Source organism: Sphingomonas sp. PP-CE-3G-477 (assembly GCF_003050745.1).
In the GTDB taxonomy this organism is placed as follows: domain Bacteria; phylum Pseudomonadota; class Alphaproteobacteria; order Sphingomonadales; family Sphingomonadaceae; genus Sphingomonas.
Genome location: NZ_QAOF01000004.1, coordinates 1 through 115,343, shown reverse-complemented (window position 1 = coordinate 115,343; position 115,343 = coordinate 1). Strand labels below are relative to the sequence as shown.

General features: G+C 66.0%; 83 protein-coding genes, 1 tRNA gene, 1 rRNA gene and 2 pseudogenes (1 of these 87 running past the window's edge). 39 read left to right on the top strand and 48 right to left on the bottom strand.

The annotated features are described in order from the left end of the window. A protein-coding gene (locus tag C8J45_RS09930; RefSeq protein ID WP_107963084.1) for a DUF1488 family protein crosses the window boundary here: on the bottom strand, positions 1-222 show its 5' portion. Its footprint begins 51 nt before the window's first position; 222 of the gene's 273 nt are visible here — the first part of the coding sequence; the start codon lies at positions 220-222; the stop codon falls past the left edge of the window. Between the two features lie 79 nt (positions 223-301). Beyond that, the gene (locus tag C8J45_RS09925; RefSeq protein WP_107963083.1) at positions 302-3,508 is read right to left on the bottom strand and encodes an autotransporter outer membrane beta-barrel domain-containing protein; all 3,207 of its coding nucleotides are present in this window, start codon (positions 3,506-3,508) and stop codon (positions 302-304) included. Positions 3,509-3,644: 136 nt separating this feature from the next. Between C8J45_RS09925 and C8J45_RS09920 the strand changes: the two genes are divergently transcribed. Then, positions 3,645-4,136 carry a hypothetical protein gene (locus C8J45_RS09920; protein WP_107963082.1) on the top strand — a complete coding sequence of 164 codons (492 nt, stop codon included), beginning with the start codon at positions 3,645-3,647 and terminating at the stop codon, positions 4,134-4,136. Between the two features lie 45 nt (positions 4,137-4,181). On the opposite strand, the gene C8J45_RS09915 is transcribed toward C8J45_RS09920, so the two are convergent. The 4 genes from C8J45_RS09915 to C8J45_RS09900 all read right to left on the bottom strand — a co-directional run bounded on the left by C8J45_RS09915 (position 4,182) and on the right by C8J45_RS09900 (position 9,501). Continuing rightward, positions 4,182-6,596, bottom strand: coding sequence for a TonB-dependent receptor (locus tag C8J45_RS09915; RefSeq protein ID WP_107963081.1), 2,415 nt, complete (start codon positions 6,594-6,596; stop codon positions 4,182-4,184). A 2-nt stretch (positions 6,597-6,598) separates the two neighbouring features. Then, a complete protein-coding gene (locus C8J45_RS09910; protein ID WP_181321183.1) occupies positions 6,599-7,531 on the bottom strand; it encodes a FecR family protein in 933 nt (310 codons plus the stop codon). A 36-nt stretch (positions 7,532-7,567) separates the two neighbouring features. Further along, complete coding sequence (locus C8J45_RS09905) at positions 7,568-8,089, bottom strand: sigma-70 family RNA polymerase sigma factor (RefSeq protein WP_107963079.1); 522 nt, start codon at positions 8,087-8,089, stop codon at positions 7,568-7,570. A gap of 104 nt (positions 8,090-8,193) precedes the next feature. Continuing rightward, positions 8,194-9,501, bottom strand: coding sequence for a S1 family peptidase (locus C8J45_RS09900; protein WP_258191397.1), 1,308 nt, complete (start codon positions 9,499-9,501; stop codon positions 8,194-8,196). Between the two features lie 147 nt (positions 9,502-9,648). Between C8J45_RS09900 and C8J45_RS09895 the strand changes: the two genes are divergently transcribed. Beyond that, positions 9,649-11,682 carry a S9 family peptidase gene (locus tag C8J45_RS09895; protein ID WP_107963078.1) on the top strand — a complete coding sequence of 678 codons (2,034 nt, stop codon included), beginning with the start codon at positions 9,649-9,651 and terminating at the stop codon, positions 11,680-11,682. A 270-nt stretch (positions 11,683-11,952) separates the two neighbouring features. Here C8J45_RS09895 and C8J45_RS09890 read toward each other — a convergent pair whose 3' ends face one another. Further along, positions 11,953-12,888 carry a DUF808 domain-containing protein gene (locus C8J45_RS09890; RefSeq protein WP_107963077.1) on the bottom strand — a complete coding sequence of 312 codons (936 nt, stop codon included), beginning with the start codon at positions 12,886-12,888 and terminating at the stop codon, positions 11,953-11,955. A gap of 133 nt (positions 12,889-13,021) precedes the next feature. On the opposite strand from C8J45_RS09890, the gene C8J45_RS09885 reads away from it, so the two are divergent. The 5 genes from C8J45_RS09885 (at position 13,022) to C8J45_RS09865 (ending at position 19,818) form a co-directional block, all read left to right on the top strand. Further along, a complete protein-coding gene (locus tag C8J45_RS09885) occupies positions 13,022-14,032 on the top strand; it encodes an adenosine deaminase (protein WP_107963076.1) in 1,011 nt (336 codons plus the stop codon). Then, on the top strand, positions 14,032-15,009 hold the full coding sequence (locus C8J45_RS09880; protein ID WP_374956443.1) for a bile acid:sodium symporter family protein: 978 nt from the start codon (positions 14,032-14,034) through the stop codon (positions 15,007-15,009). Before C8J45_RS09885 ends, C8J45_RS09880 begins: the two co-directional genes overlap by 1 nt. A gap of 79 nt (positions 15,010-15,088) precedes the next feature. Beyond that, complete coding sequence (locus tag C8J45_RS09875; RefSeq protein ID WP_107963074.1) at positions 15,089-17,257, top strand: histidine kinase dimerization/phosphoacceptor domain -containing protein; 2,169 nt, start codon at positions 15,089-15,091, stop codon at positions 17,255-17,257. Further along, the gene (locus tag C8J45_RS09870; protein ID WP_107963073.1) at positions 17,254-18,582 is read left to right on the top strand and encodes an amidohydrolase family protein; all 1,329 of its coding nucleotides are present in this window, start codon (positions 17,254-17,256) and stop codon (positions 18,580-18,582) included. Before C8J45_RS09875 ends, C8J45_RS09870 begins: the two co-directional genes overlap by 4 nt. A 105-nt stretch (positions 18,583-18,687) precedes the next feature. Then, entirely contained in the window at positions 18,688-19,818 is a 1,131-nt protein-coding gene (locus C8J45_RS09865) for an alpha/beta hydrolase (RefSeq protein ID WP_258191396.1), read from the top strand. 50 nt (positions 19,819-19,868) lie between these two features. On the opposite strand, the gene C8J45_RS09860 is transcribed toward C8J45_RS09865, so the two are convergent. The 7 genes and pseudogenes from C8J45_RS09860 to rpmI all read right to left on the bottom strand — a co-directional run bounded on the left by C8J45_RS09860 (position 19,869) and on the right by rpmI (position 27,699). Beyond that, on the bottom strand, positions 19,869-21,437 hold the full coding sequence (locus C8J45_RS09860; protein ID WP_107963072.1) for a peptide chain release factor 3: 1,569 nt from the start codon (positions 21,435-21,437) through the stop codon (positions 19,869-19,871). A 341-nt stretch (positions 21,438-21,778) separates the two neighbouring features. Next, the gene (locus C8J45_RS09855) at positions 21,779-22,660 is read right to left on the bottom strand and encodes an aldose 1-epimerase family protein (RefSeq protein ID WP_107963071.1); all 882 of its coding nucleotides are present in this window, start codon (positions 22,658-22,660) and stop codon (positions 21,779-21,781) included. Positions 22,661-22,928: 268 nt separating this feature from the next. Next, a complete protein-coding gene (gene pheT / locus C8J45_RS09850) occupies positions 22,929-25,343 on the bottom strand; it encodes a phenylalanine--tRNA ligase subunit beta (protein ID WP_107963070.1) in 2,415 nt (804 codons plus the stop codon). Continuing rightward, the gene (gene pheS, locus C8J45_RS09845) at positions 25,340-26,434 is read right to left on the bottom strand and encodes a phenylalanine--tRNA ligase subunit alpha (RefSeq protein ID WP_181321194.1); all 1,095 of its coding nucleotides are present in this window, start codon (positions 26,432-26,434) and stop codon (positions 25,340-25,342) included. Before pheS ends, pheT begins: the two co-directional genes overlap by 4 nt. Positions 26,435-26,456: 22 nt before the next feature. After that, positions 26,457-26,787, bottom strand: a pseudogene (locus C8J45_RS09840) (GIY-YIG nuclease family protein). A 323-nt stretch (positions 26,788-27,110) separates the two neighbouring features. Next, entirely contained in the window at positions 27,111-27,476 is a 366-nt protein-coding gene (gene rplT, locus C8J45_RS09835) for a 50S ribosomal protein L20 (protein ID WP_056054375.1), read from the bottom strand. 19 nt (positions 27,477-27,495) lie between these two features. Next, the gene (gene rpmI, locus C8J45_RS09830) at positions 27,496-27,699 is read right to left on the bottom strand and encodes a 50S ribosomal protein L35 (protein WP_031395289.1); all 204 of its coding nucleotides are present in this window, start codon (positions 27,697-27,699) and stop codon (positions 27,496-27,498) included. Positions 27,700-27,867: 168 nt separating this feature from the next. On the opposite strand from rpmI, the gene C8J45_RS09825 reads away from it, so the two are divergent. Beyond that, a complete protein-coding gene (locus C8J45_RS09825) occupies positions 27,868-30,003 on the top strand; it encodes an AsmA family protein (RefSeq protein ID WP_181321182.1) in 2,136 nt (711 codons plus the stop codon). Positions 30,004-30,296: 293 nt separating this feature from the next. Here the strand turns inward: C8J45_RS09825 and C8J45_RS09820 are convergent, their stop codons facing one another. After that, on the bottom strand, positions 30,297-31,133 hold the full coding sequence (locus C8J45_RS09820) for an inositol monophosphatase family protein (RefSeq protein ID WP_107963068.1): 837 nt from the start codon (positions 31,131-31,133) through the stop codon (positions 30,297-30,299). A 90-nt stretch (positions 31,134-31,223) separates the two neighbouring features. Here C8J45_RS09820 and C8J45_RS09815 point away from each other — a divergent pair, with 90 nt between their 5' ends. Next, on the top strand, positions 31,224-31,763 hold the full coding sequence (locus tag C8J45_RS09815) for a peroxiredoxin (RefSeq protein WP_107963067.1): 540 nt from the start codon (positions 31,224-31,226) through the stop codon (positions 31,761-31,763). A 100-nt stretch (positions 31,764-31,863) separates the two neighbouring features. Further along, the gene (locus C8J45_RS09810; protein WP_107963066.1) at positions 31,864-32,904 is read left to right on the top strand and encodes a GGDEF domain-containing protein; all 1,041 of its coding nucleotides are present in this window, start codon (positions 31,864-31,866) and stop codon (positions 32,902-32,904) included. Between the two features lie 439 nt (positions 32,905-33,343). On the opposite strand, the gene C8J45_RS09805 is transcribed toward C8J45_RS09810, so the two are convergent. Together C8J45_RS09805 and C8J45_RS09800 are read right to left on the bottom strand one after the other, a co-directional pair. Then, on the bottom strand, positions 33,344-33,973 hold the full coding sequence (locus C8J45_RS09805) for a YbhB/YbcL family Raf kinase inhibitor-like protein (RefSeq protein WP_107963065.1): 630 nt from the start codon (positions 33,971-33,973) through the stop codon (positions 33,344-33,346). Positions 33,974-33,976: 3 nt separating this feature from the next. Beyond that, complete coding sequence (locus C8J45_RS09800) at positions 33,977-34,489, bottom strand: hypothetical protein (RefSeq protein WP_107963064.1); 513 nt, start codon at positions 34,487-34,489, stop codon at positions 33,977-33,979. An 83-nt stretch (positions 34,490-34,572) separates the two neighbouring features. Between C8J45_RS09800 and C8J45_RS09795 the strand changes: the two genes are divergently transcribed. Both C8J45_RS09795 and C8J45_RS19600 read left to right on the top strand, forming a co-directional pair. Beyond that, positions 34,573-34,998: a DUF1810 domain-containing protein gene (locus tag C8J45_RS09795; protein ID WP_219907366.1), complete on the top strand. Its 426-nt coding sequence runs from the start codon at positions 34,573-34,575 to the stop codon at positions 34,996-34,998. Between the two features lie 66 nt (positions 34,999-35,064). Continuing rightward, positions 35,065-35,190 carry a hypothetical protein gene (locus tag C8J45_RS19600; RefSeq protein ID WP_258191395.1) on the top strand — a complete coding sequence of 42 codons (126 nt, stop codon included), beginning with the start codon at positions 35,065-35,067 and terminating at the stop codon, positions 35,188-35,190. Between the two features lie 230 nt (positions 35,191-35,420). On the opposite strand, the gene gyrB is transcribed toward C8J45_RS19600, so the two are convergent. The 8 genes from gyrB to C8J45_RS09750 all read right to left on the bottom strand — a co-directional run bounded on the left by gyrB (position 35,421) and on the right by C8J45_RS09750 (position 44,115). Continuing rightward, positions 35,421-37,952, bottom strand: a complete 2,532-nt coding sequence (gene gyrB, locus C8J45_RS09790) for a DNA topoisomerase (ATP-hydrolyzing) subunit B (protein ID WP_107963063.1) — start codon at positions 37,950-37,952, stop codon at positions 35,421-35,423. Between the two features lie 368 nt (positions 37,953-38,320). Next, positions 38,321-39,136, bottom strand: a complete 816-nt coding sequence (locus tag C8J45_RS09785) for an OmpA family protein (RefSeq protein WP_258191394.1) — start codon at positions 39,134-39,136, stop codon at positions 38,321-38,323. Positions 39,137-39,220: 84 nt separating this feature from the next. Next, positions 39,221-40,408, bottom strand: a complete 1,188-nt coding sequence (locus C8J45_RS09780) for a DNA replication/repair protein RecF (RefSeq protein ID WP_258191393.1) — start codon at positions 40,406-40,408, stop codon at positions 39,221-39,223. A gap of 197 nt (positions 40,409-40,605) precedes the next feature. Continuing rightward, entirely contained in the window at positions 40,606-41,415 is an 810-nt protein-coding gene (locus C8J45_RS09770) for a Coq4 family protein (protein WP_107963062.1), read from the bottom strand. 52 nt (positions 41,416-41,467) lie between these two features. Further along, positions 41,468-41,896, bottom strand: coding sequence for a type II toxin-antitoxin system VapC family toxin (locus tag C8J45_RS09765; RefSeq protein ID WP_258191392.1), 429 nt, complete (start codon positions 41,894-41,896; stop codon positions 41,468-41,470). After that, the gene (locus tag C8J45_RS09760) at positions 41,893-42,144 is read right to left on the bottom strand and encodes a type II toxin-antitoxin system Phd/YefM family antitoxin (RefSeq protein ID WP_107963060.1); all 252 of its coding nucleotides are present in this window, start codon (positions 42,142-42,144) and stop codon (positions 41,893-41,895) included. Before C8J45_RS09760 ends, C8J45_RS09765 begins: the two co-directional genes overlap by 4 nt. 54 nt (positions 42,145-42,198) lie before the next feature. Further along, positions 42,199-43,317 (bottom strand): DNA polymerase III subunit beta, encoded by a 1,119-nt coding sequence (gene dnaN, locus C8J45_RS09755; RefSeq protein ID WP_056017955.1) that lies wholly within the window; start codon positions 43,315-43,317, stop codon positions 42,199-42,201. Between the two features lie 144 nt (positions 43,318-43,461). Then, positions 43,462-44,115 (bottom strand): outer membrane protein, encoded by a 654-nt coding sequence (locus C8J45_RS09750; protein ID WP_107963059.1) that lies wholly within the window; start codon positions 44,113-44,115, stop codon positions 43,462-43,464. 202 nt (positions 44,116-44,317) lie between these two features. On the opposite strand from C8J45_RS09750, the gene C8J45_RS09745 reads away from it, so the two are divergent. From C8J45_RS09745 to C8J45_RS09730, 4 genes are all read left to right on the top strand, one after another. Continuing rightward, positions 44,318-44,953, top strand: a complete 636-nt coding sequence (locus tag C8J45_RS09745; protein ID WP_107963058.1) for a histidine phosphatase family protein — start codon at positions 44,318-44,320, stop codon at positions 44,951-44,953. Continuing rightward, positions 44,950-45,423: a hypothetical protein gene (locus tag C8J45_RS09740; protein WP_107963057.1), complete on the top strand. Its 474-nt coding sequence runs from the start codon at positions 44,950-44,952 to the stop codon at positions 45,421-45,423. Before C8J45_RS09745 ends, C8J45_RS09740 begins: the two co-directional genes overlap by 4 nt. Positions 45,424-45,651: 228 nt before the next feature. After that, complete coding sequence (gene rlmN / locus C8J45_RS09735) at positions 45,652-46,860, top strand: 23S rRNA (adenine(2503)-C(2))-methyltransferase RlmN (RefSeq protein WP_133029590.1); 1,209 nt, start codon at positions 45,652-45,654, stop codon at positions 46,858-46,860. Then, on the top strand, positions 46,844-47,611 hold the full coding sequence (locus tag C8J45_RS09730; RefSeq protein WP_107963056.1) for a sulfite exporter TauE/SafE family protein: 768 nt from the start codon (positions 46,844-46,846) through the stop codon (positions 47,609-47,611). The genes rlmN and C8J45_RS09730 overlap by 17 nt, the downstream gene beginning before the upstream one ends. Here the strand turns inward: C8J45_RS09730 and C8J45_RS09725 are convergent. Together C8J45_RS09725 and C8J45_RS09720 are read right to left on the bottom strand one after the other, a co-directional pair. Then, the gene (locus tag C8J45_RS09725; protein ID WP_107963055.1) at positions 47,602-49,146 is read right to left on the bottom strand and encodes an ABC transporter permease/substrate-binding protein; all 1,545 of its coding nucleotides are present in this window, start codon (positions 49,144-49,146) and stop codon (positions 47,602-47,604) included. The genes C8J45_RS09730 and C8J45_RS09725 overlap by 10 nt on opposite strands. Positions 49,147-49,156: 10 nt before the next feature. Next, on the bottom strand, positions 49,157-49,930 hold the full coding sequence (locus C8J45_RS09720; RefSeq protein ID WP_107963282.1) for an ATP-binding cassette domain-containing protein: 774 nt from the start codon (positions 49,928-49,930) through the stop codon (positions 49,157-49,159). 48 nt (positions 49,931-49,978) lie between these two features. Here C8J45_RS09720 and C8J45_RS09715 point away from each other — a divergent pair, with 48 nt between their 5' ends. After that, entirely contained in the window at positions 49,979-50,767 is a 789-nt protein-coding gene (locus tag C8J45_RS09715; RefSeq protein WP_107963054.1) for an SDR family oxidoreductase, read from the top strand. Positions 50,768-50,900: 133 nt separating this feature from the next. On the opposite strand, the gene C8J45_RS09710 is transcribed toward C8J45_RS09715, so the two are convergent. Further along, the gene (locus tag C8J45_RS09710) at positions 50,901-51,197 is read right to left on the bottom strand and encodes a 4a-hydroxytetrahydrobiopterin dehydratase (protein ID WP_055881974.1); all 297 of its coding nucleotides are present in this window, start codon (positions 51,195-51,197) and stop codon (positions 50,901-50,903) included. Positions 51,198-51,245: 48 nt separating this feature from the next. Between C8J45_RS09710 and C8J45_RS09705 the strand changes: the two genes are divergently transcribed. From C8J45_RS09705 to C8J45_RS09690, 4 genes are all read left to right on the top strand, one after another. Further along, positions 51,246-51,656, top strand: coding sequence for a metallopeptidase family protein (locus C8J45_RS09705; protein WP_258191391.1), 411 nt, complete (start codon positions 51,246-51,248; stop codon positions 51,654-51,656). Then, entirely contained in the window at positions 51,653-52,225 is a 573-nt protein-coding gene (gene ccmA / locus C8J45_RS09700; protein ID WP_107963052.1) for a heme ABC exporter ATP-binding protein CcmA, read from the top strand. The genes C8J45_RS09705 and ccmA overlap by 4 nt, the downstream gene beginning before the upstream one ends. After that, complete coding sequence (locus C8J45_RS09695) at positions 52,222-52,863, top strand: heme exporter protein CcmB (RefSeq protein ID WP_107963051.1); 642 nt, start codon at positions 52,222-52,224, stop codon at positions 52,861-52,863. The genes ccmA and C8J45_RS09695 overlap by 4 nt, the downstream gene beginning before the upstream one ends. A gap of 169 nt (positions 52,864-53,032) precedes the next feature. Beyond that, complete coding sequence (locus tag C8J45_RS09690; RefSeq protein ID WP_107963050.1) at positions 53,033-53,854, top strand: MOSC domain-containing protein; 822 nt, start codon at positions 53,033-53,035, stop codon at positions 53,852-53,854. Positions 53,855-53,866: 12 nt separating this feature from the next. On the opposite strand, the gene C8J45_RS09685 is transcribed toward C8J45_RS09690, so the two are convergent. Both C8J45_RS09685 and C8J45_RS09680 read right to left on the bottom strand, forming a co-directional pair. Further along, the gene (locus C8J45_RS09685; RefSeq protein ID WP_107963281.1) at positions 53,867-56,893 is read right to left on the bottom strand and encodes a glycosyl hydrolase family 28-related protein; all 3,027 of its coding nucleotides are present in this window, start codon (positions 56,891-56,893) and stop codon (positions 53,867-53,869) included. 123 nt (positions 56,894-57,016) lie between these two features. Further along, positions 57,017-57,268, bottom strand: coding sequence for a helix-turn-helix transcriptional regulator (locus tag C8J45_RS09680; protein ID WP_244647207.1), 252 nt, complete (start codon positions 57,266-57,268; stop codon positions 57,017-57,019). Between the two features lie 282 nt (positions 57,269-57,550). Between C8J45_RS09680 and C8J45_RS09675 the strand changes: the two genes are divergently transcribed. The 3 genes from C8J45_RS09675 to C8J45_RS09665 all read left to right on the top strand — a co-directional run bounded on the left by C8J45_RS09675 (position 57,551) and on the right by C8J45_RS09665 (position 62,818). Continuing rightward, a complete protein-coding gene (locus C8J45_RS09675) occupies positions 57,551-58,897 on the top strand; it encodes a GntP family permease (protein WP_107963049.1) in 1,347 nt (448 codons plus the stop codon). Then, on the top strand, positions 58,887-59,606 hold the full coding sequence (locus C8J45_RS09670; protein WP_107963048.1) for a FadR/GntR family transcriptional regulator: 720 nt from the start codon (positions 58,887-58,889) through the stop codon (positions 59,604-59,606). Before C8J45_RS09675 ends, C8J45_RS09670 begins: the two co-directional genes overlap by 11 nt. A 185-nt stretch (positions 59,607-59,791) precedes the next feature. Next, entirely contained in the window at positions 59,792-62,818 is a 3,027-nt protein-coding gene (locus C8J45_RS09665; RefSeq protein WP_107963047.1) for a TonB-dependent siderophore receptor, read from the top strand. A 140-nt stretch (positions 62,819-62,958) separates the two neighbouring features. Here the strand turns inward: C8J45_RS09665 and C8J45_RS09660 are convergent, their stop codons facing one another. The 11 genes from C8J45_RS09660 to C8J45_RS09610 form a co-directional block, all read right to left on the bottom strand. After that, entirely contained in the window at positions 62,959-64,002 is a 1,044-nt protein-coding gene (locus tag C8J45_RS09660; protein ID WP_107963046.1) for an SMP-30/gluconolactonase/LRE family protein, read from the bottom strand. Next, positions 63,995-65,485: a tryptophan halogenase family protein gene (locus C8J45_RS09655; RefSeq protein WP_107963279.1), complete on the bottom strand. Its 1,491-nt coding sequence runs from the start codon at positions 65,483-65,485 to the stop codon at positions 63,995-63,997. The genes C8J45_RS09660 and C8J45_RS09655 overlap by 8 nt, the downstream gene beginning before the upstream one ends. Before the next feature lie 7 nt (positions 65,486-65,492). Further along, the gene (locus tag C8J45_RS09650) at positions 65,493-66,530 is read right to left on the bottom strand and encodes a cupin-like domain-containing protein (RefSeq protein ID WP_374956440.1); all 1,038 of its coding nucleotides are present in this window, start codon (positions 66,528-66,530) and stop codon (positions 65,493-65,495) included. After that, the gene (locus tag C8J45_RS09645) at positions 66,527-67,261 is read right to left on the bottom strand and encodes a SapC family protein (RefSeq protein WP_219907365.1); all 735 of its coding nucleotides are present in this window, start codon (positions 67,259-67,261) and stop codon (positions 66,527-66,529) included. Before C8J45_RS09645 ends, C8J45_RS09650 begins: the two co-directional genes overlap by 4 nt. A gap of 380 nt (positions 67,262-67,641) precedes the next feature. Then, positions 67,642-70,851 (bottom strand): TonB-dependent receptor, encoded by a 3,210-nt coding sequence (locus tag C8J45_RS09640; RefSeq protein ID WP_107963277.1) that lies wholly within the window; start codon positions 70,849-70,851, stop codon positions 67,642-67,644. Between the two features lie 370 nt (positions 70,852-71,221). Next, a complete protein-coding gene (locus C8J45_RS09635) occupies positions 71,222-74,230 on the bottom strand; it encodes a TonB-dependent receptor (protein ID WP_107963044.1) in 3,009 nt (1,002 codons plus the stop codon). Positions 74,231-74,348: 118 nt separating this feature from the next. Continuing rightward, positions 74,349-75,983 (bottom strand): DUF5597 domain-containing protein, encoded by a 1,635-nt coding sequence (locus tag C8J45_RS09630; protein ID WP_107963276.1) that lies wholly within the window; start codon positions 75,981-75,983, stop codon positions 74,349-74,351. A gap of 8 nt (positions 75,984-75,991) precedes the next feature. After that, positions 75,992-77,404, bottom strand: a complete 1,413-nt coding sequence (uxaC, locus tag C8J45_RS09625) for a glucuronate isomerase (protein WP_107963043.1) — start codon at positions 77,402-77,404, stop codon at positions 75,992-75,994. Further along, complete coding sequence (locus tag C8J45_RS09620; RefSeq protein ID WP_181321181.1) at positions 77,401-78,681, bottom strand: MFS transporter; 1,281 nt, start codon at positions 78,679-78,681, stop codon at positions 77,401-77,403. Before C8J45_RS09620 ends, uxaC begins: the two co-directional genes overlap by 4 nt. Positions 78,682-78,689: 8 nt before the next feature. Beyond that, positions 78,690-79,901 carry a D-mannonate dehydratase ManD gene (gene manD, locus C8J45_RS09615; protein ID WP_107963042.1) on the bottom strand — a complete coding sequence of 404 codons (1,212 nt, stop codon included), beginning with the start codon at positions 79,899-79,901 and terminating at the stop codon, positions 78,690-78,692. Between the two features lie 10 nt (positions 79,902-79,911). After that, positions 79,912-82,314 carry a glycoside hydrolase family 3 N-terminal domain-containing protein gene (locus C8J45_RS09610; RefSeq protein ID WP_374956439.1) on the bottom strand — a complete coding sequence of 801 codons (2,403 nt, stop codon included), beginning with the start codon at positions 82,312-82,314 and terminating at the stop codon, positions 79,912-79,914. A gap of 117 nt (positions 82,315-82,431) precedes the next feature. Between C8J45_RS09610 and C8J45_RS09605 the strand changes: the two genes are divergently transcribed. From C8J45_RS09605 to C8J45_RS09595, 3 genes are all read left to right on the top strand, one after another. Continuing rightward, entirely contained in the window at positions 82,432-84,573 is a 2,142-nt protein-coding gene (locus C8J45_RS09605) for an alpha-glucuronidase family glycosyl hydrolase (protein WP_107963040.1), read from the top strand. Further along, a complete protein-coding gene (locus C8J45_RS09600) occupies positions 84,570-86,726 on the top strand; it encodes a GDSL-type esterase/lipase family protein (RefSeq protein WP_107963039.1) in 2,157 nt (718 codons plus the stop codon). Before C8J45_RS09605 ends, C8J45_RS09600 begins: the two co-directional genes overlap by 4 nt. A 128-nt stretch (positions 86,727-86,854) precedes the next feature. Beyond that, complete coding sequence (locus C8J45_RS09595; RefSeq protein ID WP_181321180.1) at positions 86,855-87,994, top strand: glycoside hydrolase family 43 protein; 1,140 nt, start codon at positions 86,855-86,857, stop codon at positions 87,992-87,994. Positions 87,995-88,065: 71 nt separating this feature from the next. Here C8J45_RS09595 and C8J45_RS09590 read toward each other — a convergent pair whose 3' ends face one another. Continuing rightward, positions 88,066-88,980, bottom strand: coding sequence for a LysR family transcriptional regulator (locus tag C8J45_RS09590; RefSeq protein ID WP_107963037.1), 915 nt, complete (start codon positions 88,978-88,980; stop codon positions 88,066-88,068). 86 nt (positions 88,981-89,066) lie between these two features. Here C8J45_RS09590 and C8J45_RS09585 point away from each other — a divergent pair, with 86 nt between their 5' ends. The 8 genes from C8J45_RS09585 (at position 89,067) to C8J45_RS09550 (ending at position 99,949) form a co-directional block, all read left to right on the top strand. Beyond that, on the top strand, positions 89,067-90,101 hold the full coding sequence (locus C8J45_RS09585; RefSeq protein WP_107963036.1) for an aldo/keto reductase: 1,035 nt from the start codon (positions 89,067-89,069) through the stop codon (positions 90,099-90,101). Between the two features lie 11 nt (positions 90,102-90,112). Then, complete coding sequence (locus C8J45_RS09580; RefSeq protein ID WP_107963035.1) at positions 90,113-91,306, top strand: MFS transporter; 1,194 nt, start codon at positions 90,113-90,115, stop codon at positions 91,304-91,306. A gap of 75 nt (positions 91,307-91,381) precedes the next feature. Further along, positions 91,382-92,149 (top strand): SDR family oxidoreductase, encoded by a 768-nt coding sequence (locus C8J45_RS09575; RefSeq protein WP_107963034.1) that lies wholly within the window; start codon positions 91,382-91,384, stop codon positions 92,147-92,149. A gap of 108 nt (positions 92,150-92,257) precedes the next feature. Continuing rightward, complete coding sequence (locus C8J45_RS09570; protein ID WP_258191390.1) at positions 92,258-93,823, top strand: sulfotransferase; 1,566 nt, start codon at positions 92,258-92,260, stop codon at positions 93,821-93,823. A gap of 117 nt (positions 93,824-93,940) precedes the next feature. After that, on the top strand, positions 93,941-96,484 hold the full coding sequence (locus C8J45_RS09565; protein ID WP_107963033.1) for a TonB-dependent receptor: 2,544 nt from the start codon (positions 93,941-93,943) through the stop codon (positions 96,482-96,484). A gap of 73 nt (positions 96,485-96,557) precedes the next feature. Continuing rightward, a complete protein-coding gene (locus C8J45_RS09560) occupies positions 96,558-97,943 on the top strand; it encodes a M20/M25/M40 family metallo-hydrolase (RefSeq protein WP_107963273.1) in 1,386 nt (461 codons plus the stop codon). 207 nt (positions 97,944-98,150) lie between these two features. Continuing rightward, the gene (locus C8J45_RS09555; protein WP_107963032.1) at positions 98,151-99,224 is read left to right on the top strand and encodes a phosphatidylinositol-specific phospholipase C1-like protein; all 1,074 of its coding nucleotides are present in this window, start codon (positions 98,151-98,153) and stop codon (positions 99,222-99,224) included. Beyond that, entirely contained in the window at positions 99,224-99,949 is a 726-nt protein-coding gene (locus tag C8J45_RS09550) for a phosphatase PAP2 family protein (protein ID WP_107963031.1), read from the top strand. The genes C8J45_RS09555 and C8J45_RS09550 overlap by 1 nt, the downstream gene beginning before the upstream one ends. 32 nt (positions 99,950-99,981) lie before the next feature. Here C8J45_RS09550 and C8J45_RS09545 read toward each other — a convergent pair whose 3' ends face one another. From C8J45_RS09545 to C8J45_RS09530, 4 genes are all read right to left on the bottom strand, one after another. Next, on the bottom strand, positions 99,982-102,663 hold the full coding sequence (locus C8J45_RS09545) for a TonB-dependent receptor (RefSeq protein ID WP_107963030.1): 2,682 nt from the start codon (positions 102,661-102,663) through the stop codon (positions 99,982-99,984). Positions 102,664-102,990: 327 nt separating this feature from the next. Next, positions 102,991-105,732, bottom strand: a complete 2,742-nt coding sequence (locus tag C8J45_RS09540; protein WP_258191389.1) for a TonB-dependent receptor — start codon at positions 105,730-105,732, stop codon at positions 102,991-102,993. A gap of 301 nt (positions 105,733-106,033) precedes the next feature. After that, positions 106,034-106,228 carry a hypothetical protein gene (locus tag C8J45_RS09535; protein ID WP_107963028.1) on the bottom strand — a complete coding sequence of 65 codons (195 nt, stop codon included), beginning with the start codon at positions 106,226-106,228 and terminating at the stop codon, positions 106,034-106,036. After that, positions 106,225-106,560: a hypothetical protein gene (locus tag C8J45_RS09530; protein WP_244655701.1), complete on the bottom strand. Its 336-nt coding sequence runs from the start codon at positions 106,558-106,560 to the stop codon at positions 106,225-106,227. Before C8J45_RS09530 ends, C8J45_RS09535 begins: the two co-directional genes overlap by 4 nt. Before the next feature lie 226 nt (positions 106,561-106,786). Here C8J45_RS09530 and bamA point away from each other — a divergent pair, with 226 nt between their 5' ends. The 4 genes and pseudogenes from bamA (at position 106,787) to C8J45_RS09515 (ending at position 114,403) form a co-directional block, all read left to right on the top strand. Further along, complete coding sequence (bamA, locus tag C8J45_RS09525; protein ID WP_107963027.1) at positions 106,787-109,405, top strand: outer membrane protein assembly factor BamA; 2,619 nt, start codon at positions 106,787-106,789, stop codon at positions 109,403-109,405. Positions 109,406-109,685: 280 nt separating this feature from the next. After that, positions 109,686-112,826: a TonB-dependent receptor gene (locus tag C8J45_RS09520; RefSeq protein WP_181321179.1), complete on the top strand. Its 3,141-nt coding sequence runs from the start codon at positions 109,686-109,688 to the stop codon at positions 112,824-112,826. Positions 112,827-112,912: 86 nt separating this feature from the next. After that, positions 112,913-113,176, top strand: a pseudogene (locus C8J45_RS19740) (hypothetical protein); the annotation flags it as partial. A gap of 144 nt (positions 113,177-113,320) precedes the next feature. After that, the gene (locus C8J45_RS09515) at positions 113,321-114,403 is read left to right on the top strand and encodes a sulfotransferase (RefSeq protein ID WP_258191386.1); all 1,083 of its coding nucleotides are present in this window, start codon (positions 113,321-113,323) and stop codon (positions 114,401-114,403) included. A gap of 336 nt (positions 114,404-114,739) precedes the next feature. Here C8J45_RS09515 and C8J45_RS09510 read toward each other — a convergent pair. Continuing rightward, positions 114,740-114,816, bottom strand: a tRNA-Met gene (locus tag C8J45_RS09510). Between the two features lie 88 nt (positions 114,817-114,904). After that, positions 114,905-115,019, bottom strand: a 5S ribosomal RNA gene (gene rrf / locus C8J45_RS09505). Positions 115,020-115,343 lie beyond the last annotated feature (324 nt).

The following is a 115,343-nucleotide window of genomic DNA, read 5'->3' as shown; positions in this document are numbered from 1 at the left end:
CGCGAGGGCCACGACACCGAGGTCGGCGATCTCGTCGGCATGCTGTCGAAAGATAGCCACCGCATCGCCCTCGGGCGATACCGTGCTGAGCGCTTCGAGCACATCATATTGCACCGCGAACTGATAGCGCTCTTCGCTCACCTCGGCCTCGAACTCGACCTGGCGCAGGTCGCTGTTATCCTCGAGAGTCTTGGTATCGATGTTCAGACGGTCGTCGGCCATATGTTCACTCCTCGCTTATGCGCGGACAACAGTCCGGAGGCGGAATCGAGCCATCCCCGCCCCCCGAAAAGCTGTCGCTTCAGAGCCCGATCTGCAGGCTCGCGCGCAGCGACAGCGCGACGCGGCCCTGCTGCTGCTCGGCGTTGAACTCGCCGCCCATGCGGAAGATGCCGTTGCCACCGACGCCGCGCAGCTTGCCGACCCAGCCGCTGGTGCGCTTGTCGGGAGTCAGCGTGAACGACTGGCCGCCCTCGAACGATGCGGTGGTCGCGCCGAGCCCACCACCAACGAGCTGCCGGCGCCCGCCCTCCGCTTCGACGCGGAACCAGCCGTCCTGGTACTCGGGACCACCAAAGTTCAGCCCCAGCGCGCCGCTGCCCGTAACCGCCAGCTCGTCGCTCGTGCGTGACCTGACGACGAGGTCGATCGCCTTGCCGCCGCCGGTCTCGCCATAGCCGTCTTCCTTCAACTTGTAGTAATCGATCGCGAGCACCGGGCGAAAGATCAGCATGCCCTTGCCTGCTTCATACGACAGCCCGCCGGATGCGGCGTAGAGCGTACCGTCCCACTCGCCCTTCGCGGTCCGGGCAACCGCCTCGCTGCCGATAGCACCGGTGAACTGCCGGATACCGTCGAACTTCACCTTCGCCCCCGACGCCCGCGCGTTGGCCTGCAGCCTGCCCCAACGCCCGCGCCAGTATCCGGCCAGCTCATACTGGTCCGAATTCACTTCATTGTCCGTGCCGTCGTCCGCGTCCTGTCCGTGGAGATAGGCGATCGAGGTGCCGAAATTGCCGACGCCGGTCTTGTACTCCGCGCCTGCCGAAACGCCCCAGCCGCTGATGTCGTAGCCTGCGGTATCCGCGACGCTCTTCGATGTCCCCCACGCGACCTGCGTCACCCAATAGCCCCATTTGCCCTCGTCCTTGAACGGGCCGTGCGGGTCGGCGAGCACGCGGGCCGTCGCGCGCGAGCCCATCGTGACCGCCTCGAACGTGCCGCCGGCATGGTCGGGCAACATCTGGCGGACCGAACCGCGGAACGCGTCGCCGTCGGTGATATTGAGAAACGCGCCGCCGATCTTGGCGTCGCTGCCGAGCGCCTTGTAGATCGCATCATACGCCGATGCCTGGGAACGGTTGAGCCCGAGTTCGGTCGACGATTTGCGCGCCACGTCGACCGCGAGGTCGTTGCCCGTGCCGGTCGCGATGCTGCCCTTGTAGAGGAACGGGAGCAACGTCGTGGTCGCGGTGAGGTTTGCAGCGCCCGTCAGCGTGCCGGCGCGCAGGACGGTGTAGCGGCCCTCCGCATCGACGACGCTGGTGAGCCGCAGCGCGAGCTTCGAATCCTTGTCGAACGATGCGGTGCCGGCAACCTGGATCATCGTGCCGGTGCCGCCGGTCTTGTCGAGCGTCACCGCCAGCACGCCGCCCCCGGTCACCGCAAGCGAGGCGATCGACGCGGCCCGGGTGATGTCCAGCGTGCCGCCGCTGACTGCGACCGCGAGCCCTTGCGCATTGGCGAGCGTGCCGGAGAAGCGCGACGTGCCGCCGAGCGTCAGCGTGTCGGCACCGCCACCGAAGTCCGCCGCGCCGCTGAACACCGAAGTCCCCGCAAGCGTGAGCGCGTCGTTGCCCGCACCGAACACCGCGCCGCCGGTGAAATTGGCGTCGCCCGATAGCGCGAGGCGGTTGTTGCCGGTGCCGAATCGCGCGGTACCGGCGACCGTACCGTCCGCGACGTCGAACACGTCGTTGCCGCTGCCGAAGCGCACGTCGCCGACGATCGCTGGCGCCGCGATGCCGGTCGCGACTGCGGTCTGGCGAACGATCGTGCCAGTGGTGTTCGCCGAAAGGTCGATCGCGACGTTGCGCTCGGACGTCGCAAGCGCGCCCGACGCGCCGATCCCGCCGCTGTTCTCGACCAATGTGACGGTGCCCGACCGATCAAGGATGGCGATCGCGGTGCCGTCGGCGGCCTGCGCGGTCGCCTTGATCGTACCGCTGTTGCGGATCGTGGCGACGGATGCGCCGGTGTCGACCAGGACCGCCGTCGAACGCGATGCGGTTGTGCCGCCGCCTGCCGCGGAGATCGTGCCGGCATTACGGATCTCGGGCGTGGAGGCACCCACGCCAATCTTCAACGCGGTCGCACTCGCGCCGTTCGCGGTTGCCGCCACGGTGCCGTTGATGCCGATCCCGCCCGCGATCGTCACCGTGCCGCCAAGGCCACCGATCGCCAGGCCGTTGCCCTCGACCCCACCATAGACACCGCTGCCGGCGATGCCGCCATCGACGATCAGGCCGTAGCCGGTCCCCGTTCCCGCCACCGCACCGATCGCGATGGCGCGCGTGCCCGATCCGATCTGCACCGCTGGCGCCGCGCCGTAGGAGGTGATCGCGGCCGAGCCTTCGGTAGCGTCGGGAAGACCGTCCTTGTCCTCGTCGGCATCGGTCGTGCTCGCGTCCTTGGGCGGGACCGCGAAGATGATTCCGCCCGCCACGTTGCCCGCGACGACCAGCGCGGATCCGCCCTGCAACAGGTCTTCGGGGTCGAGCTTGGTCGTATCGGCCGGCGCCGTCGCATAGCGATAGCCGGTCGAGCCAAGCGCGCCCTGCACCACCAGCGCACCCGCGATGTCGCCATCGACGCGTGCGGCGACCGCGCCCTGCCCGATCGCCGCGATCGTGCCCGCGAGCCGGACGTTGCCGGTGACGTCGGCGATCCGCACGCCGGTCGATCCGTTGCCGGTGACCGTGGTCTGGCCGTCGTGCGTGAAGGCGCCGGTCAGCGGTCCGCCGAGCCAGATGCCGGCGGAGTTGTTGCCCTTCACGGTGATCGCGCCGCTGTTGACGATCGCGCCGGTATACGCGCCCGCGGTGCGGATGCCGGTGCGTCCGGTGCCCGCCGCGAACGGACCGTCGAGGTCGCCGTCCTTGTCCGTGTCGGTCGCGACATAGCTTTCGTCGATGATGATCTTGCCGGCCGCCGCGTTGGTGATCCCGCCGCCAGTGCCTGCATTGGCGAGGATGCCGGTCGATCCGTCGGCGTTGGTGACCTGGATTGTGCCTTCGTTGGTGACCGAATTGACGCTGTCGACAGTGACCGCCGTGCCGGTGGCCGGCGTCACCGAACCGGCGGCGGCGATGCGGATATTGTCGGGCGCGCCGGCTTTGATCGTCGAGGTCCGCACCGCGTCGGTCCGCTTGGTGTCGATCACGGTCTGCGCCTGGGCGCCCGTCGTTACCGCGAACAGGCAGGTGGTGGTCAGCAGGAGACGACGCATACGGAACCCTTTTCGATGTGTTTTCGAGAAGAGGACGGAGACGCGGCTCGCGAACCTTGAAGCGCGCTTTATTATCGTGCGGCACAATGGCGGAGGCGGCGCGTTGTGCGGCGGATATCTTCAGGGAAATGCCAGCATGATCACCACCATCGCCGAACTCGACCGCATCCGCGACGACAGCAAGCGCCTCGTCACGACGCGCTCGGTGATGTCGGCGGGCGCGGCGGTCGTGCCGATCCCCGGCGCGGACATCGTCGCGGATATCGGCCTGCTAACCAAGCTGCTGCCCGAGATCAGCAAGCGCTTCGGGCTCGATCACGAGCAGGTGAAGACGATGGAGCCACAGCTCGCGCAGCAGGCGCTCGTGATGGCGTCGAGTCTGGGCAACACGATGATCGGCCGCATGGTGACCAAGCGCATCGTCGCCGCCCTCCTCCGCCGCGTCGGCGCCCGGGTAGCGGTAGGATCGATGGCAAAGTTCATCCCGTTCGCCGGCTCGGCCGTGGCGGCAACGATCAGCTTCGGCGCGATGAAACTTGTCGGTAATTCACACGTGGACGACTGCTACAAAACCGCCCTCGCGTTGCTGCCGGCCGATCAGCGAGCACTGGTGAACGCGAAGGGGTGAGTTGTCGCTTGCTAGCTCCCCTCCCTGAAAGGGAGGGGAGAGAAGTTAGAAGGCTGCGTCCAGGCCGATGCGGATTGCCCGCGGACGCTGTGGCGTGATCTGCCCGCTCCCGACTTGGAACGGTGTCCCCAACGCGAACCGGTTGCCTACGCTATCGGTCAGGTTCGTCACCCCGAGCGTCACGCCCAACGACGGCCGCCCGACCCGAGCGGTGAGCGCGGTATCGAGATAATCCCCCTGCTCCTCGCCCAGCACAGGCCCAACCCCGAGCCGCGACCGCCCGACATAGCGCGCCCAGCCATACATCCGCAGTTCCAGGTCCCGCCCGACATCACGCCGGTAATCCGCCCCCAGCCGCCCAGCATAGCGCGCGATGTTCGGCACCTGGCTCATCCGCGCGAGTGCCACGAACAGCGCCGCGCTCGGTTCGGTCACGCGGCTGTCGTTATAGGTGAAGCCCGCATCGAGCGTCAGCCCGGCGATCGGCTTCCAACCGCCCGCCGCGCTGAACGTCCAGATCCTTCCGTCGCCGATGTTGGCGGTGCTCGGCAGGCCCGTCGCATCGATGAAGTCCGCCTGGATATCCTGCCACATCGTGTGCGAGACGCTCGCCGTCAGGTACGCGCGATCGACTCCGGCGAGCCCGAAGCGCACGCCGCTCTCCAGCGTCCGCACGCGATCATTCTCGAACCGCCGGACGAAATCGCTCTCGATTGCCAGCCCGCCAGGTCGAAAACCCTGCTGGTATCGCCCGTACAACGACACCTTCGGCAGCACCGCCGCGATCAGCGAGGCGGACGGCAGCACGCTCGTCTCGATCCGGTCCGCCGTCACGCGCGCACGGGCGAGCGCGACCACTTCCAGCCGCGCCGGCGCGATATCCTCGCCGGTCCCCGCGAGCCACGCCCGGGTCACGCGCGCGCCCGCGGTGGCGGTCAACCCGCGCACCAGTTGCACGCTGCCCTCGCCGTACAGCGTCGCCTCGTCGATGCTGTTGGTTACACCCGTTACCGGCTCGGGCGCATCGACCGGGCCGAGCGAGCGCGACAGTCGCGTGCGATTATGCGTGTAACTGCCGCCGACCACCCAGCCGAACCCGTTCCGCATCGGCCGCCATACCCGCGTCTCGTTCGCGATCATGTCGGTCGCGTTGCGCTGCGCGAACACGCGCGGACTGCCCGCGGCCGTCGTCAGGGGGCTGCCGAATGCAGGCCAATTGGTAATCGGTAGCGTCGGATCTACTGCTGGCTGGGTCGCGTCGTACCGTTCGGTCAGCGTCTGGCTGACGATCCCGGTCGAGGATTTGACCTTCAGCCCGCCGATCGTGCCCGACACGACGACCTGCCCCATCGTGTAGTCCGCCGAGAAGCCCTGCACGATCGCGCTCGACCGCGTCAGCGGCGGCGCGTCGCGGTCCGCGTACTGGCTGTCGTCGCCCTTGGTCCATTGCCCGATCCCGCCGAGATCGACCGTCCAGCCATTCCCCGCATCGAGCCGCAGCGCCGCCCGGCCACCACCGATCCGAGTCCGGTTGACGTCGCGGCGGTCGAGCACCGGGTTGTCGATATACCCACCCTCGCTGACGCCGTAGCCGACGACGCGCAGCGCCACGCGCTCGCCGAGCGGCACGTTCAGCGTCGCGCCGAGATCAGCCCCCGGATCGCCGTGCCACGTCGCGGAGAGGCCGCCTGCGATCGACGCCGACACCGCGCCCAGTTCGGGTGCGTTCGGCACGGTGCGGATGATGCCGCCGAGCGAGCCTGCGCCGTACAGCGTCCCTTGTGGTCCTTCGAGCACCTCGACCGACGCGATATCGTACAACCGCAAATACGGATCGGGCGCGTTGTAGCTCAGCCGCAGGTCGCCGAAATACTGGCCGACGGTGGTCTGGGTCGGTCCGGTGAAGCTGGAATCGGCGATGCCGCGAATGAACAGCTTGTTGCGGCCGGCGCCGAGATGCGTCGACGATACGCTCGCCAGCCGCGCGAGGATCGCCTCGGTCCCGCCCGCGCCGCCGAGCGCAAGGTCGACCCCGTCCAGCAACGCCACCTGCCCTGCGAAATCGCGCAGCCGCACGTCGCGCTTGCTGCCGGTGACGACGATGTCCGCGCCCTGGACCGCCGGCGGTGCGGCGATCGGCACGACTTTCGGCCGCTTCACCCGAACGACGCGGGGCGTGCGGGCAGTCAGCCGCCACCCGAAAGCGCCCGCTGCGACGACATCGGCATTCGCGGCATTCGCCAGCCGGTCGAGTGCCTCGCGCGCGCTCATCCGACCGCGTACCGCGGGCACGCGCCGCGCCCAAAGCCCTGGGTCGCCGACGACGATACTTGTCCCCGACTGCCGCCCGAGCGCCAGCACCGCATCCCCAAGGCGCCCCGCCGGCAAGTCGACCGCCCCCTGCCCCGCCTGCGCGGGAGCGGCGACGGCGAGCGCCGCGACGACCAGACATCCGCGCATCCTCACGAGCGCGAGGACATCACCCAGTGACCGCCACGCTTGCGGATCGCGACACCCAGCAACGGCGCGGCAAGCCGGGGATCGCCCGACAGCTTGGCGGTCGCGATGCTGCCGCTGAACGCGCGCTTGGCGATGCCCGGATCGACGCGCAGGTCGACGCCGAGCGCACGCGACAGGTCGTCCGCGACCTCCGCCAAGGTCGCGCCTTCATACGCCAGCACGCTGTCACGCCACGATCCGACGCTGGCGACATCGACCGCGGTCACGGTCGCCTTGCCGTCGCGGACGACCAGCCCCTGCCCCTTCACGAGCCGGATGCCGCCCTGCCCCGGGTTATAGTCGACCGCGCCTTCCGAGACCTCGACACGCGTTTCGCCCCGCGCGCGCTTCACGTCGAACGCGGTGCCGACATCGACCAGACGCGCGCCGCCGACGCTCACCTCGAACGGATCGTTGTCGTCGTGCCGGACGACGAACATCGCCTCACCACGCTCCAACGTCGCGATCCGCTGATCGTCGCGATCGAGCATCAGCCGCGTTGCACCACCCATCGCGATCGTGCTGCCATCGGCGAGCCGAACCGTCCGCATCGCCCCTGCTGCCGTCTCGACCGCATAAAGATGCGCGCGCGTCTCGATCGACTCATACCCGACGAACAGCGCGAGCGACGCGGCGATCGCTCCACCGACCCATACCGGCCACCGTCTCCGTGGAGGCTGCATCACGATCGGCGCGGCCTGCACGGGCGGCACCGTCGCCGCCATCTCCTCGATATCCATCGCCATCGCATGATACGCCGCCGCATGACGCGGGTCCGCCTCCAGCCAGGCGTGGAACGCAGGCCAGTCGTCGAACGCATCGCTGCCGGTGCGGACCACCCAATCCAGCGCGGTCTCGTTCAGCGCAGGCGCGTCGATATCGTCATGCTCCGCCATCATGGCCTCCTATAGCCGAAGACGGAGACGTTGCGATCAAGCCTCATCGTAACGTCGCTTTGCATCGATCATCGCACGATAGGCTTTGCGCAGATCACCCTCGACCGTGCTGAGGCTTACGCCGAACTCCGCCGCGACCACACGCTGCTCGACGCCGTCGATCCGGTGCCGTCGGAAGATACGCGCCGCCCGGTCGCCGACCGACTGCAACGCCGACTCCGCCAGCGCCGCCTGCTCGCGCGCGATCACGACGCGTTCGGCGGAGGGCTCCTCGGAGCGGTCGAGTGAAGGTCCCCCCGTCGCCTCGGTCCATTCGCGATCGCGCTTCTCGGCCTGCCGCACCGCGCGGTGGCGATCGAGCATCAGGTTGTTCGCCATCCGGTAGAGGTACGACAGCGGCGCCGCGATCGGGCCGGTCGGGGCGGTCGGGGCGGTCTGGATCCTCACCCATAGTTCTTGCACAAGATCCTCTGCATCGCTCGCGCCGAGCGAGCGGATGAACCGCAGCAGCGTATCGCGATTTGCTATGAAAACGGCCTCAAGGCCCGAGGAGTCCATGTCATGCCCGTGTCGATAGGCCGCCGATCGGTGCTCGGCGGCACCGTGTTCCCGGCGGGACGTACAGCGCTTGGCGAGGAGACACAATCGACCCGCCTCGCCACCTATCGATGCAGCAGCGTCCAGCCCTGCGGCAGATAGTCGGTCGACATGTAATAATAGAACAGGCACGTCCCGTCGCGGCGATAGGTGCCACCCTTGACGAGGCCCAGCGCGGTGCTGCCCTCGAACACCGGCGCGCCGCTGTCGCCGGCCTTGCACGTCGGCCCCTCGACCGCGACCCAGGTCGGCAGGCACGCGCCCCCGCACAGATCGCCCGCCGGCGCGAAATCGACCATCGCGATCACCGCACAGCTATAGCCGGTACGCTCGCCGCGATGGCACACGAAGTCGCCCGCCCGCGTGCTCGTCCGGTAGCGCCACGTGGCGACGGGCCGCGCGAGCGTCTTGGCGGTGTCGGCGTAGAACAGCGGGGCATAACTGACGTCAGGCGCGGTCGCGACGTTGACCTGTACGTCCTGATACCCCCAGCCCCATTGCCCGACGAACGCCAGCGGCCATTCCTCGCGGCCGCCGTCCGAAAAGCGCTTGCCGACATAGGAGAGCGTGTCCGGGCAATGCGCCGCGGTGACCACGCCGTTGCGCACCCCGTCGGATACGACGAAGCCGGTCGTGCAGGCATAGCGCTTGCCATCGACCGTCCCGATGACACGCGCCCCGCCTTCGATCGCGCCGCTATCGACCGGGGCAGGTATGAGCGTGGGGACCGGAGCGACCTGGTCCTGCGCCATGTCGACTGGCGGCCGATCGACGATATCGATCCGCACCGGCACGCCCGTCATCGCCGCGATCCGCGCGCGCAATTCGCCGTTCCGGTCGAGATCGGCGTCCGCACTGGCGGTCATCACGACGAGCTCGCCCGTCCTCTGGTCCACGCCCAGTCCTGGCGGGTGCGGGAGGGAATCGCGGATCTTCGCCTGATAGCGAGTGATCGCCGCGAGCACGGCCTCGCGCGTCGCGGCAGCGCCGGTGCGGAAGACGATCGGCACGGTCATGCCGCCCGCCATCACCGACTGCTCCACGACCGGATCGGTGCCGGTCAACAGCACGACGATGCGGTAATTCGGCAGATGTTCGATTGCGATCCCGGCCCAGCGATCCTTGAAGGTTTCGCGCAGCGCGTCGGTTGCCGGTACGCTGTCGCCCTGCGCACGCATCCGCCGCATCGCCTCGTCGAACGGGACGCCGAACCGCTGCGCATATTCGGCTGCATCCTGCATCAGTGCATCGACCGGCAATTGGACACGCGCAGCTCCGCCTGCGGACGGAGGAACGACCTGCGCCACGGACGCGGTCGCCATGCCAATCACCAGCAGCGCGCTCGCCGTCGCACGGATCAAGGTCATCAACATACACGGCGATCCTGGAGGCGTTGGGCGATTGTGGCCTGATACCGCCATGATCTGAACCGGTGCTGTCTTGCAAGCGACCTGAAACGTCCAAGGCAAACAAACCCTGGTGATTGCGCGCGATCCCGCATGCGTCCTATCAAGCGGCCCATGAAGATCATGCTCTCCGCCAGCCTCGCCGTGCTCGCCTTTGCGAGTGCCCCTGCCGCCGCCCGGCAACTCACTATCGACGACGTGACGATGCTCAGCCGCGTCGGTGCGCCGACCGCGTCGCAGGACGGGCATTGGCTCGTCTGGGCACAGCGCGAGACCGATCTCGCGGCGGACAAGGGACGCTACGATCTCTGGCGGCTCGACCTGACCACGCCGGGCGCGACGCCGGTGAAGCTGCTCGCCGATCCGCAGGTCAACGAGAACGACCCGCAGATCGTCGGCAACACCGTGTATTTCACCTCGGACAAGGGCGGCGAGGATGCGGTCTGGTCGGTGCCCGTCACAGGCGGCACGCCGCGGCGCGTCACCAGCTTCAAGGGCGGGTTCAGCGGCTTCAAGGTTGCGCCGACCGGCGACAAGTTGCTCGTCTGGGCGGATCGCAAGCCGGGTGCACCGAGCCTCGAGCCGGCGATGGTGAAGAGGGATGCGAACGCGGGGGCCGGGCGGACGTACGACCAGCTGTTCGTGCGGCATTGGGACACGTGGGCGGACGGCACGCGCTCTCAGCTGTTCGTCCTGCCGCTGACCGCCGCAGGTGCGACCGGGAACGGCGTTCCATTGGTCGGCGCGCTGGTCGGCGATGCGCCATCGAAGCCGTTCGGCGGCGGCGAGGAAGTGTCGTGGAGCCCGGACGGCCGCACTGTCTATTTCGCGCTGCGCGAAGCCGGCCGGATCGAGGCGCTGTCGACCAATCTCGACATCTTCTCGGTGCCCGCCGACGGTTCAGCCGCGCCAGTCAACCTGACCGCGACGAACAAGGCGACCGACAACCTCCCGACGGTATCGCCCGATGGCCGCACGCTTGCATACTTCGCGATGCGCCGGCCGGGGTTCGAGGCGGATCGCCAGGTGCTGACGCTGCGCAATATCGCCAGCGGCAAGACGGTGTCGCTGACCGAGCGCTGGGACCGGTCGGTCGGCTCGATCGCGTGGGCACCGGACTCGAAGTCGCTCTACGTGACGGCGGACGACACGCAGGAAACGCCGCTGTTCCGGGTCGATGCGACGAGCGGTGCGGTCGCGCGGCTGACGCAGGAGGGTCACGTTAGCGCGGTCGCGATCACGCCGCGGGGGCCTGTGGTGGCGATCGACAGCCTCACCGCACCCGCCGATTTCTACCGTGTCGCGGGCACCGGCACACCGCAGCGCCTGACGCAGGTCAACGCGACGAAGCTTGCCGGGATCGACATGCCGACGGTCACGCGGTTCAACTTCAAGGGCGCGAACGCGGACACCGTCTGGGGCTATGCGGTGAAGCCGTACGGCTCCACGGGGAAGGTCCCGGTTGCCTACATGGTCCACGGCGGCCCGCAGGGATCGAGCAACAACAGCTGGTCGTATCGCTGGAACCCCGCGGTGTTTGCGGGCGCAGGCTACGGTCTGGTCGCGGTCGATTTCCACGGGTCGACCGGCTACGGCCAGGGCTTCACCGATGCGATCAGCAACAATTGGGGCGGCTGGCCGCTCGAGGATCTGAAGAAGGGGCTGGCTGCCGCGACCGACAAGTTCGCGTGGCTCGATGCCGACAATGCGTGCGCGCTTGGTGCGTCGTATGGCGGCTACATGATGAACTGGATTGAGGGGCAGTGGCCCGATCGCTTCAAGTGCATCGTCCAGCATGACGGCGTGTTCGACGCGCGCGCGATGGCGTACGAGACCGAGGAGCTCTGGTTCGACGAATGGGAGCATGGCGGGAAAGCCTATTACGAGGACCCGCAGGCGTTCGAGAAATGGAACCCGGTCAATTACGTCGCCAAGTGGAAGACGCCGATGCTGGTGATCACCGGCGAGAAGGACTTCCGCATTCCGTACACGCAGGGGCTGGCGACGTTCACCGCGTTGCAGCGGCGCGGGATTCCGTCGCGGTTGCTGGTCAATCCGGGCGAGAACCACTGGGTGCTGAAGCCGAAGAACTCGCGGCAATGGTATGGGGAAGTGTTGGGATGGATGGGGAAGTGGACGGGTAAGTAGGGGCTGCCTCTTTCCCTCCCGATGCCACCACCCCGGCTAAATGAGCACCACCCCGGCGAAGGCCGGGGCCCAATTGGAAAGGTCGCAGTAACGACGGGCTGTCCATCGTTACCTCCGTTCCCCAATTGGGCCCCGGCCTTCGCCGGGGTGGTGTTTTGTGGTGGTGGTAGCGCGTTACAACCGCGACATGTTTCCCCGCGAAGGCGGGGACCCAGACTGGGCTCCCGCCTTCGCGGGAGAACAAGGTTAGAGCGGACAACGCCCTCCCGGTCAGTGCGCCTTCGGCTTCTTCACTGCATGGAGCCCCAGCGCGATCGCACCACCCAGGATCAACCCGACGATCCCCGAGAAGAACGCATTCATCACCCAGTTCACCGCGCCCTTGGCGAACGGCACCGCATGCGAAGCCGCCTCAGCCGTATCGTGGATCCAATGCGGCAACGTCGTGAACCCGAACTCCTCGATCCCGTGAACGATGATCTGCCCACCGACCCAAACCATCGCCGCCGTCCCGATCACCGACAGCGCCGACATCACGATCGGCATGCCCTTTACCAGCCCACGCCCGATCGCCTGCACAGCCGCGCTGCTGCGCTGCGCCAGATGCAGTCCGATATCGTCCATCTTCACGATCAGCGCGACCACGCCGTAGACGCCGATCGTGATGACGATCCCGACCAGTGCGAGCACGATCGCCTGCTCCCAGATCGGCTTGGTCGCGACATCCGACAGCGCGATCACCATGATCTCGGCGGACAGGATGAAGTCGGTACGGATCGCGCCCGAGACCTTCTGCGCTTCGAGCGTTGCCGCATCGACCGGCGCCTGGACGACCTCTTCGGCATGACCGCCACCGAACGCCTCGAGGATTTTCTCCGCGCCCTCGAAACACAGATACGTGCCGCCGATCATCAGCAGCGGCGTCAGCAGCCAGGGCGCGAACGCGCTCAACGCCAGCGCCGCGGGCAGGATGAAGACCAGCTTGTTGCGGAACGATCCGAGCGCGATCTTGCCGATCATCGGCAGTTCGCGCTTGGGCTCGAACCCGACCATGTAGCGCGGCGTCACGGCGGCATCGTCGACCACCACGCCGATCGCCTTGCTGCCCGCCTTGCTGGTGGTCGCGGCGATATCGTCGAGGCTGGCGGCGGCGAGCTTGGTGATCCCGGCAATGTCGTCGAGCAGTGCGACCAATCCTGTCGGCATCGATGGTGTCCTTCGCGTAAGTATCGGCGCTCGGTAACGTGACAGGATTGTCATGCAACGGCTTTCGCACTTGCGGTAGTGCGTGGCGGGCGGAATGGTTGCAGCCGACGCGACCCAAGCGACAGGACGAGCTATGACCGACGACTTCATCACGAACCTGCCCAAGGCGGAACTCCACCTCCACATCGAGGGCAGCCTCGAGCCCGAACTCATGTTCGCGCTGGCCGAACGCAACAAGGTCGCGATCCCGTTCAAGAGCGTCGAGGACGTCCGCGCGGCGTACAGCTTCACCAACCTCCAGACCTTTCTCGACATCTATTACGCGGGCGCCGCGGTGCTCCAGACCGAGGAGGATTTCCGCGATCTGGCGGTCGCCTATTTCGACCGCGTCGCGCAGGACGGCGTCGTCCATGCCGAGATATTCTTCGATCCGCAGACGCACACGCATCGCGGCATACCCTTCGATGTCGTCGCGCGCGGGCTGTTCGCGGGGATCGACGAGGCACAGGCCAAGCACGGCATGTCGGTCGGCCTCATCATGAGTTTCCTCCGCCATCTCGACGAGGAGGACGCGTTCAAGACGTTCGCGCAGGCGGAGCCGTGGCTCGACCAGTTCATCGGCGTCGGGCTCGATTCCTCCGAGGTCGGCCATCCGCCGTCGAAGTTCGCACGCGTGTTCGCGGCATCGGCGGATGCCGGGCTGATGCTGTGCGCGCATGCTGGCGAGGAGGGCCCGCCCGCGTACATCCACGAGGCGCTCGATATTCTTCAAGTCGACCGGATCGACCACGGCAACCGCGCGCTGGAGGATTCGGCCTTGGTCGCCCGCCTCGCACGCGATGCGATGACGCTCACCGTGTGCCCGTTGTCGAACGTCGCGCTGCGCAACGTCGACCGGCTGGAGAACCATCCGATCGACCGGATGCTGGATCTCGGCCTGCGCGCGACGATCCATTCGGATGATCCGGCGTATTTCGGTGGCTATATCGGCGAGAATTTCCGGCAGACGGCGCGGGCGAAGGCCTTGTCTCGCGAGCAGGTCGTGACGCTCGCGCGCAACAGCTTTCTCGGCAGTTTCCTGGACGACGACGCGCTTAGCGGCCATCTCGCGACGCTCGACGCCTATGTGAAGGCGCATCCGTGATCGGACGTTTCCTCGCGGTCTTCGAGCCGTTCATCCTGATGCTGCTCGGCACCGTCGTGCTGGCGAGCCTGCTACCGGCACGCGGCGAGATGGCGACGATCGTCGGTTACGCCGCCGATATCGGCATCGTCCTGCTGTTCTTCCTCCACGGCGCGAAGCTGTCGCGCGATGCGATCTGGGCGGGGCTGCGCAACTGGAAGCTGCATCTGGCGGTGCTGGCCATCACCTTCGTCGCGTTCCCGCTGTTCGGACTCGGGCTGACCGCGTTGCCGTTCGTGACCGGACCGCTTGCCGCCGGGTTGTTGTTCCTGACCTTGCTTCCTTCGACCGTGCAGTCGTCGATCGCCTTCACCGCGATCGCGCGCGGCAATGTCGCGGCGGCGGTGTGCAGCGCGTCGTTCTCGAACCTGCTCGGTATTCTCGTCACGCCGGCGCTGGTCGCGCTGCTGATGAACACTTCGGGCAGCGGCGGGATCTCGATTGAGAGTATCGAGGCGATCGTGCTGCAACTGCTCGTGCCGTTCGTCGGCGGGCATCTGCTGCGGCCGTGGATCGGTGCATGGGTAACACGCAACAAGGGCCTGCTGACGGTGGTCGATCGGGGTTCGATTCTGCTGGTCGTCTACAGCGCGTTCGGTGCCGCGGTGGTCGAGGGACTGTGGACCAAATTGTCGATCGGCGACCTGATCCTGATCGGCCTGCTGTGCGCCGCGTTGCTCGCCTTCGTGCTCGGGCTGACGTTTGCCGTTGCCCGGCTGATGAAGCTGCCCCGCGAGGATGCGATCGTGCTGCAGTTCTGCGGCTCCAAGAAGAGCCTCGCGTCTGGCGTGCCGATGGCGGGCGTGCTGTTCCCGCCCGCGCAGGTCGGCGTGATCCTGCTGCCCGTCATGCTGTTCCACCAGCTGCAGCTGATCGCCTGCGCCATGATCGCGCGCCGCTATGCCGGGTCCGCACCGCGCGATATTGCTTCAGATTAATATCGTAACCCGCTGCGGGTATTTGCTTTGTTCCGCCGGGGGCTGCATGATCGGGGCTCGATAGGAGAGTTTCGGGTAGATGAACGCGTCGAGCGATATTGCCGGTTCCACCGATGGCGTGGGGCTGGACCTCAATGCGTGCGACCGCGAGCCGATCCACATCCCCGGTGCGATCCAGCCGCATGGCCTGCTGCTCGTCGCCGATGCGACCAGCCTGACGGTCGTGGCGGGCGCGGGCGATCTCGAAACTCGCCTGACCCCCGACTGGCTCGGCAACGACTTGTCGGCGCTGTTGGCGCAGGACATCGGTGCGACACTCACCGCCAACGACACGGTCGCTGGCGTGGCACTCGCCGGACTGCCGGTAGCGGGCCTGACCGAACGGTTCGACGTCACCCTTCACCGCACCGCCGAGCATGTGCTGGTCGAACTCGAACCCGTCGAAGCGGAACCGGTCACTGCGGCCGGCATGCTCGGCCGTCTCAACGCGATGGCGATGACGTTCGAGCGCGCGAGCAACCTCCAGACGTTGTGCGAGCGCGCCGCGACTGCGTTCCGGCAGTTGACGGGCTTCGACCGCGTCATGGTCTATCGCTTCCTCGACGACGAGGCGGGCCGCGTGATGGCCGAGGACAAGGCGACAGGGCTCGGCACCTTCCTCAATCACCATTTCCCCGCGTCGGACATCCCAAAACAGGCGCGTGCGCTGTACGTGCGCAACCGGACGCGGACGATCCCGACGATCGATTACGTGCCTGCGGTGCTGCGCCCGGCAGGGTTCGAGACGCTCGACCTGAGTGACGTCGCGCTACGCAGCGTGTCGCCGATCCATCTGCGCTATCTCGCCAACATGGGCGTGGCGGCATCCGCATCGATCTCGATCGTCAAGGACGGGCTGCTCTGGGGCCTGATCGCCTGCCATCACGGCACGCCAAAGGGCCTGACTCCTGACATTCGTGCGGCGTCGGCGACGCTGGCCAGCGGGCTGGCGCGCCAGATCCGCGCGAAGGAAGAGGCGGAGACGTACCGCGAGCGGCTGCGGCTGCGCGCGGCGGAGGATGCGGTCATCCCCAAGCTCGCGACCGAACCGGCCCCGCGCAGCATCGTCGCCGCGTTGCGCGACGATCTTCGGCGGATGCTCGGCGGCGACGGTTTCGCCTATGTCGAGGGCACGATCGTCGACACCGACGGGCCGTGTCCGAGCAAGGACGACATTCTCGATCTCGCGGCATGGGCACGCACGCGCGGTGTGATCGAGCCGTTCACGACACACGAGCTGCCGTCGCTGTTTCCCCGCGCCGAAGCATACCGTGCGCAGGCAAGCGGTCTGCTCGCGCTGTCGCTGGTCGACGAGGGAGCGGTGCTGCTGTGGTTTCGTGCCGAGCAGATCGAAGAGGTCGAGTGGGCGGGCAATCCTCACAAGGCGGTTTCGCTCGATCCGAATGCGATGCTGACGCCGCGTACCTCGTTCGAATCCTGGACGCAGGCGGTCAGCGGTCGCTCGCGACGCTGGACGCGCGAGGAGATCGAGGCCGCGCACCGGCTGCGTCGGGCGTTCCACGATGCGTACGTCAACCAGCGACTACGGTTGCTGAACGCCGACCTCCAGCGGACGCTCGCCGACAAGGATGCACTGATCGCGCAGAAGGACGTCCTGATGAAGGAGGTCAATCACCGCGTGCAGAACAGCCTGCAACTGGTTGCGGCGTTCCTGTCGCTGCAGGCGAAGTCGTCTGACGATGCGAAGGTGAAGGCGCATCTGGCCGAAGCACAGGCGCGGCTCGCAGCGGTCGCGCTGGTCCACCGCCGGCTGTACCGCGACGATCAGGTCGAGTCGGTCGACCTGTCGCGGTATCTGGAGGAACTCGCGGACGACATGAAGACGTCGCTCGGCGAAGACTGGTCGGCACACATCAGCCTGGATCTGGCGCCGGTGCTGGTACCCACAGACCGCGCGGTGAACATCGGACTGGTGCTGACCGAACTGATCATCAACGCCAGCAAATATGCCTATGCCGGCAAGCCCGGCCCGATCCTGATCGCGCTCGAACAGCATCGTAGCCGGTTGCGGCTGATCGTCGCGGACAAGGGCGTCGGCAAGGGTGCGCCCGCGACGGACGGACGAGTCGGGTTCGGCAGCCGGATGATGAACGCGGTGGTCGCCGGACTGTCGGGGACGATCGAGCAGGACGACAACATGCCCGGGCTGCGCGTCGTGATGACGGCACCGATCGAGGATGAACGATGATGCGCTATCTGGTTTCGGGCTTGCTGGCCGCCAGTGCCCTCGCGACGCCCGCGCTCGCGCAGACCGTGGCGATCACCGGGGTCCGGCTGATCGACGGGCGCGGCGGCGCACCGGTCGAGGATGCGACGATCGTGATTACCGAAGGGCGGATCGTCGCGGCGGGCAAGGTCGCGGTTCCGGGCGGGGCCGAGCGACGCGACTATCACGGGCGCAGCGTGATACCGGGGCTGATCTCCGACCATAGCCATGTCGGGCAGGTGAGCGGCACCGAGACCGGCGCGCAGAACTACACACGCGCCAACATCGTCGCGCAGCTCGCGCAGTTCCGCCGCTACGGCGTCACCACGGTGACCGCACTGGGCAACAACGCGCCGTCGTTCGCCGCCATCCGTGCCGACGCCCATGCCGGGGGGATCGCTGGCGCAGACCTGTTCGGGGTGATGCAGGGCATCGGCGTTCCCAACGGCGCGCCGCCCCAGTCGATGCTCAAGGTCGGTCCTGACCAGCTCTTCCGTCCGTCGACGGCGGACGAGGCACGCAAGGCGGTGGCGATGATGGCCGCCGAGAAGACCGACCTGGTAAAGCTGTGGCTTGACGATTTCGGCGGCAGCGTACCGGCGAAGATGAGCCCGGCGATCTACAACGCCGTGATCGCCGAGGCGCATGCGCGCGGGCTTCGCGTCGCCGCGCATATCCACGATCTGGCGGATGCCGAGGCGATCGTCGCGGCAGGTGCGGACATCATCGCACACGGCGTTCGCGACAAGCCTGTGCCACCAAGCTTCGTTGCGACGCTGAAGGCGAAGGGGGTCTGGTACATCGCCACGCTCCAGCTCGACGAAGCGACGTTCGCCTGGGCCGATCGCGCGCCGTGGACGCTGACCCCGTTCGCACGGGCGGCGCTGTCACCGGCGCTTGCCCGGCAGATCGACGATCCGGCATGGCGCGCCAAGATCCTGACAGATCCAAAGACCGCCGACGCGCGCACGTCGCTGGCGATGAACCTGCGCAACCTGAAGACGCTCTACGATGCCGGCGTGAAGATCGGTTTCGGCACCGACAGTGGCGCAAGTGCGGTTCGCGTTCCCGGCATCGCCGAACACCGGGAACTCGCGCTGATGGTGCAGGCCGGACTGCCCCCGGTACAGGCGTTGCAGGTGGCCACCGCGAACGCTGCGGGCCTGCTGGCGTTGCGCGACCGCGGTATCATCGCGCCGGGACTGCGCGCCGACCTGCTCGTGCTCGACGGCAATCCCGCGCGATCGATCGGCGATGCCGACAAGGTCGTCGAAACCTGGGTAGCTGGACGGCCGACCACCTTTTGAAATACGTTTGATATGCGTGGGTTACGGTCCGATCACCGGAACGAAGTCGGTATGATTGAGGTTTAAGCCGGCGAGTGGGGGCACTCGAACAGGATATTCCATCATATGACCAATCGTTCGTCGCGCGCCATGACGGCGCTTGCCGCCGCAGCGCTGATCACGACTTCCGGGATCGCGCTGACGACCCACGCGGTCGCGCAGTCGGCACGATCGGTCGATGCCGCTCCCCCGCCCCCACCGCCCGTGGCCGCGACGAAGCCGGCCAAGGCCGCGCCGGACATGCAGGTAGTGCTCGACCAGCTGGCGGCGCTTGGTGGCAAGCCGATCGAGACGCTGACGCCCGCCGTCGCGCGTACCCAGCCGTCCGCCGCCGACGCCGCCAAGGCGGTGATGGTCAAGCACGGCCTGTCGGCGACGCCCGACTCCACAGTGACGACGCGGGACGTTCCTTATGGCAGCGATGCCAACCAGTTCGCGCGGATCTACAAGCCTGCGTCGCTAGCGAACGCGAAGAACCTCCCGGTGATCGTCTATTATCACGGTGGGGGCTGGGTGATCGCAACTGTCGACACTTATGATGCTGCCCCGCGCCTGCTCGCCAAGCAGCTTGGCGCGATCGTCGTATCGGTCGAATACCGCCACGCACCGGAATTCAAGTTTCCTGCACAGCACGACGACGCTGCCGCCGCCTATCGCTGGACGCTGCAGAACGCCGCATCCTGGGGCGGCGATCCGCGCAAGATCGCGGTCGCCGGTGAGAGCGCAGGCGGCAATCTGGCCGTCGCGACCGCGATCTATGCACGCGACAATCGCCTGACCACGCCGCTGCACATCCTGTCAGTCTATCCGATCGCCAACAGCAGCATGACGCTGCCCTCGCGGATGGACTCGGCCAATGCGAAGCCGCTCAACGGCGCGATGCTGAAGTGGTTCGGGCATTATTACCAGGCCATGCCAGCCGATGCGCAGGACCCGCGCCTGAACCTCGTCAAGGCGAACCTGCGCGGCCTGCCACCGACGACGATCATCAATGCGCAGATCGATCCGCTACGCTCCGACGGCGAGACGCTCGCGGCGGCGATGCGTGCGGCCGGCGACAAGGTCGAGCAGCGCACGTTTCCAGGCGTGACGCACGAGTTCTTCGACATGGGCATGGTCGTACGCGGCGCGCAGGACGCGAACACGCTGGCGATCGCGCACCTGAAGGCGGCGTTTGCGGCCGCGCCAAAGCGGTAATTACGAAGCATTGGGGCGGCGTTGGCCGCCCCGATGCCTTGCCGATCCGGTTACCGCTCGCGCGTGGCGGCGAAGCGGATCTTGGCGTAGCGTTCGGCGATGTAGTTCACTTCCCAGGCGCTCTTGGCGAGGAAGACGGGGTTGCCGTCGCGGTCCTTGGCCATTGCGCCGCGGTTGATCTCGGCGAAGGTCTTCAGTTCCAGCGGATCTTCCGCTGTGATCCAGCGCGCGGTCTCGTAGGGGGCGGGTTCGAGCCCGGCCGCGACCTTGTACTCCGCGTCGAGGCGCGACAGCAGCACTTCGAGCTGGAGCTGTCCCACAACGCCGATGATCCAGTTCGAGCCGATGTCGGGGTAGAACACCTGCGTGACCCCCTCCTCGGCCATGTCGTCTAGGGCTTTGCGCAACTGCTTGGTCTTGGTGAAGTCCTTGAGCACGACGCGGCGCAGGATTTCAGGCGCGAAGTTCGGCAGGCCGGTGAAGCGGATCGCGGCCTTCTCGCTGAGCGTGTCGCCGACCCGGAGCGTGCCGTGGTTGGGGATGCCGATGATGTCGCCGGGGAACGCCTCGTCCGCGAGTTCGCGGTTCTGTGCGAAGAACAGGATCGGGGAATGGACTGCGATCGGCTTGCCGTGGCCGGTCGGGGTGAGCTTCATGCCGCGCTTGAACACGCCCGAGCATAGCCGCATGAACGCGATCCGGTCACGGTGGTTGGGGTCCATGTTCGCCTGCACCTTGAACACGAAGCCGGTGACTTCGGGCTCGTCCGGCGAGACCGGCGCAGGCTCGGCCGGCTGCGCGCGCGGTGGCGGGGCATAGTCGGCGAGCGCGGCGATCAGTTCGGCGACGCCGAAGTCCTTCAGCGCGGACCCGAAATAGACCGGCGTCAAATTGCCCGCGCGATAGGCCTCGGGGTCGAAGCTAGAATAGCCGCCCTGTGCGAGTTCGGCCTCGTCGTTCAGGCGGACCATCGCTTCGGGGCTAAGGATCTTGGCGAGTTCGGGATCGTCGATGCCGGTGAACGGGATCGCCTTGCCCATGAATTCGCGGCTGTCGCCCTCGGGGCGGCTCAGCGTGTTGGCGTAGAGATCGTAGACGCCCTCGAACTCGCCGCCCATGCCGACCGGCCAGCTCATCGGGCACACGTCGAGCTGGAGCATCTCCGCCACCTCGTCGAGCAGTGAGAACGGATCGCGGCCCTCGCGGTCGACCTTGTTGACGAAGGTGATGATCGGCACGTTGCGCAGGCGACAGACCTCGAACAGTTTCCGGGTCTGTGGTTCGATACCTTTCGCGGCGTCGATCACCATGACCGCGGAGTCGACCGCGGTCAGCGTGCGATAGGTGTCCTCGGAGAAGTCTTCGTGGCCCGGCGTGTCGAGCAGGTTGAAGGTGATCCCCTGGCGCTCGAACGTCATCACCGACGAGGTGACCGAGATGCCGCGCTGTTGCTCGATCTTCATCCAGTCGGAGCGCGCGCGCCGCGTCTGGCCGCGCGCCTTCACCTCGCCGGCGAGATGGATCGCGCCGCCGAAATAGAGGAGCTTCTCGGTCAGCGTGGTCTTGCCGGCATCGGGATGCGAGATGATCGCGAAGGTGCGGCGGGGGAATTGGGTCATGGCGTCGGTCCGGTGAGCCGAGTCGTCGGACTTGGCTGGGAAAAGAAGGTTAGGCCGGGTTAGGCCCAAGCTGCAGTCCGCGCGCGGTGTGGCGGGATGCAGTTGGAGAACGCGGCGGGCTTAATGCCGCTCTTGGCAGATGTGAGGCGTGGAGGACAGAGGGGCGTGCGCGCGAGGCGCTGTTGCTGTGTAGTGGGAGCGCCTCGAGGCCTTGGAGATGAACGCTCTCCCCTCCCTGCAAGGGAGGGGTTGGGGGTGGGTCGGTCACCTTTGGTCGCGACCGTGCCGTGATACGGAAACCTACCCACCCCCTGCCCCTCCCTTTCAGAGAGGGGAGTTCGTCAGTGTTCCTGGACCAGCGTCACGCTCATCTCGATGCGCTTCGTACCGCCGGCGGGGATCTCGAACACACCGGGTTTGTCACGATAATCGCCGGTATAGCCTTCGGGATCGGCGATGCCGTGCCACGGCTCGACGCAGACATAGGCCGCGCCGGGCTTGGTCCAGATGCCGAGCTTGCGCGTGTCGGGGAAGGCGATCTTCAACTGCGGGCCGGTCTCGGCGCCATAGGTGACGGTGTCGGAATGGATCGGGTCCCAGACCAGCGCATCCTTGGCGAACAGCTCGTCGCGCAGGGCGATCACGCGATCCTCGACCGGCGAGGGGCGCTCGTCGACGGCGATGTGGCCGTCGGGGCTGATCGCCTTGAGCTTGCCGGGTTCGTCGGCGTCGAACGTGATGCTGTGGTCTGCGCGGGGCTTGCCGTAGGGGAGCGGCCAAGCGAAGGCGGGGTGGAAGCCGAAGCTTGCCGGCATCGAAACGTCGGTGCGGTTGTGGATGTGCGCCTGGAGCGTCAGCGTCGCGCCGTCCAACGTGAAGACGATGTCGAGGGCGAACGCGAACGGGTAGGCCTTCCGGGTTTCCTCGCTGTCGGTGAGGCGGAAGGTGGCGGAGCTTTCCGACTGCGCGACGATTTCGAACGTTGAATGACGCGCGAAGCCGTGCTTCTGCATCGGGTAGGCTTGGCCGTCGAGGCGGATGACGCCTTCGTTGACGACGCCGACGACGGGGAAGAGGATCGGGGCGTGGCCGGTCCAGAAGGCCGGGTCGGCGTTAGTCATCAGTTCGCGGCCATCGGCGTCGTGGAGGTGGGTGAGTTCGGCGCCGTGCGGGTTGATCTGCGCGGTGAGGTGGTCGTTGGCGATCGTGATCAGGTCGGTCATCTCTGTCTCCGTGACGGTCGAACGGTCTATGCGCTTCGTGTCATCCCCGCGGAGGCGGGGATCCAGAGTGGCGACGCTGTCGATGGAATCGCTTGGTTAGCCCGTCTGGATCCCCGCCTCCGCGGGGATGACGAAAGAAGGGTGGTTCGGGTGGAGAGGACGCCAGCGCGTGCCCTCACCCTCGCCGCCTTTGGCGTCTCTCCCTCTCCCCTCGGGGGAGAGGGAAGGGGCCCGCGGCCGCTTGGCCGTGGGAAGGGTGAGGGCACGGTTAAACGCGCAGGGTCGCGCCCTGTTTTGCGGCCGCCGCGACGACCTTGTCGGCGATCGCCTTGATCTCTTCGTCGGTGAAGCTCTTGGCGGCCGGTTGCAGGACGATCTCGACCGCGACCGACTTGTGGCCGTCCTCCACCCCTGCCCCAGTGAACACGTCGAACACGCGCGCCGAGACGATCGCGACCTTGTCGGCGCCCTTGACCGCGCGGACCAGCGTGTCAGTGGCGAGCCCCGCCGGCACGAGGAACGCGAAGTCGCGGCGGACGGCTTGGAGTGCTGGCGGGGTATAGGCCGGACGCGCGAAGCCGGTGGCGCGCTTGGGCGGGATCGCGTCGAGATAGACCTCTACCGCGGCGACCGCACCGTCGAGGTCGAACGCCTTCAGCACAGACGGATGAAGCATGCCGAAGCTCGCCAGCACCGTCTTCGGCCCGAGGCGAAGCGTGCCCGACTGCCCGGGGTGCCATGCGTCGCCGGCCTCGCCCATCACCTGCAAATTATCGACCGGCGCACCCGAGGCCGCGAGAAGGGCCAAGGCTTCGGCCTTCGCGTCATACGCGTCGAAGCTGGCGGCCTTGCCTTCGCGCCAGCCGCGGGGGCGGCGGTCGCCGGCGAGAATTACGCCGAGCGTCGCGCGCTCGGCTTCGGCCAGATAACGGCGGCCGATCTCGAACAGGCGGACGCTCTGCTGGCCACGCTTGAGGTTACGGCCGGTCGCTGCGAGCAGGCCGGGGAGCAGCGATGGGCGCATGACTTTCAGGTCTTCGCTGATCGGGTTGGCGAGCATCCACGCGCCGCCACCGAAGGGGGCTGCTTCGGCTTCGGAGAGGAAGCTCCAGGTTACCGCCTCGTCGATGCCACGGGCAGCGGCGGCCCTGCGCGCCCTACGTTCGAGCTTCTGCTCGGGCGTGGCGGTCGGCTTGGCGACGCCGGGCATGCGCGGGAGCGGCGTCGAGGGGATATTATCGATGCCCTCGATGCGGACGACCTCCTCGACGAGGTCGGCGGGGCCGTCGACATCGCGCCGCCAGTTCGGGACCGTGACCGGCCATTTGCCCTCGATCGTGGAGAACAGCGCGTCGCTGAACGCATCGGCGGACGTGATCGCGCCGATCGTGAAGCCGAGCGACAACAAGGTCCGCGCCTGGCGTTCGGGGGCGACGTGGAGGCCACCGAGGTCTGCGCTAAGGCGCGGGTCGTAATAGATCACGCGCGGTTCGAGCGGGGGTTCGCCCGAGCGCGTGACGTCGCTGGCCGTGCCGCCGCAGATGTGGAGCACGAGCGCGGTGGCGATCGCGAGGCCATCTTCGAGGAACGCCGGATCGACGCCGCGTTCGAAGCGGCTCCGCGCGTCGGAGGTGAGCGTCAGCTTCTGGCCGGTGCGGGCGATGTGGTCGGGATCGAAATACGCGCATTCGATCAGCACGTCGGTGGTGTCCGCCGAGACGCCGGAATGCTCGCCGCCCATGATGCCGCCGATGTCGTGCACGGCGGTGTCGTCGGCGATGACGGTCATGGTCGCGTCGAGCGTGTAGGTCTTGCCGTTGAGCGCGACGACTTGCTCGCCGTCCTTGGCCTTGCGCGCGACGAGGCCGCCGGAAAGCTTCGCGCGGTCGTAGACGTGGAGCGGACGGCCGAGGTCGATCATCAGATAGTTGGTGATGTCGACGAGCGCGGAGATGGGCTTCTGGCCGATCGCGATCAGGCTGCGGCGCATCCATTCGGGGGACTCGCCATTGGTCACGCCGGTGACGGTTTGGGCGAAGAAGGCGGGGCAGCCAGCGGTGTCGTCGGTGCGGACGTCGGGACCTGCGCCCTCGCTCGTGAACGTGTCGAACGTCAGCGGCGTAAGCGTGCCGAGGCCGGCAGCGGCAAGGTCGCGCGCGATGCCGCGGACGCCCATGCAGTCCTGGCGGTTGGGCGTGATCGCCACGTCGATGACCGGGTCGGTGAGGCCGGCATAGTCGGGGTACGCGGTGCCGATTGGGGCGTCCGCGGGCAGTTCGATGATGCCGTCGTGATCCTCGCCGAGTTCCAGCTCACGCGTCGAGCACATCATGCCGTTGGATTCGACGCCACGGATGCTGGCGAGCTTGAGCGTGACGTCGAGGCCGGGGACGTACGCACCGGGTGCGCCGAACACGCCGACCAGGCCGGCGCGGGCGTTGGGGGCGCCACAGACGACTTGCAACGGACCGTTACCGGCGTCGACGGACAGGATCTGGAGCTTGTCGGCTTGCGGATGGCGTTCTGCGCTGAGTACCTTGGCGATCTTGAACGCGGCGAGCTTCTCGCCGGGATTCTCGACGCCTTCGACTTCGAGGCCGATGCGGGTCAGCGCTTCGACGATCTGGTCGAGCGTGGCGCTGGTGTCGAGGTGCTGCTTGAGCCAGCTGAGGGTGAACTTCATGCGCCGACTCCGCCGGACAAGGTGGGGACGTCGAGGCTCGAAAAGCCGTAATGCTTGAGCCAGCGGATATCGCCGTCGAAGAACGGGCGGAGGTCGTCCATGCCGTATTTGAGCATCGCGAGACGATCGATGCCGCAGCCGAACGCGAAGCCCTGCCATTCGTCGGGGTCGAGCCCGCACGCTTCGATCACCTTGCGGTGGACCATGCCCGAGCCGAGGATCTCGAGCCAGCCATCGGGCTCGGCGCCGCCGACGACGCGCTTGCCCTTCACCAGCGTGTAGCCGACGTCGATCTCGACCGACGGCTCGGTGAACGGGAAGTAGCTGGGGCGCAGGCGGAGCACGATGTCGTCGCGCTCGAAGAACGCCTTCACGAACGTCTCAAGCGTCCACTTCAGGTGGCCGAGCGTGATGCCCTTGTCGATCACGAGGCCCTCGACCTGGTGGAACATCGGCGTGTGCGTCGCGTCCGAATCCGAGCGGTAGGTGCGGCCGGGCGCAATGATGCGGATCGGCGGCTTCTGGCTCAACATCGTGCGGATCTGGACCGGCGACGTGTGCGTGCGCAGCAGCGAGAAGGTCGTCTTCTCGTCGGCGGTGCCGGCGGCCTTCGCGTCGATCCCCTGCTGGAGATAGAAAGTGTCGTGCATCGCCCGTGCGGGGTGCGTCTCGGGGATGTTGAGCGCGGTGAAATTGTGCCAGTCGGTCTCGATCTCGGGACCGGTGGCGACCGCGAAGCCCAGGTCGGCGAAGATCTCGGCGAGTTCGTCCATAACCTGGCTGACCGGGTGGATCGTGCCGGCGGGCGTCGCGTCCGCGGGGAGCGTCATGTCGAGCGTTTCGCTCGCGAGGCGCGCGTCGAGCGCGGCGCGTTCGAGCGTGGCTTTGCGCTCGGCGATGCCGTTGGCGACGGCTTCGCGGAGGCCCTGAATCAACGGGCCTTGGACGAGGCGCTCGTCGGGGGTCATCTTGCCAAGCGTCTTCAGCAGCGCGGTGATCGTGCCCTGCTTGCCGAGCGCCTCGACCCGGCACGCATCGAGCGCATCGAGCCCGGATGCGGCGGCGATCGCCGTCAGCATGTGGTCGCGCATCTGGTTCAGGTCTTGCGTCACGTCATACTCCCAGGGCGGGTTCGGTCAGGCGGGGCAGCCCGAGGCCGATACCCAGATCGTCCCAATTTTCGTTGCGCGCTTCGATCAGGTCGATCTTCCACGCTCTTCGCCAGTCCTTCAGCCGCTTCTCGCGAACGATCGCGGCCTCCATCGTGTCGAACATCTCGTAATAAGGCGAGACGCTTGACGCCGTACCGGCGAGTGAAGCCGGGGATCAACCCCTCTCGGTGCTGAACGAGGCGTGCGAGGAGATTTGAGGTGACGCCGATGTAGAGCGTGCCGTGGCGACGGGAGTGGAGGATATAGACGCACGGCTGAAAGGTTTCGCGCATTTTCGTGCTCCCCCTTTGCCCGCGTGCCGGATCTTTCTGATCCATCATCAACACCCCCGTCATCCCGGCGGAAGCCGGGACCCATGGTAGCGGGCCGGGTGATGGTAGCACGTTATCGCCAGGTCCGCCGTAACCATGGGTCCCGGCGTTCGCCGGGATGACGGATAGGGGGTTGGGCGGAACGGATGTTGGGGAGGTCGGGTCGTTCGGGACACTTATGAAGCTTTCCAGCGCTCCGGCGTTTAAAGCTCCGCCCCCAAAACGCAGAAAGGGCGCCGGTGGTCTCCCACCGACGCCCTCCCGAAACTCAACTCAGTCGCGGATTACGCGGCCTGGGGGAGAGCCGCCTTCACCTGGGCGACGATCGCGCTGAACGCAGCGCCCTCGTGCATGGCGATGTCGGCCAGGACCTTCCGGTCGAGTTCGATCCCTGCAAGCTTCACGCCGTGCATGAACTGCGAATACGTCAGACCCTCGGCGCGGACGCCGGCGTTGATGCGCTGGATCCAGAGGCCACGGAACGTGCGCTTCTTAACCTTGCGGTCGCGATAAGCGTACTGTCCGGCCTTCTCGACGGCCTGACGGGCGATGCGGATGGTGTTCTTACGACGGCCATAATAGCCCTTCGCCTGAACCAAAATACGCTTGTGCTTGGCGCGGGTGGTAACACCCCGTTTTACGCGTGCCATTGTCTAATTCCTTCTCAGCTCAACGCAGGCCGTAAGGCGCCCAGGCCTTCACTGCTGCGGTATCGGCCTTCGACAGCAGCTTGGTGCCGCGGTTCTGACGGATGTACTTGCCGTTGTGATGCGCCAGACGGTGACGCTTGCCGGCGACGCCGTGCTTGAGCAGGCCGGTGGCGGTGAGCTTGAAGCGTTTCTTGACGCCGCTCTTGGTCTTCAGCTTGGGCATTTTTATCCTTTCGGTTACGAAGGAGGACGCTGAAATCGCCGCGGCAGCCCACACTGGCCGGGCGATTCGTCGAACGCGTTCCCTTCGAGGAAGCGGGCCGCATAGACGCAATGATCCGCCATATCAACCGTTGTGGAACTGACGCGGCTGTCGTGCGATAGGCGAATCATGGACGACAGCCCGACGCAGCCGATCGAGACCCCTTCCGTAGCCCCGGAAGCAGCCTCCGCGCAAAAACGTCGCAAGCGGCGGATACTGCGCAACATCCTGCTCGGGATCGTCGCGGTCATCGTCGCGATCTGGCTGGTGCTGTACATCACCAAGGGGCGCTTCCTGAAGCACCCGTTTGAGCGCGTCGTCGGATCGCTGACGCACCGGACGCTGACGGTGCGCGGCGACTTCCAGCTCTATTTCGCGCCGTTCCGCATCAAGCTGTACGCGGAGAACTTCACGCTCTCGAACCCCGACTGGGCGAGCAAGCCGAATCTGTTCCAGGCGGACAAACTCGACACGCGGTTCGCACCGCTGTCGCTGATCTTCGGCAAGCGGCGGCTGTATTGGCTCGATCTGGTCAACGGCGCAGTCGATCTGGAGTGGAACGCGGCGCATTCGGCCAACACCTGGACGTTCTCGAACAAGAAGGGCGGCAAGCCGCTCGAATTCCCGCGGATCGACGTGGCGACCGTGACGGGCACGACGGTGCGCTATCTCGATCCGCGGATGCGCGTGCTGGCGGACCTGAAGGTCGCCGACATCCGCTCGGTCGATGCGACGATCGGGCGTGCGGTCGGGCTGACGGGCACGGGGCGGTTGCGCGAGACGCCGTTCACCGTGACCGCGCAACTGCTGTCGCCGGATGCGACCGCCAACCGCGGACAGAACAAGCTGGTCGCGCGGGCGCGGGCGGCGGGCAACATCATCGACGTCGCGGGCACGCTGCCGAGCATCGCCGATGTCGAGAACGTGCCGCTTGCCGTGACCGCGCGCGGCGCAAACCTGTCGACGCTGCTGGGCGTGATCGACGTCGCGATCCCGAACACGCGGACCTACAAACTGCGCGCGCAGCTGATCAAGCAGGGCGACGAATACGCCTTCACGCACCTGCGCGGCTTTGCGGGCCGGACCGATCTCGCGGGCAAACTGACGATCGTCAACGGCGAGCGCATCCATCTCGATTCGGTGCTCACGACCAAGAGCCTCGACATCATCGATGCGGCCCCGTTCATCGGCTTCAATCCCGACATCGTCGAATCGCGCGGCGCAGTGGCGGCCGCCGCCGCGACGGGCGCCGCTCCGCAACGCCTGTTGCCCGACGGGAACCTGCCGGTCGCGACGATGCAGATCTTCGATGCCGACCTGAAATGGACGATCGGCGTCGTAAGGTCGCGCAACCTGCCGATCTCGAACGTCGACCTGACGCTCGACCTGGAACGCGGGCGCCTCGCACTGTCGCCGCTGACCTTCTCGATGGCGCGCGGCAACGTGGCCTCGGACGTGATCTTCGATACGCGCGCACGGCCGAGCGCGGTCTCGTACGATATCCGCCTCGCGCCGACGCCGCTGGGTCGTCTTCTCAAGGGCTATGGCCTGACCGAGGCCGGGACGACCGGCACCGTCAAGGGTCGCATCAAGCTCGATGGCCGCGGCGATTCGATCCACGATTCGCTGGCGTCCTCACGTGGCCGGATCGCGTTCGTGTTGCCGTCGGGGGCGCTTTCGGTGCGCAACGTGCAGTTGGCTGAACTCGACATCGGCACGTTCGCGCAGAGGATGTTCCAGGGGAAGCTCGACGAGCCGGTACAGATCAATTGCGGACTGATCGGCTTTACCGTGCGCGGCGGTGTCGCGGCGGCGGACCCGATCCTGATCGATACGCGCAAGAACGTGATCGTCGGCCGCGGTGGGTTCAGCTTCCGTAATGAGGCGGTGGACCTGGCGTTCCGAGCCGATTCGAAGAAGTTCAGCCTATTTGCGGGGCAATCGCCGGTTGGAGTCGGCGGAATGTTCGCCGCGCCGAAGCTCAACGTAATTTCGAAGGATCTGCTTGCGCGGGTCGGCAGCGGGCTTGGGCTGGCGCTGGTCGCAACGCCGGTTGCGGGGATCCTGGCGTTCGTCGATGTCGGGGATGCGAAGTCCACCGCGTGTGGGCCGGTCCTCTCCGGGGCTACGGCGGCGGCGCAGCGGACTACCAAGGGCCAGCCGCGCGATGACGTGGGGCATGGGACGACCGCCAAGGCCGAGGACGGGAAGACGTCGGCAGCGGAGCGGAAGGGGCAGAAGAAGAAGTTTCTGGGGATCTTCTGAGGGCGCGGGGCGAAGTTTGCGGCCCTTTCCCTACGTCGCCCGTTCTCGGGTCAAGCCGACGCCAGTGCTATTGGAAGGGCGCGCATAGACGGCTGGCGTTCCGTGTCCGTGGGTTCCGGCGTCCGCCGGGATGACGGATGGGGCGGTGAGATGGGCGCGTTGCGGTTTGCGATACCGCCCTTTAGCTCCCCTCCCACTTGCGGAGTTGGGGTAGGGCTGATCGCATGCCGGACGTCGGTACGGACGTCTTGCCCTCCCCTAAGCCCCTCCTGCAGGCGGGAGGGGAATCTTTCTCAGTGATCGTGGCCGTCGTGCGCATCGTGATCGTGTGCATCCTGTAACCGGTGCATCGCCTCCAGCACGTCGTCCATTCGCGCGGGATCGCCGATCGCCAAGACGTGTCCCTCGCTATCCGCGGTCAGTGGGTCGCCGTTCCAGTCGCACATGCGCCCGCCCGCGCCTTCGACCACCGGTACCAACGCCGCGAAGTCGTAGAGCTTCAGGCCTGACTCACAGACCACGTCGAGATGCCCGCTCGCGAGCAGGCCGTAATTGTAGCAGTCGCCGCCATACACCGGCCCCTGCCGTGGGTTGCCGCCCGAGATTGCCGCGACCAGCGCCAAGTAGTGCGGGACGTCGACCTCGTCGAAGAGATGCGGGCTGGTGGTGGCGATCGTCGAGCCTGCCAGTTCGCGGCAGGTGCGCGTGCGGACCGGTACGCCGTTCAGCGTCGTCGGACGCCCTGCGACACCGACCCAGCGTTCGCGCTGGATCGGCTGGTCGATGATCCCGAGCACCGGCCAGCCATCCTCGACCAAGGCGATCAGCGTCCCGAAGATTGCGCGCCCCACGGTGAAGCTGCGCGTGCCGTCGATCGGGTCGAGCACCCATTTGCGATTGGTGACGCCCGTCTTCTCGCCATACTCCTCGCCGACGATGCCGTCGCCCGAGCGCTCGGCGTCGAGCAGCCGGCGCATCGCCGATTCGGCTTCTCGGTCGGCGCGAGTGACGGGGGACTGGTCGTCCTTGATTTCGACGCCGTGCTCATGGCGGAAATAGGGTCGGATGACGTTGCCCGCAGCATCCGCGAGGCGGTGCGCGAGATCGATATCGGCTTGGGTTACTGGCATATTTCCAGCCTATCGAGCGCGGGCGTCACGGGCAATGGACGGATCGTTCGTGCCGGCGTAGGTCATTGCGATCTAAACGGAGTATCATCCATGCGCCTCGTCTCGACACTTGCTACCACCGCCGCCCTCCTCGTCGCGGCGCCTGCGCTGGCGGCACTGGCTCCTGGCGCCAAAGCTCCGGATTTCACCACGCGCGGCGCGATCGCCGGCAAGGTGTTCACCGTCCACCTCGCCGAGCAGCTGAAGAAGGGTCCGGTCGTGCTCTACTTCTTCCCGGCGGCGTACACCGGCGGCTGCAACGCCGAAGCGCACGCGTTTGCCGAAGCGATCCCGGCGTTCACCAAGGCAGGCGGCACGGTGATCGGCATGTCAGCCGACAACGTCGAGACGCTCAGCAAGTTCTCGGCCGAGAAGTGCGCGGGCAAGTTCGCGGTCGCGAGCGCCGGACCTAACGTGGTCAAGGGCTACGACGTCGCACTCGGCAAGCAGATCGCGGGCCGCGATATCACCAAGCGCACCAGCTACGTCATCGCCAAGGATGGCCGAGTCGCATTCGTGCACGACGACATGAACCCCGCCGAGCACGTCGCGACCACTCTCGCCGCCGTTCAGAAGCTCACGGGGCGGTAAATCGGTAGATAATTACAACGGCCGGCAAATAATTGCCGGTCAGTGACGCTATCCTAACGCTTTTGGGTCTATTGATTTAGATCGAGAGGCGGAGAGTGACATGCGGAATGCGCGGGCGGCCAAGCCAGTGATCGAATCATCGCCGGACAGCACGCTGTTCGAGCGCATCGGTAGTTTCTTGGCCGAACATGGGCTTAGCCCCGATCCCGCGCATTACGCGTTCGCGTTTGCAGTGCTGTCCGCCCCCACCGGACCATTGGCCAAGACCGTGTCGCGGCTGACGGCGCACGGTGTTCGGTTGAGGGCGCATGACATCGAGCGACTCGCGGGGCGTGTCGCGGACGACCCGCCAACCGTCAGAAAACGCCGCGCGGCGACGTCCGACGCCAATACCGATACGGCCGACGCGCTGGTCATCGAGACACAGCAACAGGTCGACGACTTCGCGCAGATGATGCGGACGATGCAGGCCGAAACAGCCGGTTTCGGGCGCGATCTGGCCCGAAGCGCGGCCTCGATCACGCAGATGGCGGAGATCGACGAGATCACCCGGATCACCAGCTCGATGATCGCGCGCATCCACGACAGCGAAGTTCGACTGGCCGAGGCAACCGCGGAGACCGATGCGTTACGCGCCAAACTTGCCGAAGCGCGCGATACGGCGCGGCGCGACGTCCTGACCGGCCTGCCCAACCGCCGCGCATTCGAGGAAGCCTTTGCCGGGCGCGATCCGGGCGCGGGGCCTTACTGCCTGGCGGTATGCGACATCGATCGCTTCAAGCACGTCAACGATTTGCATGGCCACGGCGTCGGCGACCGCGTGCTGATCGCGATCGGCCAGGCGATGGCGACCGAATGCGCGCCACATCTCGTCGTCCGTCATGGCGGCGAGGAGTTCGCGGTGCTGCTGAGCGGCGTGAGCCTGTCCCATGCTGCCGAACTGCTCGATACGGTTCGCCAGACGGTCGCGCAAAAACGGTATCGCAATCGCGAGACGGATACGGCGCTGGGGACGATCACGTTTTCGGCGGGCATCACCGCGATCCACGCCGATGAACCCGCCGAAACCGCGTTCGAGCGTGCCGATCGGCTGCTGTATACTGCCAAGGAACGCGGTCGCGATCAGGTTTGCGCGGCCTGATCCTGGAAGTTGGTGCGATTTACCGCGCTGGCATGGCGCGTTTTCCCAACTCCTCGGCGGGCGATCTAGAAATCCTAGCTAGATCAACGCGTTAAAAAACTGGCACGGTGCATGCAGTTCATTCGACATGGGAGGCTGGATGGTCCGGCACCCACCAGTCGAAGGAATTTCCCATGTCGCTCCGTTTCGAAACCGCCCAGCGTATCGCTCTCTCGTTCGTCGGCGCGCTCTTTTTTGCCGCGATCGCCGTCAGCGCCGCCACGCCAATCATCCCGATCGCCTGACCGCTGCGCCAAGGAGCATCACCATGAACCGCAGCATCATCATCGCCCTCGCCGCCTTCTCGACCACGATCCTGTTGATCGTGTCACATGCCGGCAGCGCGCTGGCCTGACGATCCGGGCCGTGGCCCAATGACGGACCGGGCTTCACTGCTGGATCAGGCCGGCGCGCCGATCCCAACCGGTCCGACCGGTGCATCTTCTTCCCGCGAATAGGTCCCGATCAACAACCCCGCCGCCAAGACATGACCGGTAATGGCGTCGATAACCGCAGAGCGACCCGGTGTCGTACCGGGATCCCCTGCTCCCGCGCCGATCGCGAAAAGCTGGAATGCATAACGGTGCTCGCCATGCCCACGCGGTGGATCGGGCGGCAGCCAGCCTTCGCGCAGATAGGAGTTGCGTCCGACATCACGGCCGCCGGTATCGTCGCCAGCGCCGTCCGCGACAATCGCACCCTCCGCCAGCTGTCCCGCATCGGCTTCGAGACCCCAGACGATCGCATGGACAAGAGGTTGCGGTGCCGGGGCATCGGGATCCTCCACGACGAGCACCATGCGCTCGGTTCCGGTCGGCGGCGTGCTCCAGACCAATGGCGGCGATACGCCCTCGCTGGCTTCCGCATCCGCGGTGAAGCGTGGCGGCAGGCGGCCTTCATGCGCGAAGGCGGGACTGGACAGGTCGAGCGTCTCGAAATCGCTGCCCAACTGGACGATGGCGAGCTTGTCGGCACCGGCACGCAGACCGCTCATCGCGGCGCCGAGCCAGGCGGGGATGTGTTCGAGCATGGCTTATCCTTGCGAGGGGCAGGCGGCGTCGCGGCGGGCGGGCGCGGCACCGTCGTACCAGTCGCTACGCGTGCCCATCGTCGCCGCGTCATGGTAGCAGACTTCGGTCTTGCCGCCCTTCGGATCGACGAGCACGGCCCAGTTGTGATCGCCGCAATTATGCTGTTCGCAGCCCCAGGCGGCGACGCGGTTGCCCAGCGTGAAGATCGGCGTCTCCGGCCCCGTACGCCCGCGGATCATCTCGCGCAGCTTCGCATCGCCGACCGCATGGACTAGACCGGTCGCGACATCGGTGCGGTCGAAGAAATCGACCCCGCTGACGGCATCATGCGGATATTTGCCGACATAGGCGGTGATCGGCGTGGTCTGCGCCTGTCCGGCGATCGGCGTCGGCGCGCGCGTTTCGGGGGGCGTGAACCCGCTTGGAGCGGCGGTGTTCGTAGGATCGTCTTTCTTCCCGCACGCACCGAGCAACAAGGGTGCGGCAAGAAGCGCAACGGTGATCATCGTCTTCATGGCATTTCCTCGATCGTTACGGGTGCAACGTACCGGCAGGCATTAGGGTTGCGGGGACCGAATGGCCTGACCATGTGGCGATGATGACGCATGATCTCGACCGCTTCGTCGCCGCGCAGGACGGCGTGTACCCGCAGGCGCTGGCCGAATTGCACGCGGGCCGCAAACGAAGTCACTGGATGTGGTTCATCTTCCCGCAGATCGCCGGGCTGGGGCAGAGCGAGATGGCGCGGACCTATGCGATCGTCGGCGCGGACGAGGCTCGGGCGTATCTCGCGCATCCCGTGCTCGGGCCGCGACTGATCGAGGTTGCGCGGGCGGTGACGGCTGCGGCGGGATCCGCCGAGGCGATCCTTGGCGGGATCGACGCGGTGAAGTTGCGCTCCTCGATGACGCTGTTCGCTGCCGTTGCCGAAGACCCTTCGCCGTTTCGCGCGGCGCTGGACCGGTTCTTCGGGGGCGAAGACGACCGGGCGACGCTGGGCCTGCTTGCGTCGGCTCCGCGATAAGACGGGTGTATCGCCGGCGAAAGGTGTAGCGTCGCCGTGGGGCCTTCCGCCCCATGAGGTGTGGTCATGGCCAAGAGCCAGAAGAAATCGAGCAAGGAAGTTCGCAAACCCAAGGCCGAAAAAGCCCCCAGGGCGAATGCGTCGAACCCGACCACCAAGGGCAAGCCCGTGGAAATGACGACGCTCAACTAAGAGCGTTTCGCCGGGCACCGCCGTTAGCGTTCGGCGGTTGCTTGTCGTGGAATAGATCTTCCATCCAACCCCGTCATTCTGACGAAAGTCGGAATTTCGAGTAGCGGGCGGCTACGTTCCTGGCCCTGGATCCTGGCTTTCGTCAGGATGACGGGGTTGGAACGATCCACAACCAACGCAAGTCCCACCCTGCGCGCGGACCGCCTTGCGACGGTCCGCGCTGTATCGTCTCAGACGTCTAGGTTGGCGACGTTGAGCGCGTTGTCCTGGATGAACTCGCGGCGGGGTTCGACGACTTCGCCCATCAGCTGGGTGAAGATCTCGTTCGCGCTCTCGGCGTTGACCGCGGTGACGCGGAGCATCGAGCGGACCGACGGGTCAAGCGTGGTTTCCCAGAGCTGTTCCGCGTTCATCTCGCCCAAGCCCTTGTAGCGCTGGATCGCAAGACCCTTACGCCCTGCCGTCAGGATCGCGTCGAGCAGGTGGCTCGGACGCGAGACCTGGGTCGAACCGCGTGCGGCGACCGCGGTGACCGAGCCGATCACACCGGCACCGGCGTCCGCGCCCTCTTCCGCCTCGGGCTCTTCGGCCTGCGACGCCTTGCTCGCGGGGACGAGATTCGAGGTCTGCGCATAACTCTCGGCATGCTCGCCCGACAGCGCGTGCAGTTTGCGCGCCTCAGCCGACACCAGGAAGCTGGCCTCGATGATGTGGTGGTCGGTGACGCCGCGCCATGCGCGCTGGAAGTGGATTCCGCCGTCCTCGGTCAGCACCGCGGTCCAACGCGCGTCGCCGTCGTCGAGTTCGAGACGACGCGTGACGATCTCCAGACGCGAGGTGCGATCCTCGACCGACGCCTCCGGATCGAACACGCCGCCGAGTGCCAGCGCCTCGATCATCCCGGCATCATAGCGCTTGGGGACGTAGCGCATCAGCGTCCGCATGCGACGCGCGTGATCGACCAGATCCTTCAGGTCACGGCCCGAGCGGCCGCCGCCAGGGCTTTCGAGTACCATCGTATTGACGCCCGCATCGACCAGATATTCGTCGAGCGCCGCGTCGTCCTTGAGGTAGACCTCGGACCGGCCCTTGGTCGCTTTGTAGAGCGGCGGCTGGGCGATGTAGAGATACCCGCCCTCGATGATCTTGGGCATGTGGCGATAGAACAGCGTCAGTAGCAGCGTGCGGATGTGCGCGCCGTCGACGTCTGCGTCGGTCATGATGACGATCTTGTGGTAGCGCAGCTTGTCCGCGTTGAAATCGTCGCGGATGCCGGTGCCCATCGCGGTGATGAGCGTGCCGATCTCGCGGCTCGACAGCATGCGATCCTCGCGCGCGCGCTCGGTGTTGAGGATCTTGCCGCGCAACGGGAGGATCGCCTGGAAATGGCGATCACGGCCCTGCTTTGCCGAGCCGCCTGCCGAGTCACCCTCGACCAGGAACAGTTCGGACTTGGCGGGATCGCGCTCCTGGCAGTCGGCGAGCTTGCCGGGCAGCGAGGCGATGTCCATCACACCCTTGCGACGCGTCAGTTCGCGGGCGCGCTTGGCGGCTTCGCGCGCGGCGGCGGCGTCGATGATCTTGGCGACGATCGCTTTCCCGTGCGCGGGGTTCTCTTCCAGCCACTCCGCCATCTTGTCGGCCATCAGGCTTTCCAGCGGCTGGCGGACTTCGGACGAGACGAGCTTGTCCTTGGTCTGGCTACTGAACTTAGGGTCGGGCAGCTTGACCGAGACGATCGCGGTCAGGCCTTCGCGCATGTCCTCGCCGGTGAGCTGGACCTTCTCCTTCTTCAACATCCCCGATTTCTCGGCGTAGTTATTGAGCGTACGCGTCAACGCGGCGCGGAACGCGGCCATGTGCGTGCCGCCGTCGCGCTGCGGAATGTTGTTGGTGAAGGCGAGGACGTTCTCGTAATACGAGTCGTTCCACTGGAGCGCGACGTCCATCGTGACGTCGTCGCGCGTGCCGCTGATCGCGACGGGCTCGGGCATCAGCGGGAGCTTGGCGCGGTCGAGATACTTCACGAACGCGGCGATACCGCCCTCGTAATAGAGCTCGACGGTCTTGCGCTCTTCGCTGCGCGCGTCGCTCAGGAACAGGCGGACGCCCGAGTTGAGGAAGGCGAGCTCACGGTAGCGATGTTCGAGCTTGTCGAAGTCGAAATCGGTGATCTTGAAGGTGGCGGGCGACGGGAAGAACGTGACGCGCGTGCCCTTCTGGCCTTCGGTGGCGGGACCGACGACCTTCAACGGCGCGACCGCGTCGCCGAACGCGAAGCGCATGTAATGCTCCTCGCCGTTGCGCCAGATCGTCAGGTCGAGCCATTCGCTAAGCGCGTTGACGACCGAAACGCCGACGCCGTGCAGGCCGCCCGAGACCTTGTATGCGTTCTCGTCGTTGGTGTTCTCGAACTTACCGCCGGCGTGGAGCTGGGTCATGATGACCTCGGCTGCGGACACGCCTTCCTCGGTGTGGATGCCGGTCGGGATGCCGCGACCGTTGTCGGTGACCGAGACCGATCCGTCGGCGTTGAGGACGATGTCGATGCGGTCGCAATGCCCCGCCAGCGCCTCGTCGATCGCGTTGTCGCTGACCTCGAACACCATGTGGTGGAGGCCGGAACCGTCGTCTGTGTCGCCGATGTACATGCCGGGGCGTTTGCGGACCGCGTCGAGGCCCTTCAGGACCTTGATCGAGTCCGCGCCATAGTCGCCCATATTCGGGAGGTTGGGATTGTTGGTTTCGGGGTTGGATGCCATGCCGAGTATATAGGCATTCGGGGGCCGAAACGGAAGCGAAATGGCCTGTAGGGGCTGGGGCGTCGGCGAGTGAAGTATAGGAAGTGCAGACGCCGGGAGCGTTTTGGCGTGAGTGTGTACTTCGCGTTTCGGGCGTGCCGGTTTCGAGGGGGTTGGGATCGCCATGCGGGGATGGTGACAGGGTCTGGCTGTGTAGGACAGCGGTTCGATTGCCCCTCTCCCCTTGGGGAGAGGGAGGGAGGAGGCGGAGGCGACGGGAGGGTGAGGGGGAGTTGGGGTGCGCGCCCGAGCCTCACTCCCCTCTCCCTTCCCACGGCAAGGGCCGCGGGCCCCTTCCCTCTCCCCGGAGGGGCGAGGGAGTCCTTGCTTCAGAAGCGGTCGGCGCGCTGACCTAGCAGGGTCACCTCGACGCGGCGGTTGAGGCGCATGCCGGCCGGCGTCGCGTTGGTCGCGACCGGGTCGTGCTCGCCGTGGCCGACGACGCTGAACCGCGCGCGGACGACGTCCATGTCGTCGAACGCCTGGCGGACGCTAGCCGCGCGACGCTCGGACAGGTCCTGGTTATGCGCATCCGTCCCGCGCGAGTCCGTGAAGCCGTCGATCGCGACGCGGACGCCGGGGTTGCCGCGCAAATAGCGGGCGAGCGGCTGCAGCTTCTCGATCGCGCCGGGACGCAGCACGGCGCTGTCGGTGCGGAACAGCACGTCCTCCTGCAGCGTCAGCGTCGCGCCGCGCGGGGTCTGGCGGAAGCCGTAGTTGCGCATCGCGCCGCGGTCCCACGTCGTGGTGGTCTCGACTACAGTCGTGCCGCCGCGGTCGCCGCGATAGCCGCGCGGGTCACGGCCGTATGCATCCCAGTCGAAGCGGTCGCGGCGCGGGCCTGCAATGCGCGCGAATTCGCGGTTGGCGTCGTCGGCTTCCCGCGGGCTGATCCGGCCATCACCGTTCGCGTCGAAGTTCGGCATCACGAACGCGCGGCCGCGCGGCGTGTCGCGCAGTTCGCGGAAGAGCACAGGCACGCCGGCGCCTTCAAGGCGGTAGCCGGGGCGTAACCAGGGGGCACGGCTCATGTCGTAGCGCCCCTCTGGGCGTCCGCCGTCACGGACCTGCGCGAAAACGGGGGCGGTGGTCGCTGCGACCATCAGGACGCCAAGGGCTGCGCGCGTGAAATTCCGGGTCATCATCTTCTCTCCGTATCTTCGATGGACGGAGCTTTGCCCGCGCCCGCTTGAACGCGCGGTGAGCCTGCTCGACAGCGCGCGTTCAGCCTAACGCCCGACCGCGATGCGCGTTGCCTGGGTGCCGATCGCATCGAACAGTGCGTCTTCGGTGCCGGTCATCCACACCTGGCCGCGGCCTGAGAGCCGCGAGAACAGCGCAGCGCGGCGTGCCGGATCAAGGTGCGCGGCAACTTCGTCGAGGAGCAGGACGGGAGGCTGGCCGGTGCGTTCCGCGACCAGGTCGGCGTGGGCGAGGACGATGCCGAGGAGGAGCGCCTTCTGCTCGCCAGTCGAGGCGAGCGAGGCCGCGCGTCCCTTGTCGAGATGGGTGACGATGAGGTCGACGCGGTGGGGGCCGCTGAGCGTGCGTCCGGCAGCGGCATCGCGCGCGCGGCCCTGGGCGAGGTCGAATTGCAGGCGCGTGGTGTCGCCGGCCCAGCCTTCGAGTGTGAGACCGGCGCGAGGGAATGGACTGTCGCCTTGTTCCGCAAGTCTCGTGCCGAGCAGGGTAACGGTCTCGCGTCGGGCGGCATCTACGGCGGCGCCGTGCTCGGCCATCTGCGCTTCGAGTGCGGAGAGCCAGTCGCCGTCGGGGCGGCCTTCGTCGGCGAGCAGGCGATTTCGCGCGCGCATCGCGGCGTCGTAGCGGGCGGCATGGTGGGCGTGGCTCGGGGCGAGCGCGAGCGTGAGGCGGTCGAGGAAGCCTCGGCGTTCGCCCGCGGGGGCGACGAAGAGGCGGTCCATTGCGGGCGTGAGCCAGAGGATCGTGAGCCACTCGGCTAGTGCGTTGGCGGTGGTGGTGGCGCCCTGAATGCGGACGATGCGGCGTTCCGGGGCGGAGGCTAGCGTGCCGGTTGCGACGTCTACTTCGCTACTAGCGGGCGCGTCATGTTCCGCTTGTAATTCCCCTCCCGCTTGCGGGAGGGGTCGGGGGAGGGGCGCGCTTTCCTCGAAGGCGGACGCCAGTACGTACGTCGCGCCCTCCCCTAACCCCTCCCGCAGGCGGGAGGGGAACAGCGTGGCCGCTACGCCGAAGCCGCCTGCCCCACCTTGTCGCGCCATCTCGCCGAGTGCGGCTCTCCGCAGCCCACGGCCGGGCGCTAGCAGCGACACCGCCTCCAGGATATTCGTCTTGCCCGCGCCATTCTCGCCGGTCAGCACGACGAACCCTGGTCCCGGCGTCAGCGTCAGGTCGGCGTGATTGCGGAAATCGGTGAGGACGAGGCGCGACAGCATTGCCTCGGCCTTAGAGCAGTTTCGAAACCGATTGCATCGCCCTTTTCCGTTCGCCGCGGGCGAAGTCGAAGAGGGTGCCACGAGCACCGGTGCTTCGACTTCGCTCAGCACGAACGGAGTAAGGGACCGATCTGACCAATCTGCGCTAGCGCCACGCGCAGTCCGCTATCGAGCCCAATACGCTATCGAGCGGCGCGTTAGGCGGCGATCCGCTCCGGCGCGATCGCGGGCGCGGCTGCTGCGGTCGCGGCCTTCTGCGTGCTGAGATACGATGCGAGCGCCGGTCCTAATTCGCGCTGCGCGTGCAGATACGCGACCGGCGTGACGATGCCGAGCCGTTCGCGCGCGGCCTCCAGTGGTTCGTGGAGCAGTTCGAGATAATCCTCGCCCGACACCCACTTTGCTTTGCGGCCGTTGCGATAGCCTTCCCAGACTGCCTTGGCGAACAGCTTGCTGCCGGTGACGCGCATGCTCTTCAGCGCCGCCGCCGAGCCGATCAGCGCCCAGCCGAGCCCGCCGACCTGCGCGTAACTGAACGCGACGAGCGCCGCTTCGCCCATGCTTTCATCCGCCTTGTAGCCGGTCAGCACGTGCCAGATATCGTGCGTGTCGCGCACCCGCCGGCCGAACCACGCATAGGGATGCGCCAGATCGTCCTCGGACGGCACGAGCCGCGAGACCTCGACTAGTCCGTCCGCGGAATAGCCCGTCGTCTCGAGAAAATTGCGATACGCCGCCCCGACCGTGCCGGGTGCAAAGCTCGCGACGAACGCGGGGTCGGAGAAACGCTGCGCCAGTTCGACGCGGTCATAGGCGATCCGCCCACCCTGCTCGGTGGCGATCAACCGCGCGTAGTTCATCGGCGCATTGCCGACGTTCAGCGCGCGCATGATCCGGAACACCTGCGTCGTGTCGTCGCCATTCGCGAGCAGTTTCTTGATCGCATCGAACGCCGTACGCCAATCGCGACGACCGGTCGTACCGGGAAACGGAGGAAGCTTCGCCATCGAGTCGACTCCTTACTGACACTGCTGTTAGTATTGAGCAGCGGGCGAGGAGTCAATCGAGGACGGTATCTACTTCGACCCGCATCTGCGTGGCCGCTTGCGCAAGGTCGTGATCAAGTGTCGCTAAGGACCACCCGCGCGCGACGACGATCGCGAGGTGAAGGGCGTCTCCGGAGCGCAGCTTCAGATCGCCGCGATCAAGTAAGGTTGCCGCCAACGCAAAATCGGTTTCGGTGACTGACTCTACGTAAAGTTCGTTGGCGCAAAACCGTTGCCACGCCTTCATTACGCCGTTCCAACCAACGGTGTCGATGACGCCCAATCGCCGCTTCATCGCAAGCGCACCGGAAAACTCGGTGACGACCCAATGACTGACCGCCAGAGTATCTGCCCGTCGCGATAGCCACGCGCGTACGTCCTCGCTTTGCGCCTCGGCTGTGAAAGCCGACACCATAACCGCCGTGTCGCAGTAGAGGGTCAATACCGCGATTCGTCGCGCATCTGCCGGACCAGGTCACGTGCAGATGTCGGATCGTAAGGTAGCGACTTCGCCAGCGCCTCTAACGCGTCGACGTCGATGGGCTTGCGGCGCGGGAGCGGCGGTGCCTCGGGAGTGACGCGGGCAAAGGGTTGGCCGTTGCGCGTGATCTGCACGGCCTCGCCCGCTTCAAGCCGGTCGATCAGCGTGCCCAGTTCGTCCTTGAGGTCGGCGATATTTATCGAGTCCATGGTCCGGCTCCTGCCTGTCGCGCCGCTATACCACGGCGCGACAGGCAGACCGAATCACACGCGCATCGGCATCAGCACGTACAGCGCAGGCGACTTGTCGTTCTCGCGGATCAGCGTCGGGGCGGCGGCGTCGGCGAGGTGGACCTCGACCATGTCGCCGTCGATCTGCGCTAGGATGTCCATCAGGTAGCGGCTGTTGAAGCCGATCTCGAACGGGAGCGCGACGTAATCGCCGGGGACTTCCTCCGCGGCGGTGCCATTTTCGGGCGATGTGACCGACAGCGTGATCTTGTCGCGGTCCAGCGCCATCTTCACGGCGCGCGTCTTCTCCGTCGCGATCGTGGAGACGCGGTCGACGCCTTCCATGAAGCTCTTCGGGTCGATCTTGAGGATCTTGTCGTTGCCGGTCGGGATCACGCGGCTGTAATCCGGGAACGTACCGTCGATAAGCTTCGAGGTCAGGATCGCCTGGCCGAGGTCGAAGCGGATCTTGGTCGGCGACAGCGAGACGCCGACCGAGCCGTCGACCTCGTCGAGCAGCTTGCGCAACTCACCGATGCATTTGCGCGGCACGATCACGTCGGGCATCGATTCGGCGCCCTCGGGACGCGGCAGCGTGACGCGCGCGAGGCGGTGGCCGTCGGTCGCGGCGGCCTTCAGCACCGGGTTCGAGCTGTCGCCGTCCGCGACGTGCAGGAAGATACCGTTGAGATAATAACGCGTCTCTTCGGTCGAGATCGCGAAACGCGTCTTGTCGATTATCTGCTTCAATGTCTCGGCGGGCAGCTCGAACTGGGTCGGCAGCTCGCCTTCCGCGATCACCGGGAAATCGTCGCGCGGCAGCGTGCCGAGCGAGAAGCGGGCGCGGCCTGCGACGATGCTCATCCGGCCTTCGGATGCGGCGAGCTGAACCTGGCTACCCTCAGGGAGCTTGCGTGCGATGTCGAACAGCGTGTGCGCGGACACCGTGGTCGCGCCGGGCTGGTCGACCGCCGCCGCGATCGATTCGTTGATCTGCAAGTCGAGGTCGGTCGCCATCAGCTTGAGCGTGCCCTCGGCAGTCGCCTCGATCAGCACGTTCGACAGGATGGGGATGGTGTTGCGCCGCTCCACCACGGACTGGACATGGCTCAGCCCCTTGAGGAGCGTTGCGCGTTCGATCGTCGCCTTCATCGTAATTCCCCCCGCCACCACAGCCAGAATCGGGGCTGGGGGCAATCCGCAGATGGCTTACCCAACAACAAAGGGTCGGAGCAAGCGCCCCGACCCTTCTTTGATCACGGTAAACGTCGCGTTAAAACGCGCGGGCCGTCTCGATCAGAAGCGGAAGCCGTAGCTGGCGACCACCTGATGGCGATCCGTGTCGACGTCGAATCGGCCGCTGGTGCCGCCGGTCGCATAGTCGATGTTGCTGCGCTCGTAGTTCGAATAGCGATATTCGAGCTTGGCATAGGTGTTCGGACCCATCGCGTGCTCGGCACCCGCACCGATGCGCCAGCCGTCGAGGTTGAACTTGTTGTCGGTCGTCTGGTTGGTGTCGCCGGCGAGCACCTTCAGCTTCGAATTGGTGTAGCCGCCCTTGACGTACAGCATCGTCGTCGGCGCGACGACGTAACCGACGCGACCGCCGACATAGATGTCACGGCCCTGCTTGACGCGACCGAAGCCGAAATCGCTGGTGTAGTCGTAGCGATCGCTCTTCGCGGTCGAGCCGGTCAGTTCGGCTTCGGCGCCGAGCACCAGGCCACCACCGGTCGCGATGTCATAGCCGATGCCGCCACCGAACAGCAGGCCGTCGATCTTCTGGTCGTCGCGTCCATTGTTGTTGGACACGCTGCTGCCGGCGCCGGTGTGGTCGTAGCCGAGCGTGCCCTCGATGCGGGGGCCGGTGAAGGTCGGGTCGGTCTGCGCGATGGCGGGTGCTGCAACCGCGGTGGTGGCGAGCAGCGATACGGCGATAAGCTTACGCATTGGGATACTCCATAATGTCTTCTTCACACCCCTGCCGCGACGGGCAAACGCGGGATGGACAGCCCCAATGGACCAGCCGGGCGCGCGTTGCATGAACCCCAGATAAACAGGGAATTCCGTTGCTTTTGCGCCACAGGGGGTTGAAACGCGGGCCATGATTCCAAGCCAACGGCAGGGTGAAGCAAACGCCCGATCAATCGATATGCCGCCCCTGCGCAAGGGTCGCGATTTCGTCGCGCGGCACGGCGAAACCGTGTTCAATGCGGCGCATCGGTTGCAGGGTGATGCGGCGCACACGCCGTTGACGCGGGCGGGGTTCGCGCAGGCGGACGAGCTTGGGCGGGCGTTGCGCGAGGAGCTGGGGGTGAAGCCGGCGCTGACGTTGTGGGCGTCGCCGACCGGGCGGGCGTTGCAGACGCTCGCGGTGATCTGCGAACATCTGGAGCTCGATTGGCATGACGCGCGGACCGATGCCCGGTTGGTCGAGATCGACATGGGATCGTGGGGCGGGCGCTATTATGCGGACGTCGTCGATGAGGTCGGGCCTGTGATGCTGCCGGGGGGCACGCTGAAGCCTGCGCCGGACGGCGAGACCTATGCGGAGATCGCGGCACGAGTCGGCGGGTGGCTGGCGGATACCGCGGAGGATCCGGGCGATCGGCTGGTGATCATGCACGGCATCTCGAGTCGGGTGATGCTCGGCGTGATGACTGGTGCGGCGATCGATCCTGCGCTCGGCGCGCCGGTTGCGAAGGGGTTGCCGCAGGGGTCGGTCACGCTGGTGGAGAACGGACGCGCGACGGTGCCACACCTGGGCACGGGGTTCGCTCCGGCGTGAAATTCGCAGTCCTGCTGGCGTTGGCGTTCGCTGCTCCGGTAGCGGCGCGTGACACGATCGGCATCTACAAGGGCTGGGGTGCGTTTTACGATGCGAGCCCTGCGCGGTGTTTCGCGATCGCGCGGCCGGTGATGGCGGGGGGGCGTGCTTCGGGCTTTGCCAGCGTTGCGACGTGGCCGAAGCGGGGTCTGCGGGCGTCCTTGTACGTGCGGCTCAGTCGGGAACGGGATCGGTCGGCCGGGGTGACGCTGACCATCGGCGAGCGGCGATTCGCCCTGGTGGCGAACGGGTTGGATGCGTGGGCTGGCGATGCTCCGAGCGATCGAGCGATCGTGGCGGCGATGCGGTCGGGACGGAGCATGAGTGTCGAGGCGGTTGGTGTTGGTGGCCGGCCTTTCGTCGATGTCTATGCGCTATCTGGGGGGGCGACGGCGATCGATGCGGCTGTGTTGGCGTGCAGCGGGGGGTGAAATTTCGGGCGAGCCCCGCCCACCGGTACCACCCCGGCGAAGGCCGGGGCCCAATTGGGGGACGGGTGTGACGACACTCAGTTCTCCGTTACAACGACCTTTCCAATTGGGCCCCGGCCTTCGCCGGGGTGGTGGTTGTTTTGAGTTATCTCCCGCCGGACTGCGCTGACTCCACGCCCTTCCAGCAGCCAGTAGAAAAATCACGAAAATTCCGCTACGGGCTCGCGCATGCAGACCGCCGCGAACCTCATGCCTATTCCCGGGCACATCGATCCCGTGCCCGTTCCCCGCAGCTTCGTGCCGCGCAGCGATGGGCGGATCGACCTGCTCGGGCTGTCGCTCGCCGATCTGCGGATGGCGCTGGAGACGTCGCAGCTCGAGGAGAAGCAGGCCAAGCTGCGCGCCAAGCAGCTGTGGCACTGGATCTACAATCGCGGCGCGACCGAGTTCTCGGCGATGACCGATATCTCGAAGACGATGCACCCGTGGCTCGAGCAGCGCTTCGTGATCAGCCGGCCCAACGTGGTCGAGGCGCAGGTGTCGACCGACGGCACGCGAAAGTGGCTGCTGCGGTCGGACGACGCGCAGGACTACGAGATGGTGTTCATCCCCGACGCGGATCGCGGCACGTTGTGCGTGTCGAGCCAGGTCGGCTGCACGCTCAACTGCACCTTCTGCCACACCGGGACGATGCGGCTGGTGCGCAACCTGACGCCGGCCGAGATCGTCGGCCAGGTGATGCTCGCGCGCGACTCGTTGGGTGAATGGCCGAGCCAGCCCGAGGGCCGCATGCTCACCAACATCGTGATGATGGGAATGGGCGAGCCGCTGTATAATTTCGAGAACGTCCGCGATGCGTTGAAGCTGGTGATGGACGGCGCGGGCCTCGCGCTCAGCCGCCGCCGGATCACGTTGTCGACGTCGGGCGTGGTGCCGATGATGGCGCGGGCGGGGGCCGAAATCGGCGTGAACCTCGCCGTATCGCTGCACGCGGTGACCAAGGAAGTGCGCGACGAGATCGTGCCGCTCAATCGGAAGTACGGCATCGAAGAGCTGCTCCAGGCATGCGCGGACTATCCGGGCACCAACAACGCGCGACGGATCACGTTCGAATATGTGATGCTGAAGGACAAGAACGACTCCGACGACGACGCGCGCGAGCTGGTGCGGTTGCTGCGGAAGTACGAGCTGCCGGCAAAGGTGAACCTCATTCCGTTCAACCCGTGGCCGGGTGCGCAATACGAGTGCTCGACGCCCGAGCGGATCAAGTCGTTCTCGAGCATCGTGTTCGGCGCGGGAATCTCGGCACCGGTGCGGACGCCGCGCGGACGCGACATCGATGCGGCGTGCGGGCAGCTGAAGACCGCGTCGGAGAAGAAGAGCCGCGCGCAGATCGATCGCGAGGCCGCTGCCGAGGCTGATGCCGCCTTTGTCTGATCTGGCTTCGCTGGGATTGGCGGCGGGGGCGGGGATGCTGGGCGGCGCGATGAATGCGCTGGCGGGCGGCGGCAGCTTCGCGACGATGCCGTCGCTGATCGCGCTCGGCCTGCCCTCACCGATCGCCAATGCGACCAGCAACGTCGCGGTGCAGCCCGCGGCGATGGCGAGCGCGTGGGCGTATCGCAGCGATCTGGGGCCGGTCGGCGGCGTCGGTATCCGGACGCTGGCGGGGATCACGTTCGTCGGCGGGCTGGTCGGCAGCCTGCTGTTGTTCTTCACCCCGGCGACCGCGTTCGACGTGATCGTGCCGTGGCTGCTGCTGATGGCAACACTCGCGATCGCGTTCGGCAAGCCTGCGTCGACCTGGCTGCACGCACGCGTTGCGATCGGGTCGCGCTCGCTGATCGCCGCGCAGACGTTGCTGGGGATCTATGGCGGCTATTTCGGTGGCGGCGTCGGGATGATGCTGACGGCGGCATGGGGATTGTTGGCCGGCGCCTCGCCCGCCAAGCTCGCCGCACCGCGCACGCTGATGCTGGCGACCGCGAACGCCGCCGCGACGATCGTGTTCGCGGCGACGGGCATGGTCGCGTGGTCGCTATGCCTGCCGATGATGGCGGGCGGCGTGGTCGGTGGGTATTTCGGCGCGCGGTTCGGACGGAAGCTGCCCGACGGCGTGATCCGCGCCTGGACGCTGTTCGTGACCGCGACGACGACGATCGTGTTCTTCTACCGCGCCTATTCCTGAAGCCCGGTCTTCCCGGCGAGCCATTTCGCCGCGGCCTCGGGCGTCTGCTTGTCGGTATCGCGATCGACCCGGTAGTTCGCGTCGCGCATCGCCTCGACCGGGATGCGGCCGACCATCGGCTTCAGCGCGGCGAGGAACTTGGCGTCCCCTGCCCGCTTCGGCGCGACCATCAGGATCGCGTCGTAGCCGGGGATCGCGCGCCGCGGGTCGGTCAGCACGGTAAGCCCGTCCGCGGCGATCCGGCCATCGGACGAGAAGGCGGAGATGACGTCGACATTGCCGCTCTCCAGCGCGCGGTACATGAAGGTCGGGCTGTACGGCGTGGTCTTGGCAAAGCGGAGCGGATAGGCGCGCTTCACCGCGGCCCATTCGGGACGTTCGAGGAATTCGAGATCGCTGCCGAGCGCCATGCCGGGGGCGGCCTTCACCAGATCGTCGAGGCTGGCGATGCCCTTGGCCTTCGCCGCGTCGCCCTTCATCGCGAAGGCATAGGCGTTCTCGAAACCGAGCGAACCGACCAAACCGACATGATGCTCGCGCCTCGCCCAGTCGGCGATCGCGGCGACCATCGCCGGGCGTTCGGGGACGTCGTTGCGCTTCATCTCGTTCGCCCAGATCGTCCCGGCATAATCGACATAGACGTCGATATCGCCGCCGGAGAGCGCCCCGAAGACGACCGCCGAGCCGAGACCATCGCGGTATTCGACGGTGTAGCCGGCATGTTCGAGCCGGTCGCCGATCAGCCGCGCAAGGATATATTGCTCGGAAAAGTTCTTCGCGCCCACCACGACGGTGCGGTCTGCGCCACCCCTCGGCCAAAGCGGCGCGGTCGCCGCCGCGGTTCCCACGACCAGCACCACCGCGCTCGAGATCCACAGCCAGCGGCGGCGCGCGCGGATGCCGTATTCGATCGCCCCGATCAGCGCGTCCACCGCCAGCGCGAGCGCCGCGGCTGATACGCAGCCGGCGAGCACCAGCGCCCAGTTCTGCGTCTGCAACCCCGCGAAGATCATGTCGCCGAGGCTCGGCTGGCCGACCGTCGTCGACAGCGTCGCGGCACCGATCGTCCAGACCGCGGCGGTGCGGATACCGGCGATCAGCACGGGCGCGACCAGAGGTGCCTCGACCAGCCGCAGTTTCTGCGCGGGCGTCATGCCGACCGCGTCCGCCGCCTGGATCACCGCGGGATCGATGCCGTGCAGCCCCGCGACCGCATTCCGCAGGATCGGCAGCAGCGCGTACAGAGTCAGCGCGATCAGCGACGGGAGGAAACCGAGCGCGGGGATACCGCCGCCGACCAGCGCGGAGAGGCTGAGCAACAGCGGGTAGAATAGCGCGAGCAGCGCGAGGCTCGGGATCGTCTGGACGAGGCTCGCGAAACCGAGCGACACGCGCGCCACCGTCGCGTTGCGCGCGGACCAGATGCCGAGCGGCAGGCTGATCGCGATGCCGAGCAGCAGCGCCGCCGCGGAGAGCATGACGTGGTTGGCGAGCAGCGGCGGCACGCGCCCGAGCGCGTCGAGGAACGCGCTCATGCGACCCCCCTCATGCGACTAGCGCCTGGAGGCGTTCGGCCTGCGCGCGCGGCACCTGCACCAGAGCCTGCGCGTCGTCGCCACCCTTGCCGGCGACGAGGTCCGCGGGCGCGGCGTCGGCGACGATGCGTCCCGCCTTCATCACCAGCACGCGGTCGGCGAGCAACAGCGCCTCCGCCATGTCGTGCGTGACGAGGATGGTGGTCAGCCCAAGCCGGTCGTGGAGTTCGCGGATCCGCGTGCCGAGCGCATCGCGCGTGACCGGGTCGAGCGCGCCGAACGCCTCGTCGAGCAGCAGCAGTTTCGCGCCCGGTGCGAGCGCGCGGGCGATGCCGACGCGCTGGCGCTGACCACCCGAGAGCGCGTCGGGCATCCGGCCGGCGATGTCGCGGGGCAGGTCGACGAGATCGAGCAGTTCGCCGACCTTCGCCTCATCCGTGCGGCCGGCGATGCGCAAGCCGATCGCGATGTTCTCGGCGATCGTCATGTGCGGGAACAGGCCGATATTCTGGAAGACGTAGCCGATCCGGCGGCGCAGTTCGGGCGCGGGCTCGGCGGCGACGTCGGCACCGTCGATCGTCACGCGGCCTTCGCTCGGCTCGACCAGGCGGTTGAGCGTCTTCAGCAACGTCGACTTGCCCGAACCGGACGTGCCGACGAGCGCGACGAAACTGCCGCGCGCGATCTCCAGCGAGACCGCATCGACGGCGACCGTCGTGCCCCCAGCGCCTGGGTATCTTTTGGTGACGCGTTCGAAAGCGAGCGCTGGGGAATTGTCTGGCATCTGCGCGCAGGATGCGGGAAACATACCGGAAAATCAAATGGAGAGGGTATGAGCCAACAGGGCATTTTCATCACCGGCGGCGGATCGGGGATCGGCCGCGCGACCGCGATATTGTTCGCGCGGAAAGGCTGGCGGGTCGGGCTCGCCGACGTCAACGTCGCGGGACTTGCCGAGACCGCCGCGCTGCTGCCCGCGGGCATGGTCAGCACCTACCAGATGGACGTGCGCGACCGCGATGCGTGGGTGGCGTCGCTCGATGCGTTCGTCGCGACCACCGGCGGGCGGCTCGACGTGCTGTTCAACAATGCCGGGATCGGATCGGGCGGACCGCTCGCGGAGACCGACTTCGCCGAGATCGACCGGGTGATCGCGATCAACCTGGTCGGCGCGCTGAACGGCGCGCGGATCGGCCATGCGTATCTGACGCGGACGCCGGGATCGTGCCTGCTCAACACCGCGTCGGCGTCGGCGATCTATGGCTCGGCGGGGCTCGCGCCCTATTCCGCGACCAAGTTCGGAGTGCGCGCCATCACCGAGGCGCTCGACGGCGAATGGGCGGCGGACGGCATCAAGGTGCGCTCGATCGTGCCGAGCTTCATCGACACGCCGCTGCTCGACTCTGCGGCGGGGAACACCAACCACTCGATCCGCGAGACGGTGACGGGCGCGGGGCTGGAGCTGACCGGCGTGGACAAGGTCGCGGAGGCAGCCTGGGCGGCGGTGCACGGCGACAAGGTGCACACTTTCGTGGGGAAGACCGCGCACCGGATGGCATTCGCCGCGCGGTGGATGCCGGGTGCGCTGCGCAAGCGCATGCGGCGGGATATGCGGAAGTAGAGCTTCTGGTACCACCCCGGCAGAGGCCGGGGCCCAGTTGGGGAACAGATGTAACGACGGGCGATCCTCCGCCAGCTTCGTCCCCCACCTGGGCCCCGGCCTTCGCCGGGGTGGTACTGAAAATGCCTTCAGCTCAGGCGTCGCCGACGATCGCGTCGATCGCTTCGGCCATCTCGATATCGCGCGGCGACAGGCCGCCCGCGTCGTGCGTCGTCAGCAGGATTTCGACGCGGTTCCAGACGTTCTTCCACTCCGGATGGTGGTTCGCGCGCTCGGCGATCAGCGCGACCTGCGTCATGAAGCCGAACGCCTCGACGAAATCGGCGAACACGATCGTCCGCGTGATCGCGTCGCGCGCATCGTCGTAATCCCACTCGTCGAGCCCATCGAGCGCCTCGGCCCGCTCGGTATCGTTCAGCGCTTCGATCATCGGGCTCTCCCTTGCCGCAACAGTTCGCCGACGCGTATGGCTGGCGGCATGAGCGGGCAAGCGACAATATCCGGGGAAGCCCCCGACGCCGATGCGATCGAGGCCATCGCGCGCGCGACGATCGCCAGGCTGCCGCAGCAGTTCGCGGAGCATCTCGGCGACATCGTCTTCGCGGTCGAGGAGTTTGCCGACGACGAGACGCTGGCGGCGCTGGGCATCGAACACCCGCTCGACCTGTCGGGCTTGTATCACGGCCGTCCGCTCGGCGAGAAATCGTCGATGGACGTCGCGCCGATGCCCGACCGCATCGTGCTGTACCGCCGCGCGATCCTGCAGGAATGGATCGAGACCGGAGTGCGCCTCGACGACCTCGTCGCGCACGTGACGATCCACGAGATCGGCCATCATTTCGGGCTGAGCGATGACGACATGCACGCGCTGGAGGATAGCGCGACGTGAGTCTCGCGTTTCGCGACGTGGCGTGCGTACGGGGCGGAAGATTGCTGTTCTCGGGCGTGTCGTTCGACCTCGGGCCGGGCGATGCGGCGATCGTCACCGGCCCCAATGGCATCGGCAAATCGAGCCTGATCCGCATCGCCGCCGGCCTGCTCGCGCCGTTCGAGGGCAGCGTGGCGTGTGACGCGGACAAGGCGCTGCTGACCGAGGCGAGCGCGCTCGACTCGGACCGCACGCTGATCGCGGCGCTTCGTTTCTGGGCCGCGTTGGACAATGCGCCCGCCGCCGATACCCGGATCGCCCAAGCGCTGTCCGCCCTCGATCTGAATGCGCTCGCGGACATTCCGGTCCGCCTGCTGTCGACCGGGCAACGCCGCCGCGCGGCGATCGCGCGCGTTGCCGCCAGCGGGGCGCCTGTCTGGCTGCTCGACGAACCCGCCAACGGGCTCGACACGGTGTCGATCGCTCGACTGGAAACGCTGATCGCCGAGCACCGCGCCACCGGGGGTATCGCACTGGTCGCAACGCATCTGTCGCTGGCGCTTCTCCACGCGCAGGAGATCGCGTTGTGATCGCGCTGATCCGTCGCGATCTGCGGCGCAGCGTGTCGAGTGGCGGCGCGACGCTCGTGGTCGCGTTCTTCCTGCTGGTGGCGACACTGTTCCCGTTCGCGATCGGCCCCGACGCGGCGCTGCTTGCGCGGATCGGCGGCGGCGTGATCTGGACCGCGGCCTTGCTTGCGGCCTTGTTGCCGGTCGAGCGCCTCGTCGGTCCGGATCTGGAGGCGGGCGTGTTCGACCAGTTCGTCGTCCGCGGGATGTCGCTCGCGCTGGTCGCGTTGGCGAAGACGATCGCGCACTGGCTGAGCTTCGGCTCCCCGCTGATGCTCGCCGCGGTGATCGCCGCCGGCCTGCTTAACCTGTCGGCCGACACGCTGCTCCGCGTCGAGATCGGCCTGTTGATCGGCACGCCCGGCCTCGCCGCACTCGCGGTCGCGACGAGCGCACTGGTTGCGGGCGTTCGCGGCGGCGGCGCGGTGACGGGCCTCGTGATGCTGCCGCTCGCGGTGCCGTTGCTGATCTTCGGCGCGGGATCGCTCGACCCGGCCGGCGGCGCGGGTGCGATCAAGCTGCTCGCCGCGGTCAGCCTCGTGCTGGTCGCGGGCGCACCGTTCCTGTCGGCAGCGGCGATCCGCGCGGCGCTGGACTAACGAACAGGCGGCCACTCGACGATGTGGATAGCCGTGAGCCTATCGATCCGGGATCGAGCAACGCACCGATGCCGCGACCATGCTCGGCTGCATTTCTCGACGTCGGTCGACACGGCACGTTGCACGAGCCTGCGCTATCCTGAGCCGGAAACCTTGCTAGACACGCCCGATGATGATCGTGTCGAGCCTGTTCCGCTATCCCGTAAAGAGCCTGGGTGGGCATGCGCTGGAGCATGCCGACCTCGAAGCCCGGGGTATTGCGGGCGACCGGCGGTGGATGCTGGTCGACGACGCCGACCGGTTCATCACGCGCCGCCAGGTGCCGGACATGGCGCGTATCGGCGTGACGGTAGAGGGCAGCCGCATCCTGTTCCACCATGCCGAACTGGGAACGTGCGAAGCCGCCGTCCCCGACGACAGCGTGGCAGGCGTCGCTGCGACGGTGTGGCGCGATACCGTCATGGTCCGCTTCGGCAACCCCGAGGCGGATACGTTCCTGAGCAAGGCACTCGGTCGTCCGGTGCGGCTGGCGTATCACTATGACGAGAGCGTTCGGGCGATCCATCCGGACTGGTCCTTGCCGGGCGAACAGGTGAGCCTTGCGGATGGCTTTCCGCTGCTCGTCACCACCGAAGCGTCGCTTGTCGCGCTGAACGATCGGCTTGCGAACGGCGTGACGATGGCGCGGTTTCGCCCCAATATCGTCATCGCGGGGACGGAGGCCTGGGCGGAGGATCGCTGGCGGCGGATACGGATCGGGACGACGGTGTTGCGGATCGCGCGGCCTTGTTCGCGGTGCATCATCGTCACGCAGCAACCGCTTACCGGCGAGCGGCTCGACGGCAACGAACCGCTCGGCACGCTGCGCGCGATGGGTCACGCCAATGCGAGCGGCATCATGTTCGGGCAGAACGCGGTGCCCGAACGCTTCGGCACGATCGCCGTGGGCGACAGCGTCGAGGTGCTCGAACAGGGCGACGGCAACGTCTGATCGCGCCGAGTCTCATATCCCCGTCGCGTACAAGGCGTGGTGCGTGAGGATGTAGAGCGTGCGGTGGTCGGCGCCGCCGATCACGAGTTGCAGCGGGCGCTCGGGCACGTCGATGCGGCGGGCGAGCGTGCCGTCCGCCGCGTAGACGAACACCTGGCCGTTCGCGACGTAGAGGTTGCCCGCGGCATCGCGCGCCACGCTCTCGCCGCCGCGATCTGCGACGATCTTGAGGTCGGTCACCTTGCCGTTGTCACCGACCAGCCCGCTATACGTGCGGTTCTCCGATCCGTTGGTCAGGACGATGCGTTCGCCCGGTGCGGCGAAGACGAAGCCGTTGGCATCGAGCGTATCGGACCAGCGCCAGCCCTGATGATCGTCCGAACCCTGGTTCCAGACGCGAAACGCCGGGAGCACCAGCGACCCGTCGGGCGAGACATAGTCCTGCGGCTTGGCCTCGCCCATCTTGGTGGTGAAGAAATCCGCGAGCGGGGGATATTGGTACGTCGCGGGATCGATCCGGTCGGCGAACTCGCCATTCGCCCAGACGTTGACCGGAAGCACGGTTGCCGATCCGGGCCGCGGCTTGGCGGGGGTCGGCGCGATGACCTTGACGTCGGTCGGCTTGGCCGGATCGATGCTGAAGACGGTGCCGTCACGTCCCGCCGACGACAGCACGAGGAGATCGCCCGACCGGTCGACGGCGAGGTTGACCGCATCGAGCGGTGCTTCCGAGACGATCGACAGGCCCTCGGTCTTCGACCAGCCGTGGATCCGCTGGAAACGGCGATCGATGAAGTACAGCTTGCCCTGCGCATCGACCGCGCCGCCCGCGATCGAGTGGAAACCGTCGGCCAGTTTCTCGACGCCGGGCGTTGCCGGCAACGGCGCCGTCATCGGGGTTCGCACCGCCGTCGCGGGTGCGGGCGGAACGTCGAGCCGGGCGAACTCGAGTTCGCGCACTTCCTGCCCGCGCGTCATATCCTTGATGGCGTTTTCGAACGGGAATTTGCTCGCGCGCAGATACGTGCCGCAACCCTTGGTATCGCAGCTCGCAAACCCGCTTTCGGCGTTCACGTGTACGTTGCGGAAACGGATGTCGCCCGAACTGTAGAGCTTCACCGCGGCGTCCATCGGCTTGATCGAGCGCGTAACGCGGTAGCCGTGGTAATTGGCGAACAGGATGTTGCGCGAATTGCGGATCTCGGTGGAGATCGCGTCGACGCCGTCGCGTACCTCCTGCTCGGTCTGTGGCGCCAGGAATTCCCAGTTCTCGACGGTATCGAGGACGATCTCGGCGCGATAATGGTGCTCGGCCGACAGCTCGTAGACGTGGCCGGGGGTCTTGGTGTTCGAGACGTGGAAACCGGCGGAGGCGAGCGTGTTCGGCGACCAGATCGCCGCGAACGTGCCGCCGCCGCCGTCGGTGACCCAGATGCTCGGATATTGGCCGTCGAAGCGCGCGCGCGGATCGCCGAAACCGATCGGGCTGCCCTTGGTCAGCACGGTGCCGCCGCCGCCCTGGATCTTGACGTCGTTGACCATCGACGCCTCGCCCGCCTTCCACAGAAGTGCGGTCGCGCGGGGATTTACGCCGCCGGTCCACAGGCCAAGCCCGGAGACGACCGCGTTGCCGCCCTTCGCGCTCTGCAACAGCGCCTTTGGTCCGCCGACACCCATGTACGCCGGTGTCTCGTCGGGCAGATAGAGGTGCGTGAGGCTGGGGTGCAGCGCAATCAGGACGCTGTCGGGGCGCAATTTGATCGTGTCGGTGACGCGGTAGCGACCGACCGGGAGATACAGCACGCGGTGGGTGTCGATCGCGCGCTGCAACGCCGCGGTGTCGTCGGTCGTGTCGTCGCCCTTCACGCCGAGATCGTGGACGTTCGCCCATTCGCGGACCGGCGGCATAGCGCGGATCGCCGGCGCACGCCGTGCCGGCAGGCGCGCGAGCGGCGCCATCTGGATGTCGGTCGCATACTCGCCGATCGCGCCCAACCCGGCCAGCTTCAGCCCGTAGGAGAAATCGCTGACGCGGTAGCGTGGCCCCGCCCCTGCCACGGTCTTGCCGCTGCCCCGGAAGCGGACGAAGGTCGGGGTGTTCGACGCCACCGCATTGTCGAAGCCGATCTGCGTGAAGACGCTGTTCTCCGCCGACACGATCACGCCCGCCTGCGACACGTTCTCGAACCGGACGTCCTTGCCCCAGAGCGAGTCAGAATAGCCGCGGTCGATCTCGATCCCGACCGGCGTATCGCGGATCGCGACGTTAACGAGAGTCAGGTCGACCTCGTGTTCGCGGATCGCAGCATCGCGCTGGCCCTGGAATTCGGAGTCGATCAGCGTGAACTGCCACGCGGGCGAGGTCTTTTCCGACATGATGCCGTAGCGGCCGCCGAAGAAGCGCAGATTCTCGAACTCGTTGCCCGCCTGATAGACGCCGGCGAGCCCCGAGCCGATGTGGAAGTCGACGTGGCGGAGATAGCCATGCTGCGCGACACGGAACCGCACCGCGACCGCACCGGCATTGCCCTCGCCGATCCGGAAATCGACGTTCGACAGCGCCGAATAGAAGGTGCTCGAGGTCGCGTCGAAGATCGCGGCGTCGAAGGGCACGCTGGTGCGCGGCGGGACCGGCGCCTTGCCGACGCGGTACTGGTCCTCGCCGGTGAAGCTGACCATCGCCGCGACACCCGACGCGTAGCCCGCGCTATTGTCGCCGAGCACGATCTCAGGGCGGGTCCGGCCGATGCCGAAGATGCGGACGGCGGAGCGGACGAAGATCGTCCGGCTGATCCGGTAGCGCCCCGAGGGCAGGAACACGACGCCGCCATGACCGCCCGCCGCCGCCGCGTCGATCGCCTGCTGAAGCGCGGCGCTGTCGTCCGCGCGACCGTCGCCGACGCCCTTGACGGTGATCGCACGCGGATCGTCGGGCTGGCTGAGATAGACCGAGACGGACTTCGCAGCCGGTACGGTCTTCGCGATCGCAGGCGCGGCGACGAGCAGCGCCGTTCCGCAGAGCAGCCAGTGCGCAACCATCATCCGTCTCCAATTATCAGGACAGCAGTCCTACCGTTCGGGAGCGGACGCTTCACCTGCGACGATGGTCGTAGCTGGGGCGCCGTCGAACCCTCCCCCTGCAAGGGGAGGATAAAAGGGGAATCAGATTGCCAGGGATTGCGCGAGGATCGCCGCCTGGGTGCGGTTGCGGACGTTGAGCTTGCGCATCAGGGCGGTCATGTGGACCTTCACCGTGGCTTCGGCGATGCCGAGGTCGAAGGCGATCTGCTTGTTGAGCAACCCCGAATGGACGCCGCGAAGCACCCTCAACTGGGTCGGCGTCAGCGCGGCGCGGGTCTCGGTCACCGTTGCGGCGGCCGTGGGTTGGCGCGTTTCGTGTCCAGGCCCTTCCATGGTCATCCTCCTCTGCTTCGGCCATGTGTGCAGCGGATCGGGACCGCGACGGCATGGTTCGAGCTGTTGATCCACTGATCCGGTTGTGCGGATTCGGTTGGACAGGTCCGATGTATGGGCCGCAGCTTTGGGCGCAATCAAGCCTTTTCTGTTGGTAGTTCGAAAAGACCTGTCGTACAGATATGCGATTGTACCAGCAGGCGAAGGCGCCGCCGGACCGATAGGAGGGGCGTTTATGCCACGAGCACTGGATCGTTCCGGACGACCGCGAGCCGCACGCCAATGATCGGCAGCGACATGCGGCTGGTGATCGCCGCGCTGGCCGGGATACTTCTCGCCGTGCTGATGATCGTCCGCGGGCGGCTTCACCCCTTTATCGGCCTGTTGTGCGGCGCGTTCACCGTCGGGCTGCTCGCCGGACTGCCGCTGCCCGACGTCGCCAAGGCGGTGCAGAAGGGTGTCGGCGATATCATCGGCGGCACCGGCCTCGTCGTCGCGCTCGGCCTGTCGCTGGGCGCGATGTTGCATCTGTCGGGTGCCGCCGCGTCGCTGGCGAAGGGCGCGTTGCAGCTTACCGGTGTGCGCGCCGCACCCTGGGCGACCCTGGGGATCGCGATCGTCGTCGGCCTGCCGCTGTTCTTCGAGACCGGACTCGTGCTGCTGCTGCCGATCGTCGTCGCGGCGGCGGAGGAGATGACGGGCAAGGACGGCGCCGATCGCGATGCGGCCAAGCTGCGGCTCATCATGCCCGCGCTCGCCGGTCTGGGCGTGGTCCACGCGCTGGTCCCGCCGCATCCGGGGCCGCTGCTCGCGGTGGAGGCGCTTGGCGCGAACCTCGGGCTGACGATGTTCTACGGCATCCTGATCGCGATCCCGACCGCGATCATCGCCGGGCCGTTGCTGGCGATGGTGACGACGCGCGGCGTGCGGCTCGCGTCGCCGATCGTGACCGACAAAGGCCTCTCGATCGCGCCGCCGCGGCGGATGCTGTCGCTGCTGATCGTGCTGCTCCCCGTGCTGATGATCGCGACCGGCGAACTGGGCCAGATCGTGCCGGGGATGAAGGGCACCGCGTGGCTGGTCGCGGCGAGCAATCCGGTGATCGCGTTGCTGATCACCAACCTCCTCGCGCTGCCGTTGCTGTTCGGGCGGCGGCTGCGCGAGGCGGCGATCCAGGATGCGGTGTGGCACGAGACGATGGGTTCGGCAGGCGCGATCCTGCTCGCGATCGGCGCGGGCGGCGCGCTGAAGCAGGTGCTGGTGACCGCCGGGCTGTCCGATCTGCTCGCGCGCACCGTGCTGATGTACGCGATCTCGCCGCTGCTGCTCGGCTGGCTGGTCGCGGTGGCGATCCGCCTCGCCGCGGGCTCCGCCACGGTCGCGACGATCACCGCGGTCGGGATCATGCCGGGCGTGGTCGCGAGTTCGGGCGTGTCGCCGGAACTGGTCGTGCTGGCGATCGGCGCGGGATCGGTATTCTTCAGCCACGTCAACGATCCCGGTTTCTGGCTGGTGAAAAGCTATGTCGGCACCAGCACCGCCGACACGTTCCGGACCTGGTCGCTGCTCGAAACGGCGATCTCGGTGGTCGGCCTCGCGCTGGTCATGGCGCTCAGCCATGTCATCTGACCAAATCGGAGACGTCCCGGAAAAGGCCGCGGCGAACGAGGGTCGGCTGGCCGATCGCGCCTATGCCGGCATCGTCCAGATCATCCTCGAAGAACGGCTCGCGATCGGCGACCGGCTGCCGTCGGAATTGCGGCTGGCGGCGACCTTCGGGATGTCGCGGACGATCGTGCGCGAGGCGCTGGCGCGGCTGGCGTCCGACGGGATCACGCAGGCGCGGCTCGGCGCGGGATCGTTCGTCAAGCGTCGGCCGTCCGAACGGCTTGGATCGCACATGCCGATGGACGCGCTGGCAACCACGCTGGGCACGTACGAAGTCCGCTTCGTGCTGGAAGCGGAGGCCGCGAGGCTGGCGGCGCAGCGGCGGTCGAACCATCAGCTCGATGCGATCGAGAAGGCGCTGGAGGCGTTGCGCGCCGCGCTCCTCTCCAACGCGCCGGCGCATGACGAGGATTGGGTGCTGCACCGTGCGATCGCCGAAGCGACCTCCAACGCCGCGTTCCTGCCGGTCTTCGATCACCTCCAGGAACAGGTGATGCAGATCCTGCGCGCCGGGGTCGACATATCGCGGTCGCGGGCGCCCGAGGTCATCAAGGCGATGATGGACGAGCATGACGCGATCGTCGAGGCGATCCGCGCGCAGGATGCCGACGGCGCCGCGCTGGCGATGCGCTGGCATCTGTCGCAGGGGCGCAAACGGTTGATGCCCTGACTGGCGCGCGGTCTGCACGCGCGCCCCCTGCGACCGCCCCCCCCTTGCGACCGCCCACTGCGACCATGGTCGTAGATGATACCGCGACCGGCTTCCGATAAAGAGCGTCGGGACACGACACGTCGCCAAGCCGGACACACGGTATGCGCGTCGTGCAACATGGGGATGGAATGATGCACAGGCATATGCGCGATCGGTACTCCGTTCGGAATTTCCGTGGTACCGCTACCAGCTTAGCCGTACTCGCGACCGCGCTGCTCTGCTCGCCCGCCCTTGGCCAGACCGCGTCTCCGGATGCGAGCCTCCCGGCCTCGACACAGTCCGCAGACCCGGCCGCGCCCGACCAGCTTCTCGCGCCGGAACCGGCCGTGCAAGCCGAAGAGCGTGCGGCGACCACCTCGAACGACATCGTCGTCACCGGCACGCGCATCACGTCGAGCGGCTTCAACGCGCCGACGCCGACGACCGTGATCGGCGAGGACCAGATCCTCAAGAACGCGCAACCCAATATCTTCAACGCGATCGCGCAGCTGCCGTCGCTGCAGGGCTCGACCGGCGCCTCGACCGGCACGTTCAGCACGTCGAGCGGCACGCAGGGGCTGAGCTCCTTCTCGCTGCGTGGCCTCGGCCCCATCCGTACGCTGACCCTGCTCGACGGGCAGCGCGTCGTCGGCGCGAACGTCTCCGGCGTGCCCGATATCAGCATGTTCCCGCAGTTGCTGGTCAAGCGCGTTGACGTCGTAACCGGCGGCGCATCGGCGTCCTACGGCTCGGACGCGGTCGGCGGCGTGGTCAACTTCATCACCGACACGCGCTTCAAGGGCTTCAAGGCAAACGTCCAGGGCGGCATCACCAATTATGGCGACGACAAGCAGGGCCTGGTCCAGGCCGCGTTCGGCACGTCGCTGTTCGGCGATAAGCTGCACCTGATCGTCAGTGGCGAATATGACGACGAGGACGGCGTCGGCCCGGGCGATTTCGGCACCGACCTCGCCAAAGGTCGCGACTGGTACCGCGCCACCACGCTCGTCAACACCGGACAAACGAACAACGGCCTGCCGCAGTTCAACTACCGCGACTATGCGCAGCCCTATCAATATGCGCGCTTCGGCCTGATCAACAACGGCCCGTTGCAGGGCATCGCGTTCGACCAGAACGGCGCGCCGTATAATTTCAACTATGGCTCGAACGGTCGTCCGACCGGCACCGGCGGCGTCACCAACTGCTTCCCCGCCAACAGCTTCTGCGTCGGCGGGGACCTGTCGGGCGCGCCGGGCTCGGGCGCATCGCTCAAATCCTCGCTGGAGCGGCTCAACGGGTTTGGGCGGATCGGCTTCGATTTCGCCGAGAACAACGAGGCCTATGTCACCGTCAACGTCGCGCAGGTGAAGACCAGCAACCAGCCGAGCCCAGGGTATGGCCGCCCGAACCTGACCGTGCAGTGCGCGAACCCTTTCCTACCGCAACTGGTCCGCGATCGCTGCGCGACCGCCAACATCACGCAGTTCAATTTCGGCACCAGCAACGGCAACTTCCCCGATCCGCTGGTCCAGACGGATCGTCGCCAATACCGATTCGTCGGTGGGCTGAAGGGCAAGTTCGACATCGGCGGCACGCCGTGGACCTACGATGCCTATTACGAGCACGGCATCACAAAGGCGGCGATCGACGTCGACAACACCGTGTTGCAGTCCCGCTATGTCGCGGCGACCAATGCGATCACGCTGAACGGCGCGATCGTCTGCGCCGATCCTGCCGCGCGCGCCGCCGGGTGCCAGCCTATCAACATCTTCGGCGGCGCGGTGCCGTCGGTAGCGGCGCTCGCCTATGTCACGCCTGCCAATGGGCCGCTCCAGCGCACCAAGCTGACGCAGGACGTCGCCAGCCTCAACTTCTCCGGCGAGCCGCTCAACCTGTGGGCCGGGCCGTTGTCGGTTGCCTTCGGTGGCGAGTATCGTCGTGAATTCTACCGCGTCCACGGCGACCCCTATGGTGCGGGCGTCACCGCACTCAGCCCGAACAGCACAGCCTATCCCGCCGATCCGCTGTTAAATTCTACGCTGGGCAGCAACTGGGCAGCCGGCAACTACAAGAACGGGCGCGGAAAGTACGAGGTGTACGAGGGCTTTCTCGAGCTCAACCTGCCTTTGTTCAACAGCGAGGCGATGGGCCGCGCCAACCTCAACGGCGCGGGCCGCGTAACGCATTACAGCACGTCGGGCACGGTGTGGGCTTGGAAGGCCGGCGGTACCTGGGATACGCCGCTCGACGGCATCCGGCTACGCGCAGTCACGTCGCGCGACGTCCGCGCGCCGAACCTGTCCGAACTGTTCGCTGCACCGACCGTCACGACGTTGCCGAACTTTACCAATCCCTTCTCCGGTAGCGGCGTGCAGGCATTCCAGAACACCGTCGGGAACCCCGACCTGAAGCCGGAAATCGCGCGCAACACCGAGGTCGGTATCGTCCTATCGCATCCGTCATGGGCGCCGGGTCTCGGTCTGTCGTTCGACTATTACAAGATCAAGCTCGACGGCGTCGTCTCGACACTATCGCCCGACCAGATCGTCCGCTTCTGCTTCGAGGGCAATCAGGCGTTCTGCGGCGGCTTCGTGCTGAACAGTCCGACCCAGGGCGGCAATTTCATCAACGTCCAGCCGTTCAATCTCGCGTCGTGGAAGACCAGTGGGTTCGACATCGAGGCGAGCTATCAATGGAAGAAGCCGCTCGGCATTCCCGGCAACTTCACGCTCCGCATCCTCGGCACGCACGTGAAGGAGTTCCTCGTCGACGCCGGGATCGCCGGCGTTGACGTGGTCGACCAGGCCGGGGCCAACAACGGCAACACGCCGGACTGGAAATGGCTGGCGACGCAAAGCTACGACAACGACGTCTTCAGCATCAACCTGCAGGAGCGCTGGTTCTCGGACGGCGTGTTCGGCAACCAATATGTCGTCTGCACCACCGGCTGCCCAGTCTCGACCGCCAACCACCCGACCATCGACTATAACAAGATGAAGGGTGCGTTCTACGTCGACCTCGGCGGATCGGTGAACTTCACCAAGCAGGTCAGCATGTTCTTCAAGGTCGACAATCTGTTCGATCACGACCCAGCGCCCGCGCCACAGACCAACACCGGTCTCGACGTGAACCCTGCGCTGTACGACACGCTCGGCCGCATCTACCGCGTAGGCGTTCGCGCCAGGTTCTGACCGGCCTTTCCCCCGGCAGCGGCCGCTGCCGGGGAAGCGCACCGTTCCAAGACCATTTAAAATTGCGAATATTCAACTCGTGTCGGTCGTAAAACCCCACACGGCGAAGGGCTAAACGGTCCGTGTCGAACGAAGATCGATCAGCCCTCGCCTTGCCAACCGCCACGCAGCGACAGGCGCAGGACGCGGTCGTTGGCGGTCATGTATAGCGCCCGCCCCCGCTCGCCGAACGCGCAGTTGGCGATCGGCGCGCCAGTCGTGACGAGCGCGAGCGGCTCCGCGTCGGGCGTCATGACCATCATGCCGCCGGGCACCGAGCACACCAGCGTCCCGTCGAGCGCCACCTTCATGCCGTCGGGCAACCCTGCCCCGCCCCGCGCCTTCATCGCCGTGGCATCGAGCAGCACCCTGGCATTGCGCACGCCCTTCGCATCGAGATCATAGACCATGATCCGCGGCGCGCTTTCGTCCGACACCGACACGTAGAGCCGCGTTTCGTCGGGCGACAACGCAATGCCGTTCGGTCGAGTCAGGCTCCCCTCCAGCAGTTCGACCATGCCGCCCGGCCGCAGCCGATAGACGCCGTTCACCGCCAGTTCCTTTAGCGGCGACGTATCGCCTTCGGTCAGCCCGTACGGCGGATCGGTGAAGTAGAGCGTCCCGTCGCGCGCGACGTGCATGTCGTTCGGGCTGTTGAACCGCTTTCCCTGGTAGCGATCGACGACCGTCTCGCGCCGCCGCGTGACCAAATCCAGGCGATCGATCGACCGACCGCCGCTGTTCGCGATCAACAGCCGGCCCTCGCGGTCGAGCGTCAGTCCGTTCGCACCCGGCTCGCGGATAAGCTTGGGATCGGTGCCCCCTGCCCCCGACGGATCGAGGAACGGCACGGCGGGGCCACCCTTGCGCCAGCGACGAACGATGTTGGCGGGTGGGTCGGAGAACAGCAGATACTGTCCGGCCTCGACCCATACCGGGCCCTCCGCCCAGCGGATGCCGGTCGCGATCGTCTCGACCCGCGTGCCGGCCGCGACCATCCGGTCGAACGCGGGTGACATCCGCTCGACGCGCGGCTCGGCAGCGGGGCCCGCACCAAAAGCTGGCGCGGCGACCATCGCCACCGCGCCGACCAGGACCTCGCGACGTCCCGGTCGAAACGCGTCGCTGGCGGCCCGCTCAAACATCGGCGGGGCAATAGGTACGCAGGAACTGCTGATGCGTCGGCAGGACCGCGACTTGCTTGGCGATAGTCGTCTTCATGTCGCCCAGGACCTGTCGCAGGCGCGGCTCACCCATGATCCGGCCCATCCGGTGATGTTGGCGGGGAGACAGTCGCTGGCCGGTCATCACCTGCGCCCAGGAGGCGACGCGGAAAATCTCTTCGCCGTCCTGATACGCCATGCCGCTTTCGCGAAACAACGCGATCCGGTCGCTCAGCGTCTCGGGGATTTCCATCGTCCGGCATGCATTCCAGAACGCCGTGTCGTCACGCTCGGTCAGCACGTAATGCAGCACGATGAAGTCGCGGATTCGTTCGATATCGGCGGCCGCCTGTTCGTTGAAGCGTTTGGCCGTCGCCGCGTGATTGCCGCCGAACGGGAACACCTGGAGCAGCCGCGTGATGCCGATCATCGCGAGGTGAATCGCGGTCGACTCGAGCGGTTCGACGAACCCACCCGCTAGCCCCAATGCCACGCAATTGCCGCGCCATACGTCCTGGCGGCGACCGGGCTGGAAGCGGATCAGGCGGGGATCGAACAGGACTTCACCCTCGACTTCGGCGAGCAATTGCGCGTGCGCCTCATCTGCGGAGAGGTGCCGGCTGTCATAGACGAGCCCATTGCCGACGCGGTGCTGGAGCGGGATCTGCCAGCGCCACCCCGCACCGTGCGCGATCGCGCGCGTGTACGGCACCGCCGGCCCGACCGAGCGCGTCTGCGTGACGACCGCGCTGTCGGTCGGCAACCAATGCCGCCAATTCTCGAACGGCGACCCCAAAGTCTGGCCGATCAGCATCGCGCGGAACCCGGTGCAGTCGATGAACAGGTCCCCCTCGATCCGCTCCCCCGAGCGCAGCACGAGCGCGGCGATGTCACCGCTCTCGCCATCCTGTTCGACGCGGTCGATGAACCCTTCGATGCGGCGCGCGCCTGCCCCCTCGGCGAGCGTGCGCAGGTGTCGCGCATAGCGGCCCGCGTCGAGGTGATAGGCGTAGCTCAGCTCGGGCGCGTTGCCGCCGATCGCGAACCGCTCCGCCTGCGCCGCCTGGAGTTCGAGGCAATAGTCGCCGAGGTCGCCGCCGAAACCGTCTTCGCGCGCCTGGAGCCAGAAATGGTGGAACGCACCCATCCAGGTCGACTGGCCGGTTTCGCCGAACGCGTGGATGTAGCGATCGCCGATCCGAGCCCAGTTCTCGAACGATATGCCGAGTTTGAAGGTGGCGCCGGTCTCGGCCATGAACCGCTGCTCGTCGATCCCGATCAGCCGGTGGAACGCGCGTGCCGTCGGGATGGTCGATTCGCCGACGCCGATCGTGCCGATCTCCTCGGATTCGACCAGCGTGACATCGACCAGCGCGCCGAGTTGCTGCGCGATTGCGGCAGCGGCGAGCCAGCCGGTGGTGCCGCCGCCCGCGATCACGACGCGGCTCCGCTGTGTGTCCGTCATGGCCATCCTATCTGTTGAGGCGTTGCAGGACTTGTGCGCGCAATCGCCGTGCGGCGGTGTCGTCGAGCGGCGCGAGCGCACCGCGGGCATGCGGCGGCAGGTGTTCGCCCGCGCGCTCGGCGGGGCCGAAGACGTAATAGTCGAACAGTTCGCGCCACGCCCGCTTCTCGCCCTCGGGACGATCGCGCAGGCTGAGCATCGCATGAAGCATCGTCGTCATCGGCGTATCGACGAACGCGGGCACGTCGTTCCACCAATAATTGATCATCAAGTTGAAGTCGTCGAGCGCCTCCACCCGGTGCCACCACAAGGCCGGGTAGACGAGAATATCGCCCGGATCGAGGTAGACGACGCGCGCAGTGCTCAGCGCGTCGCGAAAGCCCGGATGGCGGTCGAAATCGGGTTCGATGAAATCGACCATGCTGACGACCTGCCCGCCTGGCGTCGGTTCGAGCGGGCCGGGATAGAGGTTCGCGACCTGATCGGGCGGGAACAGCGTGAAACGGCGCCGGCCGACCAGCGGGCAGGCGATGTTGTTCGACATGTCCCAATGCGCCGCCGCGGTCGTGCGGTTGCCGATCCAGAGGCTGGCGAGCGGCGTCCCGGCACCAGTAAGGTCGCCCTCGGCCACGACGGGGTTCTCGGCGCGCAAACCGGGGAAGAACGTGTCGACGTCGGTCGAGCCGAGATACACCGATGGCGCCTCGTCTGCGGCGATACCCGCGCGGATCCGGTCGAGATAATCGGCCAGCGGCGCGCGGCTTGCCGCGTAGTTCATGCCCGTGACGTCGTCATTGTAGAAGAAGCGGCCGCCGATCTTTGGTTCGCCGACGAAGCCGACCACCGGACGGCCCGCATCGAAGCGTAACAGATACGCCATCGCCGCGTCCGCACCCTGCCGCCCGGCCTCGACCAGCGGCAGATCGGTCGCCACCGCCTTCAGCACGACCGGTTCGCCAGCTTCGATCAGCGCGGCGAAGTCGATCTCGCCCCGTTTCGCCCCTTCGATCGTGCGAACGGCCGGCAAGGCAACGGAAGCGGTCACCGCGCCGCGAGCCGGCTGGTCTTGAGCTCGATCAGGCGCGAGACGGTCCCGAGCGACGCGATCGCGAAGAAGGCGAGTTGAAGAAATCCGGGGGCGTGGAGGCGCGCCAGGGCGTCGCCATCGAGCGCGGCAAGTCGTTCGGCCGAGATCGTGTAGAGATCGTCGAGCGTGTATTTGTTCGTCTCGTCGAGGAATATCTCGAGCGCGACCGGCTCTATCAGGCCTTCGACCTGGAAGGCGTCGAACATCGGATCGTTCGCGATCACCCCGTCATGGATGCGCCCGAGCACGTCCGACACGGCATCGAGATACGGACTGTTGCCACCATGCGGCAGGAAGACGATCTGCCCGGGAACGCCCTCGCCCCGCGCGGTGATGCGCGGGGAATCGAGGTCGACGTGCACCATCGGCTCGGCTTCGCTGCCGTCCTCGGCGCGGGTCAGGCCGATCGAGAAGGGCCCCCGCTGATGCAGCGCCGGGACATAGCGCGCGTGCCAGACGCCATCGCCGAGAAACAGATTTTCGTCACGATCGAGCCCGACGAGTGCGACCGACTGGAACCGTCCCTCCTCCGAACGTCGGAACAGGATCGGGTATTCGCGTTGCAGATCCTGCCATTCGGTCGGGAAGACCAGCACCTGGTTCACCGCGTCGCCGAACTCTGGACCATGGCCCGTCGCGACCGTCAGATCCTGGTGATCGACGTTATTCAGAAGGACAATATTCGTCACGATGCGCCTTTCGCAAACCACGGACCTGGTACGCGCGGCATCATGCAGAGCACGGTTGCGGCACGCAATCCGGCGCGGGCCGCTATGCGCTTCGTAGACCTTACGTCGTTTGCTCGTGCGCGCATTCAGGGCCTTGTCCATGAGCCTTGCAGGTTCGTGGGGTCGCGAGAATAACCAGCCACCACTGTTCCAGAAGCGCCTTCCCATTGGGCTCCGGCCTTCGCCGGGTGGTGGAGATTTCTCCGGGCAGTGCTTGTTTTCCCAAGACGCACCGAGCCCCACCGTACCGCGTGACGTTGCAAGTGGATCGCCGCGCGAGCGATCTCCCCCTCCCCGGCATAGGAGGGGAACATCGTCGCCCGTCGATCCCCCGCGTCCGTTCAGAAGCGGAAGCGCCCGCCCAGCAGGAAGCGGCGGCGCAGTTCCTGCCCGAACCAGAGCTCGCTCTGGTCGCGCGCATAGGTCCGGAGTTTCTGCTCGGTCAGGTTGATGCCTTCGATCGACACCGCGAAGCGCGGCGTGATGTCGTAGCTGATGTTCGCATCGAGCTGCCCGAACGGCTTGGTGAACTCCGGATTGCGCGAGTCCTGACGGTTGATGCCCGACAGGAATTTGTCGCGCCAGTTGTACGCGAGCCGGGCGGACAGTCCGTATTTGTCGAAGATCAGCGTCGCGTTGAACGTGTCCGACAGGCCCAGCAGCGCGAACTGGTTCTCCGACGGGAGCCCGCCGATGTTGAACCCGACATCGCCCCGCACCAGCGTATAGGCGGCACTGACGCCGAAACCGGTCGATCCGAAGAAATGCTGGCCTGCGACTTCGAAGCCGTAGATCTCCGCGTCCTTGTTGTTGACCGGCCTGGTGAGCTGGAACTGATACAGGACGTCCGTCCCGTTCGCGATCACGTCACGGCTGCTGTTGATTTGCTTGACGAAATCGTCGTTCAGCGAGCCGGTGGCGCCATTATAGTTCGCCTGGAACACCGTGGTGGCCGCGCCGATCGAGCCGGTCTGGTCCAGCAATGCCGTCAGCACGAACAGGTTCACGTCGCTCTGATCGGCACCCAGCGCCTGCAACGCCGCCTTGGCCTGGCCCGATCGCGTTCCCGGCGCGCCCGAGCTCGGATCACGCAGCCCGAACAGTTCGGTGGTGAACTGGCCATTGCCGATGAAGTTGCGCACCCGCTTGTCGAACACCCCGAACGAGACGTAGCTGTCCGGTTTGTAATACCATTCGATCGAGGCATCGAGATTGTCCGATTCGAGCGGGATCAACCGCGCATTGCCCGTCGTCCCGCTCGGGATACCGCCATTGGCGACCGGTCGTGATGGCCCGTTGGCGCTGGTCGAGGTGAACAGATTGCCATATTCCGGCCGCGCGATCGTCTTGCTGAACGACAGACGCCCGATCAGATTGGTCTTCAACTCGACCTGGAAATCCATCGAGGGGAGGAAATTATTATAGGACCCGCCGTCCGTCAGGAAGCTGCTCTGGTTCGAGATCACGAGGGTGTAGTCGTTGTCCGAAACCCAGTTGATCGCGGCAGGAACGGCCACCAGCGATCGCGACGTGGACTTCGTGTGTTCGTAGCGCACGCCGGCGACGAGCGTCGCGGGTAATGGCCCGAGCTCACCCTTCCACGTGACCTGGCCATATGCCGACCAGATCTTCTCGCGAACCCGATTGTCTTCGGTGGCGGTGGTACCGACGAGATTGCCGGCCTTGCTGTAGAACGGCGACAGTACCGAGTAGATGGACGCCGCATCACCGCGGAATGCCGTCTGCGATTCCGGATCGTTGCCGGGATCATAATGCTTGAACTTGCAGACGAGGCAGAACGCCTGCAGCGCGCCGGGCGCAAGCCGTTCCACGTCGCCGGGGTTGGTGATGCCCCAGTCTCCGAGAACCTGCTGCGTCGTGGTTCGCGTCTGGTGCATGTTGGTGTTGCGAAGGTTGCCGCCGAAATCGAAGCGACTGCCGCCCCCGAGATCCCAGCCGAAATCGCCGCGCAGTTCCTTCACGCGCTGATCCTGCGCAGACGCGAACGTGCGGCCGATCTGCGACCCCACCTGGGTAACCGTCAGCGGACCCGAGAGCGTGATGTCCTGCACGGGAATACCGCCGGAAAAATCCACCGAATGCGAGGAAACGACGTTGGCCGCCATGCCGACCAGCGTCGAGCTGTTGCCGTTGGGATTGTCCGGCCGGCTCGATGCCTTGCTGTAATGGCCATCGAGATTGAACGTGAAGTTGTCGGTGATGTCCCATTTGCCGTTCAGGCCGAAATCCTGGATCCGGCTTTTCTGACCGCGGTTCTGCGCCTCGAAGCCTTCGTCCTTCGCGCCGTTGATCGTTTCGTGCAGATACGTTGCGGTGGCGACCGTCGGGTTGGCGTCGAACCGCACCTCGTCGAACGGCCGGCTGAACCAGTTGGACAGATCCGAACGGACTTCCTTCTGCGTGTTCTGCGCGAACAGAGCGTCGGCGGTCAGGGTCAGCGTCTCGATCGGCTTGAACTGGACCACCGCCTGGCCGTTGATGCGTTCGCGGCTGCCTTCCGCATAGTGATAGCGGCTGTCGTTGGGGATCGCGACGAGCTGGTTCGGGTCGCTCGGCCCACCCGTGATCTTCGTGCTGCCATCCGATTTGACGAACCCTCCCGACAGGAAGGTGCTGTACGGCATGATGTTCCAGTTGTTGGACGTCGCCGCGATCGAGGTGAAGTTGCGCTTCTGGTAGCTGCCGAACAGCGACACGCCGAACCGGTCGGTCGGATCGGCCCAGCTGAGCACGCCCGAAAGCTCCGGCGTGACCTTCGATCCGCAATCGAGGCAGCCATCGGTACTGGTGTCGTACACGCCCTTCGCGCCGATGCTGCCGGTCAGGCCGCCCTTGCCGTCGAGCGGACGGCGCGTGACCACGTTGATGGTCGCCCCGATGCCGCCGGTCGGCACGGACGCGCGGCCGGTCTTGTAGACCTCGAGCGTGCGGACACCTTCGGAGGCGAGGTTCGAGAAGTCGAACGACCGGCTCGCACCCTGCGCGCCATCGGAATTCTGATCGCCGCCGACGACCTGCACGTTAGCAGTCGCAAGCTGGCGGCCGTTCAGCGTGACCAGATTGTAGCTCGGGCCGAAGCCGCGAACGGTGACCAGCGCGCCTTCGCCGTTGGTACGGTTGATCGAGACGCCCGTGATCCGCTGCAGCGACTCGGCAAGGTTGGTGTCGGGGAACTTGCCGATATCCTCCGCCGAGATCGCGTCGACGATGCCGGTCGAATTGCGCTTGATCGCGATCGACCGTTCGAGGCTGGCACGAACGCCGGTGACGACGATTTCGTCGCTCGCAGGCGCCTGGGCAGCAAGAGAAGATTCGGACGACGGCGCGGTCTGCGGTTGCGTAAGCTGACCAGCCGCGGCCGCGGGGTCTGCCGTCGTGCCGGGTGCCGTCGTCGGCTGCGCATTCGTGGCGTCGGCGCCGGCCTGCGTCTGAGCTTGTGCAGAAGCAACGCCTGATACCGTAAGACAGTACGCCACCGCTATAACGGATGCCGAACGCGCGAGCGCCGACGAAAGACTATTAGCCTTCATGATCATCCCCTCTTGGTCGCAGCCTTGTGACCGCGGATACTCCCACGCCGATCGTACGCCGGCTGTGCGAGCGCTAACATAGACCTTACAAAGACAGTGGCAAGCATCTTTGCGACCGAATATCTCTCTATTGTTACACGCACTGCGATAAACATTGATCCAAATTGGATTTAATCTGCAATCGGTTGATAAGTCGGCAGAAACCTAATGGATCATCGCTCGTGTCCGTGACAAATTAGCACCACAACGCCCTCGTCACAGGATAGACGAGCAACGCAGGTTGCCCACGACCGGGGGAATTGGCGGCGGATGTACAAAAAAGGGGCCGATCCTTTCGGACCGGCCCCACAGGGTCCTCGGGAGAGGAGACTTAGAACTTGGCGCGGATGCCGGCGAGGAACTGGCGACCCGGATAATAGACGCTGTAGGCTGCATTGTCGTAGCCGAAGGTGGTCCGCAGGGGCTCGTTGGTGATGTTGAGCACGTCGAGCGTCAGGCGCACGCGGTTGTCGAAGAACGGCAGCTGATATCCGGCGGAGATATCGAACTGGCCGCGCGCATCGGCGCGCAGCGGCACGGGAATGTTGTTCTGCGGACCGTTCGCGGCGATCGATTCGTCGTTCCAGACATAGTTCAGGCTGAGCGACACGCCGTGGCCTTCGTAGAAGCCTTGGAGGTTGTAGCTCCACGGCGCGATGCCCGACGCGACCAGTCCGGTATCCGACTTCTGCGTGATCCGCGTGCCGTTCGCCGAGAAGCCGAGCCCGCGGACGAGGAAATCGAGCGGCTGGACCCAGGTCGCCTCGACGCCCTGGATCTTGAGCTGGTTCAGGTTGACCGGCTGCGTCACGACGATCTGCGCGACGTCGGGCCCACCGCGGCCGTTGATCGCCTGCTGCTGCGTCGTGGTGAGCGTGCTGAACGCGAGGTTCAGCGCGGAGAACGGCACCGTCGACTGGATGTTGGCGGTGAACCCGTCAATGTTCTTGCGGAAGTACGACACGCCGACATAGCCAATGCCGCCGGTGTAATATTCGCCGCCCAGATCGATGTTCTCGGAGGTGTAGGGCTTCAGGTTGGGGTTGCCCGCGGTCGCGACCTGCGCGCCCTGATCGGAGAAGGTCAGGCCGGGCAGCAGCGACCCTGCATCGGCGCGCGTCATGCTGATCGAGGTCGCAAACCGCAGCTTGAGGCGGGTCGCCACGTCGTAGGTCAGGTTGAGCGACGGCAGGACCTTCTCGTAGGACGAGTCCTGGATCACGTCGACGAGGCCTGCCGCGACCTGGACCGGACCGGCGACGTGCTGGTCGGTATGGACATAGCGGACGCCGGCATTGGCGCGCAGTTCGCGACCGAAGATCTCGGTGACGCCGTTGCCTTCCATGTAGAAGCCGAACGTCTTTTCGAGGATGTCGCCGGTCGTGCCGCCGGTCACCGAACCGCGCGCTTCGGGCGCGTTGTCGAGGAACGACTGGTAGTTGGTCGCCGCCTGCAGCTCCTTCAGCTTGGTCGAGATGATGCTCGTATAGCCGACATTGCCCTTGGACAGCTTGCCGATGTCGGTGACGTTGAGGCGTTGCAGATACTGCGACAATTGCGCGTTGGTGACGCTGCCGGTGGTGCCGTCGCACGTCGCGCCGCACACCGACGTCTGGTACGCGGTCGAATTGTCGTAGGCGCGGACGTTGCGCAGCGCGCTGTCGTACGCGCCGCCGAACTTCAGGTTCATGTTCGCATCGCCGAGCGTGAAATCGACATGCGCGCCCTTGGTCTCGGTCTCGCGGCGTACGCTCTGGACGTTCTGGCGATACCATTTCCAGCCGAGGTTCGGATCGCCGAGATCGACGTTCGAGGTGATGATCGGCTGCGGATTGTTGCTGTCGGTATTGTCGTAGAACGCGTTGATCCCGGTCTCACGCGGAGTCTGGATAAGGAAGCTCGGCTGTTCGCGATAGAACGTGCTCTTGCCGTAATTGACCTGCGCCTCGACCTTGAACGTGTCGCTGGGTGCCCAGGTGACGCTCGGGTTCACATTGTAGAATTCGGTGGTCTGGCGGAAGATGCTCTCTTCGAGGAAGAACACCGAGTTGGCAAACGTACCGCTGGTGACGACGTTGTTCGCGTCCACCGTCAGGCCGATCGGCACCATGCCGCCGGTCGACGTCGGATCGGTACCGGGGCCGGAATTGCGGACGTACCAGTTCATGTTCGACTTGACGTAATCGCGCTTCGACTTGGCGTAGATACCGTCAAACGCGAAACTGAGCGTGTCGGTCGGGCGGAACTCGAGCGCGAGCAATGCCGAATACCGCGAGCGGGTCCCCTGCGTCACGTTGTTGCGGCCGAGACGCGGGATCAGCGCGCTGCGGATCTGCGTATCGGTCAGCCCCGACGTCGCCGCGAGATTGACGGGCGCGCCCGGCGTGAGGCCAAACCCCGTGTTGCGCGGCACGACCGGCGCGTAGGCGAAGCCGTTGCCGCCGACGTCGCCGACGCCCGGCCGCCCGGTCGGGACGTTGCCGTCGGTGTAGCCGACCGTCTCGAAGCCATCGACGCGAGTCTTCTGATCGACGCCCTGCAAGCCGATCAGGATGCCGAACTTGTCCCAGGTCTTGCTCGCGACGATCGCGCCGCGCGGGCCGAAGCGGTTGTTGGTATCGTTATACTGGCCCTGCCCGACGACCGTCAGGTGCGTGCCCGGATTGTCGAACGGGCGTGCATTGCGCAGGTTGACCGTACCGGCGATCCCGCCCTCCAGCGTGGAAGCGACCGGCGACTTCAGCACGTCGAGGCGGGTGAAGAGTTCGGACGGGAAGAAATCGAGATCGACCTCGCGGTTGCCGCCGCCGGTGCCGTTGGTGCCGCCATCCGACGCGATCGCGATCTGCGTGTTGTTGAGCAGCACTTTCGAAAAGCTCGGGCCGAGCCCGCGGATCGCGACCTGGACGCCTTCGCCGGTGATGTCGCGGTTCAGGCGCACGCCGGGAATGCGGTTGAGCGTCTCGGCGAGGTTGGTCGCGGGCAGTTTGCCGATGTCCTCGGCGAAGATCGAATCGCCGAAGGCGACCGCGTTGCGCTTCGCGTTGGTCGCGCTCTGGAGGCTGCCGCGGATGCCGGTGACGATGATCTCGTCGGTCGCGCCGAGACCATTGTCGGCGGCGGTGGCGCTCTGCCCGGTGGCATCGGCTTGCGACGGCGCCGCCTGCGTGGTCGTGCCGGTGATGCCCTGCTGGTCGGGGGTTGCCGGTGCGGTCGTGCTGGTCGCCGCATCGGGCTGCGCGACCTGCGCGGCGACAGGCGCCGCGACGATCAGGATGTTACCGGCAGCAGCGGCCAGCAATGTGGCGCGGACGTGGTGACGGCGTGCGGTGAAGTTCATGGGATATCCCCTCCGTGTGATGTCCCCGCTTCGATGTCGGGATACGTTAAATCTTGCGCGATTTATGATAGCGCTATCATATTATGAGTAATTGTCGGACCGATCGCTGTCAATAGTTTCAGCGGTAGCGGTAAAGTTTCACTCGCTGAATCTGCCATGCGCCGGCCGGCAGGCTGATATGACGGCCCTGATGAGTCTGGTCGCCGTTGAGCAGCCGACCCGCCACCCACCGCCCCGTAGTGTCGAAACGCCCCTCGTACGCGCTGTCGATACCGGCAAGCCCGGGGCCGTCGCCGATCGGCTTGAAGGTGACGGTGATGCCCTGCCCCGCGACCAGAAACTCTTCCGGTCCGGTCTGGATGATCATCCCGCCATAGCTCGCCATGTCGGGTTTCGCGACCGGCCGCTGGATGTCGGCATAGGCGATCGTGAACCGGTATCCGCCGATGTCGCGCGTCTGCGGTTCGTAGATCACGGTCTCGTCATACAGCACGCGCGGCTTGAACCCCGCCATCCGGTTCGAGCCCTGCGCGGCGAGGATCTGCGGCGAAAGCTGCGCGATCACGTCATAGGCCTTGGCCAGATCGCCCGGCGCATCGTCCGCGGAGTCGATCGAGAACGGGCCGAAGCCGATCGCGTCATGCTCGCCATAGGCATAGAATGCGTTGGCCGGGACAGCCGCATTGTCCGCGTTGTTGGCTTCGGGAATGAACAGCGGGTTGTCCGGGCGTTTGTAGCGGCCGACCAGGTCGACATAGTTCGGAAAATAGATGTCGGGCGCGAGAAAATCGATCGTCGGCGCACCGGCCTTCCAAACGTCGATCAGATGCGGCAACGGCCCGCCGCTCGGATATTCTCCGGGTGCGCGCCCGGGACGGTTGAGCGCGACGTTGACGTACATCGGCATCGGATACGCCGCCTTGCCCGCCGCGGTCAGCTGATCGGCGAAGCGCGCATAATGCCAGGCGGTGAACACTTCGGCGGCCGCATCGCCCGCGCCGAACAGCTCCTCCCACGAGCCTTGCGTCCTTGCTCCTCGCTCGACCCACATCGCGTGCATCTCGGGAACGAGGTTCGCCTGGTGCGCGGTCAGATACCGGACGAGTTCGGTCGGCACCGGCTGGCGGTACGCGGCTTCGGCGAGCGGACCGTAATCGCGGGCAACCGGCAGCATCCCGATCTCGTTCTCGACCTGCATCATCACGACGGTGTTCTGTGTGCCGTCGACCGCCTTCAGATGCGCCATCAGCGCGGCATAGGCGCGCTGGTCCGCCTTCAGCGTCTCGGGCGCGAACGCCGAGAGGATGTCGACGCCCTGCCCGTTCGGTCCGTGCGCGCGCGGAAACCGCGTCTGGTCGCGCTTCACCCAGGCCGGCACATAGGTCGACATCGAATTCTTCCACGCGCCGAACCACAGGATGACGAGCTTCAGGTCGGCGGCGCGCGCATCGCGCAGCATGGTATCCACGGAGGTCCAGTCGAACTGGCCTTCGCGCGGCTCGATCAGTTCCCACGCGACCGGCGCGAGCACGGTGTTGAGGTGCATCGCGCGCAGTTTCTTCCAGTGCGGCGCCATGTACGCCGCGCTGGACGCCGCCGAATTGCTGAGCTCGCCACCGATGATCAGCATCGGCTTGCCACCGACGATCAGCTGCGTCGCGCTACCCTGCTTGCGCAGCGAGGGTGCGTCGGCGAGCGCGGGCGTCGCGACCGAGAGCGCGGTCAGCGCCAGGATCGAAGTGCGCAATGTCATCATGTATCTCACAGCTTGTAGGCATCCTTGACCAGGTCATAGGCGAGCGCGCGGGCGACCTCATGCGCCTCGTCCTCTTCGAGCCGGTGTTCGGCGACGAGTTTGGCGAGGAACGCGCAGTCCATCCGGCGGGCGACGTCGTGGCGCGCGGGGATCGACAGGAAGGCGCGCGTGTCGTCGTTGAAGCCGACCGTGTTGTAGAAGCCGGCGGTTTCGGTCGCGCGTTCGCGAAAGCGGCGCATCCCCTCCGGGCTATCGTGGAACCACCAAGGCGGGCCGAGCCGCAGCGACGGATAATGCCCGGCGAGCGGTGCGAGTTCACGCGCGTAGGTGTCCTCGTCGAGTGTGAAGAGGATCAGCGTGAGCCGGGGATCGTTGCCGAACCGGTCGAGCAGCGGTTTCAGCGCACGGACGAACTCGCCGGGGAGCGGGATGTCGCCGCCCTTGTCGCGACCGAAGCGTGCCAGCACCGATGCGTTGTGGCTGCGCGAGACGGCTGGGTGAAGCTGCATGACCATCCCGTCCTCGACCGACATCGCCGCCATCTCGGTCAGCATCTGCGCGCGGAAGAGTTCGGCGTCGGCGGCGGTCGGCTGCGCCATGACGCGGGCGTAGAGCGCTTCGGCTTCAGCGGGCGTCAGGTCCGCGGTCGCCGCCGACGGGTGGCCGTGATCGGTCGAGGTCGCACCCGCCGCGCGGAAGCGTGCGCGGTGGAAGCGGTGCGCGGCGAGATAGCCCGCATAGCTGCCGACATCGGCGTTCGCGGCCTCGCCGAAGCGGCGGACGTTGGCGGCAAAGCCCGGCGTGTCCGGATCGACGACAGGGTCGGGGCGATAGGCGGTGACGACACGGCCGTTCCAGTCGCTTGCACGGATCGCGGCGTGATGCTCCAGCGGGTCGAGCGGGCTTTCGGTGGTCGCGATCAGTTCGATGCCGAACCGGTCGAACAGCGCGCGTGGGCGGAACTCGGGCGTCTTCAGCGCGGCATCGATCGTGTCGAAATACAGGTCCGCAGTCGCGGGTTCGAGGCGGACATCGATACCGAACGCCTCGGCGAACACCCAGTCGAGCCACATCCGCGACGGCGTGCCGCGGAACAGGGGGTAGTGGCCTGCGAAAATGCGCCAGATTTTCCGCGGATCGGTTTCCGTCGCGCTGCCATCCACCGTCGGGACGCCGAGTGCGTCGAGCGGCACGCCCTGGCTGTAGAGCATGCGAAACACGTAGTGATCGGGGACGATGAGCAGCGAGGCGGGATCGCTGAACGCCTCGTTCCGCGCGAACCATGCCGGATCGGTATGGCCGTGCGGGCTGACGATCGGCAGGTCCTTCACGCCCGCATGCAGCGCGCGCGCGATGTCGCGGGTGCGCGGTTCGTCGGGGAACAGGCGATCGGGATGAAGGCGCAAAGGCTTGGTCATAACAGGCGTTCCGGAGGCACCTGCGCATAGCGCGGCACGATGAGGTGGATGACGGCGAGCGCGACGAGATAGGCGCAGGCCGCGACGATGAAGATCGGCTGGTAGCTGCCGACGGTCTCGAGGATGGTGCCGGCGAACTTCGCCATCAGCATCCCGCCGACCGCGCCCGACAGCCCGCCGAGACCGACGACCGAGCCCGTCGCCCAGCGCGGCAACAGGTCGCCCGGCAGCGCGTAGAGGTTGGCCGAGAATCCCTGGTGTCCGGCGCAGGCGAGGCCGATCATCAGCACCGCCCACCACATGTTCGGCACCTGCGTCGCGAACGCGATCGGCACCGCACATAGTGCGCAGACGAACATCGCGGTTTTCCGCGCCCGGTTGACGCTCTGCCCCCGCCCGATCAGCCGCGACGAGAACCAGCCGCCGGCGACCGAACCGACGTCGGCGAGCAGATACACCGCGATCAGCGGCGGGCCGAATGCCAGCATCGTGATGCCGTATTGCTTGTTGAAGAAATCGGGCAGCCAGAACAGGAAGGTCCACCACACCGGATCGATCAGGAACCGGCCTAGCATGTAGGCCCAGGTCTGGCGCTGGCGCAGCAACGTCTTCCACGCCACCGGCCGACCAGGCTCGACCGGTTCGCTCTCGATATAGGCGAGTTCCTCCGGCGTGACCCTGGGATGCTCGCGCGGGCGACGATAGAAGCCGAGCCAGGCGACCAGCCAGATGACGGTCAGCAGCCCGGTCAGGATGAATGCCCAGCGCCAGCCCATCGTCACCGCGATGATCGGCACCACCAGCGGGGTCAGGATCGCGCCGACGTTCGAGCCTGCGTTGAAGATGCCGATCGCCAGCGCGCGCTCGCGCCGGGGAAACCATTCGTTGGTCGCCGCGATCGCCGCGGGGAACGTCCCCGCCTCGCCGAGCGCGAGCGGGATCCGCGCCAGGATCATGCCGCCGGTCGACGTGAAGAACACGTGCGCGACATGGCCTAGCGTCCACAACGTCACCGCCAGCGCATAGCCGACGCGCGCGCCGACGCGGTCGATCAGCCGGCCGAACACGACGTAGCTGAGGCCGTAGGCGGCCTGAAACCAGATGGCGAGATCGGCATAGCCCGTCTCGCTCCAGCCGTAGCGGACCTGCAGATCGGGCTTGAGCGTCGGCAGGACGAGCCGGTCGATATAGCTCAGCACCACCGCCGCGAACAGCAGCGCGCAGACGATCCAGCGGATCCGACCGCGCGGCTTGTCGATCACGGGAGCGGCCGTCACGTCGCCGCTCACCAGTTGCACAACGTGCCGTCTTCCAGTCGCGCGACCGGAAGATAGGCGCGTTTATAGTCGTAGGTCGCCGCGAGATCCTCGTCGAGGTCGACGCCCAACCCCGGCGCTTCCCCCGGATGCATCATACCGTCGTCGAAGCTGTACGCGTGCGGGAAGACAGCATCGGTCTCGTCGGTGTGCGGCATATGCTCCTGCACGCCGAAATTGGGCACCGACAGCCCGAAATGCAGCGCCGCCGCCATCGCCACCGGCGACAGGTCGGTGGCGCCGTGACAGCCGGTCCGCACCTGATACAGGTCCGCGAGCGACGCGATCCGGCGCAGATGCGTGATACCGCCGGCATGCACGACGGTCGCGCGGATATAGTCGATCAGCTGGTTCTGGATCAGGTCCTTCGCGTCCCAGATCGAATTGAACACCTCGCCGACCGCGATCGGCGTCGTCGTGTGGTGGCGGATCAGCTTGAACGCCTCCTGGTTCTCGGCCGGCGTCGGGTCCTCGATCCAGAACAGATTATACGGCTCGAGCGCCTTGCCGAGCCGCCCCGCCTCGATCGGCGTCAGCCGGTGGTGGATGTCGTGGAGCAGGTGAACATCCCACCCCATCGCCTCGCGCGCCGCCTTGAACAGTTCGGGGACGACGCGAAGGTATTTCTCGGTCGACCACACGCTCTCGCTCGGCAGGTCGGCATCGGCCGGTTCGTAGCGCGCGCCGTGCTTGGCGACGCCGTAGGTCGAGGCGAGCCCCGGTACGCCGCACTGCAGCCGGATCGCCTTGTATCCCTTTGCCTGCTCGGCCTTCGCGACCGCGATCGTGTCCTCGATCGTCGTGCCGTTGGCGTGCGCGTAGACCATGCACGCATCGCGCGCCGCGCCGCCGAGCAACTGGTACACCGGCATCCCCGCGAGCTTGCCCTTGATGTCCCACAGCGCCGTGTCGACCGCAGCAATCGCCGCCATCGTCACCGGGCCGCGGCGCCAGTACGCGCCCTTGTAGAGATACTGCCAGACGTCCTCGATCCGGTGCGCGTCGCGGCCGATCAGACAGGGCACGACGTGGTCGGTCAGGTAGCTGGCGACGCTCAGCTCGCGGCCATTGAGCGTGGCGTCGCCGAGCCCGGTGATACCATCGTCGCATTCGATCTTCAGCGTGACAAAATTGCGCCCCGGACAGGTGACGATGACGCGGGCGGAGACGATCTTGGGCATAAGCGGTCCCTCAGGCGATTTCGAGAATGGCGGTCTTGAGATGTGCGGAATCGGGTCCGACCGAGATGTCGAACAGGCCCGGCTCGACGACCTCGCGCATGTTTATGTCGAAGAACCGGAATGCGTCGGGGCCGAGCGCGAACTGCACGGTCTTGCGCTCGCCGGGCGCCAGCATGACGCGCTCGAACCCCTTCAGTTCGATGATCGGTCGCGCGACCGACGAGACCTGATCGCGCACGTAGAGCTGCACCACTTCGTCGCCGGCGCGCTGCCCGATATTCGTCACGTCGACCGCGACCGTGACGGTCCCGGCGATCCCGATCTTCGGCGCAGACAGGCGCGGCGTGCCGATCTCGAATTTGGTGTAGCTGAGCCCGAACCCGAACGGGAACAGCGGCGCGGTGGTGTCGAACAGATAGCCGCGGCGCGCGGACGGCTTCGCGTCGTAGAACACCGGCAACTGACCCGTGGAGCGCGCGACCGTCACGGGCAGCTTGGCGCCCGGATTGATATCACCGAACAGCGCCTCGGCGATCGCGGTGCCGCCTTCCTGTCCGACATACCAGCATTCGAGCAACGCGTTCGCGCTCTCGACCGCGGTCGGCCAGGATGGCGGACGGCCGTTGATCGCGACGATCACGACGGGCTTGCCGGTCGCCTTCATCGCCGCGAACAGCGCATTCTGTTCGCCGAGCAGGTCCAGGCTGGTGCGATCGCCGAGATGCGTCTTGGCATAGCCCTCGCGGCTGGTCTGTTCGGTGTCGCCGATCGCGAGCAGGATGACGTCGGCGCTCTTCGCCACCTCGACTGCCTCGGCGATCAGCTGGCGGTTCTTCGCAGGGTCGGCGAGCAGCACCTCGTTGGCGGAGCGATCCTCGTTCTGGGTGATGAACACGCCCTGCGCATGGACCACCTCCGCCTTGCCCTTCAGCCGCGCGCGCACGCCGTCGAGCAGCGAGACGGTCGCCTTGGGGATCGACGAATAGCCGCCGAGTCGCGCGATCGCCGCATTGGGACCGATCACCGCGACCGTCTTGTGTGCGCCCGCCGTCAGCGGCAGCGTGCCGTCGTTGACGAGCAGCGCGATCGAGCGTCGCGCCGCCTCCAGCGCCAGTGCGCGCGCCTCGGCATTGCCGGTCAGCCGCGCGGCCTCCTTCGGATCGACGATCGGCTGTTCGAACATGCCCGACCGGACCTTCATCGTCAGCATCCGTCGGCACGCCTCGTCGACCGCCTCGACCGACACTTTCCCTGCGCGCACCTGGTCCGCAAGCGAACGATAGGCCTCGCCGTCGGGCAGGTCGGAATCGACGCCCGCCGCCAACGCGAGACGGGCCGCGGCGTCGCGATCGACCGCGATGTGGTGCAGCGAGGCAAGCTCGCCGATCGCGGCATAATCGCTGACGATCGCGCCATCGAAGCCCCATTCGCCGCGCAGCACGTCGTGCAGCAACCAGCGATTGGCGTGGCTGGGGACGCCGTCGATCTCGTTGTACGAGGGCATCACCGCGCCGATCCCGGTGCGCGCGACGACAGCCCGGAAAGGCGGGAAGAAATTCTCGCGCAGTTCGCGTTCGGCGATCGGTGCGGGCGCGACGTTCTCGCCGCTTTCGGGCTGGCCGTGCCCGGTCATGTGCTTCAGCGTCGCGAACACCTTGCCCGGCGCCAGCGTCTTGCCGTCACCCTGCAGGCCGATCACCGCGGCGACACCCATTTCACCGCAAAGATACGGGTCTTCGCCGAACGTCTCCTCGATCCGGCCCCAGCGCGGATCGCGCGCGATGTCGACGACCGGCGACAGCGCCAGCACGGTGCCGTGCGCGCGAACCTCGCGCGCAATCACCGCGTTCACACGGCGGACGAGGTCGCGGTCGAACGATCCGGCCAGCGCGATCGCCTGCGGAAAGCTCGTCGCTTCGGGCGCCATGAAGCCGTGCAGCGCCTCCTCGTGGAACAGGATCGGAATACCGAGCCGGCTGCGAGTCGTCGCCCAACGCTGCGCCGCGTTGACGAAGGCGATCGTATCGGCGGGCGCGCGCCAGCGACCGGTGACGTCGGTGCCGGTGTTGGCGGCGGTCGCGGCACCCCCGCGATCGGACGGCCGCGCGATCTGGCCGATGCCGTTCGGATAGGCGGTATCGGCGCGCGCGGGATCGAATTTCAGCGCCGCGTCCATCACCTGCCGCTTGGTGGTCGACAGCGTGATCAACTGCGCGACCTTCTCGTCGAGCGTCATCCGGGACAGCAGATCGCGCACCCGCAGATCGACCGGTGCACGCGCATCCCTGTAGATCGCGGGCGCTGCCGCGGCGCACGCAATACCGGGTGTCAGGGCTGCGACCGAGGCGGTTCCCAGCCAGCCGAGCACGCTGCGGCGGTTGGTCGCGATCGAGGCGATTGTGTTGCCGGACACCCTGTTCTCCTGTCTTGAAACGCGGCATTGCTGTCGATGCCGTCGTCGTGATAGCGATAACATGTCCGACAAACAGAACCGTTGTCAATGCGCGGTCGGTCGGCGGGAGAGGAAAGAATGACGCTATTCGGCAAGCTCGTCGTCGCGATCACGATGATCGTCATGGGGACCACCGCGGCGCAGGCGGAGGACGGGTACGACCTCTGGATGCGCTATCGCCCGCTCGCGGCGACGCAGGCCGGCGCGCTGAACCGAAGCGTGCAATCGATCGAACGCAGGGGCGACACGCCGACGCTCCGCGTTGCCGCCGACGAAGTCCGCCGCGGGATCGCCGGGCTGTCCGGGCACGCAGTCGGCGACGGCGCGAGCGCGCATCCGATCGTGCTGGCGACCGCGACGGACCGCGACGTCGCCGCACTCCGCCTGCCGCTCACGACGCTGGGCGACGAAGGCTATATCGTTTGCGCGACAACGATCGGCGGCAAGCGCGCAACGCTGGTGACCGCGAACACCGATCGCGGCGTGCTGTACGGCAGCTTCGCGCTGCTGCGGTACGTCCAGACCGGCGGCAGTCTCGACCGCATCGACCTGACGTCCGCGCCCCGCGTGAAACTGCGCGTGCTGAACCATTGGGACAATCTGGATGGCGTCGTCGAGCGCGGCTATGCCGGCGTGTCGCTGTGGGACTGGTGGACGCTCCCCGATCTCCGCGATCCGCGCTACACCGATTACGCGCGCGCCAATGCCTCGATCGGGATCAACGGCACCGCCCTGAACAACGTCAACGCGAAGGCCGAAAGCCTGACGCCGCGCTATATCGCGAAGGCGGCGGCGCTGGCGGACGTGTTCCGGCCGTACGGGATCAAGGTGTACCTCTCCGCACGGTTTTCGGCACCGATCGAACTCGGTGGCCTCAAGACCGCCGACCCGCTCGATCCGCAGGTCGCGGCATGGTGGAAGGCGAAGACCGACGAGATCTATCGCAGCATCCCCGATTTCGGCGGCTTCCTGGTCAAGGCGAACAGCGAGGGCCAGCCGGGTCCGCGCGATTATCACCGCAGCCATGCCGACGGCGCCAACATGCTCGCCGCCGCGGTCGCGCCGCATGGCGGGATCGTGATGTGGCGCGCGTTCGTCTATGCAGAGACCGATCCCGACGACCGCGCGAAACAGGCGTACACCGAGTTCAAGCCGCTCGACGGCAAGTTCGCCAGCAACGTCATCGTCCAGGTCAAGAACGGCGCGATCGATTTCCAGCCGCGCGAGCCGTTCCATCCGCTGTTCGGCGCGATGCCGAAGACGCCGCTGATGATCGAATTCCAGATCACCAAGGAATATCTCGGCTTCGCGACGCACCTCGCCTATCTCGGGCCGCTGTTCGCGGAGACGCTGGCGAGCGAGACGATGCGATCGCCCGGCGAGACCGTCGCGAAGGTCGTCGACGGGTCTGAGGGCCACACGCTGACCGGGATGGCGGGCGTCGCGAACATCGGGCGCGACCGAGACTGGGCGGGCTCCACCTTCAACCAGGCGAACTGGTACGCATTCGGACGGATGGCGTGGGATCCGACGCTTGGTGCCGCCCCTGTTGCGCGCGAATGGGCGGCGATGACCTTCGCCCCTTCGCCCGCCGTCGTCGATCCCGTCACGCGCATGATGATGGGATCGCGCGAGGCGGTGGTCGATTACATGACCCCGCTCGGTCTCGCGCACGTCATGGCGACGGGGCATCACTATGGCCCCGGCCCGTGGATCGCGGACCTCAAGCGCCCCGAATGGAACCCGGTCTATTACCACCGCGCCGACAAGGCCGGGATCGGCTTCGACCGGACGAAAACGGGGAGCGACGCGGTCGCGCAATACGCACCCGATCTCGCCCGCCGGCTCGCCGACCCGGCGACGACACCAGAGCGTGAACTGCTGTGGTTCCACCATGTGCCGTGGGATCGGCGGATGGCGTCGGGGCGGATCCTGTGGGCGGAAATGGTCCATGATTATGACGCCGGCGTCGGCTATGTCGGCGACATGCGTAGACAATGGGATGGCCTGAAGACGCAGATCGACGCGGGACGCTGGGACAAGACCGCGACGTATCTGGCGATCCAGGAACGCGAGGCGCGATGGTGGCGCGATGCGAGCCTGTCCTATTGGATGTCGGTCAACCGCCGGCCGCTTCCGGTGGGTACGCGCGCACCCGAACACGATCTGGCCTGGTACAAGGCGCAGAACTTTCCGTACGCGCCAGGCAATCCGCAATGACTCGCGGATCGAGCCCATTGCGGCTGAAGCGGTGGCCGGCGGCGCTGATCCTCAGCGCGTTGATCGTGACCGGCGCAGGCGCACGCGACGCCGTTCCCGCTCGCCTTGAACCACATTGGATCGCGAGTTGGGGCTCGTCGCAGATGATCGCCGAGGGCGAGAATGCACTCCAAGCCGACCGTGCGGGCGCGATCACCTTGCGGCAAGTGGTGCGGCTGTCCGCGGGCGGCGCGCGCATCCGCGTTCGCCTGTCCAACGCGTTCGGCACGCGCCCGCTCGCGATCGGCGGCGCGCACGTCGCGCGGTCGGTCGCGCCCGGCACGCCGCAGATCGAGGGAGGCGCACGGCTGACCTTTTCGGGACGCGCCGATGCAGTGATCCCGGCCGGAGCGGAGATCTATTCGGATTCGGTCGCGTTCCCGGTTGCGCCCGGCGCAGACCTCGCCGTGAGCCTGTACCTGCCGGACGCCGCCAGCCCGCAGACCGGCCATCCCGGTGCGCGCGCGACAAGCTTCACGCTCGCCGGCGATCATGTCGACGCCGCGACGCTGGCCGGCGCGACGTCGACGACGCGCTGGTATGCACTGGCCGATATCGAGGTCTCGGGCGCCGCGAATGCCGGGACGATCGTCGCGATCGGCGATTCGATCACCGACGGCTACGGCGTGAAGCCCGAGCGCAACAACCGCTGGCCCGACGTGTTGGCGCAGAGACTACGCGCGCGACCGGCAACGCAGGCGATCGGCGTCGTCAATGCCGGGATCGGGGGCAATCGCATGCTGCTCGACGGGCTCGGCCCCAATCTGCTCGCCCGCTTCGACCGCGACGTGATCGCGCGCAGCGGCGTGCGCTGGGCGATCGTGCTGGAAGGCGTCAACGATCTCGGCGTCCTCACCCGCGACGCCCCCGCCACCCCTGCGCAGCACGCCGCGATCGTCGCGCAGATGACGGCGGGGTACGCGCAGCTCGTCGCGCGCGCACACGCTCACGGGATCAAGGTCATCGGCGGCACGGTGATGCCGTTCGGCGGCAACGACTATTATCATCCGGGCGCCGTTAACGAGGCCGACCGTCAGGCGGTCAACCGCTTCATCCGCACGTCGGGCGTGTTCGACTCGGTGATCGACTTCGACCGGCTGATGCGCGATCCCGCGCATCCCGACCGGCTCGCCCCCGCCTATGATTCCGGCGATCATCTCCACCCGTCCGAGGCCGGATATCGAATCATGGGGGAGGCCGTACCGCTGGCGTTGTTCGACGGTAACGCGTCGACTTCGCGCGCGGGAATCGGGGCTGCGGGTCGCGTGGCGGTCGCACCGGCCGGCGATCGGCGTCCTGCGATCGCGCTGACCTTCGACGACATCCCGGCGCACGGACCGCTCGCGCCCCGCCAGACGCGCGTCGGCGTGATCCGCGACATCACCGCTGCATTGGCGAAGGCAAAGGCACCCGCGTTCGGTTTCCTCAACGCCGGGTTCGGGCTCGACGCGCCCGACGATGCCGCACGCGCGATCGCCGCGTGGCGCGCCGCCGGACTGCCGCTCGGCAACCACACCTATTCGCACGTCAATCTCGACCAGGTCGGTGCCCCCGCCTTCGCCGCCGAGGTGACGCGCAACGAAGCCGCGCTGGCCGCCGCAGCAAAGGGCACGGACTGGCACTGGTTCCGGTATCCGTTCCTAGCGGAGGGCAGCACGCCGGCACTACGCGACGCCGCACGGACAGCGTTGCACGAACGCGGCTACCGTGCCGCCGCGGTGACGATGAGTTTCAACGACTTCAAATGGAACCCGGTCTATGCCGCCTGCGCGGTCAAGCGCGATACCGCCGCCATCCAGGCGCTTGAGGCCAGCTTCCTCGCCGACGCCCGCGCCGCCGCGTTGGCCGCACGCGCGCGCGCGCAGACGCAGGTCGGACGCGACATCCCCTATGTCCTGCTGATGCATGTCGGCGCGTTCGACGCGCGCATGCTGCCGCGCCTGCTCGCGCTCTACCGCGACATGGGCTTCCGGTTCGTGACGTTGCAGGATGCCGAAGCCGATCCTTATTACGCCAGCGCAACCGACCTGTCGCTACCGGGACCGACACCCGCGCTGGCCGGACCGCCGTCCGCGCCCGCCCTTGCCGGACCGCCTGCCGACCTCTGCCTCTGACCACCCGGACCGGCGCCGCCGATCAGCGCTTGCCGGTGTCCGCGGCCGTGATATGATAGCGCTATCTCTCCACATCCGTGGACCACAGATCTCATAGAAGATCGTTTATCAGGAAGGATCGAAAGGCCATGCGCCTCCGTATACCCGGCCATATCCCCGCCCTAGTCGTCGCGTTGCCCGTGATGATCGCCTCCGGCATCGCGATCGCCCAAACCACCAAGGCGCCCGCCAAGACGCCCGCCGCAACAGTGCGTGCCGCCAAGGCCGAACCGCGCAGTCCCGACGGCAAGCGCTATCTGGCGCAGCCCCTGGTCACCAAGATCTTCGCGGCGGACCCGTCCGCGCATGTCTTCAACGGCAGGATCTACGTCTATCCCAGCCACGACGTCGATGCGGGGATCCCCGACGACGATCTCGGCAACCAATATGCGATGCACGATTACCGCGTGCTGAGCATGGATCGCCCCGGCGGCCCGGTGACGATCCATCCGGTCGGCATCGACGTGAAGCAGATCCCCTGGGCCTCGAAGCAGACCTGGGCACCCGACGCCGCGTACAAGAACGGCATTTATTATCTCTACATGCCCGCGCGCGACAAACAGGGCGTGTTCCGGATCGGCGTCGCCACCTCGAAATCGCCGACCGGCCCGTTCAAGGCGGAAGCGCTGCCGATCCGCGGCAGCTTCTCGATCGATCCGGCGGTGTTCAGCGATACGACCGGCGAGAGCTACATGTATTTCGGCGGCATCTGGGGCGGCCAGCTCCAGCGCTGGGCAACCGGCAAGTTCGACCCGAACGGCGGTGATACCGACCTCAAGCAGGACGACAAGCCTGCCCTCGCGCCCAAGGTCGCACGGATGTCCGCGGACATGAAGCAGTTCGCCGAAGCGCCACGCGACGTCCGGATCGTCGACGAAGCCGGCAAACCGATCCTCGGCGGCGACCACGACCGACGCTTCTTCGAGGCGTCATGGATGTTCAAGCGCGGCGGCAAATACTATTTCACCTACTCGACTGGCGACACGCACTTCATCGCCTACGCGGTCGGCGACAATCCCTATGGTCCGTTCCGCTATACCGGCCATATCATGACGCCGGTGCAGGGCTGGACCACGCATCACTCGATCATCGCGTTCAAGAACCGCTGGTGGCTGTTCTATCACGACACGCAGCTGTCGAATAAGAACCACCTCCGCTCCGCCAAGATGACCGAATTGTCGTTCAACGCCGACGGCACGATCCAGCAGATCGATCCGTTCAAGGACTGACGCGGAACCGGGGAGCGTTCGCGCAGCCAGTTGCCGCCTCGTTCGTCATGACGACGGCAGGCGCCGAAAATTCACGCGCTCAGGCCTGGCTGCGCGGCGAGGAAATCGACGAAGGCGCGGACGCGAGCGGGGACGTTCGTGCCGCCGACGAAGACCGCGTGGATCTGCTCGACGTCGCCCGGATTATACGCTTCGAGCACCGCCACCAATCGGCCCGCGGCGATATCGTCGACCACGCTGAAGGCGCCGACGCGCGCCAGGCCGACGCCGGCGGCGGCGAGCTGGCCAAGCGTCTCGCCGTTGTTCGCTTCGATATTGCCCCGTACCGACAGCGCGATCGCCTGTCCGTCGCGGCGGAACGGCCAGACCGGCTCGACCCGGCGGAAGTTGAAGTTGAGGCAATTGTGACGGTGCAGGTCTTCGGGCTGCGTCGGCGTGCCCCAGCGTGCCAGATAGTCCGGCGACGCGACGATCACGCGACCGCTCTCGCCGATCTTGCGGGCCGTCAGCAGGCTGTCGGCGAGCGGACCGAAGCGGATCGCGACGTCCGCCTGCCCCGCGGCGATATCGACGATGGCGTCGGTCAGCGCGAAATCGAGCACGATATGGGGGTGGAGGCGGACGAATTCGCCGAGCAGCGGGACGATGCAGAGCCGCCCGTGCGACAGCGCGGCGCTGATCCGCAGCCGTCCGCGGGGTGAGCCCTGATCGGCGAGCTGCTGTTCGGCATCGTCGAGGTCGGCAAGGATACGCCGCGCAGTCTGAAGATAGACCTGGCCCTCCGCGGTCGGTGTCAGCGCGCGCGTCGAGCGCAGCAACAGCCGGACGCCAAGCCGCGCTTCGATCCGGTCGATCGAGCGCGCGACCGCCGACGGGGTCAGTCCGAGCGCGCGTCCCGCCCCCGAGAAACTGCCCGCGCGCATGACTGCCGCGAAGATCTCCAACGCGCGGGCACGATCGGCGCCCATGGGCATCTTTGCGTCCATGTCAAAAATCCTTCGCTGTCATGCGGACTAATCCGCGGGAGCGCGACGGTCCATCTATGCCTCGACGCATAGATCGGGATACGCACATGGACTATCGGCAATTGGGATCTTCGGGCCTGCGCGTACCGGCGCTAAGCTTCGGCACCGCGACCTTCGGCGGCACCGGCCCCTTGTTCGGCGCGTGGGGACGCAGCGACGACGTCGAGGCACGGCGGCTGGTCGATGTTTGCCTGGAAGCGGGCGTGACGCTGTTCGATACCGCCGACGTCTATTCGAACGGCGCCTCGGAGTCCGTACTCGGCGCGGCGATCGAGGGCCGCCGCGATCAGGTCCTGATTTCGACCAAGACCGGCCTGCCGATGGGCGATGGCCCGCAGGATTGGGGTGCATCGCGTGCCCGCCTGATCCGCGCGGTCGAGGATTCCTTGCGGCGGCTGGGGACCGATTACATCGACCTGCTCCAGCTTCATGCGTTCGATGCGTCGACCCCCGCAGAGGAAGTGATGGCCACGCTCGACATGCTGATCGGCGCGGGGAAGGTGCGGTATGCGGGCGTGTCGAACTATCCGGGCTGGCAGGTGACGAAGGCGCAGGGCATCGCCGACCGTCACGGCTGGCCGCGCCTCGTCGCGCATCAGGTCTATTACTCGCTGATCGGCCGCGCCTATGAGGCGGACCTCATGCCGATGGGTGTCGACCAGGGCGTCGGTGCGCTGGTGTGGAGTCCGCTGGGCTGGGGCCGCCTGACGGGCAAGATCGGACGCGACCGGCCGATCCCGGCGGGCAGCCGCCTGCACGACACCGAACAGTTCGCGCCGCCGGTCGAGACCGAGCATCTGTACCGCGTGATCGACGCGCTGGAGGCTGTCGCGGTGGAGACGGCCAAGAGCGTGCCGCAAGTCGCGATCAACTGGCTGCTGCGCCGCCCGACGGTCGCGTCGGTGATCATCGGCGCGCGCAACGAAGCGCAGTTGCGCGACAACCTGGGCGCAGTCGGCTGGGAATTGTCGGTGGAACAGGTCGCCGCGCTCGATGCGGCGAGCGACGTTCTGCCGCCTTATCCACACACCCCGTACCGCCAGCAGGAAGGGTTCGCCCGCCTGAACCCTTCGCTGGTTTGAGGAACGACATCATGAAGTTCAATCCCGGCCTGCTGGCCCTGTCCGTCGGTGCGTTCGGCATCGGCGTGACCGAATTCGCACCGATGGGGCTGCTGCCCGTCATCGCGCAGGATCTCGGCGTCTCGATCCCGACCGCGGGGCTGCTGATCAGTGCCTATGCGCTCGGCGTCGTCATCGGTGCGCCGCTGATGACGTTGACCACCGGACGCGTGCCCCGGCGGACGCTGCTGATCGCACTCGCCGGCATCTTCACGATCGGCAACCTGCTCGCGGCGGTGTCGACCGGATACGGCATGCTGATGGCGGCGCGGATTCTGACCTCGTTCAACCACGGCGCGTTCTTCGGCGTCGGGTCGGTCGTCGCGGCCAGCCTCGTGCCGGCGGAGCGGCGCGCGGGCGCGGTGGCGGCGATGTTCATGGGGCTGACGATCGCCAACGTCGTCGGCGTGCCGCTCGCGACCTGGGCGGGCGATCATCTCGGCTGGCGCGCGTCGTTCTGGGGTGTTTCGGCACTCGGCGTGGCGACGATGGCGGCGCTGCGGCTGACGTTGCCGGCTTTGCCCGCCCCCGAGGGCAGCGACGCGGTGGCGGAACTGCGCGTGCTGGCTCGCGGACCGGTGCTGGGCGCGCTCGGCCTGACCGTCATCGGTGCGAGCGCGATGTTCACCGTCTTCACCTACATCACGCCGATCCTGCGCGAGGTCACGCACGCCTCGCTCGGCTACGTCACCGCGATGCTGGTGACGTACGGCCTGGGGCTGACGCTCGGCAACTGGCTGGGCGGACGGTTCGCCGATCGCTCGGTCGACCGCACGTTGATCGTCACGCTCGCCTCGCTCACGGCAATCCTCCTAGCGTTCGCGGTGCTGATGCCGTTCAAGGTACCGACGGCGATCCTGATATTCCTCTGGGGCATCGCCAGCTTTGCGCTCGTCCCGCCACTACAGATCCGCGTGATGCACGCCGCGGCGGACGCGCCCAACCTCGCTTCCGCGATGAACATCGGTGCGTTCAATCTCGGCAACGCGATCGGCGCAGCGGTCGGCGGCGGCGTGATCGCAGCAGGGTTCGGGTATCCGGCCGTCGCGGTGGCAGGAGCCGTCGCGTCGGCGCTGGGGCTGATCGCGGTCATCGTCAGCGTTCGCAGGAATATCGCGCGTAGTCAGCGCCATCCGGCTTCGGCGGATACGGTCGAGGCTATGTAGAAGCCGACCCGCGATGGACGGGGACCGAACGCGCATCGCCTGCGTTGTACGGCCGCTATCATCAGGAGATGCGTCATGAACCCGACCGGCAACACCATCCTCATCACCGGCGGTGGGTCGGGTATCGGCGCCGCGCTGGCGCAGCGTCTCCACGATGCCGGCAACGCGGTGATCGTTGCCGGCCGGCGCCAGGAGGCGCTCGACGAGACGATCGCGGGGCGGGAAAACATGCGCGCGATGACGCTCGACATCGACGATCCCGCCGCGATCGAGGACTTCGCGCGGCGCCTCGTCGTCGACCATCCCGCACTCAACGTGCTGGTCAACAATGCCGGCATCATGAAACTGGAGGACATCTCGACGCAACGCGATCTGGCGGATGCGGAAGCGACGATCGTCACCAATCTGCTGGGGCCGATCCGGTTGACCAATGCGCTGGTCGACCATCTCGCGGCGCAGTCCGGCGGCACGATCATCAACCTGACGTCGGGACTGGCTTATGTCCCGTTGACCGCAGCGCCGACCTATTCGGCGACCAAGGCGGCGATCCATTCCTACACCGTCTCCTTGCGTCGCGCTCTGGACGGCAAGGTCGAGGTGATCGAGATCGTGCCCCCCGGCGTCCAGACCGGGCTGACGCCCGGGCAGGAGACGCGACCTGGCTATATGCCGCTGGAGGCGTTCGCGGACGAGGTCATGGCGCTCTGGACGCAGCAGCCGACGCCGAGCGAGATCCTCGTCGAACGCGTACGCCCCTTACGCAACGCCGAAGCCGATCACCGCTTTCCGGAGGCCGTGGCGCAGTTCAACGAGATGGCGGAACGCGCAAGACGCGGCGGCTGATCCCGTATCGATGTCCGGTCCGTCGATGATCCAGCGGACCGGATCGAGCGTGGGCGAACGGGTCGTCGACCGCTTGACGATCCCGTGGTTCAGCCCGAGTGTCGCGCGATGGTGCCCGCTCCGAAACCCCGCTGGCCGAGCGACCTCATGCAGGCCGCGCTCGCACTCCACGACAACCAGCTTCACGTCGCCGAGCCGCTGCTGAAGGCGTATCTCAAGCGCGATCCGTTCGATGCACGCGCGATCCGGATGTTGGCCGAACTGGCGGGTCGGATCGGGCGATACAAGGATGCCGAAGCGTTGTTGCGTCGTGCGGTCGAGCTGGCGCCCGACTTCACCGCAGCGCGCGCGAACCTTGCGCTCGTCCTGTACCGCCAGAATCGTGCGCCCGAGGCACTGACGCTGCTCGACGCCGTGATCGCCGACGAACCCGACAATCCCGGACATGCCAATTTGAAGGCTGCAGCCCTCGGCCGGCTGGGCGGGTTCGAGGACGCGATCGCGCTGTACGAGAAGGTGCTTAACGATGCGCCGGGCCAGCCGCGCGTGTGGTTGAGCTATGGCCATATGCTGAAGACCGTCGGCCGCCGCGACGACGGTATCGCCGCGTATCGCCGCGCGTTGTCGCTGTTGCCGACGCTCGGCGATGCGTGGTGGAGCCTCGCCAACCTCAAGACGGTGCGGTTCGACTATGCCGACATCGCAGCGATGGAGGCCGCGCTCGCGCGCGACGACCTGGACGTCGAAGACCGCTTCCACCTCGACTTCGCCCTCGGCAAGGCGTTCGAGGATCGGCGCGATCCGGTGCGCTCGTTCGCGCATTACGACGCCGGCAACGCGCTGCGCCGGACCCGGATCGTGTACGACGCCGACGAAACCAGCGCGTTCGTCGATCGCAGCATCGCGGTGCTGACGCCTGCGTTCCTCGACGCACGCCGCGGCCAAGGTTGCGATGCGCCCGACCCGATCTTCGTCCTGGGCATGCCGCGCGCAGGATCGACGCTGATCGAACAGATCCTCGCCAGCCACAGCCTCGTCGAGGGCACCACCGAACTCCCGGACATGCCCGCGCTCGCCCGCCGCATCGCCGACTATCCCGACGGTCTCGCCACCCTCTCCGCCGATGCGCTGCGTGAGATCGGTGAGGGCTATCTGCGTCGTGCGGCGATCCAACGGCGCACCGATCGTCCGTTCTTCATCGACAAGCTGCCCAACAACTGGGCCCATGTCGCGCTGATCCACCTCGCGCTGCCCAATGCGCGGATCGTCGACGCACGCCGTGATCCGCTCGACTGTTGCTTCTCGAACTTCAAGCAGCACTACGCGCGGGGGCAGACGTTCAGCTACGCGCTCGATGATCTCGGTCGCTATTACCGCGACTATGTCCGGCTGATGTCGCATGTCGACGCAGTGTTGCCGGGTCGCGTCCACCGCGTCGATCACGAAGCGCTGCTGGAGAACACCGAAGCCGAAGTCCGCGCGCTGCTGGCCGCTTGCGGCTTGGCGTTCGAGCCCGCCTGCCTCGCCTTCCACGAGACCGAGCGTGCGGTCCGCACCGCGAGTTCCGAACAGGTCCGCCGGCCGATCAACCGCGACGGCGTCGATGCCTGGCGTCCCTATGACCAGTGGCTCGGGCCGCTGCGATCCGCACTGGGACTTGCTGCTACGACCTGACCAGTGGCGAAAACGTCACGGATGCGTCATAAAATGTTTCTCCCCGCGAAGCTTCGTTTGACGTTTGTTGCGCCGCAACACAGGTTGCGGACACAAATCGTCGTGGGGGCAACGGGCATGCACATATTCGATCGTCGCGTAGTCATCGCGTCGCTCCTGGCGTCATCTGCCATCGTTTCGCCAGCCATTGCGCAAACCGCGACCACCGCCGTGCCGACCCCGGACGCCACCGCGCCTCAGGCAGGCGAATATGAGGGCGACATCGTCGTCACCGCGCAGAAGCGCGACCAGAATATCCAGAACGTCCCGATCAGCATCCAGGCGATCGGCACCAAGCGGCTCGACGATCTCAACATCTCCAACTTCAACCAATATACGCAGTTGCTGCCGTCGGTATCGTTCCAGACGACGCAGCCCGGCTCGACCGTCGTCTACATGCGCGGCGTCGCGTCGGGTGGCGACGGCAATCATTCGGGCCCCCTGCCCTCGGTCGGCACCTATCTCGACGAGCAGCCGGTGACGACCATCGGCGGTACGCTCGACGTCCACATCTACGACGTCGCCCGGATCGAGAGCCTCGCCGGGCCACAGGGGACGCTCTACGGCGCCTCATCCGAAGCCGGCACGATCCGCATCATCACCAACAAGCCCGACACCAGCGGCTTCTACGGCCGCGTCGATGGCGAGGTGAACAGCGTCAAGTCGGGCGGCATCGGCAGCAAGATCGAAGGCATGCTCAACATGCCGCTGTCGCAATCCGCAGCGCTGCGCGTGGTCGGATTCTACCAGCGCGACGCCGGCTATATCGACAACGTCGCCGGGTGCCGCAGCTATCTGCCCGAGCCCACCGCGACCTCGTGCACGTCGGCGAATGGCGGCATCGTCGTCGACAACGCTGCATTCGTGAAGAAGAACTACAACGATACCGAGACCTATGGCGGCCGCGCGGCGCTAAAGGTCGATCTCGACAGCAACTGGACCGTGACGCCGACCGTGCTGTACCAGGAACAGCGCAACCACGGCACCTATGGCTACGACCCCAAGGTTGGCGATCTCCAGGTCCAGCATTTCTTCCCCGAATTCCGCCGCGATCGCTTCATCCAGGGCGCGCTGACGATCGAGGGCAAGGTCGGCAACTGGGACGTCACCTATGCCGGCGCGTATCTCGACCGGAAGACGTACACCTCGAGCGACTATACCGATTACGCCGAAGCGTATGACTCGGCCTATTCCTCGGTCGGCGGGCTGGCCGGCTATTTCTACTATCAGGACAATGCCGGCCGAACGATCGACCCGCGCCAGAAGATCATCGGCACCGATCACTTCAAGAAGACGAGCCAGGAACTGCGCGTCGCGTCGCCCGTCGAGGACCGGTTCCGGATCGTCGCCGGCGCGTTCTACCAGCGCCAGACCAACGCGATCTTCCAGGATTACCAGATCGCCAATCTCGGCACCGCGGTGTCGGTCAACGGCTCGCCGGGTACGTTGTGGCTGACCAAGCAGGAGCGCGTCGACAAGGATTACGCGATGTTCGGCGAGGCAAGCTTCGACATCCTGCCGAACCTGACCGCGACCGCGGGTGGCCGCGCGTACATCTACGACAATTCGCTGATCGGCTTCTACGGGTTCGGGCGCAATCCGGCGGTCGATCCGGACGATGGCCGCCCCTTCACGGCGACGCCGTTCAATGCCGCGGGCAGTAGCCAAACGGGCGTCGCAGGCTGTTATCTGGCGAACGGCCAGACCCTGCGCGAAGCCTATCTGAATGGTGGCGATACCTCGACCTTGCTGCCGGCGGCGGTATCGGGCTCGCCCTGTACGAACCTCGCGACGTACACGACCACCGGGCTGATCCCGAAGCGGACGCAGGGGCAAGGCGCGACCTATCGCTTCAACCTGACGTTCAAGCCGAGCGACAAGGTGCTCGCCTATGCGACCTTCTCGCGCGGCTTCCGACCGGGCGGGATCAACCGTCGCGGCGACGTGGCACCGTACGACGCGGATTTCCTGACCAATTACGAACTCGGCCTGAAGACGACGCTGTTCGATCGTCTCCGGTTCAACGCGTCGATCTATCAACAGGCCTGGGACAAGTTCCAGTTCTCGTTCCTCGGGCTGAACAGCTTCACGATCATCCAGAACGGCCCGAACGCGCGGATCAGGGGCGCGGAGGCGGATGCGAACTTCTCGACCGGCGGCCTGTCGCTGACCGCGGCGGCCTCCTACACCGACGCGAAGACGCGCAACGATCTGTGCGCAACACAGACCTGTAGCGGCACGGGTCTCGACGTGCTTGCGCCGAAGGGCACGCGCCTGCCGATCACGCCGCGCTTCAAGGCGAGTGGGACGGCGCGCTACAGCGTCCCGGTCGGCACGGCAAAGGCGTATATCCAGGGGCTGGTCGCACACCAGAGTTCGGCAGCCGCGGACATCCGACTGGAGCAGGCTGCGAGTTTCGGCCGGCTCAAGGCTTATACGACGGCGAATGCGTCGATAGGCGCGGAGCTGTCCGGCTACACGCTCGAGCTGTTCGTCCAGAATTTGTGGGACGAACGCGCGCAATTGTCGCGGTTCCAGCAATGCGGGACGTGTTCGCAGCGCACCTACATCGTGAGCAGTACGCCGCGCACGATCGGCCTGCGTGCAGGCGCGAAATTCTAGGGTAGATGCACGGCGACGGTTGCGATCCTCCCCTGCGCGGGGGAGGATGAGTTTTCTTCGAGGAACGATGACGATGACGTCCAAGATCAAGCTTCTTCTGGCCTGCACGGCCGTGATGACCGCCCTGCCCGCAACGGCACAGACGCAGGCTGCCGCCACCAACGGCCTCGAAATCGCCAAGAAGATGATCGCGTTTCGCAGCGTGCGCGGCCCCGGCAACCAGACTCCGCAACTCGCCGCGTATCTGAAGGCGACACTGGTCGCGGGCGGCTTTCCGGCAGGCGACGTGACGATCACGCCGGTCGACGACACCGCGTATCTGATCGCGACATGGAAAGGCAGCGATCCGGCGCTGAAGCCGATCGTCGTCTCCGGCCATATCGACGTGGTCGAGGCCAAGCCCGCTGACTGGCAGCGTGATCCGTTCACCGCGGTGGTCGAGAACGGCTATCTCTACGGCCGCGGCGCGACTGACATGAAGCTCGACGCCGCGCTCGCGATCGCGACGCTGCTCGACATGAAGAAGGCCGGCTACACCCCCAAGCGCGGCATCGTCCTCGCGCTGTCCGGTGACGAGGAAACCGTGATGAAGACGTCGTCGCTGATCGCCGACCGGTTGAAGGCCAGCGAGATGGCGCTCAACATCGACGGCGGCGGCGGGCTGTACGCGGAAAACGGCAAGGCCGAGTATTTCACGATCGGCGCCGCCGAAAAGACCTATGCCGACTTCCAGCTCGAGGTGACGAACCCCGGCGGTCACTCGTCCGCGCCGCGGAAAGTCAACGCGATCAACGCGTTGTCGGCGGCATTGGTAAAGATCGGCGCCTACCGCTTCACGCCGCAGCTGTCGCCGATCACCAAGGGCTATTTCGAGGGCGTCGCGCCACGCCAGACGCCCGAACTCGGCGCGGCGATGCGCGCGTTCGTTGCCAATCCCGCCGACCAGAAGGCGATCGAGACGCTTGCCGCCAATACGGGGTATGTCGGGCAGATCGGCACGACCTGCGTCACGACGATGGTCAATGGCGGCCACGCGCTGAACGCGCTTCCCCAGCGCGCGACCGCGAACATCAACTGTCGCATCTTCCCGGGCGTGAAACCCGCGACCGTCATGGCCGAACTGGCGAAGGTCGCGGCCGATCCCGGCGTGAAGTTCAGCGACGTCACCGAAGGTTCGAACCCAACCGACGCATCGCCGCTGCGCGCCGACCTGACCGGCGCGGTCAAGGCGGCGATGGGCAAGATCCGCCCCGGCGTGCCGGTCTTCCCGAGCATGTCGGCGGGTGCGAGCGATTCGATGTGGTATCGCTCGGTCGGCGTGCCGAGCTACGGCGTCAGCCCGATCTTCATCAAACAGTCGGACGATTTCAGCCACGGCCTCAACGAACGCACCCCGATCGACAACATCCCGCTCGCGGTCACCTATTACCGCTCGCTGTTCACCGACCTGACCAAATAACGCGAAGACCCGCCGTGCGGCCAGGCCACCGCGCGGCGGACATCGTGACACGTTCCGCCTCGCGTGGTCACGGCGACGTCATGAAACCGTCCCGCCACTGTCACGACCCGACCCCATAGCGCCGGACGACGTCCGCCTGCACGACCGATCTTCGATCGTGCAGTACGGGGCGTGGCGTCGTTCGAATTGAGATCGGGGACTACGGACATGACGCGATCGATCGTGGCGGGACTCGCCATCGCACTCCTTACCCAGTCGGCGGGCGCACGCGACAGGCCGATGCCGCTCCGGGTCAACGATGTGGCGGTGATCGGCACGCACAACAGCTACAAACAGCCGATGCCTGCCGCGACGATGGCAAAGGTCCGTGCGATCGACCCGGCGATGGCCGATGCGCTCGATTACTCGCACCGCAGCCTCGTCGAACAGCTCGATGCCGGCGCGCGGCAACTCGAGATCGACGTGAACTACGATCCGCAGGGCGGGCATTACGCGCGAGGCTCCGACGATCCGAAGCTCAAGCGGCCGGGCTTCAAGGTGCTGCACATCCCCGGCATCGACAACGCATCGAGCTGCGTCCTGCTGACCGAATGCCTGACGATCATCCGCGACTGGTCGGCAAAGCATCCGCGTCACGTACCGATCCTGCTGATGTTCAACGCTAAGGACGAGCAGAACGCCGCGCGTGGCGGGATCGATGCGCTGCCGTTCGATGAGGCGGCATATGATGAGCTAGATGCGGAAATCCGTTCGGTGATGGCGCCCGGCAAGTTGATCGTGCCAGATGACGTGCAGGGCCGCTATCCGACGCTCCGAGAGGCGGTGCTGGCCGACAACTGGCCGTTGCTGGAGGCATCGCGCGGGAAATTCCTGTTCGCGCTCGACGAACCGCCGGCCAAGGTCGCGGTGTACCGCGGCAAGCGGCGCTCGCTCGAAGGGCGCGTGTTCTTCATCAACACGGACGAAGCCTCGCCCGCGGCCGCCTATCTGACACTCAACGATCCGGTTCGTGACGCAGCGCGCATCCGCAGCGATGTCGCTGCCGGCTTCATCGTCCGCACACGCGCCGACGCCAATACGCGCGAGGCCCGCGCCAACGACACCGTCCCGCGCGACACCGCGCTGGCGGGCGGCGCGCAATATGTCTCCACCGACTATCTCTGGCCCGATCCGCGCCTCGCCGGTGGCTATCACGTCGCGCTGCCCGGCGGGCTGATCGCGCGCTGCAATCCCGTGCGCCGTCCCAAGGGCTGCGGCGATCTCGACAAGGGTATCAAGTGATGCGGACGCTCGCTCTCCTGGCCGTGCTGACGCTGGCCACCGGCGCGACCGCATCGACCGACTATCTGCTCGACCAGCCGATGCCGGACCTGATGAAAGTCCTCCCCGCCCCGCCCAAGCCAGGCTCGCCGCAGAACATCGACGATCGCGCGACATTCCGCCAGACACGCGCGTTGCTCGGCACGCCGCGCGGCGACATGGCGACGCGCGACGTGACCGACGATCGCCTTACCGTCTTCGCCTGTGCGATCGGGCGCAAGCTGGACGCGACGTCATCCCCTGCCCTCGCCCGCATCTTCGCTCGGATGGGTGACCAGGGCATGGTCAGGCGCGCCAAGGACGGCTTTGCGGTGCGACGCCCGTATCTCAACGACGACCTGCCGATCTGCGAACCCAAGACCGCGCATCTGGCGGGTAACGGCGATTACCCGTCGGGGCATACGACGTCGGGCTGGTCGGCGGCACTGATCCTGGCCGAACTGATGCCGTCGCGTGCGACGCAGATCCTGCGCCGCGGCCGCCAATATGGCGAAAGCCGGTATATCTGCGGATCGCACAGCAAAAGTGCGGTCGAGGCGGGCTATATGGCAGGCTCGGTCTTGGTCGCGATCCTGCACACCTCCGCCGGCTTCCGACGCGACATGGATGCTGCACGCACCGAACTCGCCGCCGCCGGCACCGCACCTAACCCGGCACGATGCCTGACGGAGGCCGGCGCGGAGTAAGGGCGTTACCCCCTGCCACGCCGGCCTGCGGGTCAGAATTCGGCCCGCACACCGAACAGCACGGTCCGGCCCCAGTAGTTGATCTCGCCGAACCGCACGTCCTTGTCGTTATACGTGTAAAGATGCGCGCCCGACAGGTTGATCGCCTCGAGGCTGAACGTCACCCGGTCGGTCGCCTTGAGCGAGATGTTGCCGTCGAGCGATCCGAACGGCGCGGTATAGACCGGTGCCTGCGTCGTGCTGCCGGTGCCCGACAGATACCGGTCGCGCCAGACATAGGAGAGCCGGGTCGAGATCGACCCCTTCTCGTAGAAGCCGGTGATGTTGGCGCTGTTCTTCGACAGCCCGATCAGTTCGTCGCGGATCGGCCGCGCGCCCGCGGTGTAGCTCGCCTTGACCGAGGTGTGCGTATAGGATGCCTGCACGCCGAGACCGTCGAACGGCGCGGGCAGGAAGGTGAAGACCTGGTTGTACGCCGCCTCGACACCGTACACCTTGGCATCGCCGCCATTGACCTGCGTCGAAAGCAGCACCGCGCCGCGGCCGGGGATCTCGATGTTGACGTTCTGCTGCGTGATATAGTCGTCCATCGCCTTGTAGAACACCGCGCCCGTCAGCGAACCCGCGCGATTGAAATACCATTCGAGCGATCCGTCGAACTGCGAGGCCAGGAACGGCACCAGCTGCGGATTACCGCCGCTCGCGGTCGGCGCGTCGGTCGACACGGTGATCCGCGGCGCGCTGTCGGTGACGTTCGGCCGCGTCAGCACGCGGCTCGCGGCAAGACGTACGACCAGGTCATGCGTCAGTTCGGCGCGCAGGTTGAAGCTCGGCAACCAGTTGTTGAACGTCTTGGGGAAACTTGCCGGCGTCGCGACATTGCCCGTGGTCAGCGTACCGTTCGCGACCTGATCGGTGTGGACATAGCGCACGCCGACATTCCCGGTGACCGGCACTGCGCCGACATCGAAGCCGTAATCGGCGCGGGCATACGCGCCCAAGATCTTTTCCTTCACGACGAACGACGAGCGCAGATCGCCTGCGGTCAGCGCCGACGCCTGCACCGCGGGGGTGAAGAACGCGTCGAGATAGGCCTGCGTGACGGGCACCAGGAACTGGCGCAGCGTGTTGCCCGAGACGCCCTTCAGGAAATCGTCGTACGGCAGTTGCTCGTACGCACCCGTTCCAAGACTCGACAGCGGCGTGTTGGCGGCCGGATTGACGTTGAAATCGCGGCGGAAATAGTCGCGCTTGCGCCAGTGATATTCGCCACCGACGGCCAGCTTGGTCAGGAATCCGTCGAAATCATAGGCGAGATCGGCGCGGGTGTAGAAATCCCAGTCCTTGCTGTTCTTGGGCGCGATGTTGAACTGGTAGAGCTGGTAATTGGCGGGATTGGTCGGATCGACCGTCGTCGTGAAGGTCGGGATAGTCTTGTATCCCGCCGATCCATCATAGGTCAGCGGCGCGAAGAAGATCGCGCGGCTGCGTACCGTGCCCTCGTTGTAATCGGGGTGATAGCTGTGCGCGCTCGACCAGTTGACGTTGCCCGACGCGTGCCAGCGGTCCGAGTTCCAGGTCTGGCGCAGGCCGATATTGAGCAGGTCGTGACGGTTGAGACTGTATTCGCGCGACGCCATGAAACGCACGTCGTTGATCGTCGCGCCGACCACCGTATCGCCGTCGAGCCTGACGCTGCCGGGCACGATCACCGGGCGATGCCCCGCGACGCTCGCGTCGTCGGGATAGATGTCGAGGCCGAACTCGTCATAGGCCACGTCGAGCCGGGTCGCGAGAATGTCGAGCGTCGTCTCGAATTCGGCATTCGGCTTCCACTGCGCGGAGACCATGCCCGAAATACGCTTGCGGTTCTCGGTCTCGATCGTCGGGCGCGTGCGCGTCGGCGTATAGAGACCGGTCGCGAGACCACCCGCGGCGGGCGCCGTGAACCTGTTGAGGTTCCACCCGAAATTGAGGAAGCGATCGTTGCGGACCGCCTTTTCCCAATATTGCGCCCCGGCCAATATGCCGAACGTGCCGCTGGCGTTGGTCGCGCTCGTGATGACCGTCGCGTTCGGTTTCACCTTGTCGGTCTGGCTCGTATAGGTGCCGCGCAGGTTGACCGTCGTCTTGTTGCCGACGTCGAGTGGGTGGAACGTCTTCACGTCGATGTTACCGCCGAGCGCGCCTTCGGTCATGTTCGCGGTCGGCGTCTTCACGACGTCGATGCTCGAGGTGAATTCGGCGGGCAGCATCTCGAAACGGAACTGGCGACCGTTGGCGCCGCCATTCTCGATCATGTCGTTCAAGGCGACCGTGCTGCCGTTGAGCAGCGTGCTCTGGAACTGCGGCCCGAGCCCGCGGACGCTGACGTACAGCCCCTCGCCGCGCGGGCGGGTGATGGTGACGCCCGGGATCATCTGGAGCGCTTCGGCGACGTTCTGCGTCGGGAACTTGCCGATGTCGGTCGAACTGATCGAGTCGACGCCGTAGTCGGCGCGGCGCTTCGTCTCGGTCGCCGCGCGAAGGCTGCGCGCGTAGCTGCCGGTGACGACGATCTCGCCGTTTTCGTCGGTGCCGTCGTCGCCGGGAGCCGGCTGGTCGGCGCGCTTCGGAGCGTCCGCCTGCACCTGCGCCTGAGCCTGCGCGGTCGCCGCCCCCGTCAGCAAGATGAGTGAAACCGATGCCCGAAGCAGGCCCTTGACCATACGCATTGTAGAAAGTCCCCCGTGGCGACGCTGCCACTCCCGGCGCCATTACGTCCGGTTCGGGTCAATTTTGCGAAGCGTTCGAGACAGTATCGTTACGGGTTGCGACACGGTGCCGACGTCTGCGACGAACCGGACACGCTGTGCGGTCCATCGCGCATGCATGACGCCCGATACCGGGGTGATACCGGGGCGGACCGGGCAACCGATGCTCCGCTGACGCACGAATACCCCGCGATCGTGGCCGATGGCAGGGTATCCGGCTGTCTCATACGACGAGGGCGGTTGCCCACGCTCCTCCCCCGCTGAGGGGAGGGGCGCCATGGTCCGGTCCTAGAACTTGATGTTCGTGCTGACGAAGAACGCACGACCATAAGGGTCGTAGGTCGACGGGTAGGTGTTCGCCTGCTCCTGGTTGTCGCCCAAGATCGGCGGCTGCTTGTTGAAGATGTTGTTGACGCCGACCGTCCAGGTGAAACCCGGCTTGACGTCGAACGACGTGGTGAGGTCGAAGTAGTTGTAGGCCTTGATCTTCTCGACCGCATAGACGGTGCCGCTGTCGTCGTCCTTGACCGACGACAGGTAGCGATACAGCACCGACACGGTCACGGGGCCGGTCGAGTAGGTCGTACGAGCCGACAGGCGCCATTTCGCATAGGGGTTGCCGCACGTCTGGCCGAACTTGCCCGCGCAGTTGATCGTCAGATCGGGGATCGCCGCCAGCGGGTTGTAGTCGAAGGCGATCAGGCGCGTGCCGCTAATCCGGAAATCGACCTTGCTGGTCGCGCTGCCGAATGCACCGAAGTTCAGCGGCATGCCGTAACGAGCCTCGAAATCGACGCCCCGGGTCGTCACGCCACCGGTGTTCGCCAGTGTGTTGGCGGCATCGGTGATCGCGTAGCTGTTCGAATCGCGCGGCAGCGATGCGCAATAGCTCGAGTCATACGGCGTATACCCATTGTCCGCATCGCCGTAGCAGGCGCGGATCAGGTTCGTCGTGCCGACCGTCGAGATATAGTTGGCGATCTTGATCTTGTAGTAATCGGCGGTGAACGAGAAGCCGGGCAGGAAGCGCGGCTGGAGGACGATGCCCGCCGTGTACGTGTCGGAGGTTTCCTCGCGAAGCGCGGGGTTGCCGCCATTGACCGTCTGGATCTGCGTGCTGCCACCGTCATAGGCGGTGCCGATCAACGCGGCCGGAACACCGGTCGCGACGCAGCTCGCGTTCAGGTTGGTGTTGGTGAGCGCGATTGCGGTAGTGCAGGGATCGGTCGCCGCCGGGAAGTCCTGCGCCGAACCGCTGTAGAGATCCGACACGGTCGGTGCGCGAACCGCCCGCGAATATTGGCCGCGCAGCGAGATGTCGTCGATCAGCGACCAGACCACGCCACCCGAATAGGTGTTCACCGATTTCGCCGCGGTCGAATAATAGGAATAGCGATAGGCGCCATTCACTTCGAGCTTCTTGATGAACGGGATGTTCGCCAGCAGCGGCACCGCGACTTCGGTATAGGCTTCCTTGACGTCATAGCCGCCGCTCAGGCCTTCGCCCGCGTTGAAGCCGACGACGTCGCCCGACGACAGCGCGAAGTCGGGATTGTAGCTGCCGTGCTCGCGGCGATATTCGGTGCCGAACACGATGCCGACGGGGCCCGCGCCGAGATCGAACAGGTTGCGGTTCGAGATCGACGCGCTGGCGACCTGCTCGCTGATCGTGCTGGTGTTCTGCACCGGGATGGTGATGAACGCCGCTGCCGCCGCACTGATGTTGCCCGCACCGTAGATGTTCAGCGGGACGCAGCCGTTGCTGGTATCCGAGCAGACCAGATTGCCATTGGCATCATAGCTGGTGCGCAGTGCCTGCAGCACGCGGCTGTTCGAGACGTTGCCGATCTGCGTCTCGATCGATTTCGTGCGCGAATAGCTATAATAGGCGTCGTAGTTCCAGCCGCCGCCGATGTCGCCATTGGCGCCCAGCACCGCACGATAGGCCGTGTTGTCGAGGCTCGATACGCGATCGCCGACTTCGGTCAGGCGGCGATAGATGGTCGAGGTGACATAGCCGTCGCCGTCGGGGTCGAGGCCCTTGAGCAAAGCCTGCGATGCGGGCGACAGGAACGATGAATCCGCATCGATCTCCACCGATCCGGTGTACGGCGTCGGCGCCAGCTTGTTCTTGACGCGGTTGTTGATGAACTGGCCTTCGGCATAGACGTTCAGCGCGGGGCTGACCTCGTAATGCGTCTGCGCGCTCATCAGGAACCGCTCCTGCGGGACCTGGAGGTAATTCGACGGCGCGTAATTATACGCGTCGGTCGTCGAATCATACGGGGTGTAGCTGCCGTCGGTCTCGAACTTGCGATTGACGCCGCCGATCGCGAACCGCGTGCCTTCGATCGAACCCGAGCCGCCGGCGATCAGGCCGCCCTCCCCGTCGTCGACCTGCGCCTGCTTCGAATAGTCGCGGGCCGACTGGAGGATGCCGTTGCGCTTGGTATAATCGAAATAGATCGTCGCATTGCCGCGGCCGTCTTCGAAATTGCCGCCCAGCAACAGGTTGCCGTTGAAGTTGCCGCCATCGCCCGCTTCGTTGATGCGGTAGTTCGCGTTCGCCTGGACGCCGCTGAAGTCCTTCTTCATCACGAAGTTGACGACGCCCGCGATCGCATCCGAACCATAGACTGCCGAACGGCCGCCGGTGACGATGTCGACGCGCTCGATCAGTGCGGCCGGGATGGTGTTCAGATCGACGATCTGGTTCGCGTCATAGGCGACGTAGCGGCGGTTGTTGACGAGCACGAGCGTACGCGTCGAGCCGAGCCCGCGCAGATCAGCCGTAGCGACGCCGCCGCCGGGATTGTTTGATGCGCCGGTGGTGCTCGGGATGAGCTGCGGCAGGTCCTTCAGGACGCTTTCGACGTTGATCTGGCCGGAAAGTGCGATCTCCTTCGCGCTCACCACCGAGATCGGCGACGCCTGCTTCAGGCTGTCGCCACCCAGGCGCGAGCCCGTCACGACGATCGTATCCCCATCTGCAGGCGCTGCCGGATCGGCGGGCGTTTCCACGGGTGCCACGGTCTGTGCATAGACCGGAGTAGCGACTCCAAGCAGAAGCGTAGACGCCAGAAGGCGCTTGCGAAAATCCAGACGCATGTCGGTACTCCCTGAACCGCAATCCCATGTATTGCGGCAATTTTGTGCAATTACGGATTGGTTCCGCGGCTTCGGTCTGCGGCCGTAATCGGGGATCGACAATGCCTATTTGGTCATCGAAACGTCATCGACGGGATGTGTTGTACGGTCGGCACGGTTTGCTACGTTCTATTGCATGATTACGGCTTCGCACGACGCGCGATGACGGCGGAGACACACCGGCTCAACCCGTCATCTCTCTCGGTGCCAGTTCGAACGGCGCGTGCGACACCGTGGTCGGAGCGGTGCGCGCCACTCCGGCGAACACGATCCTCCCCGTGCCGCGAATGGCACCATAGGCTGATGGTGCGCCGGTAATCGGCCAGGCGGGGATCGGCGCGGCGGGGATCGGCGCGGCGGGGACAGGTGCGCGCGTCATTGAAACGTCGCTCCGCTCGCCATCGCCTTGCTCGGGCTGAGCCCCTGCTGCTCGAGGAACTGGTTGAGCCCCGCGACGAGATCCTGCGCGGCCCCACTGGTCAACGCGACGCGACCGACGACGACGCGGTCGACCGATGGCGGCTGGCGCGCGTGATCGCAGCGTGCGCTCTCCAGCGTCAGCACGATGACGCCGTTCAGGTTCGCGAATCCCGATAGCCCGGTCGCGAAAACCTCAGGGGCGAAGGGATTGTCGATCAACGCGGGCAACGCCGCTGACTGGGGCGACGACGGTTGGGGTTCCGACGGAACGCCCTTGATGGCGACACGCATGATGCTGCTCCTTGCAATTGGCGGGGGGCTGAACGAGCGCCCGCCGCGTGCCTAAGCCGCCCGAATGTCCGCGGCATTTCCCTCGCGACATCTCCGCGACACATCCCGGTGCGACTGCCAGCGAGCGGTTGGCGGATGTTGCAGCACTGTCGCGGATCGGACACCTTTCAACATCCCGAGGAAACATCCTCCGTCGATGCGCCCGGCTCACCCCGGAGATGCATGCATGATTTTCGATTTGGGCGCCGGTTCCATGGCCTGGGCCATCGCAGGAACGCTGGCCACCGCGTCCGGCACCACGCCGCAGCAGGCCCCCAGCCTGCCCGGCAAACCCGCCCAACCGACCACGGGCACCGCCCCCGCCACGACCCAGACGATCAAGACCCTCCGCGTCGAGGGTGCACAGCGTATCGAAGCGGAAACGGTGCTGAGCTACACCAAGCTGCGGGTCGGCGTCCCCTACACCACGGAGACGCTCGACCAAGCTCTGAAGGACCTGCAAGCAAGCGACCTGTTCGCGGACTATTCGATCGCCGGCGTCGCGGATGGCAACATCGTCCTGCGCGTACGTGAGAACCAGATCATCAACCGCGTCATCATCGAGGGCAACAAGGCGCTGAAAAGCGACAAGATCACGAAAGAGGTCAAGCTCGCGCCGCGCCAGATCTTTACGCGCACAGCGGTCCGCCAGGATGTTGCGCGGATCATCGAACTCTATCGCCGCCAAGGCCGGTTTGCGGCGGTGATCGACCCCAAGATGGTGACGCTGGACCAGAATCGCGTCGACGTCGTCTTCGTGGTCAGCGAAGGACCCAAGTCGAAGGTCCGCCAGATCAACATCCTGGGCAACACCGTATTCTCCGATACGCAGATCCGCGCGCAGATGGCGACCAAACAGGCCCGGTTGAGCCGCCTGCTGTCGTCGGCCACCAGCTACGACCAGGATCGCCTGTCGTACGACCAGCAGAAGCTCCGCCAGTTCTACCTGACGCAGGGCTATGCGGATTTCCGCGTGACCTCGGCCGTTGCCGAGCTGACGCCGGACAAGAAGGACTTCATCATCACCTACGTGGTGGAGGAAGGGAAACGCTACAAATTCGGCGACGTGAGCGTCGACAGCCAGATCCGCGAGTTTGACGGCAAGAAGCTCGCGGCCACGCTGCCGCTCAAGAAAGGCGACTGGTACAATGCCAAGCTGGTCGAGGATTCGGTCGACAATATCAGCCAGACCGCAGGCCTGTTCGGGTACGCGTTCACCGAGGTGAACCCGGAGTTCCAGAAGGACGCCGACACGCTGACGATGGGCGTGAACTTCAATATCGCCGAAGCCAAGCGGACCTATGTCGAGCGGATCGAGATCAACGGCAACACGCAGACCAAGGACAAGGTCGTCCGCCGCGAGATCCGTCTGGCGGAGGGCGACGCGTTCAACAGCTTCCAGGTGAAGCGCTCCGAAGACCGGATCAATTCGCTGGGCTATTTCCAGGACAAGATGGCCATCAAGCAGCTTCCCGGCTCGGCCCCCGACCGCGTCGTGCTGGAGACCGATCTCGAGGAGAAATCGAGCGGCGAGCTGCAGCTCTCGGCGGGCTATTCCAGCCTCGAAAGCTTCATCGCTACGGCGAACATCACGCAGCGCAATTTCCGCGGCATGGGCCAGGAACTGCGCGCCGGGGTCAGCTATTCGGCGTATTCCAAGTCGGTCAATCTGGGCTTTACTGAACCGTATCTGTTCAACACCAACGTAGCGCTCGGCGGCGATCTCTTCCGCCGCGACTACAGCTCGTACAGCACGACCGGCGACAGCAACGACACGACCTACGAACAGGTCTCGACCGGCTTCCAGATCCGCGCCGCGGTCCCGCTCACCGAATATTGGTCCGCCACCGCGCGCTACGGATTGTCCTACGACCAGGTCACGCTCGATGCCGATACCTATTACACCAACGGCGTCTGCGATCCCGGGATCGCCGGCACGTATCTGTGCGACGCGGTCGGCAATCGCTGGACCTCGTCGATCGGCTATTCGCTGGTGTTCGACAGCACGAACAGCCGTACCCGACCGAGCAAGGGCAGCAAGTTCTCCGTCAGCCAGGATTTCGCGGGGCTCGGCGGCAACACCAAATATATCCGCAGCACCGCGAACTACACCAAATACATGGATCTGGGATCGAGCTTCATCCTCTCGGCGCATGCGGAGGGTGGCTATATCAAGGGGCTTGGTCAGGACGTGCGGCTGACCGATCGCTTCTATCTGGGCGATCCGCAGATGCGCGGCTTCGACATCCGCGGCGTGGGGCCCCGCGTGACGCGCACCTATTACGACACGACGACGGTGCCCGCGACGCTGTCGAACACCAGCGGCACGACAACGCAGACCGCGCTCGGCGGCACCGCGTATTATCAGGCGCGTCTCGAACTCGAACTGCCGATGGGTGCCGGCGCACGCGAACTCGGCCTGCGTCCGTCGATCTACATGGACGTCGGCGCGGTATTCGGTGGCAAGACGCCGACGCTGGCTGACACCTGCGCTACCGCCAACGCAGCCTCGGTCGCGTGCGTAGCTGGCACGCGCCAATATACCGACGGCTCCGGCAACCTGCTGTATCTCGATGCCGCGGGTGCCAGCACGACCACCAACACCGGCACGCCGTACACCTACGCGCTCGGCACTTATAAGGAGACCTATTCGGGGAACACCGCGAGTCCGCGCCTGTCGGTCGGCATCGGCGTCAACTGGACCTCGCCATTCGGTCCGCTGCGGATCGACCTTGCCAAGGCGCTGCTGAAGGCACCGGGTGACGACAGCAAGCTGATCACCTTCAATATCGGCGGCCAATTCTGAGTCCTGCGCGTTCGCGTGCCCAATTATTGTGCACTGCGGCAATACCTGTCTAAATTACAGGCAAAACCGTGGGCGTATCCACCAAACTTGTGTCATTTGCGCTACAGTTATGTGCTAATTTGCGACCGTCTCAATCATCGTCTTTACATTAACATGTCGGATTGTTCATCTTCGCTTCATGTTCTCACATAGCCGCCTGTCTTGCGGTCAAAGGGAACGCATCACACTCGAGACATCACGGCAAAAACCAGTGTTCTCGAGTACAGCGGGGGAAACGCAGATGATCACGTTACCGAACTATCTACGTAGCGGTGCGGCACTCCAGGCACTGGCGCTATTGGGCGCAGGCCTTACGGGAACATCTTTCTTGGCCTCTCCGGCCGCCGCGCAGGATTTCACGAACGTTACTGCGACCGGGCGAGTCGTGGATTCGGCGGGCAAGGGCATCAGCGGGGCAACGGTGACGGTGACGTCCAATGCTCAGGGTTTCACGCGCACCGCGACCACGGACTCCGGCGGCTCCTACCGCGTTCCCGCGCTTCCCCAAGGTGCGTATACCTTCACGATCGAAGCACCGAACTTTCCGACCTTTACCGATGCCAACGTCAACCTGACTCAGTCGACCGCCGGTAACGAATTTCAGCTCTCCGCAGGCGATGCGGCCGGTAGCGGCGAGATCGTCATCACCGGGCGTCGCGTTCAGGTTTCGGACTTCGATCGCACCACGACCGGCGCGGTCATTCCGATCGGCGAATTGGCAAGCCGCGTTCCCGTTGCCCGCGATCTGACGTCGGTCATCCTTCTGGCGCCGGGCACCGCCGCTGGCGACAGCGCGTTCGGCAACCTCGCTTCGGTTTCTGGATCCTCGGTCTCGGAGAACATCTTCTTCGTCAACGGCCTGAACATCACCGAATTCCGCGAAGGCCTGGGAGCAGTCGGTGTTCCGTTCGAATTCTACAACACGATCGAGGTGAAGAACGGCTCGATTCCCGCCGAATATGGTCGTTTTACCGGCGGCTTCGTCAACGCGACCACGAAGTCGGGCGGCAATGACTTCCACGGCGGCATGTTGTTCAGCTACGAACCGAACTCGCTTCGCGAGGATGCGAAGAACACGTTGATCGACTACAACAAGCAGGACGACCAGACCCGCCTCCAGACCAACTTCTATCTGTCGGGTCCGATCATCAAGGATCACCTGTTCTTCTACGGCCTTGCGCAGTTCAACGACAATTCGCGTGGCGATACGCTGCTGAATTCGAGCGTCGCGACCGCAGTGACGGGCAGTACCGGTCTGCGCCGCGAGAACCAGTCGACGCGATCGCCGTTCTTCGGCGGCAAGATCGATGCGATCATCACCGATGGCCAGCGTCTCGAATTCACCTATTTCGACTCGACCCAGAAGACGACGCGCAACAGCTACACGCTGCTGGATTCCAATGGCCTTGCCTACAATACGGTTCGTGCAGCCAACCCGAGCATCGGCGCTCCGGTGCTGGGCGGCTACCAGAGTACGGTTGTAGATCGTATCGGCGGTGAGAATTACGTTGGTCGCTATACGGGTCAGTTCACCGATTGGCTGACGGTCTCGGCAGCCTATGGCAAGAACAAGAACCAGGACATCAGTGGATCCGGGGATGATTCCTATCCATTCATCAGCGATACGCGCCCCGGCGGCGGTGCATTCGGAAACCCGCTCAACGCGATCAGCGAGTCGAGCGACGAGCGCGAATTCTATCGCGGCGATGCCGAATTGTACTTCAACCTGCTCGGCAAGCACCACATCAAGGGTGGCTATGATCGCGAGAACCTGACGTCGAACACGACGACGGCGTATACCGGTAACGTCGCCTATACCTATGCGGTGGCGCAGGATGGCGATCCGTTCGCGCCTGCCGGTACGCAATATGTCGCTGCACGGACATTCGTGAATGGCGGTATCTTCAAATCGAAGAACGAAGCATTCTACATTCAGGATGCGTGGGCGCTGTTCGACAACCGGCTGACGCTGAACCTCGGCGTTCGTAACGACCGGTTCGAGAATAAGAACGTCAACGGCGATACCTATTTCAAGTCCGGCAACCAGTGGGCGCCGCGCCTGAGCTTCTCCGGCGATCCGTTCGGCGATGGCCTGACGAAGATCTACGGCTTCTACGGGCGGTATTTCCTGCCGGTGCCTGCCAACACGAACATCCGCCTGGCCGGCGCCGAACTCGATTACACGCGCTACAACGTCCTGAACGGGGTCGGCGATCGCAGCCTTCCCAACATTGGTTCGGCATTACTCTTCGCCGGTGGAGCGCCCTGCCCGGATACAGGTACACGGAACTGCGTCATCACTGGGGATGGCACCGCGACGCCAACGGACGCCACCGTGTCGCAGAACCTAAAGCCGCAGTCGGTTGACGAGTTCGTGTTGGGTATCGAGCGCAATTTGGGCAGCGGTATCCGCGTCGGCATGTTCGGCCAGTACCGCAAGCTGAACGAATCGCTGGAGGACGTGGCGATCGACGCTGCCGTCAACCAATATTGCGTCGACAACAACATCGGGGGCGTCGGTGAGGCGGCACGCGCGGCGTGCTCGTCGATCTACAGCGGTTTCCACCAGTACGTGCTTACCAACCCGGGCGCCCCAGCAAAAATCCAGTTGTCGGACGTACTTCCAGGCGAGACCACGATCCGCACGATCGACTTTACCGGCGAGCAGCTCGGCTATCCCAAGGCACGGCGTACCTACAAGGCGGTGACGGTCACCTTCGACCGCGATTTCGACGGCGTCTGGAGCCTCAACGGTTCGTACACCTACTCGAAGAACAAGGGTAACATCGAGGGCGGTGTCCGGTCCGACAACGGTCAGACCGACTCCGGCCTGACCACGGCATTCGATCAGCCTGGGTTGACGAACGGCGCTTACGGGTATCTCCCAACCGACAACCGCCACAAGTTCAAGCTGTATGGATCGTACGCGCCCACCAACTGGCTGACCCTGGGAGCGAACTTCTCGGCCCAGTCGCCCCGCCGCTTCGGGTGCCTTGGACGTGTTCCGGACTCTGTCGACTCGTTCGCCGGCGATTATGGCGCCGCGGGCTTCTACTGTAACGTCAATACCGACGGCTCGATCAGGACGACCCCGTTCGCAGCGGGCGAGGCCGTTCCCGAGCGTCAGTTGACGCCACGCGGTTCGGTCATAAAGTCGGATTGGCAAACCACCACGAACATCACGGCGGCGATCAAGGTGCCATCCGACCTGTTCAGCGGTACGTTCCGGATCGACGTGTTCAACGTCTTCAACGAGAAGGCGGTACTGGACGTGCGCGAACTCGGCACGCAGGCCAACGGCGCGCCTCGCGTCGATTTCGGTACGCCGGTCAGCTATCAGGCTCCCCGCTACATTCGCTTCCAGCTGGGCTTCGACTTCTAAGCGAAAACCCGCGCAACGCGGAGAGGGAGTCGACGATCATCGGCTCCCTTTCTGCGTTCGATGTCATTTCGGGAAGCTACACATCGATGGCCACCGCCGCTGATTTCATCGCCGCACTCAATCGTCGCGATCGGCCCGCTGCCGTCGATGCAGCCAACCGCCTGGTTGCGAGCAATGCCATGCTTGGCGATCAATGGCAGGCGATCGCGCGGTTTGCCGTTCGCGTCGCAGAATGGCCCCTCGCGATCGATGCGATGCGTCGCTTTGTCGCGCGCAAGCCAGGCGATCTCGATCGCACGCTTCAACTTGCAGACATTTTTGCCAGTGCCGGACGTCTCGACGACGCAATCGCGCTGATCGCGCCCTTGGCTCAGCGCGCACCAGGCGATGCGCGATTGCACCACCTGCTGGGCACGGCATATATCCAGGTCGGTAACGTTGCGTCGGGACTCGACCACCTCAACGCGGCGGCTCGGATCTGGCCTGCCTCCGGCATGACCTGGCTCGCGATCGCCAGTGCGCAACGCTATGCATCCGGATCTACGGCGTTCGCGGCATTGCTGACCGCAGACCGGGATACGGCGCGTGCCGCCCCAACTGCACGAGCGGCGTACCTGTATGCAATGGGCAAGGCGTGGGAGGATCTCGGCGAATATGATCGTGCGTTCGACGCGTTCGACATGGGTGCGACGTTGATTCGAGGCGAACGTCCATGGGATGCCGATGGCGACGAGGCGGCAGCGCTCGCGTTGGTGAAGGAGTTGGATCGGTCCTGGCTGGACGAAGCCGCGCTGCCCGACCTGGGACCAACCGGCCCGATCTTCGTCACCGGTCTCCCGAGATCCGGGACAACCCTGCTGGATCAAATCCTGGCAAGTCATTCCGTAGTCTCGAGTGGTGGCGAATTGAACTTGCTCGAGGTCGCGACTGGCGACGCTGGCGGGAGTGTTGCCAGCATGGTCCGCAGGCATTTCGAGACCACGTTGGACGCCGAGACAGCCTGGGGCCCAATCGGTCTTCTGTACCGGCATCTCGTCGAGCAGCGCGGGGCACCTAGCGCGCGGTTCGTAGACAAGAGCCTCGATACGAGCCGCTATGCCGGGTTGATCCGCCTTGCGATGCCGGATGCCCGCCTGATCTGGATTCGTCGCGATCCTCTGGATGCCGCATGGTCGTGCTTCCGCACCTATTTCAGCCAGGGCTTGGGTTGGACGTTCGGGCTCGACACCATAGCCCGGCATTTTGCGGCCGAGGATGTGCTGTTCGAACACTGGAGTGGCGCGTTAGGTTCGCGGTTGCTCGTGGTGCCGTATGAGGAACTCGTCCAGGACATCGGTGAATGGGTTCCGCGTATTGCGCGCCACGCGGGGTTGGCTTTCGAACCGGCCATGCTCGACTTTCATCGTTTGAAACGGTCGGTGACGACGGCAAGCGTCGCCCAGGTTCGCCAGCCCCTCTATCAACGCGCAGTGGGCGGTTCGGCGCCTTACGCCGCACGGTTGGCGCCGTTCGTGGCAGACTACGCACAAGCCAAGGCTGCACTAGCTTCTAAAGTCCCGGTCGGTGATCGGGCGTAGGCGCGTTCTCCATTCTTACCCTGCCATCACCCGCGTCCCAGGCGGGAGCTACGGGAATCGGCTCGGCATGCTCGCCTTTCCTCGTCTCATCTGAAGGGCGCCGGAATCTACCGCTATGTGCCCGCGATATTACAGAACGATATGTCTACGGTGGATTCGAAGGTAGCTTCGCTGTCCGGAAAACAATCTTACCGACGATTTAGAACGGCGCATGCCTTTGAGCAGGAATGCGGTCATTTGATGGAGCATCACGGCCGCTGAATTCCCAGCGGCGCAGCGGCGTGTAGCGCGAACGCACGAAAGCCCCGGGCTGTGGGCCTGGGGCTTTTGTGGTTTTGGTTGCGGGGACAGGATTTGAACCTGTGACCTTCAGGTTATGAGCCTGACGAGCTACCGGGCTGCTCCACCCCGCGACGGTCCGGCGGTGCGGACGTTGGGTGTAAGGGACGTTGTGAATGGGTTTGTGATATGTGTGTGTATGCATGTTGCACGGGCTTCAATGCCTGGCGACGACCTACTCTTCCATCGCTTGAGCGATAGTACCATTGGCGCAGTCGGGTTTCACGGCCGAGTTCGGAATGGGATCGGGTGGGACACCGACGCTATAGCCACCAGGCAATGGAGCCGGTGCGACATGCGTACGCGTCATATCTGGGTCCCTCAGCGTTGCTTTGCAGCGTGGCTGAGGGTTTTAAAATCGATACCGTGCAAGGTCGTGGTATATTTGTGACCAATCCCTCGACGGCGAGGGGATTGGCAATCTGGCGTCGTCTTAATCATCCGCACAATCGAATGGCTAGCTGGTTACCGGGCACCCATCAAAGTAATACTTTGATGGGAACCTGACCCAGTGTTGTCATTGATGGTGTGAGACTCTCAAGCGCGAATAGAGCAATTAGTATCGGTTAGCTCCATGCGTTACCGCACTTCTACATCCGAT

Coding starts and splice junctions, on each gene's coding strand:
- C8J45_RS09705 (WP_258191391.1), top strand. CDS start 51,246: ATGAGCGGGCAAGCGACAATATCCGGGGAAGCCCCCGACGCCGATGCG.
- C8J45_RS09750 (WP_107963059.1), bottom strand. CDS start 44,115: ATGCGTAAGCTTATCGCCGTATCGCTGCTCGCCACCACCGCGGTTGCA.
- C8J45_RS09595 (WP_181321180.1), top strand. CDS start 86,855: ATGCGCCTCCGTATACCCGGCCATATCCCCGCCCTAGTCGTCGCGTTG.
- manD (WP_107963042.1), bottom strand. CDS start 79,901: ATGCCCAAGATCGTCTCCGCCCGCGTCATCGTCACCTGTCCGGGGCGC.
- C8J45_RS09570 (WP_258191390.1), top strand. CDS start 92,258: ATGGTGCCCGCTCCGAAACCCCGCTGGCCGAGCGACCTCATGCAGGCC.
- C8J45_RS09655 (WP_107963279.1), bottom strand. CDS start 65,485: ATGACGGACACACAGCGGAGCCGCGTCGTGATCGCGGGCGGCGGCACC.
- C8J45_RS09515 (WP_258191386.1), top strand. CDS start 113,321: ATGACCTGGCTCGCGATCGCCAGTGCGCAACGCTATGCATCCGGATCT.
- C8J45_RS09780 (WP_258191393.1), bottom strand. CDS start 40,408: ATGCTGTCGCGCCTCGTCCTCACCGATTTCCGCAATCACGCCGACCTG.
- C8J45_RS09800 (WP_107963064.1), bottom strand. CDS start 34,489: ATGAAGACGATGATCACCGTTGCGCTTCTTGCCGCACCCTTGTTGCTC.
- C8J45_RS09635 (WP_107963044.1), bottom strand. CDS start 74,230: ATGAACTTCACCGCACGCCGTCACCACGTCCGCGCCACATTGCTGGCC.
- dnaN (WP_056017955.1), bottom strand. CDS start 43,317: ATGAAGGCGACGATCGAACGCGCAACGCTCCTCAAGGGGCTGAGCCAT.
- bamA (WP_107963027.1), top strand. CDS start 106,787: ATGATTTTCGATTTGGGCGCCGGTTCCATGGCCTGGGCCATCGCAGGA.
- C8J45_RS09630 (WP_107963276.1), bottom strand. CDS start 75,983: ATGACATTGCGCACTTCGATCCTGGCGCTGACCGCGCTCTCGGTCGCG.
- rpmI (WP_031395289.1), bottom strand. CDS start 27,699: ATGCCCAAGCTGAAGACCAAGAGCGGCGTCAAGAAACGCTTCAAGCTC.
- C8J45_RS09730 (WP_107963056.1), top strand. CDS start 46,844: ATGCCGCCTTTGTCTGATCTGGCTTCGCTGGGATTGGCGGCGGGGGCG.
- uxaC (WP_107963043.1), bottom strand. CDS start 77,404: ATGACCAAGCCTTTGCGCCTTCATCCCGATCGCCTGTTCCCCGACGAA.
- C8J45_RS09720 (WP_107963282.1), bottom strand. CDS start 49,930: ATGCCAGACAATTCCCCAGCGCTCGCTTTCGAACGCGTCACCAAAAGA.
- C8J45_RS09870 (WP_107963073.1), top strand. CDS start 17,254: ATGATGCGCTATCTGGTTTCGGGCTTGCTGGCCGCCAGTGCCCTCGCG.
- C8J45_RS09640 (WP_107963277.1), bottom strand. CDS start 70,851: ATGAAGGCTAATAGTCTTTCGTCGGCGCTCGCGCGTTCGGCATCCGTT.
- C8J45_RS09670 (WP_107963048.1), top strand. CDS start 58,887: ATGTCATCTGACCAAATCGGAGACGTCCCGGAAAAGGCCGCGGCGAAC.
- C8J45_RS09925 (WP_107963083.1), bottom strand. CDS start 3,508: ATGCGTCGTCTCCTGCTGACCACCACCTGCCTGTTCGCGGTAACGACG.
- C8J45_RS09890 (WP_107963077.1), bottom strand. CDS start 12,888: ATGCCGACAGGATTGGTCGCACTGCTCGACGACATTGCCGGGATCACC.
- C8J45_RS09660 (WP_107963046.1), bottom strand. CDS start 64,002: ATGTTTGAGCGGGCCGCCAGCGACGCGTTTCGACCGGGACGTCGCGAG.
- C8J45_RS09665 (WP_107963047.1), top strand. CDS start 59,792: ATGCGCGATCGGTACTCCGTTCGGAATTTCCGTGGTACCGCTACCAGC.
- C8J45_RS09535 (WP_107963028.1), bottom strand. CDS start 106,228: ATGACGCGCGCACCTGTCCCCGCCGCGCCGATCCCCGCCGCGCCGATC.
- C8J45_RS09710 (WP_055881974.1), bottom strand. CDS start 51,197: ATGATCGAAGCGCTGAACGATACCGAGCGGGCCGAGGCGCTCGATGGG.
- C8J45_RS09785 (WP_258191394.1), bottom strand. CDS start 39,136: ATGATGACCCGGAATTTCACGCGCGCAGCCCTTGGCGTCCTGATGGTC.
- C8J45_RS09825 (WP_181321182.1), top strand. CDS start 27,868: ATGGACGACAGCCCGACGCAGCCGATCGAGACCCCTTCCGTAGCCCCG.
- C8J45_RS09900 (WP_258191397.1), bottom strand. CDS start 9,501: ATGTTGATGACCTTGATCCGTGCGACGGCGAGCGCGCTGCTGGTGATT.
- C8J45_RS09885 (WP_107963076.1), top strand. CDS start 13,022: ATGACCGACGACTTCATCACGAACCTGCCCAAGGCGGAACTCCACCTC.
- C8J45_RS09560 (WP_107963273.1), top strand. CDS start 96,558: ATGACGTCCAAGATCAAGCTTCTTCTGGCCTGCACGGCCGTGATGACC.
- C8J45_RS09555 (WP_107963032.1), top strand. CDS start 98,151: ATGACGCGATCGATCGTGGCGGGACTCGCCATCGCACTCCTTACCCAG.
- C8J45_RS09725 (WP_107963055.1), bottom strand. CDS start 49,146: ATGAGCGCGTTCCTCGACGCGCTCGGGCGCGTGCCGCCGCTGCTCGCC.
- C8J45_RS09690 (WP_107963050.1), top strand. CDS start 53,033: ATGATGATCGTGTCGAGCCTGTTCCGCTATCCCGTAAAGAGCCTGGGT.
- C8J45_RS09915 (WP_107963081.1), bottom strand. CDS start 6,596: ATGCGCGGATGTCTGGTCGTCGCGGCGCTCGCCGTCGCCGCTCCCGCG.
- C8J45_RS09545 (WP_107963030.1), bottom strand. CDS start 102,663: ATGCGTATGGTCAAGGGCCTGCTTCGGGCATCGGTTTCACTCATCTTG.
- C8J45_RS09865 (WP_258191396.1), top strand. CDS start 18,688: ATGACCAATCGTTCGTCGCGCGCCATGACGGCGCTTGCCGCCGCAGCG.
- rlmN (WP_133029590.1), top strand. CDS start 45,652: ATGCAGACCGCCGCGAACCTCATGCCTATTCCCGGGCACATCGATCCC.
- C8J45_RS19600 (WP_258191395.1), top strand. CDS start 35,065: ATGGCCAAGAGCCAGAAGAAATCGAGCAAGGAAGTTCGCAAACCCAAG.
- C8J45_RS09875 (WP_107963074.1), top strand. CDS start 15,089: ATGAACGCGTCGAGCGATATTGCCGGTTCCACCGATGGCGTGGGGCTG.
- C8J45_RS09770 (WP_107963062.1), bottom strand. CDS start 41,415: ATGGCGAAGCTTCCTCCGTTTCCCGGTACGACCGGTCGTCGCGATTGG.
- C8J45_RS09600 (WP_107963039.1), top strand. CDS start 84,570: ATGACTCGCGGATCGAGCCCATTGCGGCTGAAGCGGTGGCCGGCGGCG.
- C8J45_RS09745 (WP_107963058.1), top strand. CDS start 44,318: ATGCCGCCCCTGCGCAAGGGTCGCGATTTCGTCGCGCGGCACGGCGAA.
- C8J45_RS09575 (WP_107963034.1), top strand. CDS start 91,382: ATGAACCCGACCGGCAACACCATCCTCATCACCGGCGGTGGGTCGGGT.
- C8J45_RS09680 (WP_244647207.1), bottom strand. CDS start 57,268: ATGGAAGGGCCTGGACACGAAACGCGCCAACCCACGGCCGCCGCAACG.
- C8J45_RS09605 (WP_107963040.1), top strand. CDS start 82,432: ATGACGCTATTCGGCAAGCTCGTCGTCGCGATCACGATGATCGTCATG.
- C8J45_RS09675 (WP_107963049.1), top strand. CDS start 57,551: ATGATCGGCAGCGACATGCGGCTGGTGATCGCCGCGCTGGCCGGGATA.
- C8J45_RS09815 (WP_107963067.1), top strand. CDS start 31,224: ATGCGCCTCGTCTCGACACTTGCTACCACCGCCGCCCTCCTCGTCGCG.
- C8J45_RS09910 (WP_181321183.1), bottom strand. CDS start 7,531: ATGGCGGAGCATGACGATATCGACGCGCCTGCGCTGAACGAGACCGCG.
- C8J45_RS09550 (WP_107963031.1), top strand. CDS start 99,224: ATGCGGACGCTCGCTCTCCTGGCCGTGCTGACGCTGGCCACCGGCGCG.
- C8J45_RS09895 (WP_107963078.1), top strand. CDS start 9,649: ATGAAGATCATGCTCTCCGCCAGCCTCGCCGTGCTCGCCTTTGCGAGT.
- C8J45_RS09585 (WP_107963036.1), top strand. CDS start 89,067: ATGGACTATCGGCAATTGGGATCTTCGGGCCTGCGCGTACCGGCGCTA.
- C8J45_RS09795 (WP_219907366.1), top strand. CDS start 34,573: ATGACGCATGATCTCGACCGCTTCGTCGCCGCGCAGGACGGCGTGTAC.
- C8J45_RS09590 (WP_107963037.1), bottom strand. CDS start 88,980: ATGGACGCAAAGATGCCCATGGGCGCCGATCGTGCCCGCGCGTTGGAG.
- C8J45_RS09805 (WP_107963065.1), bottom strand. CDS start 33,973: ATGCTCGAACACATCCCCGCCTGGCTCGGCGCCGCGATGAGCGGTCTG.
- gyrB (WP_107963063.1), bottom strand. CDS start 37,952: ATGGCATCCAACCCCGAAACCAACAATCCCAACCTCCCGAATATGGGC.
- C8J45_RS09855 (WP_107963071.1), bottom strand. CDS start 22,660: ATGACCGACCTGATCACGATCGCCAACGACCACCTCACCGCGCAGATC.
- C8J45_RS09520 (WP_181321179.1), top strand. CDS start 109,686: ATGATCACGTTACCGAACTATCTACGTAGCGGTGCGGCACTCCAGGCA.
- C8J45_RS09820 (WP_107963068.1), bottom strand. CDS start 31,133: ATGCCAGTAACCCAAGCCGATATCGATCTCGCGCACCGCCTCGCGGAT.
- C8J45_RS09565 (WP_107963033.1), top strand. CDS start 93,941: ATGCACATATTCGATCGTCGCGTAGTCATCGCGTCGCTCCTGGCGTCA.
- pheS (WP_181321194.1), bottom strand. CDS start 26,434: ATGCGCGACCACATGCTGACGGCGATCGCCGCCGCATCCGGGCTCGAT.
- C8J45_RS09760 (WP_107963060.1), bottom strand. CDS start 42,144: ATGGACTCGATAAATATCGCCGACCTCAAGGACGAACTGGGCACGCTG.
- C8J45_RS09920 (WP_107963082.1), top strand. CDS start 3,645: ATGATCACCACCATCGCCGAACTCGACCGCATCCGCGACGACAGCAAG.
- C8J45_RS09685 (WP_107963281.1), bottom strand. CDS start 56,893: ATGGTTGCGCACTGGCTGCTCTGCGGAACGGCGCTGCTCGTCGCCGCG.
- C8J45_RS09715 (WP_107963054.1), top strand. CDS start 49,979: ATGAGCCAACAGGGCATTTTCATCACCGGCGGCGGATCGGGGATCGGC.
- C8J45_RS09860 (WP_107963072.1), bottom strand. CDS start 21,437: ATGACCCAATTCCCCCGCCGCACCTTCGCGATCATCTCGCATCCCGAT.
- pheT (WP_107963070.1), bottom strand. CDS start 25,343: ATGAAGTTCACCCTCAGCTGGCTCAAGCAGCACCTCGACACCAGCGCC.
- C8J45_RS09810 (WP_107963066.1), top strand. CDS start 31,864: ATGCGGAATGCGCGGGCGGCCAAGCCAGTGATCGAATCATCGCCGGAC.
- C8J45_RS09905 (WP_107963079.1), bottom strand. CDS start 8,089: ATGGACTCCTCGGGCCTTGAGGCCGTTTTCATAGCAAATCGCGATACG.
- C8J45_RS09580 (WP_107963035.1), top strand. CDS start 90,113: ATGAAGTTCAATCCCGGCCTGCTGGCCCTGTCCGTCGGTGCGTTCGGC.
- rplT (WP_056054375.1), bottom strand. CDS start 27,476: ATGGCACGCGTAAAACGGGGTGTTACCACCCGCGCCAAGCACAAGCGT.
- C8J45_RS09530 (WP_244655701.1), bottom strand. CDS start 106,560: ATGCGTGTCGCCATCAAGGGCGTTCCGTCGGAACCCCAACCGTCGTCG.